We start from the raw sequence: 111,529 nt of genomic DNA, 5'->3' as shown, positions 1-111,529 counted from the left end.
TTCGAGTGCTTCGAAGTCGAGGTCGAGTTGACCGACGGCGGGGTGGCGCAGTCGTTTTCGACCGCTCCGGTGGAAGCGCACGTCTTGTGATGCCCAGCGTTGGCGGAACAGTTCGCTTTGGGTGGACAGTTCCCCGACCAGTGCGATGAGTGCTTTGTCGTGGGGGTTGCGGCCGGCTTCGAGTCGGAGCATGGCGGCGGCGTCCTTGGCGATCGTGTCGTAGTCGACGAAGAACTCTTCAGCTTCGCGGGGATGGAGGTAGACGAATCGGGTGGTGTTCGCTGGACGGCGAGGGTCGGCGAGCACGGGGGAGTACAGGGCCCGCGCGAGGTCGTTCATCGCGAGGATGTCGTGGCGGCCGTTGCGGATCCACGCCGGTGCGTCGGTGGTGGCGTCGAGTATTTGCTGGATCGCCGGGCGAATCGTCATGGGCGGGGTGCGGGGGCGACGGGTGCTGCTTGCTCGCGATTGGCGGGCGAGGGCGAGGAGATGGTCGCGTTCGGCGTCGTCGAGTTGCAGGGCGCCGGCGAGGGAATCCAGAACGCTGTCGGAAGCACCGGAAAGGTTGCCGCGTTCCATGCGTACGTAGTAGTCGACCGAGACACCGGCGAGCATGGCGACCTCTTCGCGGCGCAAGCCCTTGACTCGGCGGTTACTTCCGTAGACGGGGAGTCCGCTCTGTTCGGGGGTGATGCGTGCGCGCCGCGTGCTGAGGAATTCGCGGATCTCGGTGCGCAGGTCGATCGAACTCATGAGGTCCACGGTAGGGAGTAACCGCTCGGTGTGGGAGGTACTGGCAGTACCCGGAACGTCCGTGACTCCCCGGACGGCCGGATTGGAGGTCGACTGGAAGGCATGAAAGCGACGTACATGTTCGGAGCGGGCGATGTCCGCGTCATCGATGTCCCTGATCACACCATCCAAACGTCCACCGACGCTCTCGTACGGATCGTGCGGGCCTGCGTGTGTGGCAGTGACCTGCATCCCTACAACTCCATGGGCGTCGCCCCTGCGGGCACGTCGATGGGGCACGAGTTCATCGGCGTCGTCGAGGCGGTCGGATCGGACGTGAGGACGTTGCGGGCCGGTGACTTCGTCATTGCGCCGTTCGCGGTGTCGTGTGGCACCTGTGTGTTCTGTGCACAGGGTCTGCAGACTTCGTGCGTGCGCGGCGGATTCTGGAACGACGCCGCGCTGGGAACGGCGGGTGGTCAGGCCGAAGCAGTCCGCGTGCCGCTGGCCGACGGCACACTGGTGAAGGCGCCGGTCGGCGAGGACGTCGACGAGATGCTGCTCAACTCCCTGTTGACGCTGTCGGACGTGTACGGCACCGGCTGGCATGCCGCGGTCCGCGGAGGCGTCCGCGAGGGCAGTGTCGTGACCGTGATCGGTGACGGGGCGGTGGGATTGCTGGCCGTGCTGTCGGCTCGCCAACTCGGCGCCGAGCAGATCGTGCTGATGGGTCGGCACCGCGCGCGGACCGACCTCGGTCGCGAGTTCGGTGCAACCGACGTCGTCGCCGAGCGCGACGAGGCGGGGATCGCGAAGGTTCGTGAGCTGACCGGCGGACTCGGCAGCGCGATCGTCCTCGAGGCGGTTGGCCACCGGCCCGCCTACGACCAGGCTGTGGGCGTCGTCCGCGCGGGCGGAGTGATCAGCCGGGTCGGGGTGCCTCAGTACGAGGACGCGCCGATCGGGTTCGGAAGCCTGTTCGGACCGAATGTCACTCTGACGGGTGGTCCGGCGCCGGTGCGCGCGTATATCGAGCAGCTGCTTCCGGCGGTCCTGGACGGCACCGTGCAGCCGGGAAAGGTGTTCGACCGGACCGTCGGCCTCGGTGAGACACCGCAGGGCTATGCCGCGATGGATGCCAGGGAAGCGCTCAAGGTCGCGGTCCGGCCGTGACCACCGCGGTTTCCGGTCGGGCTTCGGCCCCACAGACCGCGATTCTGGGAATCATCCTGGCAAGCTATTTCATGGTGTTGCTGGACAATTCGGTGATCTTCACCGGGCTACCCAGCATCCGATCAGGACTCGAACTGTCGCCGGCTGCGCTCTCGTGGGTGCAGGACGCCTACACCTTGGTCTTCGGCGGCCTGCTCCTGCTCGCCGCCCGCGCGGGGGACATTGTCGGGCGGCGCCGACTGTTCAGGATCGGGCTCGCGATCTTCGGTATCGCGTCCTTGCTCGTCGGGGTGGCGCCGGCGGGATGGTGGATGATCGCCTCCCGCGCGGTGCAGGGAATCGGTGCGGCGATCGTCGCACCGACCTCGTTGGCGTTGATCACGACGTACTTCGGCGGGGAGGCCCGCAATCGAGCCATCGCCTGGTACGCCGCAACGGCGGGTATCGGCGCCAGTCTCGGGCTCCTCGTCGGGGGTGCGCTCACCGAGTGGATTTCCTGGCGAGTGGCATTTCTGGTCAACGTCCCGATCGCAGTCGCCTTGATAGCGTGGTCCGGCACAGTGCTCGTGGAAACACCGCGGCGAACCAGGCAGTTCGACGTGATCGGTGCGCTCGCTGCCACACTCGGCATGGGCGCCGTCATCTTCGGGATCATCGAATCCGCCGACGCTGGATGGGGATCGGTACGGGTGCAGGCCGCTCTGGTAATCGGGGCCGTCCTGCTGGTCGCGTTGGTTGTCCACGAGGGTCGGGTGCAGCAGCCGATCCTGCCGTTGCGGTTGTTCCGCAGTCGTGAGCGCAGCGGTGCCTACACCGCTCGGCTGCTCTACCTCGGGGCGATGGTCGGGTTCTTCTACTTCACCACCCAACTGCTCCAGGACGGGTTCGGCTTCTCCCCACTGCAAGCCGGCCTCGCCTTCCTGCCGATGACCCTCGTCAACTTCGCCGTCGCACTCGCGGTGCCCCGGCTGAGCGCCCGGCTGTCGAACGGGACTCTGCTCGCTACCGGGACGGCGCTGACCCTGGCCGGCATGGCATGGCTGAGCCGAATCGGCACACTCGATGCATACCTCGTAGACGTTGCGCTGCCGATGATCCTGGTGGGCGCCGGGCAGGGCCTGGCGTTCGGGCCGCTGACGAACGCAGGAGTCGCCGGTGTGGACTCGGCGGACGCCGGCGCGGCCTCCGGACTGGTCAACACGGCCCACCAACTCGGGATGGCACTCGGTCTGGGCATCCTCGTCGCACTCTCGGCCAACCCAGGCGGCACCCTCGACCGGCCGGCAGCGGTGACCGACCACGTCGGCGCCGCCCTCACCGGCAGCGCCATTCTGCTCGTGCTCGCGTTGGCCGTCGTGCTCACGGTGATAGTGCCCGCCGCACGACACCGCACTGCGGGTCCGGCCACCTCGTCCGACAAACACACTCAGCACCCTATGACCGACCCCAAGGTTGAAGCATGACCATCCCGCTACTGACACTGAACAATGAAACAACCATGCCAGCACTGGGTTTCGGTGTGTTCCAGACGCCGCCCGATGCCACGATTGCCGCGGTCGAGGCGGCGCTGCAAACCGGATACCGGCACATCGACACCGCTGCTGCCTATCAGAACGAACGCGAGGTCGGCGAAGCCATACGCCGCTCGGGCGTCGATCGCGCGGACGTCTTCATCGAGACCAAGATCTGGATTACCGATTACGGCTACGACGCGACTCTGCACGCCTTCGACAAGAGCGCCCGCAAACTCGGAGTCGGCCACATCGACCTGCTGATACTGCACCAGGCGCTACCCGGCGAATTCACCCTCACCATCGAGGCCTACAAGGCACTCGAGACGCTGCTCGCGGACGGCCGCGTCCGCGCCATCGGTGTCAGCAACTTCATGCCCGACCACCTCACGCGACTGCGTGACGAAACATCGGTGGTGCCGGCGATCAACCAAATCGAGGTGCACCCGTACTTCCGGCAATCCGACGTGCTCACCGCCAACGCCGAACACGGCATCGTGTCCCAAGCATGGTCGCCGATCGGTGGTATCACCTTCTATCGCGACGGTTCCCACGGCTCCACACTCGACGACCCCACCATCAAGAGCATCGCAGCGGCGCACGGCAAGTCGCCGGCCCAGGCGATGCTGCGGTGGCACCTGCAGCAGGGCCGCCAGGTGATCCCGAAGTCGGTCACCCCGTCGCGTATCACCGAGAACTTCGACGTCTTCGACTTCGATCTCACCGAGGACCAACTCGCCGCGATCGACGCTCTCGACACCGGTGTGCGCGGCGGACCGGAGCCCGACCACATCACCCGCGAGACATTCGGTCTCGAAATTTCCGAAGCCTGAGGGATCTCATCGGATACATCAAACTCATTTGATGTATCCGGTGGTAGTCTGGTGTTGTGATGTTGGTGCGTCAACCCGTCCCGTCGTTCGTGCAGCTGGCTGCTCATCCGTTGCGGTGGCAGCTGTTGGCAGCGCTGTCCGGCGGCGATTACCGGGTCCGGGAGATGGTGACTCTGCTGGGTGAGTCGCAGAACCTCATCTCCTACCACCTGCGCCTGCTGCGCGACGGCGGGCTGGTGAGGGCTACCCGCAGCAGCTTCGACGGCCGCGACAGCTACTACCACCTGGATCTGGACTCCTGTGCCGAGATGCTGACCGGCGCGGGCGCCGCGCTGCACCCGGCACTCGGGTTGATTCCCACCGCCCCGCAGTTCGATTCGCAGGCACCTGCGTCGGTGCTGTTCGTGTGTACCGGTAACAGCGCCCGTTCCGTGATGGCGGAGGCTCTGCTGCGGCAGCGCACCAACGGCCGGGTCACAGCACGCAGTGCCGGCACCCGCCCTAAACCGATAATGCACCCGAATGCGGTGCGGGTGCTGCGAGAAGAGTTCGGGATCGACATCTCCGGCCAGGATCCCCGCCACCTCGACACCCTCGCCGACCACCGGTTCGGCACGGTAGTCACATTGTGCGACAAGGCCCGTGAAGTCTGTCCGGACTTCGGCGACGACGTGCGCTGGATCCACTGGAGCATCCCCGACCCGTCGACACCCGGCAGCACCGACGAGGACACGTACCCGGCATTCCAGACGACCGCCGCCGAGATCGACACCCGCATCCGGTACCTGTTACCAATCCTCACCGCCGAAACGTGAAAAGGAGATTGCGATGATGACCCCACCGGACGAATATGCCAGTGTTCGCTACCTTGTCGATGATGTGGCCGCAGCCATCGACTTCTACACCAGCCACCTCGGTTTCACCCTGCACACCAATCCGGCCCCCGCCTTCGCTGACGTGATCCGCGGCTCGCTGAGGCTTCTGCTGTCAGGCCCGGCCAGTTCGGGTGCTCGCGCGACCCCGGTCGACAACGCCGGTGCGGGCAGAAACCGTGTTCACCTCATCGTCACCGACCTCGACACCGAAGTCATTCGCCTGCGCGATGCCGGCGTCGCGTTCCGCAGCGATGTGGTCGACGGTCCGGGTGGGCGTCAGATCTTGATCGCCGACCCTGCCGGCAACCTGATCGAACTGTTCCAGCCCGCCACCTGAGGGGCCGGCGGGATCGGCCTGCGGCTACGTCTCGGTGATCGACCACGGGACGCGCTAACGTGAATACCGTCCACCGTCATCTCGACAGCGGGGAGTGGTGAGTGAAGATGTGGATCAGGTGTTTCCAGGCCTCCCCGAACGCATCCGGGGTTTTGCTGTGCTTTCCACACGGTGGTGGGACAGCAAGTGCCTATCGAAAGCTGGCCGAGGCACTTTTCCCGCGGATCGAGTTGCTCGCGGTGCAGTATCCGGGTCGGCAGGATCGCTTCGGCGACGAGATGATTTCCGACATCGGCGCTATCGCGGAGCAAGTTGTGCGCGAGTCGACTCCGGCTGCGGGTAGGCGTCTTGCAGTGTTCGGTCACAGCATGGGTGCCACAGTTGCGTTCGAGGCGGCGCGACGGTTCGAGCAGCAAGGTCACGCGCTCGTGGCTCTGTTCGTCTCCGGTCGAACGGCACCGAGTGTCGTCCAGCCGACAATGTTGCACTTGGCCGGCGATCAGGCCTTACTCGGCGACATGCGCCGGCTCGGCGGTGCGGACTCGAATGTGGTGCAGATGCTGATCGAGAATCCCGACCTTGCAGAGATGGTGCTGCCGAGTGTGCGTAACGACTACAAGGCCGTGGAGACCTACAGGTACAAGTCCGGGCCGGACGTGTCATGTCCGATTGTCGCCCTTCGCGGCGACGCCGACCCGTCGGTGACCGACACGGACATTCGGCTCTGGAGCGAATTCACGACCGGGTCCTTCGACACCCGCGAATTTTCGGGCAGTCATTTCTATATCGATGACCACGTGGACGAGATCGCTTCTCTGGTCGGCTCGCGATTCGACTGAGCCGGGCGAAACAGGTCGCAGACCGATCAGGAATAAAGAAGCGCCGGTCCTAGGACTGCCCTTAGCGTGGACACCGAGCGGTCGCCGACGCGGCCGCCGGACCCTGAGGAGACAAGTATGAGTGCCACGATTCGCAGCCTGGTGATTCCGGTGTCCGACCTGGACGCCGCGAAGGCCGTCTACACCGCGCTGCTCGGCGAACCGCACACCGACCAGCCCTACTACGTCGGATACAACGTCGACGGCTTCGAGGTCGCCTTGAACCCAGGCGAAGAGGGCGGGGGACCGGTGGCCTTCGCCGATGTCGAGGATCTCGATGCGGCCCGCGCGACCCTGCTCGCGGCAGGTGCGACCGAGCGCAGTGCCCCGCGCCAGGTCGCGCCGGAGGCGCGGGTATGCGTGCTTGCCGATGCCGACGGCAACCCGATCGGTCTTCGCGGCAAGTAGACCTCGGTGCGGCCGGGACCCGCTGCCATGTTCGGCGGGTCCCGGCCCTTGTCCGCTTTCTATCACGTGCGACGCCCGAAGTGGCCGGTGGACGCGACGGTGGGTCAACCGACTTCGATGCGGGCAATGAATCCAGACAATTACCTTGCGGCACCCAGGAGTTCGTCGGAGATGATCCGCATCTGGATCTCGCTGGTGCCCTCGAAGATCTTCGTCAACCGGGCATCGCGCCAGTGCCGCTCCACCTGGAAATCGGTGGTGTACCCCGCACCACCGTGGATCTGCACCGCCTCACTGGTCACCCGCTCGGCCATCTCCGTCGCCACCAGCTTGCACATCGACGCCTCCAACGAACACCGCCGACCGGTATCGATATCGGTGGCCACCGAATACATCAACTGCCGCGCCGCCTCGATATCGGCGGCCATCGTCGCGATCTTGAACCGCAAATGCTGAAAATCCGCCAACTCGTGCCCGAACTGACGGCGGGTGCGCAGGTACGCGATCGAATCCTCCAACGCACCCCGAGCCAGACCGATCGCCCGGGCCGCGGTATGCGCCCGCCCCACCTCGAGACCGGACACCGCCAGGTAGAAACCCTTGCCCTCCTCGCCGAGCATCGCGGACGCGGGCACCCGAAAGCCGTCGAACGAGAGCTCCCACGTGCTCCACCCGAAGTACCCGATCTTGCGGATCTTCGTCCCGCTGATCCCTTCGGGGAACCCGCCGCGCTGCTTGTCGATCAGAAACGCACTGATCCCGCGGTGCGGCTTCGCCGGAACCTTGGCCGGATCGGTGCGCGCGAACAGCACCAGGTAGTCCGCCTCGTCGGCGTAGGTGCACCACATCTTCGTGCCGCTGATCACCCAGTCGTCGCCGTCGCGGGTCGCGCGGCAGGAAATGTTCGCGACGTCCGAGCCGGCCTCGGCCTCCGACAACGCGTACGCGCCCAGATACTCCCCGCGCGCCACCTTCAGCAGCAACGCCGCCTCCTGCTCCGGGGTGAACCCGCCGCCCATCCCGTTGCCGCGGGCCAGCAGTCCGGACACGCTCATCCACGCCCGCGACAACTCCTCCGCGACCAGGCAGTATTCGAACACGCCGAGGCCGAGACCGCCGTGCTCCTCGGGGATCATGATCCCGAAGAACCCGACCTCGGCCATCGCCTTCTTCAACGTGTCCGGGATGGTGCCCTGCACCGGATCCAACTCGTTCGCGACCGGCAGCACCTGCGTCATTGCGAACTCGCGTGCCAGGTCGCGGATCGCCAGGCGGTCCTCGGTGAGATACCGCGGTGAATCGGTACGCGGCTGCGACGGCCGATGCGTCATGAAGGCTCCTTCGGTTTTGCACAAGGCTACAACAATTTGTGCGGCCAAATCTAGACCCAATCGGCAATGCTGTCATTCCCTCTGCTGCAAGCAATATCGCGCAGCTGAGGGGACTGCGATTGACATGACTGCTGCTTGTGAGGGAATGTGGCCGTACAAAACACTGAATAAAGTCGATTCGGCAGGAGGTACCACCGGGGGCTGGGGAAACCGGCCCTACCTCTCGACAGTCGTCCGCCGACCTGCCACCACGATCGAGTGGATTGGACTAGGGGTGGGGGAGTGGATTCGCGTCTCTGGTGCCGAGTAGTGCTGTCATCACAGCGATCTCGTTGCTCTGGTCGCGGATCATCCCGCGTGCGACGCGGCGGATCGGTTCCGAGGCGACCGCGTGGATGGCGGCCTCAGCCATGTCGACGCCTCCCTGGTGGTGCCGGATCATGAGTTGCAGAAAGAGTGCCTCGGCGTCTGGTCCGTGCAGGCCGGCGAGCCGGGTGATCTCGCTGGTGCTCGCCATTCCCGGCATGGGTGCGCTGCCCTGTTCATTCATGATGTGATCGGAACCGTGCATCCACTGCATCGGATGCGCTGTGGTGAAGGATTCGTCGAAGAGGTTGAGCCAGCCCCGCATCGTCGCAATCTCGGAAGTCTGCGCGACGACGATCTGGTCGGCGATGACCCGGACCTGCGGGTCGACGTCCTGCGGCAGTGTCTGGGCGATCAGCACCGCCTGCTCGTGGTGCACCGACATGTCCTGTGCGAAACCGACGTCCGCGGGAGATAACTGAACCCCGACGGCGCCGGTACCACGCGCCGACTGCAGCGACATTCCGGCCGCGACCCCGGCACCGAGCAGCACGGCGCACAGCAACAGGACGAGGGGACGACGGAACGGCGACCGCCGAGTGTCACTGCCCATAGGTCGAAGCCTGATTCGCCGGTGCTCGATAGACGGAGTCGTCCAACTGGAGCGCCATGAAACCGTTGTCGCTGCATGAAGTCCAGATCTGGTTGCCATGGAATTCCGGCGGCGAGAAGCACCAATCCGCAGACAGGTCGCCGAACGCCACCATTCCCGCGCGTGGACCGAACGCGACCCGCGGATCCGTCTTGCCCTCGAAGACCGCGCGGGCGAGCGGAACGAAATCGAAGAGCGACACACCGATCAGGGAGGACAGCGCGTGTGGTGAATTGGTCAACTGGAGATTCTTGCCGGTCTGCGCCGGCGGGTTGTAGTAGGCGATCTCCCGGATGCCGTCCAGGTCGCGGATGTCGAACACGCGGATCCCGGACGACTCCCAGGAACACGCGAGCGCGGTCGGGTCCGTGGGGCGGTCGACCACGCAGTAGTGCGGATCGTAGGAGAAGACCGAGCCGCCTTGCGAGGACCGAAGGTTCGCGGCGGCGTTGGCGGGAAGCTGGATCTCGAGCTTGATCCTCTGCACGATGTCGGCGTGCGCCGGGTCGGCGACGTCGAAGACCTTGATCCCACCGCCACCGGTTTCGTCGACGGTGAAGATGTAGGGCTTCCCCCCGTACGTGACCGGAATGCTGTGCTGATTGAAAAACCCGTCGGTCCACAGATAGGTGGCGAGTTGCGGCACGGTGGGATACGGGTCGCCGCGTTGCACCGCGCTGATGTCGAGGACGGTGATCCCCCCGAGGTTGGACAGGTACATCCGGTTCCCGTCGGGGGTGATGCCGAAACCGTGCCCGCCGAGTCCGTGCAGTCCCTGCCAGGTGATCCGTGGCTCGGCCGGGTTTCTGATGTCGATCGCGGTGAGGAATCCCGGGGCGGGGCCGGACACCCAGTAGGTGTTGCCGTCGGGGGAGAACCCGCCCTCGTGCGAGATGAACGGCAGCGGCATGGTGACGTCGGTTCCGGCACCTCGGTTGAGCAATCGAGGGTGGGCGCAGTCGGATATGTCGTAGACGGAGAAGTAGCCCGTGCCCAGAGCGGCCGGGACCGCGGTGGCTGCGAGCAACTTGCGTGCCTTGTTGACCTTCAGACTCTCCCAGGTGCCGCCCAGCATCGCGGGTTCGTTCAGGGTGGCGGACAGCACCGGCTGGGCGGGGTCCGACACGTCGAGCACCTGCACGCCGGGCGTGTCGGGGTCGAGCAGGTTCCCGGGGAAGAACGTGCTGGTGTAGGAGCAGTGGTCATAGGTCACCGACAGCAGGCCACCCCCGCGATCCTGCAGCCCCCCGATCAGCGACATGTTGCACCGATAACCCTGAGTGCTTCGTCCGCTGTCGCGGTCTTCGGCCGGAACGTCGCCCTGCATACCCGTCTCCGGCAGCGAACCGGGACCGCAGTCCGCCCGCGGAACGGCCGTCGATCCGACGTCGTTGAAGAAGAACGTCTCGGCCGACGCGACCGCGGGCGCGGGGCTGGTCGCGATTCCGAGAACGACCGACACGGCAAGGGCGGAGGTAGCCACACCTCGCCGCATTCTGGCGATCCGCATCACGAACTCCCCCCGCCGTGGACCCGACTACGCGAACGCTAGCAATCCGTACTCGAGTTCACACACAAATCCGCCAACTCCGCGAAACCCGCGTGGGGGCGGGCGACCACCCCGCCGGAGGGCGGGCGGGGTGGGACGGATCCCTACACTGTGACCCGTGCGAACTGCGACCTTCAATGTCAACGGGATCCGCGCGGCCCAGCGGCGTGGCTTCGAGGAGTGGCTCGGCGAGCGTGAACCTGACGTCGTCGCGCTGCAGGAGGTCCGCGCTCGTGCCGCCGCCATCCCGCCGGGTGTGTTCGGCCGATATCACCTCGCGTACGACGAGGGCGAGTTCGCCGGCCGCAACGGTGTCGCGATCCTCACTCGGCGCCCGCCCGTCGCGGTCCGGACGTGGAGCGGTACGGCGCTGGTGCAGGCACCGGGTGAAACGCACATCGAGAGAGTCGAACTGGATCCGGAGCCGTTGGCTCGGGGGCTGGGGGAGTTCGCGAACCATGGCCGGTACATCGAGGTCGACCTCGCCGAGTCGCCGATCACCGTCGTCTCGATGTACCTGCCGAAGGGCGGACTGCCCGCCCATCTCCAGAAGCCCGGGCGGATGCGGGAGGCACCCGACGGGGGCGCCCGCTACGACCGCAAGATGCGTTTTCTGTCCGCGTTTGCGCGCCAGCTGACCCGCTCGCGCCGAACGGCTCGCGCACGGGGCAGGGAACTGCTGTTGATGGGTGACCTCAACATTGCGCACACCCGATACGACGTACGGAACTGGCGGCGCAGCAATCAGGCCGAGGGTTATCTGCCGGAGGAGCGCGAGTGGTTCGCCTCCATCGTGTCGCCGCGCACCCTCGTCGACGTCGTCCGGCGACACCATCCGGAGGTCGACGGTCCGTACTCGTGGTGGTCGTGGCTGGGACAGTCGTTCGTGAACGACGTCGGCTGGCGCATCGACTACCACCTCGCGACGCCGCAACTGGCGCGGGCTGCGGTCACAGCCGGCACCGACCGGGACCCGGCGGCGGATCGCCGGATGAGCGATCACGCGCCGGTCGTCGTCGATTACGACTTCTGAGCTGTTCGGGTTGCCGCGTAGGCGGGATCGAGGTCAGGTGGTCAGCTTCATGGACAGGAAGGCCAAGGTGAACCCGAATTTCCGGATTTCGCTGGGCTGGTCCGGCCGACAAGCCCAGGTGATCAGGTCTCGATCGGCGACCAGGTCGGCCGCGCGACGACGCGACTCCTCGGGGTCGGGCGGTGTTGCACGCAGCGCATCGCCCAGCCGACTCAGGGGTTCGACGAGCGGGATGAGCTCGGAGGGTGGGCGGTTCTCCGGTGTGAACACCCGCTGAGCGCTCTTGATCACCGTCATCGCCGCGAGCCACGAACCTTCCCAGGTACCGGCCTGGTCATTCGGTGGGTGCATGGCGTCAGCGTAGACATCGGGTGCCGAGTCCCGCTGGGACTTCATCGGCCTGCCCCCCGACCGCACCGATTGTTGCTTCCGCAACCGCACGGACTATCGGCTCATCGGCGATGGGCGCGCACAGGCTTTCTACGGTTGTGCGACGACGGTGTTTCCGTTGTCGTCGGTGCAGTTGATCGTGTAGCCGATCTGAGCCGATTCCGGGTCTCCGGCGAGGCGGCATTCCCACCCGTCGAAGCTGTACTCCGGTTCGCTCTTATCGCGTCCGGTGAAGTATTTCGTGAGCATCGTGTGCGCCTCGTCGCAGCGGAGTGTCCCCTTCACGATGACCACCGTCGCGGGCTTTCCGGTCTCCGGGTAGGTAACGGGGCCACACTGATTCGATCCGTGGGCCTGCTGGGGGAGGGGCGCGGCGGTGGGTGCGATCGGCGGTGGGCCCGCGCTGGGAATGCTCATCGGCAGCGGTGTGAACTCGAATTTGTACCCGCTGGTGGCGACGGTGAAGCCCTTGTCCGTCGCATCCTCCCGGCACGAGACTCCCGAGAACTGCACATTGCAACTGAATCCGTCGATCGCGAGGGTGGTGTCATAGGGGAGGACGTTGGCGTTGCCGGGAAAGAGCGCCTGGTTCCAGTTCTGGAAGTTCGGCTCCTTCCCCGCCTCGACCGCGATGAGGTTGGCCTCGGCCGGCGCGCCGCCGTCCGGCGACGCGATCTGCGGGGTGCCCGGGACTCCCAGAGGACCCGCGGTGGGATGCGACGTGCATCCGGCGAGCTTCATCGCAGGAATGATCGCGCACAGCCATTTTCCCGACGGCGTGACGAAGCCGTATGCGTCGCCGGTCGGATCGCTCGACGCGTACTGATTTGCATCGACCCCATTGATCGCCGGTTCGGCTGTCGGTTGCTCGCTGGAAGCGCTCGGTGCAGCCGATTCCGTGCCGTCGGTCGACGACGCATCCTGGGTGCAGGCAGCGAGAAGGGGAAACGTGGCACCGGCGATCGAGGCCAGAGCCACCGCCGACCGCCGTCGAATCCTGGTCATGCGTCAGACCCCTTTCTGTTCGGTCCGCGGGACCGAACGCCTGAGATGTTCCCATGAATACCAGGGTGTCGCGTCGCATCGACGGATCGGCCCCGAACACCGCTGGTGGTGGGCGAGCGGACGTGGTCTGCCGATCCTGCGGTTCGTAAACTCGGCGGTGCTAGAATTTTGGGGCATTGTCGCAGGTCCAGCAGTTGATGTGCCCGGATCTTCCTGTCGGAGTCGCCCGGCCGAGGAGGCCGTTCCATGGCTGAGTCATCGGTATTACCCGCGGATCTCGGCGGCAGCCCGGATCTCGAACGCATCGTCCTCGAACACGCGTATCGCGGCGCGCACCTCCAACTCGGACTGCGTGGTCTGCTCGCGCTCTTCATTGCGCTGACACTGCTGTTCGTCCCGCCCATGAACGATGCGAATGTGTGCCTGGCGATCCTGATCGGCTACGCATTCTGGACCGTCGGGCTCGCGCTGTGGACCCGTCGAGGAGGTCCGGGCCCGGTGAACGCGATGTGGCTCGCCCTGTTCGTGGACCTTGCGGTCATCGGTAGCCTCACCCTGTTGACCGGTATTGCGGCGCAACAGAGTTGGACCGCAGACATCTTGACCAACGGACTGTTCGTGATCCCGTTACTGGCCTGCACTCAGCTTCGCCCGGGTGTGTGCGCCGCTGTGGTCGTGCCGACGGTGCTGGTGTTCCTCGCCGCCAGTTGGGCCACGATGGCGTCGAACGAGGAACCGTGGTCGTCCATCCTGCTCAGCACGATGGCACTATCCATTCTCTCGGCGGGCGCAGTCGTGCTCAGCAGAATTCAACGATCCAGGGTGCTCACCATCGGTCACCTCGTCCACGACCGCACCGCCCTGCTCGCCGAGTTGATGGGCCTCGAACAGCGCGAACGACGGGCACTGTCCGAGCAACTCCACGACGGGGCGCTGCAATTCGTGCTGGCCGCGAAGATGGATCTCGACGACCTCACCGGCGGCGCCGATCCGGAGGCCGTCGACCGCATCACCCACGCACTCACCGAGTCCGCGTCGCTGCTGAGGGCCACCGTCTCGGAACTTCATCCCACGGTGCTCGATCGCGTCGGACTTGCCCGCGCTCTCGGCGACATCGTCAGGTCCGCCCAGGCGCGTGGCGGATTCGACGTGGATCTCCAGACGGTGGAATGGGACGACGACTTGCGCACGTCGGCCGATGACGTGCTGTTCAGCGCGGCACGTGAATTGCTGAGCAACGTGGTCAAGCACGCGAAAGCTCGCACCGTCCGGGTCGAGCTGTCGCGGACGGGTAAGCATGCGGTCCTCGACGTCACCGACGACGGGTGCGGTATCTCCCGTGAGGCGATAGACCGCAGTCTCAGCCGAGGGCACATCGGACTGACGTCGCACGAACTCCGTGTCGTCGCGGCCGGGGGGAGCTTCTCCATCCGTCCCGGACCACGCTCCGGGACGGATGCCCGCATCGAGATGCCGTTCGAGGTCGTGACCGCGTCCGAGTCCCTCACGATCTCGGCGTTCTAACAGCGAGTCGACGCCGGCGGGAACCGGACCAGGGGCCGTCGGTCAGTCGACGCCGAGCATCACCTCGGTGGACTTCACGAGCACCGTTGCAGTCACGCCGGCCTGCAGTCCGAGTTCCTCGACCGCCTCCTTCGTGATGGACGCGGTGACGACCTGCTCGCCTCCGTCGAGACGCACCTTCACGGTCGCCATCACACTGCCGAGGGTCACCTCGCTGATCGTTCCGGTGAGCTGGTTCCGGGTGGACAAACGCATCGTGAACCTCCGTCTCGGGGCCTGTGGTTTCGACGCTAGCCGGAACCACTCCGGAATGGGTGAGGTTGAACTTCGCGAGTCAGTCGGATGTGACGGTCGACGGACTGGGTTCCAGGAGCGCAGTCAGACAGGTCGGCCCCAGGCCGATCTCCGGCCACCCCGCCGAGATCATGATGTCGTGCGGGCGCGTACACGTGCCGAGCCAGTAGTTCGGCTCCGTGCGGTAGGCGGGCACCCCACCCCACTTCCGGGGTGAGCCGGACCGTGGAAGATAGGGGTCGGCAACGCCCACGACAGACCCCAACTGCAGCAGCACCGACAGATACGACCACTGGGTGTCGGGATCCGCAGGATCGGACAGCACCCGTGTCTCGTGGTGTGCACGCTCGGCGGTGCGCCCCGTGGCGGTCAACGCGAGACGGACGTGGATTCCCGACGAGAACGCGACAATTCCGAGGAGATCGAGGGTGAGGTGAGTTCCGGACGCGAGAATGGTGGGACCGTGCACTGCGGTCCCACTGGCTGTCGGCGGCGCGAATGCCGGCCAACGCGCTCTGCGCATGCCCACGATGGTGCACCTACATCGAGGCGGAATCAACGTCCCACGCCCGCGTGCGTGGGACGTTGCTCGAGACGGCAGGCGCGGCACAATGGCGTGACGACGCTCGAGGTGTCACTTCCGGGGACGCCTATTGTGGATGGAGGTCGAGGCGGGTGCGGGACGGAAGGTTCGCTGCGGAGGGAGTGTCCATGGAGTCGCTGCCGGATTCGCGGATGCTGCTCGCTGTCCTCGAACACAGTCCGGCGTTGGTGTTCGTGTCCGAATTCGTGTCCGGTCGGATCGTGTATGTCAATCCCGCGGGTGTCGGCGTCCTCGGATTCGGTGATGCCGTGCATGCGTACTCGCGGACGACGGCGGAGCTTTTCACCGACGTCGGTCTCGTGCAGGCGCGTGACGTGGAGTCGGCTCTGGCCGACCGGGGCGAGTGGACCGGCTTGACGGAATTTCGCCATTTCGTCACGGGCGAGCCGATTCCGATGCTGATTTCGACCTTCGTGCTCGAATACACCGAGACCGGGCCGTCGGTGATCGGGTCGATTGCTCAGAATCGCCGCGGCGCCGAAGGCGACGAGCAACGGCTGCAACGCGCACTGGGAGAGTCTGCATACCGGGCCCGGGAGCAGCAGGCGATCGCAGACCTGAGCCAACTCGCCGTCGGCGGAGACCTCGACGAACTGCTCACGGCGGCGGCTGGGGCGGCGGCCGCGCTGATGGGTGTGCACTGTTCGTCGATCGCGCGGGTGGCCGACGACGAACTCACCGTGCTCGCCTATCGCGGACCCGAGCCCGGTCCGAAGACGTTCTCCCCGGGGCCGGGATCACAGCCCGGGTACGCCGCCGCCAACGGGTCGGTGGTCGTGTGCACCGATCGGGTCCACGAAACCCGGTTCTCCACGGTGGGGATGAGTGGGCGCGGGCTGGAGAGCGGGGTGTGCGTTCCGATCGGCTCAGACGCGGTGTGGGGTGTGTTGACGGCGCACAGTCTGCGTCCCCGCGAATACACCGACCGTGACCTGAACTTTCTGCGCTCGGTGACCGCTGTGCTCTCTGCGGCGATCCGCCGGATCGAGGCCGAGGCTGCGTTGGTGCACCAGAGCTTGCACGACCCGCTGACGGGATTGCCGAACCGCACCTTGGTTCGCCGCCGGCTCGACGAGGCCCTGGACGCGGTGCCGCGTGGCGGCCCGCGCGTGGCGCTGTTGCTGGTGGATCTGGACGACTTCAAGACTGTCAACGACAGCCTCGGTCACGCGGTCGGCGACGACGCTCTGATCGTGCTCGCCCGGCATCTGCGGTCGGCGGTGCGCCCGGGCGATACGGTTGCCCGCCTCGGTGGTGACGAATTCGTGGTTGTCTGTGAGCACGTCGCGGGCGCGGCGGAGGCGGTCGCGATTGCCGCCCGGATCGCCGGTAGCTTCGCAGACCTGAACCGGGCGCGGTCACTCGAGTGGCCGATCAGTGCCAGTATCGGTGTCGCGCTGTCCGATCCGGAGTGCACCCGTGAAGAGCTCGTCCGGCGGGCGGACTCGGCGATGTATCGTGCAAAGGCAGCGGGAGCGGGTGGGTACGCGCTCTACGACGACACCTTCTAGGGTGGCGTCAGACCCCGATCTGTGCGGTGTTGCCGACGCGACACGAAATCGTGGCCACCGATAGGCACCCTGGGGTGGGGAAATTGTCATCTTGACGCGCTTCGCGACGCGTCGAATACTTGCTGACAAGGCGGTTCTCATCGACATTCGACGAGAGAATTCCGCGTTTCGCCCTTGTGGGAGAAAGATATTCGCGTCCTCGGCGGCTGGTGTGCGCGCCGGCGTGGATGTCGGATGGAACTGAGGCGCTCGATGGCAGAATTCGACCCGGACGCGACCCAGGCGGCGTCGATCCGCGCAGTCGGCCACGGGATCGTGGCGGAGTTGGACGCTGCCGGGTTCGCCGACGCCGAGGAGGTCGGCAGGGGCGGGTTCGGTGTCGTGTACCGCTGCCTGCAGCGCTCGCTCGGTCGAATCGTCGCAATCAAGGTCCTGACGTCGGACCTGGACTTCGAGAACCGCGAGCGCTTCCTGCGGGAGGGCTACGCGATGGGCGGGCTTTCCGGCCACCCGAACATCGTCAACATTCTGCAGGTCGGCGTGACCGAGACCGGTCGCCCGTACATCGTCATGCACTACCACCCCCGCGATTCGCTGGCGGTGCAGATACGCCGAGAAGGTCCGCTGCCCTGGCCGGAGGCGATCAGCATCGGAGTGAAGCTGGCGGGTGCACTGGAGACGGCGCACCGGACCGGCACCTTGCACCGCGACATCAAACCCGCGAACGTCCTGCTCACCGACTACGGCGAACCGCAGCTGACCGACTTCGGCATTGCGCACATCGCCGGCGGTTACGAAACCGCCACCGGCGGGTTCACCGGGTCACTGGCGTTCACCGCGCCGGAAGTCCTCAACGGCGAATCGCCGACCGCGCGTTCGGACGTCTACGGTCTGGGCGCCACGATCTTTTCGCTGATCGCGGGGCGGGCGGCGTTCGAGCGGAAGACCGGCGAGGAACTCGTCGCGCAATTCGTGAGGATCAGCACCCAAACGGTGCCGGACCTGCGCGCTCAAGGCATCCCGGACGGTGTGTGCGCCGTCATCGAGAGGGCGATGGCATCGAATCCGTTCGCTCGGCCGGCCTCCGCCGAAGAGTTCGGACACGAACTACAAGCCGCCCAGCGACATATCGGGTTGCGTTCGGACGCGATGGCGCTGGCACCGCTGGAGCTCGCCCAGCCGGCCGAGTCGCACCCGTCTGCGGCGGATACCGGTGGCTACCGTCAGATCCGGTTCGACGATTCGGACGGTCAGCGCCGATTCTTCGCACCGACCGAGCAGATCCAGCCGGAGTCGCACCCCTCGGGCCCGTTCTGGCCGCCGACGGGTCCGTCTCCGTGGCCGCCGCCCGGAGTGCCGGGTAGCAGTGGGCCGGCGCCCACCCGGCGGCGCGGGATCCTGATCGCGCTCGCTCTGGTGGTGACGCTGGTGCTGGCAGGTGGCGGTTACCTCGTGTACCGGGAGGCATCGGGACCCGGTACCGCGGGACCGACCGCCCAGGAGGCGAGCGAGCCCCCAGCCGTCGACCCGACTGCGGCGTGGCGACCGGTCGCCGACGCCCGGGTGGCCCGCCAGCAGACGGCGACGACGGTCGCGGACGGGACCATCTGGGTCTTCGGAGGGTTGGACGACAACGGTGTGTCCGCCCGGCAGGAAGGCTACGACCCGGCCATCGACACCTGGAAGGCCGGCCCCGACCTCCCCGTCCCGCTCAATCATGCAATGGCCGTCACCTACAACGACGAGCCCGTAGTCATCGGCGGATGGCAAGCGAAAGGACAGAACCTGACAGCCGTCGCCTCCGCTCGGGTGATGGCCATGCGCGACGGACGATGGGTCGACCTGCCCGCGCTCAACGTCCCGCGGGCCGCCGGTGCCGCGGCCGTGGTGGGCGACAAGATCGTAGTTGCCGGCGGACAGGCCGACGGCGCACTGGTGGCGCCGACAGAGGTGTTCGACGGAACGAAGTGGACGACGGTCCCGAACATCCCGACGCCACGGGAGCATTTGGCCGGGGTGTCGGACGGGACGTACTTCTACGCGATCGGCGGGCGGGACCTGGCGTCGGATCAGAACACGGCCGCGGTCGAACGCTTCGATCCGGTTGCGGGGACGTGGGCGACGCTGCCCGGCATGCCCACCCCTCGCGGTGGGCTCGGGGCGACGTTCATCGACGGCCGCATCGTCGCGGTCGGCGGTGAAGAACCGACCCGGGTGCTGTCCACGGTCGAGGCCTACGACGTGGTTGCAGGGACGTGGTCGCAATTGCCTGCTCTGCGCACGCCGCGGCACGGGATGGCGGTCGGCGCGGTCGGCAACACGGTGTACGCGGTCGGCGGCGGCATCAAACCCACGCATGCCGAGTCGACAGCGGTTTCCGAGGCGCTGCAGGTCGCGCCACGCAAGACCCAATGGGCACCGGCGTGGCGCCCGCTGAGGGACGCGCCGATCGCCCGCCAGCAGACCGCGACTGCTGTCGCGGACGGGACGATCTGGGTGTTCGGCGGACTCGACAACGTGGGATCGACCCCGAAGGTCGAGGGCAACGACCCGGCCATCGACACCTGGAAGGCAGGCCCCGATCTTCCGATCCCGCTCAATCATGCGATGGCCGTCGAATACGGCGGCGAGTTGGTGGTCCTCGGAGGCTGGGTGCCGGAAGGGCCGAATCTCACCGGGAAGACGTCGGACCGGGTGCTCGCGCTGCGGGACGGCAACTGGGTGGACCTGCCCCCGCTGAACGTGCCGCGGGCGGCCGGTGCCGCAGCCGTGGTGGGCAACGAGATCGTCGTCGCCGGGGGACAGGCGGACGGCGAACTGGTGGCGTCGGCAGAGGTGTTCGACGGAACGAAATGGACGACCGTCGCGGACATTCCGACGTCGCGGGAGCATCTGGCCGGCGTGTCGGACGGGACGTACTTCTACGCGATCGGCGGGCGCGATCTGGCGTCGGATCAGAACACGGCCGCGGTCGAACGGTTCGATCCGGCTGCGGGGACCTGGGCGACGCTGCCCAGCATGCCGACCCCTCGCGGTGGGCTCGGGGCGGCGTTCATCGACGGCCGCATCGTCGCGGTCGGCGGTGAACAGCCGACCCGGGTGCTCTCGACGGTCGAGGCCTACGACGTCGCTTCGGCGACCTGGTCGACGTTGCCGCCGATGCCCACCGGCGCTCACGGGATGTCCGTCGCGACGGTCGGGCACACCGTCTACGCGATCGGCGGTGCACTGCGGCCCACTCACGCCGAGTCCACGGCGACCGCGCAGGCACTTGATTTCTGGTGAAGGTGACGAGTTGTCGTCCGGCATGTGCGCACTCTGAATGTCTTCTGTCCGTGTCGTTGTGCGCAGTAGAGGGGGACTAGACTTGTGGTCAGGAGGCGATTTTTCACACGGGATACGGGCCGGGAGGTTCGTGATGAAGGTGACGGCGACGGCCACCCGTCGCGGCGGATCGTGGGTGGTGGAGGTTCCGGGAGTCGAAGGCGCGCTCACCCAGGTGCGGCGGCTCGATCAGGTGTGCGCGATCGTGGCGGAGGCCGTGCATCTTGTCCGGGGTGTTCGGGCCGAGGACGTCGAGGTGGAACTCGACTACGAAATCGGAGATTCGGCCGCGCTCATGGAGGCCCGCGCCGCCCACTGGCAGGTCGAGTCCGCCGCCCACGCGCAGGAATGCGCAGCGCGGGCCTCGCGGGCGGCGGTGGCGCATCTGCGCCGATCGGGTCTCTCGGTGCGTGACATCGGTGTCATCCTCGACCTGAGCCCGCAACGAGTCTCTCAACTCGACCGCGCCGGCATTCATGCCTGATGGCGGTGCGTGCGAAAGTTGCGCCGGTCAATCGCGCCTGCCGCAGCGAATCCGGTGATCCGGCAACTTCCGATCCGGTGACACCCGTGCGGCCCCTAGGATGCGGGAAGGGCCCTTCGCAATGAACGGCTCGGCGCAGGTAGGGGGAGTGCAGATGCGTAGAGCAGGAATGATTCTCGCCGGAATCGGTATCTCGGCGGTGATCACCACGACCGGGCAGGGCATCGCAGTCGCGGCGCCCGAGAACACGACGGAAAGAGTGACGACTCTGCAGGTCCCACCGATCGGGACGAGCCCGGTTCTCGCGGCCTACTTCACCGTCGACGCCGTCACGGGCCGGGTACCCGGAGTCGTGCGGTTACGCACCGTGAGCGAGTGTTACGTCCTGAATCCCATCAGTGCGGACACGTGCATACCCGGACCGGGAAACAACATGAAGGCGAACGCTGTGCGGGTGCACTGGCTGAACGTGAACACCGGCGCGACCGGCGCGGCCACGATCCCCATCGGAACCGCCGGGTCGACCGATTCGCCTCGCCCCGAGATCGACGTGGCCACCGGCAGCGGACGAATCGTCGTCGGCACGATGGCCCCGGCCGAGTATCCACAGGCGCTACTTCCGGGCTTCGGCACGTTCGACGTGCCCTGATCGCCTCCACCGCGAACCGCCGGCCGCCACCGCCTAGAATCTCGGTGGAGGCGGGCGCCCCACTCCGATGCGTCGCCCGTCACAGGTGCACAGACCCGCAGACGCGGTAATTTCGATCGGCGGAGAGTGGCAATGGAAACTGGAGCGCTATTCGGCAGATACCGGCTGGACCGGTCGCTGTCGGTGGACGAGAACGGCGAGGTGTGGGCTGCATTCGACACCGTGACCGCTCGGCACGTCGCGGTGCGGGCGTTGCCGCGGGACGCGGCCGAGGACGACGAATACTGCGATCGGTTCGTCCGTGAAGCCGGTATCGCGGCACTCATCCGGAACCCGCACGTGGTACCGATCCACGACTTCGGGCAGATCGGAAACCGGCTCTACCTCGCGACTCCGCTCATCGGGGGAACGAACCTGCGGACGATCCTTCAGTCGGGCGGACCGATGGAGGCATCCCGCGCCGTCGGAGTTGTCGATCAGCTGGCGTCGGGGCTGGAGGCCGTGCACGCGGCGGGGCTGGTCGAGCGGGGAGTGGCGTCGGCGAACGTCGTCGTGCTGGACGGGGGACTGGTTCAGCTCACGGACGTCGGGCTCCCTACGGCTCCCGGCGCCGCGTCGGGAGTCCCCGGTCTGAGCACCGTCTTGTACGAGTGCCTGACCGGCGGGCAGTTCGCGTCGAACGGCCGGGAATTGCCGTCGTCGATGTTCTCGACGCTGCCCGTCGGCATGCAGGCCGTGATCGCACGCGGAACGGCAGCCGATCCCGGGCGGCGCTACCGGTCTCCGCGCGACCTGGCCGCGGCCGCCGCTCGTGCCGCGGCGACAGGTCCGCAGCCTGCCGCGGATCCCACTCCGGCGACCCCTCCGAACGACCGCAACCGCCGTCTCCTGCTCGCAGGGCTCGCGCTCGCCGCGATCATTGCCGTCGCAATCGTCGGGGGCGTGATCATCGGGTCGCAATCGTCATCACCCGACATCGTGGTGCCCGTGCCGGCGTCCAGCGCGGACGGGCCGGCACCCGCCACATCACCGACCGCCCCGACGAACCCGACGGCCGCCGAGCAGGCGCCACCGGCCGCGGAGGCTCCGGTTCAGGACGAAGTCCCGCCGGCAGCGACTCCGGCGCCGCAATCACCGCCGGTGCTGCCGGCGCCCGTGCCCGCACCGGCACCCGCTCCCGCACCCGCACCCGCGCCCGCACCTGAGGTGCTGCCCTGCTACCCCGGCTACGAGCACACTCCGCCTCCGGACGGACCGTGTCTCCCGCCCGGCTCGCCACCCGCTCCGGCACCTGTGCCCGCTCCCGCGCCTGCACCCGCACCTGAGGTGCTGCCGTGCTACCCGGGCTACGAGCACACTCCGCCTCCGGACGGGCCGTGCTGGGCACCCGGTGGGTGAGCCGCACCGGCGAAGGTTGGTATCGGCGACCAGGTGAGGCGATCACGGCCCGGCGTCGGCGGCGATCCAGGATTCACACACCTCGGTGACAGCGGCAGCGATGGCTTCTCCGTACAGCGTCCGCGCGGGTCGGGGCTGTTCGATCTGGATTCCGCCCGCACCGTCGACGGTGAGGCGGTTGACCAGGTTGGACGCGGATTCACCGGCGTACCGTTCTCCGGGTTCGGCTACGCGAACACGGACTCCGCTTCCGTCGAGTGCTTTCGCGACTGCGTTGAGCACATCCGATTTGAGTCGTGCGGGTGCACGGCCCCCGATGAGGACGTCGTGTCCTCGGTAGCCGTGGAACGACACCGCCCACTGGAATCGTCGTGCACCCAGGGAATGTAGAAGGGGGAAGCTGCGCACGCTGAGATCGCCCGAGGAAATGTGCCATGCCCGGTATGCGTTGCCTGCCGGTCGCCACCCTTTGCACGTCCACAGTGTCGAATCGCGCGATCCGAGCGCCGCAAAAACCTGTTCGGCCTGCCGATCCGTGTGGCTTTCGATGGCGCCGCCGTGCGGTGCGAGGACCACGAGGCGGTGATGGTGCCCGTCGTCTTCGAGCCGCTCGATGAATTCACCCTCGACTTCGGCCTCTGCCTCGGACACGGTGGGATCGATACACCGAAGGTCGAGGACCACCGCGTGTCCCGGTTCGGCGCCGATCCGACGGCATCCACCATCGGTTACCCGAACGGTCTCGATCCCTCCTACATCGGCGTCCGGTATCAGTGTGAACAGTGCGGTCGTTCCCCGGTGACTCACCCGTGCCTGCTGACGGGGCTCGGCTCCGATCCGGGCCAGCAGGCGCGGGTGAATACCGACATGCTCGGCGACGTTTGCGCTGGTGGAGCGACTTCGGCGGACTTCGAGCCGAGCGGTGACCTTACCGTCGCCATTCCGCCGCATCGAAATCTGCTGTAACGGACGCTGTTCGAACACCTCCTCAGATTAGGCGCGATACTCTCCCCCTCGGGCCCTTGTCGGTAGTTGTCGCGCGGCGAAGACTCGAATTCATGACTAATAAAGCAGTGGTCAGTCTCACCACCGGTCTCGAGGACGCCGAGAAGGTGACGGTTGCGTTTCTGGTCGCGGTCGGCGCGGCAGAACAACAGCGCCAGACGCTGATGTTTCTCACGAAGGAAGCGGTACGGCTCGCGCTCGACGGCACGATTCAGGGCGTTGCCTGCGAAGGTTGTCCGCCGCTTCCCGATCTGGCGGCACGATTCGAGAACGCAGGCGGCACCTACATGGTGTGTCCGATCTGCTTCGAGGCCAAGCACCTCGACAAGGACGCGCTGGTGTCCAATGCCGAACTCGCCGGGACGGTGCCGATGTGGAAGTGGATCGGTGACGAAGGAGCGGTCACTTTCAGTTATTGAAACGGCACGGGGTGCGCGCGGCTGACTCGGTTACACTGCGCGCGAGTACATTCGAGTCTGATCCGATTGTGGATCGTGGGGGACGGGCAGTGACCGGTCGCTACGTACTCGTCGACACCGATACCGGCGTCGACGATGCCCTCGCCCTGCTCACCCTCGCGCACGACCCCGGCACCGAGATCGTCGGTGTCGGAAGCGTCTTCGGCAACTGCACCGAAACGCAGGCCGCGTCGAACGCCCTCACAGTCCTCTCCGTCGTCGGCCTCCGCGACGTTCCGGTGTGTATCGGACGGCCACGTCCCGGGCCACCGCCCGCAACGCCGTCCGTACACGGTCTGGACGGACTCGGCGACCGCGGCCATCGGCCGCCGCCGGACACTGGTCCGGCGCCCGGTTCCGCCGTCGAGCAACTATTCCGCGCCGCGGAAGAACGGCCCGGTGCGGTGGACCTTCTGTGCCTCGGACCGCTGGCCAATATCGCCGCCGCCGTCACACGCGATCCACTGATCCTCACGCGGTTCCGGTCCGTCACCATCATGGGCGGAATGGGGCCGGCCTCGCGGAGAGGCGCCGAGGCCGCCGTGCAACCACAGTTCCTCGGAAAAGGCGACACGAACACCAACCACGATCCGGCCGCGGCCACGGCCGTCGCGGCAGCGCCGGGGCCGATCACGTGGGTGGGAATGAATGTCACCGGCCGACTCGGATTGGACTGGGCCGACCTGGTCGCTCGCTCCGTACCGGGGAAAGTCGCGACGTTCGTCCGCGACATCACCGAGGACTACCACCGGCACTGCACAATCACATACCGCGCAGACCACCCGATCTACACCTCACACGATTCCGTCGCAGCCGCCGTGATGCTCGACCCGACGGTCGTGCTGTCCGCCACCGACGCCCAACCCCGGGTGCACCGGGTGGACGGGCGGTCGAGTGTCTGGGGCGTCACTCCGGCGCGGGGGCCGGTGCACCGATTCGTGACCGACGTCGATTTCCGCTCGATCAGAGACCGGATCGCCGCTACGCTCGACGCAGACATTTCCCGAAGCGGCTGATGGTATGCGCCGTGGCGGACATTGCCCCTCATTCGGTGGCATCGAGCAGATGCAGTTCCTCTGCAACGATCAGATCGACCTCGTCACTGGTCAGACCGGACAACAGATGTGCCGACAACATCGCTCTCACCTCCTCATTGTGCTTCTACCAATGAGTCGAACGGGCAAGCGCAATATCGACACTTTCGCCGAGATTCCCGGCAAGAAATTTCAGAGTCAGTTGCCGTCCACCGGAACTGCGTCCGCACCCGGTGCGGAGGGATCGAACGGCGGCGGATCGGCGGGATCGAATCCGCCGCGCACCGTCGAGCAGGTCGCTCCGGGCTCCGGGTAGGTGTTCGGGTTCTGTCGCAACGCCATGAGGAAGTCGGCGATCCGCTGATCGTGGACATCGTCGAGTCGGAGTTGGTGACCCCAGGACTGCAGCGACACCGCCGAATCGAGACCCGGGTACGGCGACATCAGGGTGTACGGCACCCCGTCGACGTGCGCCGCCAGTGCGGTGACGTCGTCGGCGCTCAGACGATCCGGGTCGTACGTCACCCACACGGCCCCGTGCTCCAGGGAATGCACGGCGTTCTCGGTGCGGATCGCGTCGGGATAGACAATTCCGGTGCACGTAGCCCAGTACTGATCGTGTGCACCACCGAACGGCGGACTCTGGTCGTAGGCCACCCTTTGCGGCGCCTGCACATGGTCGGCGGGCCCATAGTCGACGGTGACGATCCCCTCGATTCCCAGTGATGGGTCAGGGTTGTCCGCGCTGGGTGCAAAGTCGAGGGCTTCGCCGGCGTCGTCGGAACCGGCGGTCAGCACGTACGCACCGACGGCGACAACCCCCACCACCGCTACCGCGGCAGCCACCAGCCAGGGCAGACGCCGCCGCAGGCCGCCCGGCTTCGATCGGGATTGCGGGCTCTCGCTGTGGTCGTTCGTCATCGCCGATCCTTCGTCTCACCGGGCGCCCGGACCGTGCGTCCCATCTACGAAGGATCGTAGTAGACGGGTGAGGTGTTGCTGACGAAGGGAAGTCGCGGTGCGACTAGCTCACAGCGAGGGGCGCGGGCGGGATATCGCGGAATCGATCACGGCGAAGATGTCGCGCTGTGAAATCGTGTCGCCCAAGCCGTTCGTTTGAGCGGCCTCGATGAGGTCGTCGGTGAGGCTGTCGAACAGCAGTGCTGTGCGGGGATCGGCCCGAAGGCTGCCCTGGGTTTCGAGGGCGCGCAGCGCATCGACCGCGTCGCGGTAGTCGGCGAGACCGTCACGGGGCGGGAGCAACTGCATCGCTTGTGTGTTCATCGTGCTCAGCTCCGAACCAGGCTGTCGGACAGTCGCGCTTCCTGCAGCGCTCGACTGGTGGGATCGCAGCGGTACTGACCGGTCGTGGTGTGCCGGTAGCCCCGGCCGTCCTTCGCGACGGCGTGCCCGCAGTAGCGGCACTCGTGACCGTACTGCCCGATGCGGATGGTTTCGATGGTGGGGTATGTGTTGGTGCTCATGGTCTCGTTCGTCGGTGTGGGTGGTGTGGTCGGTGCAGCGGAGGGATCGGTCCCGGGCGAGGTGGACTTCGCGGTGACATCGCCGCCGGCGGGACGGTCATGCGTATTCGACGACGGCGTCGGCCCCGGCGTGGGCGCTTCGTTCCAGGGCTTCCCAGACGAGGTCGTAGCGCTTGAGAGTGATCTCGTCCGCGTTGGCGAGCAGGGCGCTGAGGAGGGAATGCGGGTCGTCCTGCCAGGAGTCCACGGCGGCCGCGACTGTTCCGTTGCTGAACAAGCCCGACTGGGCGAGAGCGTGTGTCCACTCGTCGAACAGTCCGCGGTGGATGCGCTCGACTGTGTCGTGGTCGAATCCCTCGGCGACGAAGTCGCGGGCGAAGGTAGCCGTGACGTAGTCACCGCAGGTCATCGGTTGTGCGTTCATCGGTGCGGGCATCCTCCGTCAGTGGCGGGTCGAACCTTCGGGCGACTCCGTGCTTATGAGTGAGACAGCTCACATCATGGCCCATTCGGGGTACGTGACACATCGGCCGAATCACCGGGGGGTATACCTATTTCTGGTCCGCGCGGCTGGCTCCCGGTCGGCGACCGGGAATGTTTGGCCTGGTCACAGCGTCGGGGATCGCCCACCCCACGCTCCGGGTATACCCGGTCAGTCTTTCGCGGCGTAGTTCGCGACGAACCGCACCCGGTCGCTGCGACACGCGCGGTGGATGTACACGGTGGGAGCGTCGTCCTCGTCGAGATTCAGGCCGTCGCGAAAAAGGACCGCTGTACCCGACGGCACCCCGAGCAGTGCCGCTACCTGCGGAGACGCAGCACCTGCGGCGAGCGAACGCCACGCCGCCTTCAGCCGGACGCCGTAGACGTCGCGCCACACGGTGTACAGCGGGACACCGTCTCGCAGGTGCCGGTCGATGTCGGCGAACCGGCGGTCGTCCATCCAGACCGAATTCGCGAACCATGGCTCATCGTCGACCGCGAGCACCGTGTCGACGCGGCGCAACCGGCATCCAGGCAGATACTCCTCTGCCTGCGGTGCGCTACCGCCGAGGACGGTCTCGCTCGAGACGAGCGACTCGGTCAGTGTGCGCCCCACGGATCTGAACGCCGCGCTGAGACCGTCGGCATCGTTGATGTAACTGGCGGCGAGTTCGATGGGGAAGTGCCGGGGCGGCGGGGCGACGAACGTGCCGGACCCCTGCTTGGCGACCAGTCGCCCGGCCCGGGTCAGTTCGCCGATCGCCTGCCGCACCGTGAGCCGGTTGACGCGGAGTTCGGCGGCGAGGTCGGTCTCGGGCGGCAACCGGTCTCCCGGCCGCAACGTGCCACCGTCGAGTCGCTGCAGCAAGACGTCCTGCACCTGTCGGTAGAGCGGCACCCGACCCGTGGGCGTTTTGCTCGGCATTCCACAAGTCTAGAGGACTTCGACCTGGGGCGGGGGGTGTGATCGACACGTCTTTCCAGTTCAAGATGCATTCACTTGGCGGTCACCCGAAGAGGTGGTTTAGGCTACTTGTCTAGATGAATATTCGGACATCAACTTCGGATACATCTCGGAAAGGCCCCGCCCGTGAGCATCAACCCGACCCTGCGCCGCACCTTGGCCGCCGCCGCCTGCGCGGTGACGCTGTGTGGTGCCGCCGCCTGCGGCGACTCCTCCGCCGAAAACGGCGCGCCCGACGTGCTGAAGATGGGGCTACCACCGGCGGAGGCCAATGCGAACCTGCAGGCGAAGTTCGAGCCGGTCACCTCGCTGGTCGCCGCGGGCACGGGGAAGTCGGTCGAGGTGAAGCCGACGAGCGACTACCTGTCCATCGTCGAGGCCATGCGGTCCGGGCTCATCGACGTTGCTGCGTTCAGCCCGTTCCCGACGCCCCTCGCCGAGGCCGTCGCCGGTGTCGAGCCGCTCGTGGTGGCGAAGGGTGCGGCCTACAGTTCTGTGTTCGTGTGCCGCACGGACCGTGGCATCGACTCGCTCGACGATCTTCGCGGGCGCAGGATCGCGTTCGTCGACGCCGGATCGACCAGCGGAAACTACATCCCCAAGCTCCTGCTGAAGCGGGCCGGGATCGATCCGGAGACCGACATAGAGGGCAGCTACGCCGGTGGCCACGACACCGCCGAACTCGCCGTGAAACAGGGCTCGGTCGACTGCGCCGCCGACGCCCGGTCGTCGTATCAGACGATGGTCGACAAGGGCGTCATCGACGGAGCAGCGCAGACGATCGTCGCCGAGTCCGACCCCATCCCGGTCTCTCTGGTGGTCATTGCACGCAAGGATCTCGACCCGGCCATCTCGCAGGGAATCGTGGACGCATTCGTGAACGGAGACAATGCGGCGGCACTGGGAGTGGTCGGGGCAACCAGCTTCGAGAAGGCGCAGGACAGTGATTTCACGATCTTCCGTGACGCGGCGTCCGAACTCGGGGTGGATCTCGAGGAGTTGTCGCGGAAATGACGTCGACACGAAACGGAATTCCCCGCGTGCAAGCCGATGCGGTGAGCTACCGATATCCCGACGGCACCACGGCACTGCACGAGGTGTCGGTGCGGGTGGCGCCCGGCGAGATCGTCGCGGTGCTCGGTCGCAGTGGCGCGGGGAAGTCGACGCTCATGCGCTGTCTTGCGGGGCTGGAGGCGCCGACATCGGGCCGGGTGCTGCACGACGGTGTCGACCGCAGCGGGTTGCGGGGCCGCGCCAGGCGGCGGGCGCACGCGCGAGTGGGATTGGTGTTTCAGGAGTTTCAGCTCGTCGAACGGGCGACGGTGCTGTCGAATGCCCTGATCGGGCGGCTCGCCTGTCAGCCACTCCTGCCGAGCCTCGTGCATTTCGTGCGGAGCCGTGACCGCGAGATTGCCGTCGAGGCCGTCTGCAGGCTCGGTCTCGAGGAACAACTCCGCAAGCGTGCCGACGCGCTCTCGGGCGGACAGCGTCAGCGTGTGGCGATCGCCCGTGCGCTCGCGCAGCAGCCCGACATGCTGCTGGCAGACGAGCCTGTCGCCAACCTCGACCCCGTCCTGGCTCGCGGAGTCGTCGACGACATCGTGCGGTTGGCCCGTGTCGAGGGACTCACCGCTGTGCTGAATCTCCACGACGTCGAGTTGGCGCGGCACGTCGCGGACCGGCTCGTGGGCCTGCGCGCGGGACGGTTGGTGTTCGACCGGCCGACCGCTTCTATTTCCGACACCGATCTCGATCTCCTGTATGCCGATCCGGCCCGCCCCCTCGCAGGAGTGCAGTGACCATGACACTCGACACGAAGCCTGCCGAGCGCACGCCCTCGACCGCCGATCTCGCGGCTCTGCGCCGGCCCTCCTGGCAGACGGGCGCCGGGGTGGTGGTCGTACTCGCCGTCGTCCTGTGGTCAGCGCAGACCACCGAGTTCTCCCTGGCCGCCGTCGTCGACGGCCTACCCCATATCGCCGACTTCATCGGCCGCATGTTTCCGCCCGATCTCGCCGTTCTGCCGACCGCCGTCTCGCTGATGGGCGAGACCCTCGCCATCGCGGTCGTCGGTACCGCGATCGGCGTCCTGCTCGCGCTGCCGTGGGCGTTGCTGGCGGCCCGGTCGGTGTTCGACCAGGCCTTGCTCCACCACGCGGCGCGGGCGTCGATCAACGTCACCCGCGCGATCCCGGAACTGATGTGGGCGCTGCTGTTCGTCTCCGCGGTCGGGCTGGGCCCGCTCGCGGGCACCTTGGCGATCGTCATCGGATCCGCGGCAGGGATGGCGCGGCTGTTCGCCGATATCTTCGAGACCATGGACATGCGGGCATGGGAGTCGGCTGCCGCCGCCGGCGCCACTCGGTCGCAGCGGATCAGCTGGGTTCTGCTGCCGCAGAGTGTGCCGACCGTGGCCAGCTACACCCTGCTCGTGCTCGACGGGAACGTGCGGGCCGCGTCGCTGCTCGGCATCGTCGGCGCCGGCGGCATCGGCATGGAATTGACCCAGCAACTCCGGCTCTTCGAGTACGGCAACGTCCTCACAATCGTCCTTGTTGTCCTGGTGGTCGTGGTCGCATTGGACCGCGCCGCCGCCTACCTCAGAAAGAAGCTCATATGACAGTGACCGACCTCGACGTACTCCCCAACCTGCGTGACCTCGGCGGACTTCCCGTTGCCGAGGGCGGCCGGACGCGCAGCGGTGTGCTGTACCGCAGCGCACTGCCCGCGCCGGGCGACGCCCGCCCTACCGCGGTCGACGAGTGGCCTGCCCGCACCGTCATCGATCTCCGCAGCCCCCGCGAGTTCGCGACCAGGGAGCACCCGCTGCGGTCGGACGAGACGGTGGTGCACCTGATCTCCCTGCTGTCCGACGCGGAGGTCACCGCACCGAATCAGGGGTCTCGGCTCGCCGACATCTACCAGGGCATCCTCGCGAATGCGGGGCAGCGGCTCGTGGACATCCTCCAGGTGGCGGCCACCGCGCCCGGCCCGGTCCTGTTGCACTGCGCGGCGGGCAAGGACCGCACCGGGGTCGCCGTGGCCTTGCTGTTGCGCACCGCCGGAGTCGAGCCAGAGCACATCGTCGCCGACTACGAATCGACCAATGACCACATGGGTGCCGTCCTGGCGCGCATTACCCGCTTCGCCCCCGAACTCGGTCAGACGCATCCCAACGACCGCGATCTGCGCGGTGCCGTCCCCGAGGCAATCGAGGGTGTCCTCGCCCGCTGGGACGCTCACCCGGGTGGAGTCCACGCGTGGCTGCGGGAGCGCGGTGCCACCGAGGAGACGATCCGGCTCTGGACCACGCGTTTCACCGGGTGACGCAGTTCGGCCGGGCGGGACGGGTGCCGGCGGCGGTTCAGCGACTCGCGACGGCTCTCATCCGGTCGTCGCGTAGAGCGTCGGTCAATTTGCTGCACCCGCTCTCGCGGCCGAGCAGGGTCCTGCCCAGCAGCACCAACCCCCACGGGCCTATCACCCACACCGGCCAGAAGTAGATCATCACGCCGGCAGCGAGCGAGATGATGCCCCAGATCGCGATGTTGATTCCGCCCGCGGCGGCCCAGGCGAGCCACTCGATCTGCTGGTGACCCGGGACGCGGCGACGCACCGGACGGGTGGGTGGTGTCGCGACCGGGGCAGCGGCAACCGCTGAGGCTGCGGACGGTAGGTCGCGCAACACCTGATGCGCCTGCTGCCGGGTGGTCGATCGATAGACCTCTGCCACCCGTTGGTCGAACTCCCCGATGGTCAGTCGCCCGGCGGTGAGGTGCCGCCCGAGTTCACCGACGACCTGTTCACGTTCGGAATCGGATATCCGCATGTTGTCCGCGTACTGCATCGGACCCTCCTCGGCGAGGACGTTCCACTGTGGAATGTCGCTACCACTATAATCGATATGCCACAGTGGAATGTCAACCCCCGATCGAGCGAAGGACCGCGAGATGGACGAACGCCCCCTCAACGCCACTGCGGCGTCGCTCCTCGGGTTTCTGCACGAGGGTTCCAAGACCGGGTGGGATCTGGTGGTGACCGCGCAGGAACGCATCGGCAAGTTCTGGTCGATCACGACCAGCCAGGTCTACCGGGAACTCGCGGCGATGGAGCGGGCCGGATTGATCGAGGCAGGGGAGCGCGGAGCCCGCGAGCGCAAGCCCTACACGCTCACCGACGAGGGTCGCCGGGCGTTCGCGGAATGGATCGAGCGCGAACCCGGCCAGGAGAACATTCGCTACCCGCTACTTCTCACGGTTGCGTTCGGCGCGCACCTTCCGCCCGAGCGATTGGCCGCGATGCTGGACTCGCACCGCGCGGCCCACGAGAAGCAGCTCGCCGAGTACGAGCGTGACGCCGCCGTGCACGGATCCAACCGATACGCGATGGCCACCCTCGACTTCGGGATCGCGTACGAGCGCGCAGTGCTCGATTGGTTCGACCTGGTCGAGGACCGGTTGGGGCAGTGATCGTTCCGCCGCGTCTCGCCGGGTGCCGGTGTTCGGGCGGTCAGCCGATCACTCCGTCCTCGGAGGCGACGGCCGTCGGCAGGTCGACGCGCCGCGGGGTCCCGGCCTCGTCGTGGATCACGGTGACAAAGGCCGGAAACACGATTCGCCAGGAGCCTGCGACGGGAGACAGCGCGCTCGCGGAGAAATCGGCCCACTCCTTCGGCAGCAGCGTCACAGCGTCGTCGGTCAGCCACTGCGGCGTCGGGACCCGCCGATTCTGCTCCTCGGCGGGATCGACGACGAACCGCAGGTTGGTGGCGATTCCCGTTCCGACGTTGTGGAGCCGGAATCGGTCGACGGGTCCACGGATGCGCTGGACGTCGAATTCGACTTCCAGCGGTCGTGGAAGCGCCTGCTGTGCGGCTTCGGCGATCCGGGTCATCGCTTCGAGTTGCTCGAGCGCCGCATCCAGTGCGGCCTCCGCTTCGCGCCTGGCCTGATCGGCAAGATTCGCTTTTCTCCACGCTGCGGCAGCGGTGGCGCCGAGCAGCACCGCAGTCGCCGCGCTGACCCACGATGCGGTTCTCATGCGCGGAAACTTACCCGAACGCGAATCCGGCAGGCGCGCTGGTGACGTCTCCACGGGCGGCGCGGCGGCGGACCGTGGTCAGGGGTTGACGGAGAGAAACACGTACGCGGCCAACAGCACCAGGTGGACGCCGCCCTGGAGTCGGGTGGCGCGGCCGGGGACCACCGTCAGCATGCCGACAACCACGGTGATCGCAAGCAACACGACCTGGGTGGGACCGAGGCCGAGCAGAAGCGGCCCGTCCAGCCAAATGGACGCGACGGCGATGGCGGGGATGGTCAAGCCGATACTGGCCATCGCCGATCCGAAGGCCAGGTTCAAACTGATCTGGATCCGGTTTCGCTGCGCTGCCCGCACCGCGGCGAGGGTCTCCGGCAGTAGTACGAGCAAGGCAATGACCACACCGACGATGGATTGCGGCAATCCGGCGTCCTCGACCGCGTCTTCGATCGCGGGTGATTCCACCTTCGCCAATCCCACGACTGCGCACAGTGCCACCACCAGCAGGGCGAGGCTCATCCCGGCCATCCTGCCCGTCGGGGGCGCGGAGTCCCGGTCGCGGGTTTCCGGTTCATCGGCGATGACAGGCAGGAAGAAGTGCCGGTGCGGCCCGGTCTGGGTGAGGACGAACATCCCGTACAGCACCAGCGAGGCCACCGCCGCGAATACCAATTGGGCCGAAGAGAATTCGGGACCCGGCCGGCTCGTCGTGAAGGTCGGGAGCACCAGGCTCAACGTCGCGAGTGATGCCACCGTCGCCAGTGCTGCGCCGGTGCCTTCCGCATTGAACAGTGCGACCCCGTACTTTCGTGCGCCGACGAACAGCGACAACCCGGCGATGCCGTTGACGGTGATCATCACCGCCGCGAATACGGTATCGCGGGCAAGCGACGCAGTCGCCGGGCCGCCCGAGATCATCAATGTCACGATCAGTCCGACCTCGATGACGGTGACCGCGACCGCGAGAATCAGCGACCCGAACGGTTCACCGACCTTGTGTGCAACCACCTCGGCGTGATGAACGGCCGCGAGCACCGCACCGACCAGCACCACGGCGACGGCGAGCACCAGGACCGTGCCGATGTGGCGGCCCCAGGTCAGGCCCAGCACCGCAACCGCGACGGGCGGTATCACCAGCGGCCACTCCGTAGCGACCGACCGCCACCCGAATGCCATGACTAGACCTTGCCAGTTCGATCCGCTCCCGTGCACCGCAATGGGTCAGGTCTGATCGGTCCGGGCAATCGCCGCGCGGGTGGCGGCGTCGACGGTCATCACGATGAATTCGCGTCTTCGTGAATCGCGGTCGTCGCGGCGCGAAGGAGGAGGCGAGAACAGCCGGTCCGCAGTCTGGAGAGTGACCCAACCATCGACGAGGGTGATCACCGTGATGAGAAGTTCCTGCGCGTCGGCCTCGGACAGGCCGGTGGCTTTCCGAGCCGCCGCGACCAACGTCTGCGCGTGCTTTCGGCGGGTTTCCTCGGCTACCGGTGTCTCGAGTTCGAGGCCTTCCCAGAACAGCAGCCGGGTGAAGGCCGGGTGCGTGCGCTGGTAGTCGAATCGACGGCCGGCGTAGTGGGCGACGGCGGACACTCCGTCTCCCGACAGTTCGACGGCGGCCAGTGACGCCGTCAGTTCATTCTCGACGACGGCGCTGAAGAACGCCTCCTTCTTGCCGAAATACTGGTAGATGCGCTCTTTGTTCACTCCTGCTTTCGCGGCGATCCGGTCGACTCGGCCGCCGGCCAGTCCGAACGCACTGAACTCCTCGGCGCCTGCGTCGAGCAGGAGTCTCTTGGTTCGTTCGGTATCCCACGCCACCGGTGCATCCTAGGACAAACTCCAACTGTTTGGTTGCAAGTTGCTCTTCCACGCCTTACTCTCCAAGTGCAACTGAATAGTTGGAATTTGGAAGGGTCACCCTCAGGATGGAATCTCTCGCTCTCGCGTCCGCAGTGCTGGAGCAACTCGCCCCGGCGGCAACGAGGAGTCACCGCACACGGACGGGACAGGCTGCCCCGGGCGGCGTTCCGGTGCCGTCCATTCACCTGCGGGTTGCCGTCACCTGGGTCTCGATCTTCCCGCTCGTCACGCTGGGCATGACGGTCATGACGCTGTCGGGTCCGATCACTGCCACCTGGCCGACCTGGCTCAGGGCCTTGTCGCTGACCGGTGTCGTCGTTCCCACCGCGGTGTATTTCGTCGTGCCGCGAGTTCTGGCCTTGTCCCTCCGGTGGTTGAACTGGCGGCAGCGGTCCGCCGCTGCAGAGTCCGGCCGGGAGATTCGTGTCGGTGGGGCGAGGTAGGTTTCTGCTTGCGACGAAGCAGGTCGCCACTCACACTCACGAATCCGAGGCAGTTCGGCTCGGGTGGATACGAGGCGCAACCGCGCGTCGTATCTCGGCGGAGTGGCGACCTGTCTCGGCCCCCGACGATCCAGCTACCAGTGCCGGATCAGGCCGGCTCGGCGGCGATCCGCCCCGATTTCACGGCGGCGACCAGTTCTGCGTGGTCGGCTTCGGTCTGATCGGCGTAGCGGACGGCATACCGTCCGATCGCCTCGTCGAGTTCCGTGTCGCCGGCAAAGTATCCAGCGAGCGCCCGCGGATCGAGGGAGCGGGTGTGTGCACGCGCGAGCAGGGCACCGGCCAGGCGGCCGTAGTCGTCGAGATGATCCTGCTCCAGACCGGTCGGATCGATATCGCCTTTGAGGTTTCGGAACTGCCGCACGATGTAGGGGAGGCCGTCGATGGTCGTCCAGCCCAGGAGGATGTCCGACTCCGCTTGCACCAGCCGGGCGCCGTGCACGATCCGCTTGCCCTCGTGCTTCGGTTCGTCGACCGGCAGGTATGCCGCCAGTGCGGAGGGCCGGGCCTGTTTCAGTTGAAGTACGAGCACCTCGTCCCGATTGCCGTGCAGCAGGGCGATATAGCTGCGCAGACCCACGCTGCCGGTTCCGACGATCCGGAACGCGACGTCGGACACGGCGAATCGGGTGATCAGGTTCCGTCGCGACTCCCGAAGTGACCCGACATAGCGTTCCAGCCCGTCGGTCACCGCATCGGCGGTCGCGCGATCCACGTGGGTGAGAATCGGCGGATCGTCGATGAACCGTCGGCTGCGGATCCCGGTCTCGTGGTTCTCGATGTGGGCGGTCCATTTCGCCGCCACCTTCTCGCTGGTGTTGCGTCGCGCCTTCTGTGCGGCCTTGTCGAAGTCGTCGAGCAGGGCGTCGGCCTTCGCCCGCGTGAGCACCGACTTGTCCGGCAGCGCATTCCAGGACTGGAGGAACGGAAGTTCGGCGAGTTCACGGATGGTGCGCCGATACGACTTGACGGCGTCTTCGGCGGCCTCGACGCACCCGCTCTCGGACACTCCGCCTTCGCGTCCGGCGAGGACCAGGCTGGCGGCGAGGCGTTTGAGATCCCATTCCCACGGACCGGGGATGGTCTCGTCGAAATCATTTATGTCCATGACAATTTGACCGTCCGGCGTCCCGTACAGGCCGAAGTTCGCCGCATGCGCGTCACCGCACAGCTGCGCTGTCAATCCGGTGACCGGAGTAGCGGAGAGGTCGGCAGCCATCAGACCGGCGGTGCCGCGGAAGAAGGCGAACGGCGAGGCGATCATCCGACCGATCCGCAGCGGGACGAGATTCGCCAGCCTGCCCTCGTTATCGGCCTCGACGAAGTCGAGCACATCCGGCCTGTCGGCGCCGGTCGAGGCGTGATCGTGTGCACGGGACGGCACGGTTGCCTGCAACGCGTCCCCACGCGCGAAGGCGTCGTCCGCGTCGTCCTGGGTTCGCAGGTCCACGGCGCGCGCTCGATTCTTCGTCACCACGGCGACACTATCGGAGGCATTTGCGCGGGTACCACCGTGCATCGCGGATGCGTCGGCGCAGGCGTGCGCGTCGGCGAGGACCCTGCACCCTTATCGAGTGCGTCGCGCGGTCTTAGAGTAGAACCAGCAGACGCGTCCGATCGGCCACCGCGATGTCAGCGAGGTTGCAGATGGCGGCTCACTTCGGTCAAGTCCCGGGGCGTGGTGTACGAAGTCGTCGTGTGACTCCTCGTGGGGTTATGCGGTCAGTTCCGCGGGTGGTGTCACCTCCTGGTTCGGTTCGGTAGTGGTGGTGTTGTCGCCGCGGGATCGGGCAAGTACGTCGAGTCCGAGGTAGCGGCGTCCTTCGATCCACTCGTCGTGTTGCTCGGCGAGGACCGCCCCGACGAGCCGGATCAGGGCGGTGCGATCGGGGAAGATCCCGACCACATCGGTTCTCCTGCGGATTTCCCTATTTAGGCGCTCCTGCGGATTGTTGCTCCAGATCTGCCTCCAGATCTGCTTGGGAAATGCCGTGAACGCCAACAGGTCAGACCGTGCGGCATCGAGGTGCTCGGCGACCTTCGGCAGCTTCTCCGACAGAGCATCGATGATCCGATCATATTGGGCATGAACAGAATCGGCGTCGGGCTGGTCGTAGACCGAGTGCAGCAACGTCTTCACCCAAGGCCACGACCCCTTCGGGGTCTGCGCCATCAGATTCGTCGAGTAGTGTGACTGTAAGGTAATAACATGGTGTTTTGCAGTTTGAGTCAGGTCGGTGCGGTAGGGCGGTTGTGAGCGAGGTCGAGGACCGGTTGCGGGAGCGGTTCGAGGTCTTGTTGCCGCACCTGAACGAGCGGCAGCGGCGTTTGGCGTTGGCGGCGGAGGCCCGGTCGCTGGGGCATGGCGGGGTGCGGACGGTGGCCCGGGCGGTCGGTGTCAGCGAGACCACGGTTCGCAGGGGCGTGTTCGAGTTGGCGGCCGGCGAGCAGCCGGCGCCGACGGGTCGGGTCCGCCGTCCGGGTGGGGGCCGCAAGGGTGCGGACGCGCTGAATCCGCAGCTGGTGCCTGCGTTGTTGGCGCTGGTCGAGCCGGATGAGCGTGGGGATCCGGAGTCTCCGTTGCGGTGGACGACCAAGTCGCTGCGACACCTGGCCGAGGAGCTGACCCGGCAGGGCCATCCGGTGTCCGCACCGACGGTGGGACGGTTGTTGCGGGACAACGGATTCAGTTTGCAGGCCAACGCCAAGACGTTGGAAGGCGAGCAGCACCCGGACCGGGACGTGCAGTTCCGCTACATCAACGAGCAGGTCAAGGCGCACCAGGACGCGGGCGAGCCGGTGATCAGCGTCGATTCGAAGAAGAAGGAACAACTCGGCCAGCTGCCCACCCCGGGGCGCGAGTGGCGGCCGCACGGCGATCCGGTGCGGGTGGTCGATCACAGCTTCTTCACCGGACCGAATGCGGACCGGGCCATCCCGTACGGCGTCTACGACTTGACCACCGACGCAGGTTGGGTCAATGTCGGCGTCGACCACGACACCGCCGCGTTCGCGGTCGCCTCCATCCGCCGCTGGTGGCAGGCCCGCGGCGCCGCCGACTACCCGCACGCGCGCCGGCTGCTGATCACCGCCGACGCCGGTGGCTCCAACAGCTACCGGTACCGGTTGTGGAAGGCGGAATTGGCTGCGCTGGCAACCGAGACCGGGTTGGCGATTACGGTCTGCCACTTCCCGCCCGGCACCTCGAAGTGGAACAAGATCGAGCACCGGCTGTTCTCCCAGATCACCATGAATTGGCGGGGGCGGCCGCTGACCAGCCACGAGGTCGTGGTCAAGACCATCGCCTCCACCCGCACCCGCACCGGGCTGCGCGTGGACGCCGAGCTGGACACCGGCGACTACCCGATCGGGATCTCGGTTGGTCGAGAGGAGTTGCGCGCGTTGCCCATCCGCCCGCACGCCCAGTGCGGAACGTGGAACTACACCATCGAACCCACTCACGCCGACGCCGCTCCGGTTCCCAACCGAGACCGGGAAGGCGAGCGTGCCGCGGCCGTCGCGATGCTCGCCGACTCGCGCCTGACTGGCATGACAGGCGACGAGCTGGAGGAACTCACCGCACGGCTGGCACCGGCTCAGGCCGCCCGCGCCGAGCAACGCCGCTGGCACCAACGCGGCGGCCGGCGCCGCAATGCCCCGGGTGCCGGCGGGCGACGCCTGCTGTCGGACGCCGCGGCCCTACTGATCACCGTCGTGTATCTGCGGCAGGTCTGCCCTCAGCGGGTGCTGTCGGATCTGCTCGGGGTGAATCCGAACTCCATCGGCGAAATCATCGCCGAAACGCGGATGCTGCTCGACGAACACGGCCATCACGTCACCCCGACCATCGGGCTGCGCTTCAGCACCGCCGCAGACCTCGCGGGATTTCTCCGTGACGGCACGGCACCCGACCCGACACCGAATCGGCCGCTCCCCGAGGCACTGTCGCATCCGGCTCTGACCGGCATGAGTCGCCGGCAACTGGGCGACCTCGTCGAACGCCTCGCCGTCCGGCAAGCCGCCATGGTCGAACGACGCCGCTACGCCCAACGCGGCGGCGAACGCATGCCCGGGGGCCGCGGCGGAATCTTCCTCCAGAAGATCACCGATGCCGAACGCGTCCTGGCCACCGTTCTGCATATGCGCCAGCTCTGCAACCGCGCCGTCCTGGCCGAACTGTTCCAGGTCAGCCCACGCACCATCGGCAATGCCCTGCTCGACGTGCGGCCACTGCTCGAACAGGACGGCTACACCCCGGCACCGGCAACCATCCGCTACCGCACCGCCGCCGCCCTCCTCGCTGCCATACCACCACGAGAGGGCGACACACCCGAATCGACACATTAATTCCTTACAGTCACAGTGGGTTCGGCACCTCTGCCATGAGGCGCCGGGCAGGGTCGCCCCGATTGCCGCGACGAGGCCGGCGTGGGCGTCGGAGGTCACCAACCGCACCCCGGACAGGCCGCGGGCGACCAGGGAGCGGAAGAACGCCAGCCAGCCGGCCCCGTCCTCGGACGAGGTCACGTCCAGGCCCAGGATCTCGCGGTAGCCCTCGGCGTTGACACCGACCGCGACCAACGCGTGCACGTTGACCACCCGCCCGTTCTCGCGCACCTTGAGCACGAGCGCGTCGGCCGCGACGAACGTGTACGGCCCGGCATCGAGCGGCCGGCTGCGGAACGCCTCGACCTGGGAGTCGAGGTCCTTCGCCATGACGCTGACCTGTGATTTCGACAGCGAGGTGATGCCGAGGGAGTCGACGAGTTTCTCCATCCGCCGGGTCGAGACCCCGAGCAGGTAGCAGGTCGCCACGACCGAGGTCAACGCCTTCTCGGCGCGTTTGCGGCGCTCGAGCAACCAATCCGGGAAGTACGAACCGGACCGCAGCTTGGGGATGGCGACGTCGAGGGTGCCGGCGCGGGTGTCGAAGTCGCGGTGCCGGTATCCGTTACGTGAGTTGGTGCGGGCATCGGAGCGTTCGCCGAAGCCGGCCCCACACAGGCTGTCGGCCTCGGCGCCCATCAGCGCATCGATGAACGTGGACAGCAGGTTGCGCAGCAGATCGGGACTGGCGCCGGAGAGCCGGTCGGTCAGGAATTGGTGCAGGTCGTTATCGTGGGCAGTGGTCATCGCGTGGTCCTGTCTCGAATGACTGTGGTAGGTCTCTCGAAGAGTCACGCGATGGCCGCCTTCTTGGGGCTACGACACGCCGGTCAGGTTCGGATCCGGTTCATACACCACTCTGCTGGACGCAACCCTCACTTCTCCACGGAGCGTGAAATCCCAGGCCCTCGAGGCCTACCGCTCGTCGGCGTCATTCCAATGCTCGCGCACGACCCGTTCGGCTACCTGGTCGACGCTGCGCGCGACTACGGCGGATTGGTCCGAATGAGGTTGGGCCCTGCCACGGTGTACCTCGTCAGTGATCCTGCACATGTTCGGCACATCCTCGTCGACAATCATGCCAACTATTGGAAGGGCCCAATCCTCCGCGGGATCAAACTGATCATCGGTGACGGGATATTCGGCAGCGACGGGCAGCTGTGGCAACGGCAGCGGCGCTTGATGTCTCCGGCCTTCCACCGGCCGCGTTTGACCGCGATGATCGGGGTCATGACCGACGTCGTCGAAGCGGCGACGGTACGCTGGAACGATCGGATCGTCCGAAAGACGCCGGTGGACATGCTCGAGGAAATGGTGCCGATCAACATCGAGATCGTCTTGCGGACACTGTTCGGCACGAGCATTGACTACAGCGAGATCGCAAAGCTCCGTGCCGCGTCCGATGTCATCTTTCACCACTCCGAGAAGCTGGTCTTCAGTTTCTTCCTCCCGATGCGCATACCGAGGCCCGGTCACCGGCACTTCATTACCGCATTGTCCGTCGTCGACGAGGTCGTCGACAGGATCATCGCCGAGCGCCGCAGAGACCCGGCCGACCGCGGAGATCTGCTGTCGATGTTGCTGCTCGCCCACGATGATGAAGGCACCCAGAGGGCTATGGACGACCGACAGGTGCGCGACGAGGTGATGAGCATCCTCATGGCGGGGTACGAGTCGACCGCCGCAGCGCTCGGTTGGACCTGGTACCTGCTGTCCCAGCACCCCGACGCGGATGCGCGATTGCAGACCGAGTTGGACTCCGTGCTCGGCGGTCGTGTTCCGTCGTTGCAGGATCTGCCACGGCTGGTTTACACGCGCCAGGTGATCAGCGAATCTCTTCGGCTGTATCCACCATTTCCGACGTTCTTCCGCACGTCCTACGGCCGCGACCAGCTCGGCTCGTACAACCTGCCGCCGGGTGCTGCACTCATCATCAGTCCGTATGTCACCCACCGCTTGACGGAACACTGGCCCGACCCAGAGGAATTCGACCCCATGCGGTTCGATGCAGACCACTCCACCGACCGTCCGAACGAGGCCTACTATCCCTTCGGCCTCGGCCGGCGACTGTGCATCGGTGCGAACCTCTCTTTGCTGGAGCAGCAGGTCGTTGTCGCAACCGTCGCCCAACGCTTCGACCGCGAGATTGCGTCCGGCTATGTGCTCGAGCCCCATTACGACATCGCCTTGCGGCCGCGCAACGGTGTGCCGATGATGCTCACCCCTCGATAGGTGGGGTCGCTATGAATTATCGCGCGGTCGCCACAGGGCCGGGCCGCGCGATCAGGTTCGACCGCTCTGCCGTTGTGCCGAAAGACCGGTGTCTTCGCCGCACGACATTGTCGCTGAAAGGTGGTTATGCTTCGGTTTCCGGTGGCAGGCAGCATACGGCGCCGGAGACACGTTCCGGAGGCATGCCGTGCCGCCGGGCCTTCCTTGACGGAGGAATGTCATGTCCGCTGAACCCGTTGCCGCGACGCCCGAGAACCCCGCAGGCCACATCCGATTGACGTCCCACAGCGGCGGTGTGGGGGCTATTCCGGTCCACTGGGGCGCACCCACGGCGTCCGAGCGCGGTCCGGTGGTCGGCACCACCACCAATCGCGCCCACCGCAACGTGATCGGCACGCACAGCGGCTCGTACAGCATCTACCGGGCGCTGGCGGTCGCGTCGGGTGCGCTGTCGCGCCAGCACAAGGCCGACCTCACCAACACCGCGCCCACCATTGCCATCGGTCCGTATCCGCAGTGGAGCGAGCCCGGCAAGATCGTGAGCCTGGACCCGTGGGGCGCCACGGTGGCCGAGGTCTTCGCGGCCGAGCTGGCGGCCGGTCACGACATCCGGCCCAGCATCGCCGTGACCAAGGCGCACGTGATCCTGCCGGAGATCATGGAGGCCATCCAGAAGGGTCGCCTCCACCCGGACGGCCGCTTCCTGCTGCCCAGCGGTGCTGCGCTGGTCACCAAGGCGGCGATCGAGCCCGTCTGGCATCTGCCGGGTGTGGCGGAGCGGTTCCACTGCAGCGAGACGGATCTGCGCCGCGTGCTGTTCGAGGAGACCGGCGGCATGTACCCGGAGCTGGTGACGCGCTCGGACCTCGAGGTGTTCCTGCCCCCGATCGGCGGGCAGACCGTGTACATCTTCGGTGATGCGCGAGACCTGGCCGATCCCGCGGTGGAGCTGACCGCACGGGTGCACGACGAGTGCAACGGCTCGGACGTGTTCGGCTCCGACATCTGTACGTGCCGTCCGTACCTGACACATGCGATCGAGGAATGCATCCAGGGTGCGCAGCGTGGCGGTGTCGGCCTGGTGGCCTACTCCCGCAAGGAAGGCCGCGCCCTGGGCGAGGTGACCAAGTTCCTGGTCTACAACGCCCGCAAGCGCCAGGTGGGCGGCGACACGGCCGATCAGTACTTCGCCCGCACCGAATGCGTGGCAGGCGTGCAGGACATGCGGTTCCAGGAAATGATGCCCGACGTGCTGCACTGGCTCGGCGTCCGAAAGATCCACCGCCTGGTCTCCATGAGCAACATGAAGTACGACGCCATCACCGGCTCGGGCATCGAGGTCGGGGAGCGGGTGGACCTCCCCGCGGATCTGATTCCGGCCGACGCGCGCGTGGAGATCGACGCGAAGATGGCGGCCGGCTACTTCACCCCGGGCGCGGTGCCGGACGCCGAAGAATTGGCGAAGGCCAAGGGCCGGGAGTTGGACGAATGAGCGTGACCGGCGTCGGTCCCGCACTGGACGTCGGGCGGGCCGAGGGGGCGGCCGCGGCCCTGCGCACCACGTCCGCCGTGCGGGAACGCGCGCAACTGCTGCTGCGTCGCGCACGCGAAGACGGTTCACACTGGTTCGGCGTGGACGACGACGCGCTGCAGACTGCCGCGGGCGAGGTCGTCGACGTCACGCGTGCTCGCTATCCGGACCTGAAGATTCCGTACCACAGCCGGTGGCGCCACTTCGAGGCCGGCGGAGTCGATCGAAAGACCGAGTTGGACGCACGGCTGGCGGCGCTGGACGCGCCGGGCCGCGCCCGCGCCATGATCGACCTCGCCGTCGTCAGCGTGCTGCTCGATGCCGGCGCCGGTCCCGACTGGCAGTACCGCGAGGCGGCAAGCGGACAGCCCTTCACCCGTTCCGAAGGTCTGGGCGTCGCGAGTTGGCACGCCTTCCTGGGCGGACTGTTCTCGAGCGATGCTGCGCAGCCGCTGCAGGTCGACGCGGCCGGACTGCGTGGCCTGGACGCGGACCGGTTGGCCGAGGCGTTCCAGGTGGGTCCGTCGAATCCGTTGGTGGGACTCGACGGTCGCGTGCTGCTGCTGCGCCGGCTGGGCGACGCGCTCGCTGCGCAACCCGACGTGTTCGGCCCGCACGGCCGTCCGGGTGGCCTGTTCGACCTGCTGGTCGATCCACAGGGTTCGGCCGCTTCGACGGTCGCAGCCCACGACATCCTGTCGCAGCTTCTGACGTCGCTGTCGGGCATCTGGCCGGCGGGCAACGCCATCGGCACCGAGCCGCTGGGCGACTGCTGGCCTCACGAGGCAGTGGACGGTCCGGGCCTGACCCGGGGCTGGGTGCCGTTCCACAAACTGTCGCAGTGGCTGACCTATTCGCTGCTCGAGCCGTTCCGATGGGCCGGCGTGGAGGTGGTGGGGCTGGACGCGCTGACGGGCCTGCCCGAATACCGCAACGGCGGCCTGCTGCTCGACACCGGCGTCCTGCGCCTGCGCGACCCGGCTTGGGCTGCGCGCAGCTGGGCGGCGGGCGACGAACTGGTCGTCGAGTGGCGCGCCCTGACTGTCGCGCTGCTGGACGAACTGGCCCCCCTGGTCCGCGCACGCCTGGGCGTGGATGCCCGGGAGATGCCGCTGGCCTGCGTCCTGGAGGGTGGCACCTGGGCGGCGGGCCGTGCGCTCGCACAGCGCACGCGTGGTGGACTGCCTCCGCTCTCCGTCGTCAGCGACGGCACGGTCTTCTAGAACGAAACGAGGACGAACACATGGGGACAGTACATCTGATCGACCACCCGCTGGTGCAGCACAAGCTCACGATGATGCGTCGTAAGGATGCGTCCACCAACAGCTTTCGGCGCCTGGCGAACGAGATCTCCGCGCTCATGACGTATGAGGTGTTGCGTGACATCCCGATGCAGGAGGTCGAGATCGAGACGCCGCTCGAGGTCACGACCGGAAGGGTCATCGACGGCAAGAAGCTGGTCTTCGTCTCCATCCTGCGCGCGGGGACCGGCATCCTGGACGGCATGCTGACGATCGTGCCGGGCGCGCGGGTGGGCCACATCGGTCTGTACCGCGATCCCAAGACCCTCGTGGCGGTCGAGTACTACTTCAAGATGCCCGGCGACCTGCACGAGCGCGACGTGGTCGTGGTCGATCCGCTACTGGCAACGGGCAACTCCGCGGTGGCGGCGGTGGAGCGGCTGAAGGAGTGCGGTCCCAAATCCATCAAGTTCGTCTGCCTATTGACCTGTCCGGAGGGCGTTGCCGCGCTGGACAAGGCACATCCCGATGTGCCGATCTACACCGCCGCCGTGGACCGCCAACTCGACGAGCACGGCTACATCCTGCCCGGCATCGGCGACGCAGGCGACCGCATCTTCGGTACCAAATAGCACGTTGCCGGTGGTTACGCAGGGAACCGCACCGCGAGCGCTGTTTTGATCTCGATGTGACGCAGCAGGAAGGCGCGCTCGTCGAGCCGCTTGCGGCGCAGCCAGCCGGTGACCTCGTCGTTGCATTTGCTGGCGTTGCAGGAGCCGCAGGCCGGGGCGATGTTGTCGAGGGTGTACCGCCCGCCGCGGGACAGCGCCTGGACGCAGTCGCGTTGCAGCGGCTTGTCGGTCGCACCGCAATACGCGCAGCCGCCCCACGCCTCGGTGAGCGCACTCCACTGCTCGTCGGTGAGGTCGTGCTCGACACTGTCCATCCGGCGCTTGCGTTTACGGGCTCCCTTGGCCTTGCGACTTCGGTTGACCGCCATCGCCCCAGCGTAGGGCTCGGGAGGGTCAGCCCGGCGACGGGGGCACGCTCTGCTCGAAGTTGAACACGTTCTCCGGGTCGTAGGTGGCCTTGACCTCACGCAACCGCTCGCGGTGGGAGCCGTAGTACTCGCGCTCCCAGTCCGACGCGGCGGCGTTGGGCACGTTGACGTAGGCGCCGTCGCCGTAGGGGCGCAGCGCCCGCCAGAAGTCGGCGGCCCAGCCCAGCGCCGCCGAGTTCAGTGCGGGGTCGTTCCACGCCGCACCCGGCTCGCAGTAGAACAGCGCGTCGCGGTGCGGGAACGCGGATCCTCCTGGCGGCGCCTGCCGCACGGCCCCGCCGAAGCTCGAGCAGAAGAAGTTGCTCGGCGGGCTGGGGGTGTTGTCCATGAAGCGGACGATCAGATCGATCGCCTCGTCGGGGAACGGGCGGGTGACGAACTGGGAATAGAACTTCCAAAGGGCAACGTCGTTCGGCCCCCTGTCCACGTCGCGGTACACGGTCGGCCAGGAACCCTCCGTCACCGACACCTCGGGACTGCCGATCGTCAACAGCGAGCGCAGTTGGTCGTCGAGTTCTCGCCGCGAACCACCGTGCAGCAGTGCAGACAACTCGACCGCGGTGGAATCCACCTCGAGTGCGCTCGTCAGCCGCTCGTCGGCGACCGGTGCCTCGCGCTGCCATGCTCGAAGCAGGTCACCCAGGGCGCCGTGGCCGGTCCACCTCGCGACCAGGAATGTGACGTTCGAAAGCTCGTGCAGCTTCAACGTGTAGGACGTCGCGATCCCGAAGTTGCCGCCGCCCCCACCGCGGCACGCCCACAGCAGGTCGGAGTTGCTGTGCTCGGTGGCCTCCACGACCTTCGCCGAGCGTGCGCCGTCGGCGACCACGACCTCCGCGGCGAGCAGGTTGTCGCAGGCCATGCCCATGCTGCGGGTCAGTAGTCCGAAGCCGCCCCCGAGAATCACACCGCCGAGTCCGACACCGCCCTCCGATCCGGTCGGAACGGCGAAGCCGTGTTGTCCGAGCGCCGTGACCGTCTCCGTCTGCGTCAGGCCCGTTCCCACCGTCGCCGTGCCCGCCGATTCATCGATCACGATGTTCTTCATCCGGCTGACGTCGATCACGAGGCCGCCGTCGAGTGACGACCAGCCCTCGAGGCTGTGGCGTCCGCTGCGGGCACGTAGGGCGACGCCTTCTTGTCGGGCCCAGCGGACCGCGTTGACCACGTCCTGCGTGTCGCAGCAGAACACGATGGCCTCGGGGTAGCGGGAATATAGGCGGTTCCAGCCGACCCGTGCCTCCTCGTACCCGGAATCGCCCGGACGCACCACATCACCGGTGAGCATTGCGGTGGTGGCGGTGAGGGGCGTTATCTCTCGGTCAGTGCGCGAAGACATCTGCGTCTCCTGGCTCGGTGTCCAGAACCTCGCGTTTGAATATCAACAGGTAGGTGAAATAGACCCCGCCCGCCAGGAGCAATCCGATCGCAATCAGTATCGAGGTCAACGCACTCGAGGGCGACACGATCACGAACACCACGAAGGCCGACCACACCAGTGCACCGATTGCGATCGGTAGCTCGAAGCGCCCGAGATCGAACGCGCCCGCCTTACGATCCAATCGTTTGCGGACCGCGAGGTACAGGACGATTATCCCGCCGTAGAGAACCGCCGAGATGACCGTTCCCACTGTGAGCAACTCCAGCAGTGCGCCGCCAGGCAGCGCGGCCATCAGCACGACCCCCACGACGACGATCAAGATGGTCGCGGGAATGGGGGTCTGCGTGCGCGGGTTGACCCGGCGCATCACCCGGTGAGCAGGGAAACGTGCGTCGCGCGACATCGCGAACACCATCCGCGAGCAGGTCGCCAAGGTCACCATCCCCGCGCCGAAGAAGGCGAACGCGATCGCCACCAGCAGTGTCCTCTCCATCACCGGACCCAGCTGATCGCGCAGGATCGCCGCCACGGGCGTGTCACTGGCGCTGATCCGGGGAACATCTTTGATCGCGATCGTGAGCGCGATCAGAAACACCAGTCCCAGCACCGCAGCCGCCACGACCGATCCCACGATCGCGCGCGGGACGCTGCGAAACGGATCCTTGGCCTCCTCAGCCATGTTCGCCGCGGAGTCGAAGCCGACGAGCGTGGCGAGCCCCATGATCGTCGCAGCCATCAACCCGCCGCCGACGGCGAAATAATTGGGGGCGCCCTCGGCGACACCGCGGGAGGTGAGATTGCCGACCGAGCCGTCGCCGGTGACCGCCACGGCGACGAAGAGCCCGATCGCGAGCACCACGACGATCACCAGTTCGAGACCTACTGCGCCCGACGTGATCAAGCCGACGAGGCGCGTCGAGAACACGACGAGCACCGCCTGAACAAGCACCACGACGAGCGTGATGACGCGCGCCGTGCCCTCGTCGGGCTCCATGCCGAACAGCGGCATGAGAGCGGAGCTCGCCATCGCATTGTCGACCGTCACCACGCCGAGCGCCAGGTAGCAGAAGGTCAGCCAGCCGAACAACCAGCCGACCTTCGGGTTGGCCAGCCGTGACGCCCATTGGTACGAGGAGCCGCTGAGTGGGATGCGGGCCGCGAATTGGGCGATCACCAGCGCCACCAGGGTTTGTCCCAGAGCCACGACGACCCAGAGCCAGATCCCCACAGGCCCGGCGTCGCGAAGTACGTCGTCGTAGGTGCCGAAGATCCCGACCGCCACCGAGATGAACGCGAACGAGACAGCGAACACCTGGAAGGAGCCCAGAGTTCGCTTCAGCTCCGGTTCATACCCGCAGTCCTGACATTCCTGATCGGCGGTCTGCGAGCCCATTACGTTCTCTGCCGTCATCTCGGCCACCTCACGTTCGATCGGGAACTGCGGAGAAGGTGAATCGCTTTCGAAAAGACCCGCGACAACGGGACCCGTTCCACGATCAGAGCGAGACCGGTCTGTTTTATCGTCCTCCTCGCGTGTGCGAAAGTCAGCGATGGTTCGTCTTTCTAAATACTCCGGCTGCGTAGGACATGCCTTTCGCACGCGCCTCGGCCGCCGGTGCCATGGGCTCCGGCGGCCGAGTCGTCTCCTTCAGGTCGTCGTCACATCACATCCAGGGCATGTCGGGATCGAGCGGGTGGGAGATCACCCCGTCGTCGGGCTCGAGGGGGTAGTTGACCTGATGGATGGTCGCGGAGGCCGGACCGTAGAGGGATGTGCCACCGGGCTCGACCAGGGTGGTGCCGGGTTCGACGAGGGTGACCTGCGGCGGCACGTCCTCGTCGGGGGCGTCGCAGGAGACCATGGGCCATGCATTGGCGCAACCGATGCGGTCCCTGACCTCGACCTTGTACGGGGAGAGCCCGGAATCCGGGGAGACGACCTGAGGCGACGTCGACTGCGCGGGCGCGGCGACGGCAGTGGCGCTCTGGCTCAGGAACATTCCGAGTCCGAGGGCGGCGCCCGTTGCGGCTGCTGCGGCGATGCGTGTCTTGGTCGAATTCATTGCGTTGCTCCTGAGTCTGGTGTGGGTGGGTTTCCGGTGTCCCTTGTGGACGAACACCAGTCTTCGCCGTTACGGGGCCCCGCCAACTCCCCCCAGAGGGGTGGTCGACCCTTCATCCGGGGGTGGATGTTTGCACCCCCCGGGGTGTTCCCAAAGCTGTGAATGGGCAGTAGACCGCCGTCGGTGTGTCAGAGATAGAGGTCGACGAGGGTGCTGACCAGCGACCAGTGCGTGGCCCGGGCCCGCAGGGTCCTCAGCTCGGGGTAGACGATGCGGAAGGTCCGCGCGAGGGCGACGCTCAGCCCGCCGGTGATGTCCGGGAGCCCTGATCGGGTGTCGGTTGCGAGGACGCCGTCGAGCGGCGGGTAGCCGGTCAGTCGCTCCAGGATCGGATCGATCCGGAGGTGTGGTCCGAGTTCCCGGAACAATCCGATGTTTTCCTGCAGGCCTCTGGTGATCGGCAGGTCGGTGAGTTCGATGACGTCGCGGTGCTGAGCCGCGGCATCTGACTGGGCGACGACGAGCAGGTCGTACAGCTTCCCGGTGACGACGTCGTCGAATCGGTGAAAGTCGTCCCTCACGACGCCGATACTGGCGGCCACCCGGAAGATGTCCTCGAACTGGTCGAACGTCATGAGCGACCCGTGGCCCCCGACCTCCGCACCGTCCATCAGGTGATCATCCTCCCCGATCCGCCCCGGCTATGTCATGTTCATTCTTCCGCCGGGATGATCCCGCCGCGGACACGGATGACCCGCCCTGGAATCGCGTTGTCCGGCACGAAGTCCTGCGCGGCTGGCAGGCCGGGTTGTGCACGACCACCGGCAGCGAGTACAGCGAAGGGTATGAGCCGGTGGGAGCGGCGCGGGGCGCGGTGGTGGCCGTTGGCGGCCGCCGCGATGCTGGTCGTCGTGCTCGCCGTGTGCGGGGTGGTTCCCGTGTGGCCGGGACAATTGCACCTCGTCGCGCTGCCGCCGCTGGATCAGTTCGCGGACCTGCGACTTCTGCTGGTACGCACCGACTCGTGGTCGCAGTTCCTCGTGCTGCTGGCTGTCGTGTCGGCCGTGCGGATCATGCTGATGGCCTGGCTGCTCGGCGGTCTCGACACGAGGCGTATCCGCTTCGCGACGGCGTTCTACGCGACCGCGTTCGGTCCCGTCCTGCTGGCGTCGTGCGCTGACGCGACCGCCTACGCGATGCTGTACTCGCGGGCGTTCTGGCCGGCGGTAGCGCTCGTCGCGGTGCTGGTGTGGATACTCGGGCCGGTGCCGTGGCAGGGCGACGCCGGCCTGCGTGCGGCGATGGGGCGGACGTGGCGCCGGGGCCTGCGAGTCGAGGTGATGGTGCCGTATTGTGCGGCGATCCTCGCACTCGGCGCCCTGGCGGAGCGCGTGCCGGCCCTCACCGTGCTGCTCGTGCCGGTTTCTGCAGCGGCGACGGGGCTGACGGTGTGGGCGATGGGCCGTGCGCCGCTGAGGCGGCCCGCCGCGGCACTTGCCGCGGTGCTCGTCGCGTCGACAGTCGTGTCGGTGATCTTCGTTCGGACCCGCGCCTACGACGATCCGGAACCCGGGCCACGACAGGCGGGTTCGCTGCTCGTCATGGCCGGCATCGACTCGCGTTCGGGGGAAGGGACGATGCACCGGGCCGACGTGCAGCGGCTGGGGTACGAATGCGAACAGGTGTACTACTTTTCCTACGCCGGAACCGGTGGTGGGCAGCCGCGACGCGACGCTACCTGCCCGATCCGAACGGGCGCCCCGTACGAACCGGCCGACACCCACCGTCCCGTCGAGGAACAGGTCGCCCTGTTCGCCGAGCAGGCGGCGAACCTGCAGCGGCCGTTGACCGTTGCCGCGCATTCCCACGCCGGCTGGATCGCGTGGGAATCGGTCGCCACGCGTCGGGCACAGGTGGACGTGCTGATCCTCGTGGGTGTGTTCCCGGATACCCCGCTCGGATTTCCGCCGCCGCAAGTCGACCGACCGGGCAGGGTGTTCGGCGACCTGTTGCGCTGGGCGGTGCCCGCGATCGAGTTCGCGTTCTTCCCCTTCGACCCGGACACTCCCGCGGCGCGGCAACTGCTCGGGGACGCGGGCAGCGCACAGGCCGTTCTCGGCGAGACGCTGCCCGAAGGCGTGCGTGTGCTGAGTATCGCGTCGGCCGCCGATCTTCCACTGATGCCGCACGGCCGGCGCCTGGACGTCGAACGCAACGGCTGCCCGGTCCGCGCCGCGCACTCGTCCCTACCGACCTCCGCCGCCTTCGACGATGAGGTGATCCGGTTCCTGAACCACCGGGATCCTGTGCCCTGCCCTGCATGGCGGGACTGGGGTGCGGTCGTGATACAGGCCTTCGGTGTATCCCCAGCGAACGTTGACGAGACTGTGCGGAAGCGGGCGGGACGATTTCGCGGACGCCGGAGCATCGGCGGGAGTTAAATGGAATGACGCAGGCGTAAAGGATTTCGGCACAGGGTAAGCCCAACTCAAGGTCCGTCGCCGCCCGCTCCGTTCTCGTTCGCACGGCGCGGGAGGCTGAGCGTCGGGGTGCGCGATGATCGAAGCAGTGACAGGGCTCCTCACGAGGAGAAATGAACCCGCCGATGCTCGACCCGAACCGCCCGCACAACCCGATCACGCCGGCCCTGTCAGTGGTGTGGCGCTCGGCAGACTTCTCGCGGCGGCGATACTGTCGCCGGCGCAGGCGTCGCTGCTCGTTGCCGATGCGCTCGATCAGCTCGAACCGGCGCGCAGCGACGGGCCCGACCGCATCCGTCTCCGGAACGTGACGGTGTCCGACAGCGGGCATCTCACGATCGAGTACGGGCGCGGTGCGGTGTCCGGGCAGGACGTGAACGAGGAGGTTGCCGGGCTGTTCCGGAGCATCGCGACGAACTGTCGCGGTTCGGCCCTGCCCGAACGGTTGCACGAATCGCTCGTCGAAACAACAGATCTCGATGCGCTGCTGCAACGAGTTCGTCTAGCGATCGAACCCGGTGTCGATCCCGCCGAGGAGAGTCGGAAACGCTGTCAGATCGCCCGGCTGGTCGCGGCGACCAGCGGACGGCCGCGCCCGGACGACCGGACCGTGGAGGAGCGGCCTGCCGGTGAGACGCCGCCGGTGGCTACCGGTTCCACTCTCGCATCGCCGGGCTGGTTCCCGCCGGCCCGGAATCCGTGGCATCGCAGGAAGAGACGGCCCTCGCGGAGGCAGGGAGCCCTGGGACTCGTCGCGATCCTGATACTTTTCGCCGCAGTGTGGATGGCTCCGCGGGCGTGGTCGGACCTGCGGCGAGGTTGGGACGCCGTCCTGAATCCGGTGAATCCCGAGGAGCAGAATCAGATTCGACCCGTGTCGCCGCCACCGGAACCCCCGGCCGAGGAGCCCACGCCGGCTACGGCCGAGGCCGGACGAGTGCCGTCACCCGTCGACGTCGGTGCTCCCGGCAGCGCGGGGCCGATCACGCTCGTCACGGCCACGCGCGCCAACGGGGAGTGCGGGCCCGGGCAGGCGTGCGAGATCCGGGTCGACGTCCACCTCGATCCGGCGGCGACTGTCGATGCCGTGACCTGGAGGGTGAACGTGTACGACCGCTGCTCGGGTGAGGTGCGGGCGGGCGGCGACGTGTCGGAGCGCGTCCAGCCCGGGACTCAGCAGGTGTACGGCATCGTCCGGACCGATCTGCCGCCCGGGACCGCGCTCGCCGTCGCGGCGATCACGAGCGCCCCGGCGACGGCCGCGTCCGAACCGCTGCTGATCCCCGCCGAGAACGCACGCTGCTGAGTGCCGGGGGGCAGCCATGCAGGAGGACAAGCACGAATCCGACCCGTGGATCGTCGGGGCGGCGATCGTCCTCGTCGTGCTCGGACTCCTGAATCTGACGGCGACCGGGATGACGGGCCACGCCGTTCGCCATCTCCTCTTCGCGGCGGTCGGACTGGTCATCATGTGGGTGTTGTCCCGCATGCGGATCAGTGACCTCCGGGCCTTCGGCTGGGCCCTGTTCGCGGTGGCGACCCTGTTGCTCGCGGCCGTGTCCCTGGCAGGAGTCGCGACGAAGGGCGCGCAGCGCTGGCTGAACTTCGGCGTGTTCACCGTTCAGCCCTCCGAGTTGGCCAAGCTCGCCCTGATTCTGGTGCCCGCCGGCATGCTCGCAGGTGGGTTCACCCTCACACGCTTCGTCGCGACCCTGACAATTGCAGCGGTGCCGGTGGCACTCGTGGCGGTCCAGCCCGACCTGTCGACGGCCGTCGTGCTCGTCGCGACAGCCGGGCTCATGCTCATCCTGGCGCGGGTCCCGCTGCTGCCGCTGGTCCCGTTGTTCGTGGTGGGGATTGCGTCGCTACCGCTCGCGGTGCTGTTCCTCAAGCCGTATCAGCTCGAACGGGTGCATGTGTTCCTGTCGAGCAACGCCGACCCGGCAGGCGCGGGGTGGGCCGAGTTGCAGGCGAACATCGCGATCGGCAGTGGCGGGCTATGGGGTCTGGCGCGTGACCCGATGTACGACGTGCGGGCACAGTTTCTTCCCGAATCGGAGCACGATCTGGCGTTCGCCAGCCTGGTGTACGGGTGGGGCCTGGTCGCCGGCCTGGCCGTCGTGGTGGCGACGTCGGTGATCGTGTGGCGGGCCGCACTCGCCGCGCGCACGGCACGGACCCGGGAGGCTGCACTCGTCGCGGCCGGAATCGGTGGGTTGTTCGGAATCCACGCGCTGGTGTCGATCGGTCAGAGTCTGTCGCTGCTGCCCCACACCGGAATGCCGATTCCCCTCTTCAGCTACGGCGGGACTGCCGCGATCGTCGGATTCGCCGCCATCGGACTGGTACTCGCGGTGCGCCGAGACGGCGTCGCACGGCCACTGTGGGCCCCCGACCCCCGGCGCCGACGCCGCCCACGCGGAATGTCGGCGGGCACGATGACGATGATCGCCGCACTCGTCGCCATGTCGGTGTTCGCCTGGCAGGTGCAGCACGATCGGGGTGCGGAGTATCGGTCGATGAGTGATGCACAGATGATGCGGTGCATCCGCCTGCCTGCCGAACGCGGACTGATCGTCGACCGTAACGGCGTCCCTCTCGTGGCGAACGTCGCCGAGTACGCCGTTGCCGTGGTCGCTCGAATGTTCGAGAAGAGCGACGACGACGCCCGCAACCGGCTCGCCGCGCTGCTTGCGAAGTCACCCGACGAGCTGTCGGACCTGATCGACGCCGGCGGCGAGGGTGAAACCCAGGTGGAGGTGGGGAGAGTCCCACCCGACCAGGCTCGGGGCATCGTGGATGCGCACCTTCCCGGTGTTCTCGTGGTGCCGTCCGGACGCAGGCAGTACCCGTACGGTGCCGTACTCGCGTCCATTCTCGGACACGTCGGGGTCGCCGACGCCGACGACATGGAACGCTGGCCTCACCTCGCACTCGGATCCCGGGTCGGCAAAGCGGGACTCGAGAAGCAGTACGACGCTCTGCTCCGCGGCAGTGACGGCAAACAGTGCATGTACGTCGACCCGTCGGGCAATCCGGTGGCCACTGGCGAGCGCGTCGACCCGGTGCGGGGCCACGATCTGCGCCTGCACCTCGACATCGGTGTGCAGACCCTGGCCACCGATGCGCTCGTGGAGGCGATGCGCACCAGCAAGGGCGACCTCGGCGCCGCCGTCGTGATGGATGCGCGGACCGGAGCCGTGCTGGCTCTCGCCAGCGTCCCGGGCGCCGACAACAATGTATACGGACCCCCCGCCGACCTCGTCGCGCTCGCGGCGCAGAGCCAGACCCCGGGCCCGAGCGCGTTGGTCAACAACGCCACCCAGACCGCGGTCCCGCCCGGTTCGACATTCAAGATCGTCGTCGCGTCGACGGACATGCAGTACCCGATGCTGTCGCCCGACGCGGTGGTCGAGACCGGCGCGGCCTACACCTACGGTGGGCACACCTTCCGGAACTGGCAGCCGATGGGCCCGAACAATATGCTGCAGGCGATCCAATGGTCCGATAACGTCTACTTCTACAAACTCGGTGAGCTCCTGGGTCCGGAGAAGATGGCCGACGTCGCGAGTCAACTCGGCGCGGGACGGCAGTCCGGGATCGACCTGCCCGGCGAGGCGGAGGGATTCCTCGGCACCCCGGAGAACGTCGGAAGCATCGGGTCAACGTGGTATCCCGGGTCGACGCTGTTGATGGGTATCGGGCAGGGCACCGTCAGCGCGACACCTATCCAGGTCGCGCGCTGGACGTCCGGGATCGCCACCGGCGCGATGGTGACTCCTCAGCTGGCCGCGTCGTACGGGCCGGAACTGATCCCCATCCCGACAGAGGCACCACAGCGGCTCGCGTTCGCCGACCGTCTCGATCCTGTCCGGGCGGGGATGCGGGCGTCCGCGGCGGCCGGGACCGCCGGGCAACTCGCGGACCTTCCGGTACCGGCCGGCGCCAAGACGGGAACTGCGGAGGATCCGTCAGCGCCTGGGGGACTGAACGCCTGGTTCTCCGCGGTGGCGCCATTCGACGCCCCCGAGATCGTGGTGACGGCGCTGGTCCGTGGTGGCGGCTTCGGGTCGGCGACGTCCGGCCCCGTGGTCAAGAAGATCCTCGAGCACTACTTCCCGCGACCACCTGCTCCGGCGCCGCCCCGGTGATCAGCTGCTGTACGCGGCAACGACCTCGGGATGCACGAGACATGCGGTGGCGCCTTCGGCGACACAGGTGAGGGGGCGCTCGGCCGTCTTCACCGGGAATCCGAACGCTTCCTCGAGCAGCTGCGAGAGGCCGCGCAGCATCGCTCCGCCGCCGATCACGAGCAGCCCTTCCGACATCACGTCGCCGATCGCCTGGGGCGGAAGGTCTTCGAGGCACTCGGTCAGGGTGCGGACGATTCCGGCTGTGGTCGGCCGCAATGCATCCACGATCTCCTCGGTTTCGAGTGTGACGAACCGTGCCCGGCCGGTGGCGGCGTCACGGCCCTCGACGACGAGTGACTGCCCTTCATCGGTGTCGGGTGCGCCCAGCTTCGCGCGCTCGGCGGTGAGCTCGCCGACGACGATGTTGTGCTCCGACCGCAGGTAGTGGTACAGCGCGTTGGTCAGTTCGTCCCCGGCCAGTCGGCAACTGCGGTGGGAGAGAATGCCACCGAAACAGATGGCGGTGATTTCCGAAGTGCCGCCACCGATGTCGACGACGAGGTGGGCGCGTGCTTCGAGGGGATTGATTCCGCAGCCGAGGGCACCCGCGACCGGCTCGGGCACCAATCCCACCTTCCGCAGGCCGGCCTCGTGCCCGACCTCGAGCAGAGCCCTGCGCTCGAGCGGTGTGGCGCCGGCAGGCACCGAGATGACGGCCTTGGGCCGCACCCCGTATCGCCTGCCCGGCGACACCCGTTTGACGATCGCCGTCACGAAGGCCCGCGCCGACTCCAGGTCGACTATCACCCCGTCACGCAACGGCCGCACGGGAGTTATTCCGATTGGCGTACGGCCGACGAGACTTCGTGCCTCGGTGCCGATGGCGAGAGCACGGTGCGGTTCCTTCGTCCGAACCAGCATGAAAGACGGCTCGTTCAGTACGATGCCGTCGTCGGGAGTTCCGACGACAGTGTTGGCAGTTCCGAGATCGATACCAAGTCCACCCACGTCGGCCTCCAGAGGGATTCCAGCGAGATGTGCTTGATGTTACGCAGCGGCAGCGTCATTCGGAAGGTATCGCGGTCATTGGAAGCATCCCGGTAAGCGGTCACGACGTGGTCACGCGAAGTCGAACAGTGGTGGAAGCACGCCGACCATCAACGCCGCCCACACACCGAACACGGGCAGGTAACGCGTCTGCCAGCGTTCGGTGGAGCCGAATTCGCGCCGGCCCCGCAGGAACCCGAGGATGAGAACGGCCGACCAGCTCAGGTTGACGAGGAGGACCAGGTTCATTCCGAGTGCGGCCACCTTGTTCGGGGTGAAGCCGAATTCCGCGATTCGCGTGAGCATGGCGAACAGCATCAGGAGGTCGACCGCGAGGGCGCTGACGACGAGGACGAGTTGGAGGCGATCGAACAGGTCGGGCGGCAGGTAGGGGTCGCGGGCGGAAATCGCGTACAGCAGCAGGCCCAGGACGACGACCAGGATGAGGTCCATCAGGATCAGCAGGTTCCGGTCGACGTCGACCACGCTGCCGGTCGTCGCGAAGGCGACGAGCAGCACCAGCAGCATGAGGGTCGTCAGTGGTGTGAACACTCGCGTGAGGACGGGGGCGATGTTCTCCACGACGTTCTGCTTCGCCTCCACCAGCCATGCGGCGACGATGACCGCACCGGCCGCTCCGAACGGCAGCACCCAGTCCTCGACGACCCACTCGACGCTCAGGCCGAGGGCGTCGAAAGCATTGACCGTCAGGCCGATGAGCACGCCGCCGCCGAGGGCGAGGAGCGTCAGGTAGACCACCCATTCGCCGGTGAATCGAATGAAGTCCATCCGCCGCCGGTCCGACCGCCACTGGCCGCCGACGTACGCGACGCCGACCGCGAACCACAACGCGATCGGTGTGTGGATCGCCGCGATCACCTCGGTGGAGCCGTTCGAGACGAACGGGAAGACGTTCAACAGCACCGCCGCCAGCGCGAACGGCACCACCAGTGCCGCGCCCAGTCGGAGCGTCACCTTCCGTTTCCACGCGAAGTATCCGGTGAGGAAGGGAAGAACGAACAGGCTGAGGTTGCGGGCGAGGTCCTGCTCGTCGAGTCTCGCCAATCCCGCTTTGAGGGCGAGTGCGGCGCCGATCGCGAACCCGAGAACGACGAGCAGTTCACGGGTGGGGCGAGTGCGATCGCCGTCCGGCGCGGCGGGCAGCAGGACGAGTTGCTTCCACAGCCGATCGGAGTGCTCCCGCGCGAACTCGCGGGAGATGTCGTCCACGTTGCCCATCCGTTTGACCGCGACCAGGAACGCCTCGTCGGTCTTCAGGCCGGCGGCGGACAGATCCGAAATCTGATCGCGTAGATGGTCTTCCATCTCATCCGTGTCCGCGGCCGATATCGCGTGGCGGCGCTCGACGAACCCCCGCCACTGACCGATCTGCGATTCGAGTTCCTTGTCGGTATCCATCACGACCATCCTTCCGCGGGCGCCGGGGGCAGTTGAACGGAGCGCCACACCTGGCTCAGTGCGTCCGCGACCACGTCCCACTGGGCGCGCCGTTCCGCCAGCATTTCCCGGCCCTTATCGGTGATCGTGTAGTGCTTGCGCCGCCGCCCACTGTCGGAGGCGCCCCACGACGCCGACACCAATCCCAGCCGTTCGAGCCGATGCAGCAGGGGGTACAGCATGCCGTCGGTCCATTGGATCCGTCCGCCGGACAGGTCGTTGACCCGCTTCAGGATGGCGTACCCGTAGGACTCGCCCTCGGCGAGAATCCCGAGTACCAGGGGAGTGGCTGACGCGGCCACCAGATCTTTCTCGATATGCATAGAACCCCTATCCCTAGATCTGCTAGCCATCAAAGTAGCAGACGGCCCGTCGCTCATTGCCCTCCCGTTGCGGATCGTGTGAATGCTTCGATCGACAACCTAGGGTTGACGATGTACGGCCGTCAACTTAGGGTTGACGCATGGAGAATTCAACGCCCGTCACCCCGCCCATCCGCCTCGACGACCTCATCGACGCGATCAAGAAGGTGCACTCGGAGGCCCCGCTCGAGCAACTCACCGACGCGGTTCTCGCCGCCGAACACCTCGGCGAACTCGCGGACCACCTCATCGGTCACTTCGTCGACCAGGCCCGGCGGTCGGGGGCGTCGTGGACCGAAATCGGCAAAAGTATGGGGGTCACCAAGCAGGCCGCGCAGAAGCGGTTCGTCCCCAAGGACCCTGGGCAGGCCTCCGACCTCGATCCGAATCAGGGATTCAGCCGATTCACTCCGCGCGCACGGCAGGTCGTGGTCGTCGCGCAGAACGAGGCCAGGGCCGCAAGTAACGCCGAGATCCTGCCTCAGCATCTCGTCCTCGGACTCCTGACCGACCCCGACGGGCTCGGGGCCCGGGCGATCGCCGCACAGGGCGTGAATCTGGACACGGTCCGCCACGCCGCGACCGCGACGTTGCCTCCTGCCGTCGAGGATTTACCCGCACTCATCCCGTTCGACGCCCAGTCACGCAAAGCACTCGAACTGACCTTCCGTGAGGCACTTCGGCTGGGGCACAACTACATCGGAACCGAGCACATTTTGCTCGCCCTGCTCGAGGTCGAGGACGGGGTCGGTGTGCTCGCCGGACTGGGTGTCGACAAAGCCGCCGTCGAGGAGAACATCGCGGCCAGTCTCGCCGCCATCGTCGCCGCCCAGACCAAGGAGTGAACTCGCTCGGAGTGCGGTCGCACGCCGGTCACCACGGTGCTCACGTGAAGGGAATGCCCCCGGTGACGCCGAGCACTTCCCCGGTGACGTAACTGGATTCGTTCGACGCGAGGAACACGTACGCGGGAGCAAGTTCGGCCGGCTGGCCGGGCCGGCCCAGCGGCACGTCGTCGCCGAAATTCCGGTAGCCGTCGGCGGGCATGGTCGCGGGGATCAGCGGCGTCCAGATGGGGCCCGGTGCCACGGCGTTGACCCGTATTCCCCGTTTCGCCACATCGGCGGCCAGTCCCTTGGTGAAGTTGATGATCGCCGCCTTGGTGGTGGCGTAGTCGAGCAGGCCGGGGGAGGGATTCATGCCCTGGATCGACGACGTGTTCACGATGGTCGATCCCGGTTCCATGACCGCGACGGACTTCTTGCACAGCCAGAACAGTGCGTAGAGGTTCGTCCGCAGGACGCGGTCGAACTGCTCGGTGGTGATGTCGGCGATGCCACCCGTTTGGACCATCTGCAACGCCGCGTTGTTCACGAGGATGTCGAGGCCGTCGAGTTCCCGCACCGTCAGGTCCACGAGAGTCTGGCAGTGGTCCTCCGACGTGATGTCCCCGGTTGCAACGACGCCTCGCTGCCCGGCCTCGTTCAACAGTCGGACGGTCTCCCGTGCATCGGACTCCTCGGCGTCGAGGCAGCTGACCACCACGTCCGCGCCCTCACGGGCGAACGCGAGCGCCACGGCCCGTCCGATGCCCGAATCCGCGCCGGTGATCAGGGCACGACGGCCCTCGAGGCGGCCGCTGCCCCGATAGGTCTTCTCACCGTGGTCCGGCGTGGACACCATGTCCGCGGTCAGTCCCGGGTGCGGTATCTCCGGTTGATGCTCGCGGTCGGGATCGGGGTACTGCGTGGTGGGATCCTGCCGGGCGTACTGGTCGGCCATTCTCGTATCCCTTTCGTCATTCCCGGTCTGCAGAGACAACTACCGGCGAGCCGGTACGAAGCGCCGAACCGCGCGGATCGCTGCGGGCGGTCGCGCCGGATGCCACACGTCGCGATCGGTGTACGACCAGGCATAGATCGGGCTGCCGTCGCGAATACAGTCGAGCAGCCGCGGTTCGTCGAGCTCGTCCGCCGACCATTCGTACAGCTGCTGCAGGCGCGGTCCTATCAGGCCGTAGTCCAGCATCTCGCCGAGGTTGTGCTCGGCGGCGACGTACGCAGCGACGTCGTCTCCGAGTGGATATCGGTCGGGGAGAACCCGCGAGAGGGAAAGGAAGATCCCGGTCATCGACAGTCGCGGATCGCCGAGCAGGGGTCCTGCCGGCGCGAGCCGCCCGAGCGCCAGACGTGGCGCCGCGACCAAGGCATGGGCGAAGAGAACGCGGAGCAGCACGACGTTGAGAAAGAAGCGCTCGGGACGGCTCTCGGTGTCGGCGAGGTCGCGATGGTCGAGATAGGCGGACGCGATGCTTGCGTTGTGGGCCCGGTACCAGGTGCGTGCGGTCGGATCGGCAACGAACAGCATCCACAGGTCGACCGCGTGCGATGACGGCCTCCCTCCCATTCCGCCGCTCCGGGCGACGGCCTCGCACCCGTCGCGCAACAGTCGCTCATTGACGGCCCGCCACCAGGGACTGCCTGGTGGCGTCGCGTCGATCGCGGCGAGCACACCGCGGCCGACCTGCCAGCGCATGAACGACAGCGCTGCACGTCGAAACGGCAAATGCCGCGGTGCGTTGCCCACCGGACCGTGATACGTCCGGGCGCTCAGCTCGAGGCGGGCATCAGGATCGTCACGCACGGCGTGGACCTGGCCGAGCGCCCAGTCTGCGGCGGAACCTCGCGAACTCACCGTCCCATTGTCGGACCCGACCGGTCTGGGAGGAAAGGGCAGGACGAGTCGAAACTGGACAGTGGGGGTAGTCGCACCGTCACCGCGGTGCGCTGTCTCGCTCTGTGGGCAGCGCAGATGTCGAATTCTTTGATCCTGAGGTTGACCCGCGAACCACGTGCTCGACCGCGATATCCTCTCTCCTCCCAACAGATTCGATGCTTCCGCGAAATGTACCCGCCGCACCGGCGGGAGCAGGACGAAGGGGAGGAACAGATGGCCGCAGCTCTTTCCGTCTCGATCGCGGTGACGTTCATCTGGCTGGGGATGGTCGTCGCGATCTCGGTTGACGCGTCGACCCGACCACGTCCTCGCCGGCGAGGACGTCCCGCGTTCTCACGCGCACTACGTCTACATCGGTCTGGAAGTTGTGAAGGTCGTTGCTCTGCTGATGACCGGGGTCCTGCTACTCGGTGTGTGACGGGGTGCATCGAGGGCTGGATCACGGGGCGCGGGTCTCGGACTCAGCGTGTGCCGTTGGCGGCGTACTCGGCGACGGAGTCGATGTTCGTCCGGTCGATGAACGCCGGGCCTGTGAGTACGGGCAGCCCGCCGCCGATGGTGTTGCCGTTGTTCAGGTACAGCCAGAGGGAGTCGACCGCGAGATAGCCCTGCAGGAACGGCTGTTGGTCGATGGCCCATTCGACGTCGCCGGCCTGGATGGCCTTGACGAGGTCGGCGTTGGTGTCGAACGTGACGATGGTGGCGTCGCTACCGGCTGTCTCTTTGGACTGCACGGCAGTGAGGGCGATGGCGGCATCGAGCGCCACGACATGGTCGATCGTAGGGTCCTGTTGGAGCTTGGCGGTGATGGACGCCTCGACGGATGTCATGTCTTGGCTGTTGACATTGAGAACTTCGGTGTTGCCGCCCGATAGACCCTGCGCTACACCCGCGCAGCGGGCTTCGAGGGAGACGTTGCCCTGTTCGTGGTTGATGCAGAGCGTTCTGCGGGCGTCCTCAGCGGCGAGACGTTTGCCGGCGGTTTGGCCGGAGAGGGTTTCGTCCTGACCGAAGTACTGCTGAACGCCGAGGTCCCGCCAGGCGTCGTATCCGGCGTTGAAGCCGACGAGGGGGATCCCGGCGTTCTCGGCGGCGCGGACCGACGGGCCCACGGCGTCAGGTTTGGCCAGAGTGAGTGCGATCCCGTCGACCTTGCTGTCGATCGCGGATTGGACGAGGTTGACCTGGTTGGGGGCCTGCGGGTCGGAGGAGTAGCGCAGTTCGATGTTGTCCTTGGCCGCGGCGGTTTCGGCGCCCTTGCGGATCAGGTCCCAGAAGGCGTTGCCGGGAACGCCGTGCGTGATCATCGCGATCGTCGCCACGGGGGTGTCGGCGGTTCCGGCCGAGATCCCGCTACCGGTATCTGCGGGTTTTCCGCCGGTGCTCGAGCAGGACGCGGTAAGCAGGGCCGCGGCCGCAAGTGCAGCAGTGGCGAGTGTGGTGAGGCGGCGATGCCTCTGGGCAGAGCTCATATCGGGTCTCCTCGTTCGTGAGCAGTCGGGTCGGGTGGTCAGCGACGGGCGTGGGCGCTTCGGAACTCGTCTTCGAACTCCTCGAGGGATTTGCCACGGGTCTCAGGAACCATGGTGGCGACGAAGACGATCCCGAGTACACCGATTCCGGCGAAGACGAAGAACGTTTGTGCGATGCCGAGCGCGGACACGAGCGGCGGAAAGCCGAATGTGACGACGGCGTCGGCGACCCACAGCACGAATACGGACAGTCCCATCGCGAAGCTGCGGAGCTTGAGCGGAAACATCTCGGCGAGCATCAGCCAGACCAGAGGACCGAGGGTGCCCTGCATGGAGAACACGAAGAGCACCACGAACACCAGAATGATGTAGGGCTTGATCGCGTTGTCGGGCAGCAGCAGTGCGGAGGTGCCGACGAGCACGTGGAACGTCACGATCAGGGATAGTCCGCCGATGAGCATGGTGCGGCGGTCGACTCTGTTGATGAGCAGGACTCCGACGATGATGCCGAGCATGCTGAACAGCCCGTTAGCGGTGTTGGCGATGATCGCGCCGCCGCTCGAGAATCCCGCCGTCTGCAGTAATTGCGTGCCGTAGTACATGATCGAGTTGATCCCGGTGAACTGCTGAACAATTCCGAGGACGGCGCCGACGATCACCAGGCGGCGGATCCACGGCACGGCGAGGTCGCGCCACCCGCCCGTGTGCAGAATCTGCTCCTCTTCGGCGAGGGCATGCACCTCGGCGATCTCGGCGTCGGCCCGTTCGGGCGAGCGCACCTGTCGCAGTACGTCGAGGGCCTCGCCGTCACGACCACGGGAGGTGAGCCATCGCGGGCTTTCCGGCATCCTCAGCATGCCGATCAGCAGCGCGAACGCCGGCAGGACCGAGACAGCGAGCATGTAGCGCCAGACGTTGTGGTGGTGTCCCCAGGTACGCATGATGACGGCGTTGACGATGAATGCCGCGAACACTCCGCCGACGATCATGATCTCGTTGCGGGAGACGAGGCTGCCGCGTCGCTCGGCCGGCACGAGTTCGGCGAGATAGACCGGAACCGTTGCCGAGGCACCGCCGACGGCGAACCCGAGGACGAAGCGGAACGCCGCGAGGGCGGGCCAGGTCGGGGCGAACACACATCCGAGGGTCCCGATGATGAAGATGCAGGACAGCATGAGGAGGTTGTGGCGGCGTCCGTGACGGTCGGAGAGTCGGCCGCCGACCAACGCGCCGAAGGCGGCCCCGAAGATCAGGATGCTCACGACGAAACCCTCGCTGAGCGGACTCAGCCCGAGGTCTGTCTTCATCGGGTCGCCGGCGCCGTTGATCACGCCGGTGTCGTAGCCGAACAGCAGGCCACCGAACGACGCGACCACCGTGACCACGCCGAGCCGCCTCGTGTGCGGACCTGGTCTGTCGGGTGGGAGTACGACGGGGGAGGTCAGAGTGGGGGTGGTATTCATCGTGCGGTCTCCGATTCATCGCGGCCCGGCATTCCGGGGCCGACGATCAGTTGCAGATGGAGTGTCCGATCGGGCGATCACGACACGCGGGCGTGGACGTGCGTTCGGCGCGCGGAAACAGGGAGGACAGGCTCCCGCGCGCCGAAGTCGGTGGTGCCGGCGGGACGGGACCTATCGCACGGCCGGCGGCAGGCCGATGCCGGCGAAATATTCGCGGGTGCGGACGGCGATGGCCTTCGCACTGCCGGGCGGGGCGGGGTACATGTCCTGCTCGATGATCAGTCGCAGATCTCGGCCCAGCGCGGCGAGGTCACGCAGCAGCGGTTCCATGGTGGGCACACCGAGCGGCGGTTCGACCATGGCGCCGCGCTGGACGGCCTCGTAGAACCCGACGCGATCGGTGCGGGCCTGGGCGGCCACCCCGGGGTCGACCTGCTTGAGGTGGATGTAGCTGATGCGGTCGGGGTAGCGGCTGATGATCTCGCGGTTGTCGCCCGAGCAATACGAGACGTGTCCGGTGTCCAGGCACAGCGACACGGTCTCGGGATCGGTGTCGTCGAGGAACTTCTCGATGAATGCCTGGGTGTCGACGTGGGTGTCGACGTGCGGGTGGAAGCCGGCCCGCACCGCGAATTCCTCCGCCACGAGGCGGCCGAGCCTCGAATGTCCGTCGACGAGGTCACGCCACTGCTCGGCGGTCAATTCGGAAGGTTGGGTGAGTGCTCCCGTGTGCAGGTCGGTGTACTGCTCGGGCAGCACGACCAAGTGGTGAACGTCCATCGCAGAGAGTAGTTCGCAGACTGCGAAGGCGTCCTTGCGGCCGTTCTCGAAGGCCTCCTCGCCGTGGTGCAGCGCCGTGCCGACAGTGCCGCCGGTCAATGTCAATCCGCGTTGTCCGAGTTCGTCTTTCAACTGTTCGGGGTGGGTGGGCAGATAGCCGTACGGGCCGAGTTCGATGGTGTTGAAGCCGGCCTCGACGACCTCGTCGAGAAATGTGCTCCAGTGCGGTTGCTTGGGGTCGTCGGGAAACCAGATGCCCCAGGAGTCGGGGGCGGTGCCGAGGCTCAGTCGCGAGAACGCGGGGTCGGGCCGGGCCGCTGTTGCAGCGGCGAGATCGGGTGAGGTCATAACGGCGTCCTTTTCAGGTCGGTGTACTTCGGGTCAGGCGAGGGCAGGGCTGGAGCTGAGCGCCAACGTGGTGTCGACCTCGTCGAGGGAGACGGCGGTTCCTGTCTCGGCTGCCCGCTGGGCAGCGTCGACCGTGAGCATCACGCGGTAGGCGGAAGGGAAACTGGTGTCCATCGGGGTCCGGGCGAGAATGCACCGCACGAAGTGCTGGATCTCGGCGACGAACGCCTCGGCGTATCCGGTACCGACGCCGCCGCCGGGCATCGCCGCCACATCGGAGAAGTAGGGATGTGCCGGGCTGGTGAAGACGCGGCGGGCGCCTGACAGCGCTGCCGGTCCTTCGGCGATGTGAACGTGGAACTCACCGGCGGCGATGGAGTCGAACCGAGCATGCCCCTCGGAGCCGTGAACCTCGATACCCAGGGAGTTGGGGATTCCGGTCGCGATCCGATTGACGCGGATCTGGCCGACTGCGCCGCTTTCGAGTTCGACTGTCAGCAATGCGATGTCGTCCGTGTCGACTACGGCGGACTCGCCGGTACCGGGGACGGGACGGCGGTCGATGGCGGTCCGCAGGGTTGCCGACAGCACCCGGCGGATGGGGCCGACCACGTACTGCACCGTGTCGATCGCGTGGGTTCCGATGTCGATCAGTGCGCCCGCACCGGCGGTGTCCTTGGCGTATCGCCAGCTGAACGGGGTCTGCGGGGAGGAACCGTAGTCTGCGTTGTACCAGGCGGTGAAGTTGTGGACGGTGCCGATTGCGCCGTCGGCGACCAGGTCGTGTACCGCCGCCAGGCCGGGCAGGCGCCGGAACGAGAAGCCGACTCCCGTCACGGCCGGGGACTGTTCGGCCAGCGCTACCAGTTCGGTTGCTTCCGCGGAGCCGCGTCCGATCGGCTTCTCCGTCAGGACATGCTTTCCCGAGCGCAGGATGGCCGGCAGCACGTCGGCGTGCACGCTGTTGGGAAGTGCAACCGAGATTGCGTCGATCGTCGGGTCGTCGAGGACCTTCTGCAGGTCTGCCGTGGCCTCGGCGTACCCGTAGCGGGCGGCCGTGCGACGCGCCAGTTCGACGTTCGGGTCGACGACTACGGCCAAGTCGATCTGGACGGTGTCGAGCCCGCTCGCCATCGAGACGTTGCGGAACCCGAAGGCATGCGCCTGGCCTGCGGCACCGGCGCCCACGAGCGCCACTCGGATCTTCTGCTGTGGGGACATCGAACGATCTCGCTTTCTCTGGCTGAACACGGAAGCGGAGGGCAATCCCGACCGATCCGAATTGATTGTGGAACGCTCCACACGGCAAAAGGTAACGACGGTCACATCGTGCTGTCAAGAGTGTTGCAGATTTCCATGCATGGCCTCAGGGGGAGCGGGGAGTGTTTTACCAGGCGTTTAAGTGCGGATATACCCCGAACTGGTAGAGGTGTCGATCTTGCGCGGGCGTGATTGTTCGGGGGCGCCGCGGCCGCAGAGGTGCGGCGGGGGAGAGCGGAATGCTGGTTCCCGTTGTGGAACGCTCCATAGTTGCTATGCTTGCTCGGCGACGTCTCGGACGCAGTGCTGTGACCCCGGATGCCGCAGAAGGGGAGTGGTGGTTCCGTGACCGACAGCGAACCCTCGGCCGACGTCCGCGCGGCCCGGCCGACGATCTTCGACGTGGCGAGTCGGGCCGGCGTGTCGAAATCGTTGGTGTCCGTGGTCCTGCGTGGCAAGTCCGGGGTGAGCGCCGCCAAGCGTGCCGCGGTGTTGGGCGCCGTCGAGGAGTTGGGGTATCGCCCGAACGCTGCGGCCCGATCGCTGGCGCAGAAGCGCACCTTCACGGTGGGCGCGCTTCTCAGTGACCTGCGCAATCCCTGGTTCATCGATCTGCTGGCCTCTACGCGGACCGAGTTGTCGGCGCGGGGGCTCAATCTCTTCCTGGCCGAGGATCATCAACTCGAGACCGACACGTCCGTGCTCGATGCGTTCGTCGAAGCCCGCGTCGATGGGCTGCTCTGCCTCGGGACCGTGCCCCCGACCGAACAGTTGCTGTCTACGGCACGGAATCTGCCGACAGTCGTCGTCTCCGGCCGGGAGCCCGATCTGCCGTGCGTGGACGTGGTGACCGGCGACGACCGTGCCGGCGCGGCGCGGGCTGTTGCGCATCTCGTCGAACTCGGCCACACCCGCATCGCTCACCTCGCCGGAACGGGACGCGCGGCTGACCTGCGCACCGACGGGTACCGCGAGGAGATGCACCGAAACGGGCTCGCCGAGCACATTCAGATCGAGATCAGTGATCGCAGCGAAGCGGGCGATACGCGCGCGGCCCGGGCGTTGATGACATCGCGGCCCCGGCCCACGGCGATTCTCGCCAACAACGATTACGCCGCACTGATCACCATGTCGCATGCCGTGGAGCTGGGGTTGTCGGTCCCGGCAGATCTCAGTGTGGTCGGCTACGACAACAGCTATCTCGCCCGGACCGGCTACATCGGCCTGACGAGTGTGGACAACAACTATGTCGAGATGGGCAAACTCGCCGTGCAGAAGCTCGTCGCTCGTATCGAGGAACCGGACGCCGCGCGTACGGTCAGCCTGCTCGACCCGACCCTGCTTCCCCGCAGGACCTCGGCTTCACCTGCACGCTCCGATTGAGCGCAACCGACGACCGTCATGTCGGTCCGTCGACCACTACCTTCGGTGCACACTGGACTCAGCCACGCCGCCCGGATCGGTGCTCAACCGGAATCGCGGGCGGCGGTGCAGGAGGGCCGGATGTTCCACCGCGGCGACCACGTCGTCACCGAAACCCCGACGCTCGACGAGGATCTGCTCGTCGAGCCCGAAGGTCGCCGCCCGTGGGTCGAATTCCTCACGTCCACGCCCGGACGGCTGACCGTGCTGGGGGTCGCGCTCATCGCCGTGGTCATCGCCGCCGGCGTGCTCACGTCGGCGGCGGTCGGCGCGCGGCAACAGCGAGTCGAGGTGCTGCGCACCCACACCGAGCCGTTGGCGAACGCCGCCCAGGCCCTCTACAGCTCGCTGTCGATCGCCGATGCCGCCGCTACGACATCGTTCATCTCCGGTGGCGAGTCGGGTATCGGCGCGGAGCAGTTCACGCAGGCGGTGGGGGACGCGTCGAACGCGCTGGTCACCGCGACCAACGGGGTGTCGTCCCAGGATGCCGAATCGCTGGCACTGTTGTCGGACGTCGTGCGCAACCTGGCCGAGTACTTCAATCTCGTCGCCACGGCTCAGGCGAACGATCGGGCCGGCAACCCGGTCGGGGTGGCATATCTGTCGGATGCCTCCGCGCTCATGCAGGACACCATCCTCCCGTTGGCGGAGCAGCTGTATGTCCGTCAGTCCGACGCGGTCGCCGAGACCCAGACACACACGGCCCAACTTCCCGCGACCGCGTTCACGGTGACCGCGGCCGCGCTCGTCGCGCTCGTCCTCGCCCAGCTGTACGTGGTGCGGAAGAGCAAGCGCCGGTTCAACCCCGGTCTCGCTGTCGCGACCCTGCTCATGGCGGGGCTGCTGATCTGGCTGATCGCCGGAAGCCTGGTGTCGACGTCGGCGAGTGAACACGCGAGAACCGAAGGAACACAACCCATCAACACTGTTGCCCGCGCTCGTATTCTGGCGCAGCAGGCCCGCGCCGACGAGACCCTCGCCCTCCTGCAGCGCGGGGCCGACACCCAATCGGAGATCGATTACACGCGGCACTCCCAGGCGTTGTCCGACGAACTCACCCGGCAGCTGGACAGCTCGCACGGTGACGTCGCCGCGGACGACCTCCGCGACGCCATTGCGGCCCGCGACGGCTGGCTGGCCGCGCACCGGGACATCGAGATCGCCCTCGAGCGCGGTGACTACCCGACCGCCGCGGCGATCGCCGCCGGGTCCGGCTCCGGCACGTCGGCGGCGAAGTTCGCGGCCATGGACGAGGCCCTGCAGAACGCGATCGACCGACTTCGGGACGACGAGGCAAGCGCGGTGACCGACGCCTACCGGTCGATGTCATCCTTGGCGGTCGGTAGCATGATTATTGGCGTGTCCTGCGGATTCGCCGTCGGCGGGGGTATCTGGCCGCGACTGAACGAGTACCACTGATGACGCAGACGAGGATTTCGAGACCGGGGGCGAGGCCGTGTGTTCGGCACCTGGTCGGCATTCTCGCTGTGGTCGTCCTCGCCGGCTGCGCAGCACCCGACCCACTCACCCCGACGGTCGCGGGCACGTACACCACACGACCGATGACGAACGGTGCGCAGATCATCCCACCCACGAACAATCCGCCGCCTGCAGGACCGTCCCCCGAGTCGTGCGGAGCGCTCGCGAGCCTGCGGCCCGGCCCGCAGCCTCCTCCGGGACAGATGCCGCCCGGTGGGTCACTCGCCGAGATCGCGGCGCGCGGCCGGTTGATCGTCGGTGTCGACCAGAACACGAACCCGTTCAGCTTCCGCGACCCGACCACGGGCACCCTGCAGGGCTTCGACATCGACGTGGCGAAGGAAATCACCAAGGACATCTTCGGGGATCCGACGAAAGTCGAATTCCGGCTGCTCACCTCGGCCGGCCGTTTCACGGCACTCGAGCACAACGATGTCGACGTCGTCGTTCACGCCACCGCGATCACGTGCGAACGTGCCCAGCGCGTCGCCTTCTCCACCGAGTACTTCCGCGCTTTTCAGCGAATCATGGTTCCGCGGGGTTCCGACATCACGGGGCCGGCGGACCTGGCCGGAAAACGGGTCTGCACCTTCGTCGACACCACGTCGCTTCCCACCGTCCAACGGGTCGCGCCGGAGGCCACGATCGTCGCCGTCCCCGATTGGGACGACTGCCTCGTCACCATGCAGAAACGGCAAGCCGACGCGACCAGCACCTCCGACTCGCTCCTGGCCGGCCTCGTGTCCCAGGACCCGCATTTTCAGATCGTGGGACCACCGATGGAGGACGAAGAGCACTGGGGGATCGGTGTCAACAAGTACAAGGACGACCTGGTGCGGTTCGTCAACGGCACCCTCGACCGCATGCGCGCGGACGGCACGTGGATGCGCCTGTACGACCGGTGGCTCGCCGGTTCGCTCGGGCCGATCGCAGGCCCACCCCCGGCTACCTATCGAGACTGAGCGACAACGCAATTCGGCGTGCTGTGACATGGCGGCGGTGAGAAGATCCAACGCGATGTCGAGATTGCCGTCGATCTCCTCCGCGGCGCCCCGGAACTGAAGCGTATACGCCTCGGAGACGCGATCACCGACCGACTCCGCGACGGCGGTGGATTCCAGCAAATACTGCTTCGAGGTCGCGATATCGCCCTGAACAATGGCGTACCACCCGATCACCCACAGCCTTTCGCCATCTCCGGGCTGGGCTGCGGGTCGGCCGCGCGCACCTGATCCCTCCGGCGCATGGCTCCAGGTCCGGTGCGCAGTGCCAGCTCGTCGACGGGAAATCGATGAAGACGTTGCGATGCTCGGAGCTGCTCTCCGAGTTCGGTGGCGGTGGGACGGCTTTCTGGGGCGCCTGCCATCGCGCATTCGATGATGGCGCTGACGTCCTCGGCAATGCCGTGCTCCCGGGGGTCGGGAACGGGTTCGGAGGCGGGGCGGTGAACAAGCTGGCGATCCCGTCACCACGCCGGCGGTGGTCTCGAACCCGCCTGCGATCCGGGCGATGCCGAAGTCGGTGATGAGGATGTTGCCCGGTTCGACGTCGCGGCGCAGGATCTCGAGGCGGTGGGCGGTCTCCAGGGCACCGGCCATCCGGAAGTGCCGTCACCGCATCGTCGTGGCTGCTTCGCGTGGGGGCGTCCTGGGCACACACAACTAACTAAAAAGTTAGTCAGGAAAGTATGGTCGCAGTTGGCTTCCGGCTGGACCGGGGTTGCAATGCGAGGAAAAGGGGGAAAACGAAGTGATGCTCAGACGGCGCTTCATCCAGTCGGGACTGGCCGCGGTCGGTGGGCTGCTGGTAGCTGCCTGTACCGACCCGGTGTCCTACCTCGAAGGTGGCAGCAGTGCCGATGAGGATGATCAGCGGATGTGGCGAATGCCCGAGGAGGGGGAACCGCACAAGCGGACCTGGATGGCGTTCGGGGCGAGCGAGGAGATCTGGGGAGCCGAGCTGCTACCCGAGGTCCGCCGCAATCTGGCCACCATCGCCCAGACGATCGCGCAATTCGAGCCCGTCTCGATGCTGGTGCGCGAGGAGGAACTCGACCTCGCGCGCGAGCTCGTCGGCCCCGCCGTCGAACTGGTAACGGCCCCGCTCGACGACCTCTGGATGCGCGACACCGGCCCCGTGTTCGTCGAGGGCAACGGAGCAAGGGTGGGGGTCAACTTCAACTTCAACGGCTGGGGCGAAAAGCAGGACTTCGACCGGGACGCGGGAGTGGCGGACGTCGTGACACGCCACGCCGGCGTCGAATCGTTGCCCACGGACCTCATCCTCGAAGGCGGCGGCATCGAGGTCGACGGCGAAGGAACCGCCATCATCACCGAAAGCTGCGTGCTCAACAACAACCGCAACCCCGGATGGTCCAAGGCGGACGTCGAGGCCGAACTGGGACCGCTGCTCGGGCTCGACAAGATCATCTGGCTGCCCGGGATCGCGGGAAAGGACATCACCGACGGCCACACCGACTTCTACGCCCGCTTCGCCCGCCCCGGCGTGGTCGTCGCCGGGTACGATCCGGATCCGGAATCGTTCGACCACGACGTGACCACCCGCCACCTCGAGATCCTCGAGACGGCAGTGGACGCGCAAGGCCGCCCGCTCGAAGTCGTGGTACTCGAGGCGCCGGGTTCCGTCCGCCCCGCATTCGAATCGGACGATTTCGCGGCCGGCTACATCAACTTCTACGTCTGCAACGGCGCCGTGATCGCCCCCGAGTTCGGCGACCCCGTGGCGGACAAGGCCGCCAGGCAGGTACTCGAACGACTCTTCCCCGACCGTCGTGTGGTGCAGATCGACATCGACGCCATCGCCGCCGGCAGCGGCGGAATTCACTGCACTACCCAGCAAGAGCCCGCGGGCTGATCGCGCGCTGCGGCAACCGAGGTCTCCGCGGCGGCCGCACCGCCGCCTTCCCGTAAAGTGAGGTTCCGTGTCCGAACGTCAGACGTTGATTCTGGAAGCAGCCGTCCGTGTGATCGCGCAAAGTGGTGTGCGCGGGCTGCGGATCGAGAAGCTCGCCGCCGAGGCCGGGGTCTCGACCGCCCTGATCTACTACCACTTCCAGGACCGGGCAGGTGTGCTGCGCCGCGCCCTCGAGCACATCAACGAGCGGGCCGAGCGCTACACAACGGAGGCCCTTGCCTCGACGAACCCTCGGACCCAGCTCGAGCAGACGCTCCTGCTCGAAATTCAGAACACCCCCTCCGTCCGTGAAAACAGCATCGCCTGGGGCGAACTCCGGGCCACCGCAATCTTCGACGAAGACCTCCGCGACCAACTCCGCGACGCGACCCGCGCCTGGGCAACGGATGTCGAGACCCTCATCGTCAAGGCGCAGGCCGCCGAACTGGCCGACCCGGACGCCGACCCCGCCGATGCCGCCGAACGACTCACCGCCCTCATCGAGGGGTTGAGCGAACGCTGGCTCAGTGGATCCATCACCCTCGAACGGGCCCAGCAGCTCGCCGCCGGAGCGATCACGGCAGAACTCGGACCCCGGCCCTGACGGTGCCGAAACGCATCCGCCGACCGGTGTGCGCGTGCTCCTGGGTCCCGTTCTTCGGTCCCGTACCTCTTTTCATTTCGGCTGTTCCGCAATGTCATTCACACAGCTGACACCCGACCGCGGGATCTTGTCGACCTGCTGAGACAGCGGTTATCCGCGGCGACACGATGTTTGCCAGGTGGTGTCCGTGGGCGAAACGAACCGATTAGTATGCGCAGTTGATGCGACGGAGTTCGGTTGTCGGCACGGGCGCTGTCCGGCCGCGCGGGTCGTTGCGGTTCCGGGTCGAACGAAGGTGGTTGCGGTGGAGTTTCCGATGCTGTCCAAGGGGCAGAACCTGTCCCTGCCCGCGGATGTGGAGCAGATCGACGTGGTGCTCGGGTGGACCGAGTCGGAAGTCGAGGTCGACGCGTCCGCGTTGCTGCTGAACGCGGACGGGAAGGTGCGCTCCGACGCCGATTTCGTGTTCTACAACCAGCCGGAGTCGACCGACGGATCGATTCGGTTCCTGGGCACGAGCGGCACCGAGGAGGGTGCCCAGGCGAGGATCGCGATCGATCTGTCCGCCGTGCCGGACGATGTCCACACCGTTGCCCTCGCAGGCAGTGTCGCTGCCGGCCAGTTCGGTGATCTCGGCAAACTCGCCCTCCGGGTCGTCGACGGCGCCGGGCACACGTTGGCGGAGTACGTCACTGCCGATGCCACCACCGAGTCGGCATTCGTGTTCGGCGAGGTGTATCGCCGCAACGGCGACTGGAAGGTTCGGGCGGTCGGGCAAGGCTGGGACTCCGGGCTGGCGGGGTTGGCCACGGATTTCGGAGTCGACATCGACGACGACCCAGATCCCGCACCCGCCGACGCGCCATCCGATCGTGAGAATCCTGACGTAGCGGTGACGGCCGACTCCGACACCCCGCAGTTGGTGCCCGAACTGCCCACCACACCGGTCGCACCACGGAAAGCGACGACCCGGGGTGTCCGCACCACCAAGCGGGCGGTGAAGAAGTCGAAGCCGCTCGTATTCGGTCTCGCCGAACAGGACACCTGGCAGCCGGCGCGGTTGTTCTCGGTCGTAGGTGTCGGCGCGGGTGAGGAGCAGGAGCGGCGTGCCACGTCCGCACTGATCGCGACGATGCAGGCGGTGCGTCCGTTCGCACGTGCGGTGTGTGCCCGGGTGGGGGCTCCCACGGGCACTTCGAGGGTTACGTGGAGGTGCCGTACGAGCGGGGCGAGACGAAGGTGATTCCCGATGCCGTCCTGAAGGTTTCCCGCGGTAGCAGGGTGTGGACCGGTCTGCTCGAGGTCAAGACCGGCAGCGGCAAGTTGAAGAAGGAGCAACTCGAGAACTATCTCGACGTGGCTCGGAAGAAGAAGTACGACGTGGTGGTGAGCCTGTCGAACGACGTCCCGGCCAGCGCGGGGGAGTTGCCGGTGGAGGTCGACCGGCGCAAGCTCGCCAAGGTCGCCCTACGGCACCTGTCGTGGGCGGAAGTGGCACATGAGGCACGGATGTTGCTGTCCCACGGCGGAATCGACGACGATCTGCAGGCGTGGGTCCTTGCCGAGTTCTTGCGGTACCTCGATCATCCACGTTCAGGGGCAGTTGAGTTCGTCGACATGGGCCGGCACTGGGTCACGGTCCGCGACGCGGTCACCGCGGGCACTCTGCGCGCCGGCGACCAGAAAGCCCTCACGGTGGCCGACACCTGGGTGTCTCTGTCCCGGCATCTCGCCCTGCGCCTGACCGCCGAGTTGGGGGTCACCGTCAAACACGTCCTGCCGCGCAGGCACAGTACCGATCCGGTGGCCCGCAACGCGGCGGTTGCCGAGCGGTTGGCGGCCGACGGCGTGTTCGAGGCGGTCCTGCGGATCCCGGAGACTGCCGGTGATCTCGTGGTGATCGCGGATGTGCGGACCAACAAGATCCGCTGCCGCACCACGGTCGAGGCGCCGAACGAGGGAACCTCCGGTCGCCGGCTGTCGTGGCTGCTCAAGCAACTGAAGGATGCCCCCGGTGATGTGCAGGTGGAGGCGGTGTTCTCGGAGCGAGGGAACGAAGCCTGCGAGCACATCGCGGCGGTGCGGGCCGATCCGAAAGTGCTCACGCCGGCAGGTCCGGGGACATCGTGTCCTTCTGCCTCGAGCAGTCATTCCCGATGGGTGGTCGAAGGTCGGGAACGGCGACGAGTTTCATCAGCAGCGTGACGTCCTCGGCGGACGCGTTCTACGGGACGGTGGTGCAGCAATTACGGGAATGGGTGCCGGCTGCACCCAAGCAGACCGAGCAGCCGAGGAGTGCAGAACCCGAAGACGAATAGCGGTCGGCCGACATGTGGTGGGACCTCGAGCTCACAGCGTCGGCCGGTCCAGCGGCCGTGGGAGCGGCGCGAGTGCGCCGGCGCCGCGCAGCCGTTCGTACGCGCGAACCACCGGGTCGATCTCACCTGACGCGGCGATGTGCAGAAGCACGCCGCCGTCCGGAACAGCCCGACGGCTCGCCTCGAGGCCGTCGGGTATCAGGGCGGCCCGGGCCGGGCACAGGTAACCGAACCGGCCGACGACAGGATCGCCGACTACGAATCCGGCGTCGTCCTCGAGGACATCGAGAAGGTCGTCGTCGGTGACGTCGCCGAAATCCGGTTCCCACACCGACGCGAGCATCGCGAGCAGTTCGGATTCGGGGACGACGGCACCGTCGGGCGCGTCGACACCCATCACCAGCGACTGCAGCAGAAACTGCGGGGTACCCCCGGCCACGCCGGAGAGTTCGACCGACCACCCGGCCTCACCGGTGCAGACCAACCGCAACCCGGTGCCCGTCAGATCCGACCACGCCTCCGCCTCCTGCGCGACCAGAAGAACCGCCGTCAGCTCATCCGGCGCACACGCGGTATCCGGTCCCGACGCGTGCACCTGCCGCCACGCGCCTCCTGCCGGCGACGCGGCTTCCGGCAGCAGCCGCGAAACCTGTTCCAACGTCAGCCGCCATCGCCCCGCCAGCGCTTCGACCGGCTCCGGCCGCGGCCCCCAGAAGGCCCGTACGACGCGTCGCATGCGAATGCGTCCTCCTTGTCCCGCAAGTATCGGCCCCGCCGAGATCGGCGAGCGTACTTGCGGGCACAGTGTATTGGCGATTGCTGCCGTACGACCGAACGCCGAATGCGAGTGTCCATTCAACCAGCGCTGGAATTCCTTGTTCCAGTTGGCCCTGCGCTGATCGCCGCGAGTAGAGCATCGGCTCGCTTCACCTGGCGATGCATCCCGAACGCGTCGGCAAGTAACAAAGCAGCCGACCCGGCGAACAGCCATGTCAGGAGTGAGCCACCCTCGTCGGCGAAGTCGGTGAGCGTGACAAATGACATGATGAGGCCAGCAGCAAGCATTACCCAGCGGCCGCGGGCGACCGACTGCCGGTTCTCGATCAGTCGCGTTCGCCACGACCCGATGTCTGCGTTCGGTGGCAGCGCGCGGTTGCTGATCGCCGTCGACACCTCACGTTTCGCGGCCAGGCTTGGGCTGCGACCGCTCTTGATCAGCCAGAGCGGCACGACGGCGCCCACCGCGCCACCGACAATCACGATGATCGGATCCATGGATTCCTCGCTGGATAGACGTTGTTGGCAACAACAGGATTCGCCGGAGCTCCGCGCACCGAAACGCATCCCAGGGCTGGAAGTCGACCCCCTTCGGCCTGGAACCCCAGACCCTTCTTGCCGTCAGAAGTCGTCGGGACCGCGCGCCTCGAGGACGCCGTTGCTGAGGGCGAGGGAGACGAGTCGGGAGCGTTTCTGATTCTGAGGGAGGTCCTCGATCTCGAATGTGCTGAAGAGGGCACGGAGATGGGTCTTGACGGTTTCGGTGCTCAGGTGCAGAGCGTCGGCAATCTGGCGGTTCGAAGCCGGGATGGGATGGTCGGTGCCGTCGTGGAACGGCCGGCACAGTTCGGTGAGGACAGTGCGCTGGGCGGGTGTGAGAACGATGTCGACGTCGATGGTGTTCCCGATGTGGGTGACGCCGCAGTCCGTACCCGGCTCCCCGTGGTAGGTGAGCATGCTCTCGCCGACTTGGATGACGTCTCCGGGGTGCAGAGTCTGGCGCCCTTGCAAGCGGGTGCCGTTGACGAAGGTGCCGTTACGGGAGAGGCCGTCGTCGGTGATGGTCCAGTGGATTCCGATGCGTTCGATGGTGGCGTGTAGGCGGGAGATGTCCGGGTCGGTCGGCAGCGACAGGTCGGCGTACGAGGAGCGGCCGATGACGATCGGGGAGTGGTCCGGGATGAGAGTCATCTCGTCGGTACGCCCGCGGTCGGTGTACGAGAGAACAGAGTTCGTCACTGGGAACTCCCCTTTCGGCCTTCTGGCGGTCTGTGCGGTGTTGTCGATTCAGGTTCCTCCATCGTGGCGCGAAGGGGCGGGCCGTGTTAGACCCCCTGGGGGTGGTGTCCGGCCACCCCGGGATCGAGTCGGCGAGTGGTACGGACCGCGACAGATCGGGGTGTCAGCCGGAGGCCTTGCGCTCGGGGCATTCGCGTGCCACGCTCATATGCATGACTATTGGAAAGGCGGACTCCGCCACAATCGCGTGAGCACCGCGCCGCTTCGCCCGGTGGCTGCACGCCGAGCGACATTCCCCGATAACAATGATCCCTCCGCCGAATGCATGTCCGGTGTCGGAGCTGTGCGTGACGCATGGCTCGGGCACGGGTTGCGCGCCTGGCCCTCCGATCGCACAACAGCGGAATCGGCCGTCGAAACACTGTATCGGCGATCAGGATTCCGCGAACCGGGGTTCGTCTGGGTGCCGTCACCCCCAGCCGGTTCGGACCTCATCGCCGTCGAGGGGTTGGCGACGACGCTGTCGTTTGCCGGCGACCGCGTCGAGTGCGTCTCCGTTCGAATAGCAACCATGCTGTCGGAATCGCGCAGACGCATGGACACACTGATCGCCCGAGGGAGATCCGACTGGCCGCACGAACGCCGGGCGATCGAGACCGCGCGAGCCCAGTCGCCCGACGACTCTGCCCGCGTAGGCATCAGTCCGAATGCAATCATCCGAGCCGCCGTGTGGGATTCGTTGCGCACGAGCCTTTTCGACGGGGTCGCGGCTGCGATACGAACATTGATGCCCGCCGTCGTCGGAGGGGTGAGCTGGTATGGACAGCAAGAAGCACATCGGGTCGCGTTCTACGACACGTACCGCCGGTTCGGGCTCGCCAGGTTCCGCTCCGACGACGTCGAGCTACTCGACCTCCATACCGCCCTGACCGGCGCGACCGGGTGGTGGTGGGCGTTCGACAACGTGTGCGTGATGGCGGAACGCCCCACCGCCCTTCATACCGAGCCCATACCGGGCCGTGTACACAACGAACGCCGATTGCACCACCCGGATGCGCCTGCGCTCGAATTCGAGGACGGTCATTTGCTTTTCGTGCATCACGGGGCCATCGTGCCCGACTGGGTCGTGCTCGAGCCGACTGTCGAACGCATCGCACGCGAACGTAATGTCGAGGTCCGCCGATGCGCGATCGAGCGCATCGGATGGGACACCTACATCGACGAGGCCGGGCTCGCGCTGATCGACCGAGCCGATGATCCCGGCAATGTCGGTCACACGCTGCAGCTTTACGTGATATCGGACGGCTGGGGCCGCAGCGATCACATCCTGCTCGCCGTCAATGGTTCTCCCGAACGCGACGGACGTCGGCGACGATACGGGATCTATGTGCCGACTCGGATTTCGTCGGCGTTGGATGCCGCCGCGTGGACCTACGGCATCAACGGCACCGACTACGCCCTTCTCGTTCGTCGAACCTGAAACCGAAACCCGGAACTCCAGAGGTGATTCGCATGAATTCGATCATGACCCTGTCCGATCTCACGGCCCTCACAGGCCTCGATGTCTTCGACTATCTCGACCAGGAAGTATCGGTACCCGTCATCGACGGTATGCAGGCACAGGGCGACCTCATCGTAGTCCCGTATTCGCTTGTTGCCGATATTGTCACGCCCGGCCCATGGACGCGGTCGGAGAACGTACCGCTGTCGGGAGTGGAATTGCTGCGGAGCGCTGCGGGCGGAAACCCGCACAGCCTCGTCGCCGACGAAGGCATGTGCATGTGGTCGACACCGGTGAACGACCCCCGGCGCCTCGCGCTCGGCATCCTCGACACCCGCGTTACCGCCTACCTCATCCACCCCGAGCACGGAGCCACCGGCATCGCCCCTGGTCGGTATGTCATCGGACGCCAGCGGGAACGGGGCGTCGGGCGGTTCTTCGAGCGGACGCACTTCGTCGTCGATTGACGTCCGGGATTTGTCCGACTCGGCTCTTCCCGTCGCGCAGGGCACGCCGCGCCGCGGTCCTGCCGACGCGTGCGCGTGGTGGCAATGTGTCCGAGTCCATCGCAGAACCCTCTCGATGTCGACGAAGCCTGCGCTCACCCCTTCGCGGAATGCGTTCCGGTCATGAGGGCTGCGAGGTCGTCGGGTTCGAGGAACGACGGGGGCGGCGGTGGTCCCCAGGCGTAGAGGCCTTGGAGTCCGTGCAGCACTTCCGGGGACCAGAGTTCGTCTTCGGGGACGGTGTCCATGTCGGAGTAGTACTCGGAGAAGTTCCCGGCCGGGTCCTTGAGGTACCAGAAGAAGTTCGCGCCGGCGTGGTGGCGGCCGAGTCCCCAGATGTGGCGTTCGGGGTTGTTCTCGAGCATGGTGTGGGCGCCGCGGCCGACCTCGTCGACGTCGTCGACCTGCCAGCTGGTGTGGTGCATGAAGTTCACCGGTGCGGCCATGACGAGGACGTTGTGGTGTTCGACGGAGCAGCGCAGGAACGCGGCCTTGTCGCCCATGTAGTCGCTGACCTTGAATCCGAGGCCGTCGGTGAAGAACTTCATGGTGGTTTCGAGGTCGGTGGACCCGAGTACCGCGTGGCCGAGTTTGCGGGGGCGTACCGGGTCGGTGCGGGTGAGGAACGGGGCCCGTCCCCAGCGATCGATCCGGCCCGGACCGTTGTACGGCGTCGGCGACACCGCGGGCTCGATCACGATCCGGGGTCGCACCGCCACGTGCACCACCGTGCCGGTGATCGGTTCGACGGCGCTGACGGAGGTGCCGTCGTGCTGGATCGCCAGACCGAGCCTGGTCAGCCGCGCGGTGATGGCGGTGATGTCGTCGGGGTCGTCGGCGGCGACGGTCAGCTCGACCAGCCGCCGGGTCGGTGCGTGCACGATGTGGAGTTGTTCGCCGCCGTTGCGGGTGGCGAACACCCCGCGTCCGCGGTGCTCGAGTCCGAAGTCGGAGTAGTAGGCGATGGTGTCGTCGACGTTGGGGACGCCGATGGTGACCTTGCCGAGTCCGTGTAGTGCCATGGCGTGGTGTCCTTACTGCGCGTCGGGTTCGGCGACGAAACGCTGGTGCAGCTCGCCGATGCCGTCGATCCAGCTGTCGAGTGTCTCGCCGGCCTGCAGGAACCGTTGCGGTTCGCGGCCGACACCGACGCCGGCGGGGGTGCCGGTGAAGATCACGTCGCCGGGGTACAGGGTGACGGTGTGCGAGAGGGTGGCGACGAGTTTCGAGACGGGGAAGATCAGGTCGCGGGTGCGGCCCTTCTGCATTTCCTCGCCGTCGATGGTGCAGCCGAGTTCGAGGTCGTCGGGGTCGGCGAACTCCTCGGGGGTGACCAGCCACGGTCCTTGCGGGGAGAACCCGGCGAAGGATTTGCCGAGACCGAATTGTGGTGCGGGGCCACGGGTCTGGGTGATCCGTTCGGAGATGTCCTGTCCGGCGGTGAGCCCGGCGACGTGCGCCCAGGCGTCGGCGGCGTCGATGTTGCCGGCTTCGCGGCCGATGACGGCGACGAGTTCGACCTCCCAGTCGACGTTGCCGCCGGTGGGGATGATCACGTCGCTGTCGGGGCCGGTGAAGCTGGAGGCGTACTTGGTGAACACCGGCGGCAGGTGGGTGGGGGATTCGAAGCCGGATTCGGCGGCGTGGGCGTGGTAGTTCAGGCCGACGGCGAACACCTGCCGGGGAGCCGGCGAGGGTGCACCCAACCGGGTGCGGTCGATCGGGAAGCTGTCGTCGGCCAGAGCCGAGAGGTCCTGGACTGCGGCCCATTCGGTGACGTCGTCCCAGGCTTCGTAGAGGGCCTGCAGGCTCGGGCCGAACCGGCCGTGGGAGGCGTGGGCGATGTCGACGGCCCGCTCGGCACCCTTCTCTCCGAGGACGAGGGCGGCACGATGGTCGATATTGGCGATACGCATGAAAGGGGTTCTCCTGGAGTGAGGTCAAACGGTGGTGGATGCGGGGTGGAGACTGGTGGGGGATGGGTCGAGGATCTGCAGTCGGTTGCGGTATTCGCTGAGCAGATCCGTCAGTTGGGTGTTGTCGGTGACGGCGCCGAAGATGTAGTGATCCGGCCGGACGAGCACCGCGCTGATGTTCTGTCCACGGAACCACCGAGTCCATCGACCGGTCGCGTCGAGCAGATCCGGTGCTCCGGACTCCTCGACGGTCTTCAGCCGTACTCCGGTGCCGGCGAGGAGCCGCTGCAGTGTCGGGTCCGAGTGCGCGACATCGGTGTCGCCGAGTACCAGCAGGACCGAACCGAAGCCGGTGACCTCGTCGAGGAGGTCGCTGTGGGCGCCGATCCGCACCGGAAACTGCGGTGCGAGGGTCCCGCGCAGCGCGCCGCCGTGAGTGTCCTGCGCGGTGACGCCGTCTCCGAGGACGGGAAGGGCAGTGACCGGTAGGACCTTCGCGGGGTCGGCGCCGCCGTCAATCATGCGGACGTCGCGTTCCGTGGCCTTCTCCATGTCGAGGACGCAGATGACCCGCCCGAGTTCGACCGACATCGTGACCGCGTGCTGCAGGTGCACGTTTCGTTCGGACGAGTACGAATCGAGCAATGCGAGGTCGGATTCTCCGCGCAGGACGCGATCGAGCTTCCACGACAGATTGGCTGCGTCGCGGATGCCCGAGCACATGCCCTGCCCGGCGAAGGGAGGCATCTGGTGCGCGGCGTCACCGGCGATCGCGAGGCGGCCGGAGTTCCACCGGTCCGCCCACCGCGCGGCGAACGTGTAGACGGCGTGACGCTCGAGTTCGCTGTTCTCCGGCGTCCGGTCCCACTCTCGGAGCAACTCCCATGCCTTCTCCGGCGTGTTCAGTTCTTCTCTCGTCTCGCCGGGCAGCCGCATGAACTCCCATCGCCGACGCCCCGGTCCACCCGACACGACCGTGGTCGGTCGGGCGGGATCGCACAGCTGCCAGTTCTGTGGCGCCCACTCGCAGTCGTCGAGCGGAATGGTGTCGACGATCAGCCAGTCGAAGAAGAAGCCCTCGTCGTGCATGGTCGCACCCATGCGCTCACGGACGAAGCTGTTCGCGCCGTCGCAGCCGACGACGAAACGTGCTCGCACCTGCCGCTGCTTGACGATCGTGCTGGTGAACGTCACCACGACGTCGTCTGCGCCCTCGTCGATTCCGACCACTTCGGCGCCGCGCAACAGAGTGACGTTCGGCATCGTGGCCACTGCCTCGGCCAGCACCTTCTCGAGCTGCGGCTGGGAGAAGAAGCTCGCTGTCGGCCAGCCGTTCGGGCCGTTCCCGGACCAGTCGATCCGCACCAGCGCCTCTCCCGCCGCATTGCGCCATTCGTAACAGTCGGGCACCGCCTCGGAGATCGACTCGACCTCCTCGGTCAGGCGCATCGATTGGAAGACACGGCCGATCTCGTCGTCGAAATGGACGGCCCTCGGGAGTGGGTACGGCTCCGGCCAGCGTTCGACGATCACCACGTCGTGGCCGCGCAGGCCGAGCATCCGTCCCAGCGCCAGTCCTACGGGCCCGGCGCCGACGATCACGACATCGTGGGTGTTGTCCTGCATGTTCGTTGCTCTTCCTCGGGTACGAGTGCAATAGGACGTCAATTGAGCCCTATTGAGCATGTTCAATAGACACAGCATGCTGTGACCCGTGCCGCATGTCAAGAGACTCGACCCAATCAATCCGTATCGAGCATGCTCAATACGGTAGAATCAGCGTTGGCCCGGCTCTCGGCGATGAAGCGGCGGTGGGCACGACGAAACGAGGACACGATGACCGATCTCGCGCAGCGGATGATGATGGACGCATCTCTGAGCCGGACCGAGCAAGCTGCGCTGGCCATCGGTCAACTCGCGGAGCAGGCGCCGCACGGTGCCCGCCTCGGCACGAAGAAGGAACTTCAGGAACAGTGCGGTGTCGCGAAGGGCACCTTCAACGAAGCTCTGCGCATTCTGCAATCGCGCGGGGTGATCACCGTCCGGTCGGGACCCGGTGGGGGACTCTTCGCCGCATCACCCACCCCCATCGCGCGTCTCGGGAACTCGATCCTCTCCCTCGATGCCGCAGAAGGAGACGTCGCCGATGCCGTACGCATCCGTGACGCTCTCGACCCACTGCTCATCGAGGACGCACTCGACCACAGTTCGGCTGTCGACATCACTCGTATGCGCGCCGCGCTCGACGTCATGCGGCAGACCGCCGAGGCCGGCGACGCGACGGGATTCGTGCGAGCCAACTGGGAACTGCACGCCGCCATCGCCCGAGTGAGCCCCAACGCAATCCTGAAGTCGATCTACCTGAGCGTCCTCGATCTGATCGAATCCCACACCGTCTCCGTCGAACCGGCCGGAGACAGACCGTTGCCGGAATACATCGCCGAACGACAGCAACTGCACGTCGATCTCGTCGACGCACTGGATCGCCGTGACCGGGACGCGGCCCTCCGACTCATCCATGCGCACAACACAACACAACACGAACCCGAGGCCGCGCGCGTCCACACGGCCTGATGCCGAGTACCGGGACGCCGCGGAAATTAGGGTTGTGAGATGGGAATCGGTAGCCGGGCGGCACGGGTCGACGACGTGCACGAATCGGCTCTCGGCATGCCTCACGTCACCGTCACCCACGGCCCTGGCGGCAATCCCGTCTACCAGGTCGGAGGCAAGTCGTTCGTGTTCTTCCGCAATCCCCGACCCGATGCGACGGACCCCGACACCGGGGAACGCTACGACGACGTGATCGTGTTCTGGGTGCCGTCCGAAGCCGACAAGCAGGCGCTGGTCCGCGACCGCGCGACACCGTTCTTCACCACCCCACACTTCGACGGCCACCTGTCGGTGCTCCTGCGGGGGAGCCGCATCGGCGAGTTGTCCCGGCAAGAATTGGTGGAGCTCGTTCAGGATGCGTGGCTCTCGCGCGCGTCGGCGCGCAGGGCAGCAACCTGGCTCGGCACGCACCCTCCCGCGTGACCCAGGATCCGGCGGCGATCGGACTCGGTAATCGGTTACGCGGCGTAGGCCGGGCGCAATAGTGTGGAAACCGGCGGGGTCGGGCTGTCCGGGCACCCGATCCCGTGTCCGGAACGGGTGAGAGGCTGACCATGTCGGGTCGGACTGCGAATGCCAGGCGGATGTCGTTGCGGACGTTGCTGTGGCTGGCGATCGGGATCCTCGTGGCCCTGTTCGCCGTTTCTGCCGCGTTTTCCGTGTACGGGAGACTGGTGGTTCGTGCGTCCGAGAACGTACTCTCCGAGCGCCTCCTGCCCGCGCAGCATGCCGTGTCGGATCTGACGACCGCCTATGTGGACCAGGAGACCGGGCAGCGCGGTTACGTGCTGACCGGTGATCCCAGTTTCCTCGAACCGTACGACGCAGGCAGGGACGCCGCGGCCGCGTCCCTGTCGGATCTGAACGCGCTGCTTGCCGGCGACGCCAAGGCTTCGGCAACGCTGGACGCGGTCGTCGAGGCGGCGAACACCTGGACCGCGCAGGCCAGTGAGCCGGAGATCCTCGCTCGTCGCAACGACGAGATAGCGGACGAGCAGGTCGTGGCCATGACTGCCACGGGCAAGGAATTGTTCGACGGGCTGCGTTCACAGCTTCAGGACCTCGATGCCCTGACCGATGAACGGGTGACCGAACAGGTCGATCGGGTTCGCTCGGCGCAGATCATGGCAAATGTCGCGACCGCCCTCGCGTTCGTTCTCGCGATCGGCACCGCGATAGCCTCCCTGTATCTAACGCGACGATTGCTGACCCGGCCGATCGAGCGTCTCGTCGCCGATATCGGCGCGGTGGCCGAGGGCGACTACGAGCGGGAAATCGGCACCGACGGGCCGAGGGAAGTGTCGATGATCGGCGGCGCCGTCGACACCATGCGGACCAGTCTGCTCACCCAGAACCGGCAACTGGTGCGGGCGGAACACGAACGAACCCGCCACGACGAACAGACCCGGATGGCGGCCGATCTGCACGACCTGACGATTCAGCGCGTGTTCGGGCTGGGGCTGGCATTGACCTCCCTGGCTCGACGGCATCCCCGCCTCGCCACGGATCTGGATCCGCTGATCGACGAAACCGACAGCATCGTTCGCGGATTGCGCGCGGTCATCTTCGACCTACAGATCGGTGCGACGGAGCTGTCGAACGGGTCCGCAAGTTTGAGTGCGGCGGTCGGTGAAATCGTCGAGAGCAGCACGGCCGCACTCGGTTTCACTCCCGACGTGTGCCTGGACGGGCCGGTCGACCAATTCTCGGGCCACGACGCCGGTCCGGAACTTCAGGCGGTGCTCCGCGAGGCCCTGAGCAACGTTGCCCGTCACGCCCATGCGACATCGTGCCGTGTGATGGTCGCCGCCGACGACGACCGTCTGGCGTTGAGCGTGACCGACGACGGTACAGGGATGGGCGCGGACGTCATCCGGGGGCACGGGCTGGCGAACATCTGCAACCGAGCCGCGCAACTCGGCGGTCGTGCCGTCATCCGCGACGGCGCGCCGGGGACAGTGGTCGAGTGGGAAGTGCCCGCGTCCTGATCGCGATGGCTACGCGGACCACTCGATCAACGGCGGTCGCACTGCAGCGCACAGGGGATTCCCGCGGGCGTCGGTGAGTCCGAGTCGCGCAGTGATGCGTCCAGCCGCCGCCGCCGCGTCCGCGGTGGCCCGATCCACCCCGTCCCACATCAACTTGGCCCGCCGGAACATGTCGAATTCGCCATCTCGGCCGATCGACCCCCACGACAGGTAGACGAAGCGCCCGCCGGGGCGGCCCTGTACGTACGGACCGGTGATGTCGAGACCCGTCGGCGTCGGGGTCGTCTTGCACTCGAGAACCCAGCGGGCCGTGGTCGCGTCCCCTGGATGCATGTCGAGAAGATCGCCGGGAGCGCCGCGGCGCTGCACGGCCACATGGATGTTGTCGTAGCCGGGGAAATCGGCCCCCGGCGGGCACGACGATCCGGGAAGGTCGGTTGCCTCGATCACGAGTTGCACCAGTCCATCCAACCACCCGTAAGAACCTCTGTGCGGGCGGTCGAAGAGTGGGTGGCGCACCAAGTTCGCCCCGCTGCGGTGAGTTTTCCCGTCACCTCCGGTCTGTACTGGTGTGAGGACCCACGAAGCGTGTTGGAGCGGACAATTTGCCGCGCTACATCGACGGCAGAAATTTCAGGCCGGCGGTCTGCAGCTTCCTGAACAACAAGGAGAAATCTCATGACCACGACACCTCCCGCCACCGGAGCGTCCGCCGCGACACCCGCGCCCACGGACGGAACGACGAAGAAGGCCCGAGTCGCAGGGCTCGTCGTCAGCGCACTCGCGGTGCTGTTTCTCCTCTTCGACTCGCTCATCCACATCGCGAACACCCAGATGGTGCGTGAGGCGATGGCAGAACTGGGCTTCGCCGAGAACCTCAACCGCGTGATCGGGGTGGTTCTGCTGGTGTGTCTGATTCTCTACATCGTGCCCATCACCTCGATCCTGGGCGCCGTGCTGCTCACCGGATACCTCGGTGGAGCGGTCGCTACCAACATGCTCACCGAGCAACCGATCGTCAGTACCACCCTGTTCCCGATCTATGTGGGCATATTCGTGTGGGGCGGGCTGTACCTCCGCGACCCGCTGGTGCGCTCGATCATGCCCGTTCGGCGCGCCTGAACCATCCGCGCGGCGACTCGTGACGACGAGTCGCCGCGCCTATTGTGGTGCGACGTCGTGTGTTCGAGCGAAAGGGCGCCTCATGGGTGGTGTGCGGTTCCGGTCCCCGTCGACGGGACGCAGTATTCGTGCCGTGCTGTTCGATACGTTCGGCACCGTCGTCGACTGGCGCACCGATATCGCCTCCGCTGTGGCGGGCTACGCGGAACGCCATCGGCTCGAGTTGGACGCAGCCGCGTTCGCCGACCGGTGGCGGGACCGCTACCAGCCGTCGATGGAACCCATCCGGTCCGGCGCCCGCGAGTTCGTGACGCTCGATACCCTGCACCGCGAAAACCTCGACGCCGCGCTCCTCGAATCGGGCATCGACCCCTCGGATCACGACGCTGGAGAGCTGGACGAGCTCTCGCGCACATGGCACGAGCTCACTCCGTGGCCCGACAGCGTGCCCGGTCTCACCGCAATCCGGTCCGACTACATCATCGGTCCGCTCTCGAACGGCAACACTTCTCTGCTGCTCGACATGGCGAAGAATGCCGGAATCCCGTGGGATGTCATCATCGGCTCCGATATGAACCGGATCTACAAGCCGCATCCCCGGGCCTATCTGCACACCGCGCAACTTCTCGGTCTCCACCCGGGCGAAGTCATGCTCGCGGCCGCACACAACGGCGACCTCGAAGCCGCACAGGCTGCGGGCCTGGCGACAGCATTCATTCTCCGCCGCCTCGAACACGGACCCCATCAGACGACCGATCTCGCGCCGACAGGCAGCTGGGACATCTCGGCGACCGGTATCACCGATCTCGCAGCCCAGCTCTGCGCGGCATCGCCCGGGTAGTTCGGCACGTGTCAGGTGATACTTGACGTCGATGCCAGCTTCTGTCAGGCTTGTCCTGACAAAATGGGAGATCGACATGGAACTCGTAGACCGTGCAGTCAGTGCCGATATCGACGCCGCTGCGCGTGCCGTGATCACGGCTGCGGCAGCCGAAGCGAGCCGTTACGCCGACGAAATCATCGGCACCGGGCCGCTTCCCGGCACGGCGGAATGGGATGCCGAGCAGAACACGGACATTCCGAACCAGCGCACCCTGGCCTGGCATCTGTTGAGTCTTCGCATCCAGCTGGCCGCCGGGCTGGACGGCATCGAAACCGTTCTCGGACTGCGTTTTCAGGGCGCGACGTGGGCAACGATCGGGAAGGCCGCCGGAATGACCCGGCAGTCCGCGCACGAGCGGTGGGGTGCCCGCACGACAGCCCTGCTCGACCCGATGGGGACCGGCCTTCCGCAGACAGTTGCCGACGATGATCCCGAGGTCGCCCGGTAATTGCGGAGTCAGTCCCGGTACTCCGGGGACGGCGGTGCGGGCGCCGGGCCGAGCGGCGACAGCCAGCGATCGTAGAGGGCAGTCCAGGTTCCGTCGGTGCGCACTCGCTGCAATGTGCCGTTGACGAACCGGACCAGGTCGTCGTTGCCGGGCGCGAGGGCGATGGCATACCGGGCGGAATCGGAGTCGGGACCGACGATGTCGAGATTCGGGTCCTGGGCAACGAGGCCGGCGAGAAGGGCAGCACCCACGACGGCGTCGACCTGCCGTTGCTGGATGGCCATCAGGCAGTCGTCCCAGTCGGGTACGGCAAGGATCGTGGCTTTGGGGGCCATGCGCGACAGCGCCGACACGGACGCCGGATCGTCGTGCGTGCAGACCCGTCGCCGTGCCAGGTCCGCCGGCTCGGATATCCCGGACCCGTCCCGCACGATGAGTCGGCGGGGCGTCTCCAGATACACCGTGGAGAAGGCCAGATCCTGGGGGCTCTCGCAGGGCAGTGCTATCGGGCGCACGATCAGGTCCGCGTCCCCGTGCGCGAGCATGTCGGCTCCGTCGTCGGAACCGAGTGGGCGGAATTCGACCTTGCCGGGGTCGCCGAGCAGGTCGCGGGCGACCTCCCGCGCGACGTCGACGCCGAAGCCGGTGAGGGTGCCGGTAGTCGGATCGCGGAAGCTGAACAGGTTGGTGTTCTGATCGACGGCGACGATCAGGGTTCCGCGGGCCCGGATCTCGTCGAGAGTGCCGCCGATGCCGGCAATCCCCGGACGAAGGCTCGCCGTCGGTGCGCAGGACGACGGCTCCGTGGCGGGTGGCGGCGATTCGGCCGGTTCGATGATCCGGGCGCCGACGGACACGGGGAACTCCGTGAAGTCTCCGGAGAACATCGGGGTGGGTGCATCGGGCGCCCCGCAACCGGCGATCAGCACAGTTCCGAACGCGAGGCTCCCGAGCCGCCGGGTGAGGCCCGGCCGTCGTGCGTGGAAAGGTCGCACCATCAGTGATACTCACTCACTCTGGGCTCGATCCCCGCGATCACGGCGAGCGCCGCGGAAACGGCGAGCACGACGGCACCCACGGCGAGCGCTGCCATCGTCCGGTACGACTCACGCATCGCGTCGAGTTCCTCGGCCCGCAGCGCGATGATGGCATCTTCGAGCGATTCGTCGAGGGCCCGGAACTGGGCCGTCGACGCCGTCGATCCCGGGCCGACCGCAACGTCCGCCGCACCCTGGTAGTCGCCGTCCGCAAGCTTGCGCTGCAGTTCCCGGTGCGCGTTCCGCCATCCCTCGAAACTTTCGGACGCATCGTCGATCGCCGGTACGTCGACGGCATCCGGTGATGCGTCCGAGTTCAGAATCGCGGTCAGGGCATCCGTGTGCCGGGTGTAGTCGCTGCCTGCCGGATCGAAACCGGGCCGGAGCAGTCCGAGCGTCTCGTCCGCGCGGGCCTGCTGCGCGAGGATCCGCGCCTTCGTGACCGCCGCGAGAGGCTCGGCGCCGTCGATCCGCGCGCGTTCGCTCGCCGATGTCGACAACAGCCCCGCGACCACGATCCACACGACGAGCGCAGTGAGCAGGACCGTCGCGCACGCAAGCCCTGGATTGACCCGACGGCGACTTCGATGCGCCACGTACGCATGCGCGACGGCGAGGACGACGACCCCCGCCGACGCAACCACGATTGCAGTGACGGGCAGTCGCGCCGTGTGGGACTGGGTGTCGGCCACGGCGCCGGCCTGATCGTTGTAGAGACGTTCGGCCAGCGGCAGGATGGTGTCCTGCATCAGAGCCGACGCGGTTCCCAGGTACGCCACCCCGACCGGATTTCCCGCGGAGTCGTTGGACCGTGCCGTCGCCACCAGGTCCGTGTACACGGCGAGGTGCCGCGACATCTCGGTGAGCAGGCGCAGCGAGTCCACATCACCGGAGGTGACGCCGTACGACGCGGTGACGAGTGCGTTCGACGCGTCGCCGATCGCCTGGTTGTACCGGTCGCGGACCGCGAGCGGTTCGATGGCGCCCGCGATGAACGACGACGTCGCGGCGGCGTCGGCGATCGACAGCGAGCTGAACAGGTTCTGTGCGGCGTCCGCCAGCGGTTCGGTATGGGCGCGAAGGGTTTCCATTCGCTGCTGTCGCGCATTGATCACGGCGGACATCACGACACCGGCCGTCAGCGCCACCGCGACGAGGACGACAGCGAGGACGGACAGACGCCCGGGCGTCGACTCCAGGAATTCGCGCCACGGGCGTCGGCGGATGTCGGGTTCGACGAGCAGGGATTCTTTCAGGAGGTGCTCGTCCGCCGGCGAAGTGTCACGCTCTCCGCTGGATACGGTGCCGCGGTCCTGGTCGAACACCCACTCCTCCTCATCCCTGCACTCAGTGTGCGCCGATCGGTGCCGGAAAACACCGAAAGCATCGACGAGCGCGCGTAGCCGCCCGCGCCCGCGGGTATGCCCAGATGAGGCATGATCAGCCTGGAGGTCCTCGGATCATGAAGACGAGCGTCGTGAGCGCAAGAGTGCGCGCGTTCGGTGTCGCAGCCTCGGTCGCCGCGATGGTGCTCGGGGCGTGCGCGGCCCCGCCGCCAGGCGACGACGGGGCGAAGAAGGTCTATTTCTTCCTGCCGAACACCACGACTACCCGGTTCATCGAGCGAGACGAGCCCTTGTTCACCGACTTCCTCGAACTGTTCGCGCCCAAGGCCACCGTGACGGTCCGCAACGCCGAGGGCGATCCAGGCCGGCAGCAGAGCCAGGTCGAGTCGGCGATCGCGGACGGCGCGTCGGTGCTCGTGCTGATCTCCGCGGATGCGAGATTCTCGGGAGGAGCGTTGACCGCCGCCGCCGACGCGAACGTTCCGGTGGTGCTCTACGACCACGACGCGGTCGGCGGACCGGCGGAGGTTCAGGTGATCTTCGATCCGCTCGAGGTCGGACGACGACAGGGGAGTCGCGCCGCGGATCTGATCGCCGCGATGCCCGGCGACGGTCTGAAGGTCGCCAGGGTGCAGGGCAATCTGGGTGAGTACGGAACCCGCCAGTTTCTGCTCGGTCAGAACGAGTATCTGCAGCCGCTCATCGACAGCGGCAAGATCCGCGTGGTCTGCGAGACCACGATCGACGACTGGGACCCGGCCGAAGGTCAGGCATTCGCGGACGAATGCCTGACCCGGGAGAACAACGACATCGACCTGTTCGTCACCATGAACGACGACCTGGCGGGCGGAATCGTCGCCGCCCTGGCCGGCCGCGGGCTGGCCGGACGGATACCGGTCACCGGGGGACAGGATGCCAATCTCGGTGCGCTGCAACTCATCGCACAGGGCTCCCTCGACAACACGATCTTCAAGAACCTGTCCGACCAGGCGAAGGTCGCCGCACAGCTGACCACGTCGATCCTGCACGGCGAGGACCTACCCGACAACATGATCAACGGCACGATCGACAATCAATACATGGCGGTGCCGACGGTGTTCCTGCCCGTGCAGAACATCACGAAGGACAACCTCCACGTGGTGGTCAACTCCGGCTTCTACACCTGGCAGCAGATCTGCGCACCGGATCCGGACTCGACGGTGTGCCGGGAGCACGACTGAGCCGTACGACCGGTCAGCGGGGCGCGATGACACTCCGGTCGCCGATCTCGGCGCGCACATCGATCACCCGCCCCGACAGCAACCAGCCCGACGGGCCGCGCCGCCACTGGTCCCGGTATTCGCCGAGGCATTCGTACGTCGCGCCGGCGCGGTCGCCGAGACCGACGTGAAATGCCCGGAAATAGGACGTCGTGCGTGCCGTGTCGCCGTCGAGGTCGATGCGGATGTTGCCGAGCAGGTGCTGGGTGGCGCCGCAGACATCGAGGTGGGAGCGGACACGCGCGACGACGTCGGCGGGCCCCGTCCGGCCGTAGGCCACGGTGTCGTCGGTGAGGGTCGCGGCGAACCCCGGCCAGTCCTTCGTGTCGAGCAGGGTTGCCACGACGTGCAGGCGGTCGGTGATCTGGACGCGGTCGGGAAGGGACTCGCTCATGGCTGAATCCTCCCCGGAGGACAGGCGGGGTGGGCCGCGGCGTCCCGTTGACCGAGACCCTTCGCGAGAACCGGGTTCGCTACGGTGGCACTGGCTCGCCGAGCGGGCCGGATCGAGGAGGAATCGACAATGAGCGAGCGCACCCCCAGCCGGTGGGAGGAGATCACCGCGGCCGACCCGGGTCATTCGACGTGGTACGTCGAGCGGTTCCGGGCCATGGAGGCGAAGGGCCAGGACATCGTGGGCGAGGCCCGGCTGGTCGACGCGATGCTGGGCCGTGGCGGCCGGGTTCTCGATGCGGGGTGCGGACTGGGCCGGCTCGGTGGCTATCTGCACGATGCAGGTCATGACGTGGTCGGGGTCGACGTCGATCCGGTGCTGATAGGCGTTGCGGAGGAGGATCACCCCGGCCCGACGTGGCTGGTCGGTGACCTCGCGGAGTTGGATTTGCCCTCCCGCGGCGTCGCGGCCGATTTCGACGTGATCGTGTGTGCGGGCAACGTGATGACGTTCCTGGCGCCGTCGACCCGGGAGTCGGTACTGGCGGGATTCGCTGCTCATCTCGCCGCGACCGGCCGGGTGATCGTCGGGTTCGGCGCCGACCGGGGCTACGAGTTCCCGCAATTCCTCGCGGACGCCGCAGACAACGGTCTGAGGGCGGATCTGCTGCTTTCGACGTGGGATCTGCGTCCGTTCACCGACGACTCCGACTTTCTGGTGGCGGTGCTGTCCCGCGCGGACTGACATCGGACGGTCGTAGAAGTCCGGCGAGCGCGGCGGTGGCGTCGACCAGGGCTCTCGAGCGGGTCGTGAGGGTCTCGTCGCGGATGGCGAGCGCGGCGTCGATGTCGCCCGATCCGCGTGCGCGCCGCAGTTGTGCCATCACGGCGCGGAGGGGTGCGATGCGGTAACCGGCTTTACGTAACTGGTGCACGATGCGGGCGTCGCGGACCTGGGACGGGGAGTATCGGCGCGCTCCCGTGGGTGCGTTCCGATCGGGGATGACGAGTCCCTCTGTGTCCCAGTGTCGCAACGTGGACGAGCGGATGCCGAGCGCGGCGGCGAGTTCGGCCACGCCCATCCAGTCGGATGCTCGCACGTCCTCGATGGGCTCGGCGGAGATCACCGCGGCGGCCTTCTTCGCCAGCGCGAGTTCGGCGCGTTCGGTGTGGAGCCGGGCGTGTGCGGCGTCGAGGAGAGCGACCGTCGTCGAGGCCGGGCACGTGTGCACGCTGCGAACTATCCGCTTCGCTTCGACCGGACCGGCGGCGACGGCGAGCTCGCGATAGGCCAGCGCGCACTGCAGATGCACCTCGGTGTAGATCCGGTATCCGATGGCTGTGCGGGCCGCGGGAGGCAGCACACCGTCACGTTCGAGGTTGCGGATCTGCTGGACGGAGCACCCGGCACGGCGGGCCACGTCCACGGTCCGGAAATTCTGCATGTGGAGACTCGACCCCCTGTTTCTCCTGCACGTGCTCCACAAGGTCTCCACGAGCACTTCAATGAAACGCTGGAAGCATGACGATAGACGACATAATCCACTTCGTGGAAGGTCTCGACGACGTCCTCACCCTCCGGCCGGTCCCGGGCGACGGCTCGCCGGAAATCAGCTGGGGCGACACCTTCTTCTACTACTCACCGGACGGGGTCGTACCGACGACGACCCAGCCGTTCGCCACGATCGTCACCAAGAACTATCCGGGCGACGAAGATTCGCGGCTCGACCGTGCGGGGGCATTCCGAGTGAACATCCACGCCGGGAGGGAGGCGTTCATCGTGGCGCTCGGTCACGCACCGCGAGAACAAGGGTCCGCCGACGTCGACGCCGGCGCGCCCGACACGGTCATCGCCCATCCCGTGTACGGCTCCGCAGCATGGCTGGCAGTCGTGAATCCCGGCCCCCGCACCGGTGAACTCGCGCGCGAGTTGCTGTGCACGGCATACACCCTCGCCCGTTCGCGGTACGAGCGAAAAGCGGATGCCGTGCGTCGTCACATCTGATGAATCTGGCTGCTGTTCCACCCGACGAGGAGTTCGTCGAGCGTCATGCCCTGGTCCCTGCGCTCTTGCCGTTGATCGCGCTGCCGATCATGGCGGGGGCCGTCACCGTTGTCTCCGCGGTCGCCGGGAATGGTCGGCGCGGAGACCGTCGTTGCGGGGAGTTCGGTCGCCGCCGCGACGGCGGTGGCCGCCCCGACAGGGATGACGGCGAGAGCGGCGGCGGCAACGACCGTCACGAGCCGGTTCCGCAGCGGGACTCGACGGAGCGTGTTCACTGCGCCCGAACGATTCGACGCGTGGGAAGCCTCGTGGGGAAGTGAGGTGTGCATTTTCAAGTGTCCTGTCCGAATGCGTGGACCCGACGTCCACAGCTACTCGAATGGTGTCTGCGAGGGCCCGGAACGTTACACCGGGCGGTCGAGTAATTCTGCAGACGTCGCGGGCTGATACCTCCGGGCCGAACTCCACACAGAAGTCCTTGTGCAGTGGAGAAGTTCTCCATGGATTGCTCCCTCGCCCTGTACTACCGTCGCAGTGACGCAGGCGGGCACCGTGCCGCCTGGCAGGAGGGCGACGGGAGACGCAGTGCCATCCATCGAATCCGGCGGTGCTCGAATCGACTACACCGTGCACGGTAACGGCGGCCGGTCCTCGTCGACCGTGATCTTGCTGGCGGGGTTCAAAGCGCCCGCCACCTCGTGGCGCTATCAGATCCCGTCCCTGACGCGGGCCGGCCACCGCGTCGTCGCCGTGGATCTGCCGGGCCACGGGACGGCTCCGGCCATGCCGCACGGAACGACGATGCAGACACGCGCCGACCACGTGCACGCGCTCCTCGACGAACTCGACCTGCAGGATGCGGCGATGATCGGTGGCTCGATGGGCGGGAATACGATCTGGTCGTACGTCGATACGTACGGCACGGGGCGGCTTCGCGCCGCGGTCGTGGTCGATCAAACTCCGAGGATGCTCAACACACCGGACTGGGAGTACGGGTTCTACGGCTACGGACCGGACGAGGTAGACACGTACTTTGCGGACGGAATTCCCTCGACCGGCCACGGCACCCCGATCTGGAAGCGTGGCATGCGGTTGGTCCGCTTCGTCGCCGCGATGGGCCGTGTCGACTGGAAACTGTCGCAACCGGAACTCGCTCTGTTGAACGACCACGCGAAACGCGATTGGCGTCCGACGATCCGCTCGAGCGACCTTCCCGTGCTTTTCGTCGCCGGTTCCGAGAGCGAATTCTGGCCGTCGGCACACGCGGAGGCGGCCGCGGCCTTGGGTCCGAAGGGGGCGTCGACCGTCATCCCGCGGGCGGGCCACGCGACGAACATGGAGCGACCGGATCCGTTCAACACGGCTGTCGCCGAATTCCTCTCCGCAGCAAGCTGAGCCGCGCGCCGCACGGTCAGTCGACGGGTGGCACGACGACCGTGCGGCCGGTTTCGGCGGCCTCGCGTGCCGCCGCCAGCACCGCGATGGTGCCGAGTGCGGTGCGCGCCGGAACCGGCTGCGGGCCGGCGCCGGCCACTGCCGCCGCGAACTCGGTGTAATAGTCCTGATACGCACCCCGCTGCGACGGGATCGTTTCCGGTCCTTGCGCCGTGTGCAGGACACCCCACCGTTCCGGTCGTTCGAGACCCCACCCGGTCGGATCGTCGACGGGCCGACTCCCCGCGAACAGCGCCTGCGCCTGAACGTCCGTGCCGTCCGCCACATAGCTGCCGGCACTGCCGAACGCGCGCAGCCGCCGCCCCTCGAGATGGTTGACCTTGGTCGACGAGACGGTCGAATAGACGCCGCTGCGGTGGGTGATGTTGACGACGAAGCCGGCGTCGGTGCGTCCCTCCGGCCGGTCGACGTAATCGAGATGTGCGTCCACCCGCTCGGCCGGACCGAGCAACCACAGCATCTGGTCGACGACATGTGCGCCGATGTCCCGCAACAGCCCACCGGTCGGGCCCGCTTCGAGGGTGTCGGCACCGTCCAGATCGAAATGCGACTCGACACGCCAGATGTCGCCGAGCCGTGGCAGCACCGACTTCAGCGTGCGGATATCGGCGTCGTACCGACGGTTGTGAAAAACGCTGAGCAGCACCCCGGCTTCGTCGCCGGCGGCGATCAACTCGCAGGCCGTCGCGACATCCGGTGCGAACGGCTTGTCCGCGACCACGTGCACACCCCGCCCGACCGCCTCGAGCACGAGTTCGCGTCGCGTCTGCGGTGGCGTGGTGATCGTGACGGCATCAACACCGGAATCGACGAGCTCGCCCAGGCTCGCGAACACCGGCACTCCGGGGAAGTCGGCGGCGGCCAGGGCTGCGCGCTCGGCGGACCGGGTCACGATGCCGCCCAGCGCGATTCCCTCCGCCGCCTCGATGAACGGCGCGTGGAAATACCGGCCACCGAGGCCGTACCCGACAATTCCAATCATTACGGTCATGCCGCGAGTCTATGTTAAGACATTCGTACAATCTAGTGGACTGCGAACCCCGGCGCCACGAGCACCGCCAGCACGACTGGCGGAAGCGTGCACTCCCACCACCGATTTCCCTCCACCGTCACCGGCGAGGCCAGGAATGGAGTTCCCTCACGGCGACTTGTTCGAGGGCCTTCTCCGGGAGGCCGCGGGCGGGGGTCGGAGTTCGCGAACGTCACGTACCTGACGGCCGGCCGCTTCCTCGCGCCCCACCGGGACACCTCGATCCGGGACGAGGTGGGAAGACGAGGTGGGAAACTGTACCGCGGCGGTGGAGCGGGGATGGCCGGCACCAGTGCGCCGGCCAGGTAGCCGATCGCCCGGTGCCGAGGACCAGCGGCAAGTTCCACAACGAGCGGCGCGGCCCGGGCAGTGGGGGTGATAGTGGTCAGCGGTATGGGAGTATGGACGGCACTGAGTATGTGATTTACCATGTGATTAGGAGGTGGATTTCATGACTGCCGCACACCCACGACCCGACCTCGCCGCGTACAACGACGCTGCCCGTATGACACAATCGCAGCTGGTCACGGAGCTGCGGGGACTGCTCGGCGCCAAGCTGGTCGCATACCTCGGGAAGGTCAAGGAGACCCGGGCCGTCCGGCAATGGGCCGAGGGCACCCGCACTATCAACAACGAAACCGATGTCGAACGACTCCGCATCGCCTACCGTGCCGCCAGGCTGATCGCCGAGCGTGACACCCCTGCCGTGGCGCAGACCTGGTTCCAGGGCCTGAACCCGATCCTCGACGACCAACCACCGGCGCTGATGCTGCGCGAAGGCGACCTCAACGACGTCGGACCGAAGGTTCTCGCAGCGGCACGTCAGTTCGCGGCGGTCGGATGAGCGAACACGCCCGCGAACTGACCCCCACCCCACGCGGCCCGGTCTGCTGCGTCCACGTCCAGGGCGCCGCCGCCTACCGGGTCGGCTACCCACCGACATCCTGGGAGTGGACCCCGTGGGTGTACGCCACCGACGGCCGGTTCACCGGCCGATGGGACGACCCGGCCGGAGTGTGGCGAACCCTGTACATTGGCGCGACCCGCCTCGCCTGCTATCTCGAAGTCCTCGCTTACGCACGCAAGAGCGACGAGCTCGGCGTGGCACTCGACGAGATCGTCGACAACGACGGCGGCGAGTGGCCCACCATCGCGCCGGGGCGGGTACCGCGGTCGTGGATGGCGGCCCGCGTCACCGGAAGCGGAGTGATCAGCGGATGGTTCGTCGTTCCCGGCGACACCGAAACGATGGCGACGTTGCGGACCATCTTCCGTGCACACGCGATCCGGCTCGGGCTCGCCGACCTCGACACCGCCGCGATCCGTGACGGCCGGCCGCGCGCCCTGACCCAGGCGATCTCACAGTGGATCAATACCCTCACCGACCTGGACAATGATCCGGTGGCCGGGATCCAGTTCGACTCCCGGCACGGTGACAATCTCGCGCTGTGGGCGCTGTACGAACGCCCGGGCGACGGGGCTGTCGGCAGCAAGGTCACCCCACTGGATTTCGGTCCTGTCCGCGAGGACGATCGCGACCTGATCGAAGCGATGCGACTGCACAACCTGGTCTGGGACCACTGAGTCCCCAGGCGGCACCGTCGCTTTCGGACATCAACACGTGTCGGGGCTCGAGCTGGATTCGCCCACACCCTGCACACCTGATGCGCATTCTGTTGTGCCACGGCAGTGCTCGCCTCCTCGCCGACGGTCTGCTCGAGACGGTCGACCATGCGAGTGACTCTAGGGCACAGAAAAGACTGCGCAACAGATGAATCGGAGCTGCCTGAACGGCAGCGGCACCGCTTTCGCGGTGCCGCTGAATCTTAGCGAACCGAGTCCGCACCGGGGGTGGCGCGCTCGCGGGCCGTGATGAACGACATGACCTCCTCGTCCCCCTGCCGACGATGTCGGTACATGGGCCGGTGACGTGCCTCGGCGAGGTCGTCGAGAACCAACCATGGGAAGCGGTCGAGGCCGGCAGCGACCTCGGCGACACGCGCTCGTTCCGACTGGCGTTTGCGCTACCGGTCCGCCAGGTCCGGCCCCCCGCGAAGCACACCGAGGACCATGGCACAGACCGCGGTGATCATTCCGTGCCCCTTCTCGCAGCCGCGGACCGGTGCCGTTTTCGAATGAGCCGTCGGGGTACACGGTCGAGGGACGAGGAGGTCTGAGGAGATGCCTGTTTGGGGATGGATCTTGATTGCGGTGCTCGTCGTGATCGCGGTGCTGGCGATCATCGCTTCCCGCTCGATCAGCAGTCGCAAGAGGACGGAAAGGCTGAAAGGACGGTTCGGCCCCGAATACGAGCGGACGGTAGGTGAGGTGGGCGACCAAAGCGCCGCCGAGAAGGAACTCGCCGCCCGCGAACGAAAGCGGGAGAAGCTCGACATCGTCCCGTTGCCACCCGAGGCGCGAGCGAAGTACGCCGATTCGTGGCGGACGGTTCAGATCGAGTTCGTCGACAACCCGTCGAGCGCGGTCGCCGCTGCGGACCGGCTCGTGATCCACGTCATGCGCGCACGTGGCTACCCGATCGACGACTTCGATCAGCGCGCGGCCGACATTTCGGTGGACCACCCGAAGGTCGTCGAGAACTACCGCACGGCGCACGGCATCTATCTCGCGCAGGAGCAGGGCGAGATCGGTACGGAGCAACAGCGGGAGGCGTTCGTGCACTACCGCGAGCTTTTCGAGAAGTTGCTCGAGACGGATGAGAACAAAGACGAGCCGAACAAGGACAAGCCGAAGGAGACACGCGCATGACAACCCCACACGGGCAACCCGAGGGCGCCAGCCCGGCCGGGAGTGTCGAAACGTCCACCGAGGCCCCGGCCTCGGCGACCGAGGCAACCGGATCACCCACGGGAGCAACCGAATCTGCTCCCGAGGCTGCCGCCGCACAGCCCAAGGCGGCCCAGCGGTCGGCGGAGGTCCCGGACTCGGCGGGGGAAGCCCGACCCGCGTCGGCCGCGGGATCCCAACCGCCCGCACAGAACGCCGACACGTCGGGCGGGCGGGCACTTTTCGCCGAGGACGAACTTTCGGTTCTGCGCCTGCGCTGGGACGAGGTTCAGTCGGGCTTCGTCGACGATCCCCGAGAGTGCGTACAGAAGGCGGACGGCCTCGTGTCCGACGTCGTCGACCGGATCACGACCGGATTCTCGGAGGCTCGTTCGCGGCTCGAAGAGCAGTGGGCCCGAGGCGAAGAGGGCTCGACGGAGGACCTCCGTCTCGCGCTGAAGCGCTATCGCGAGTTCTTCCAGCGACTGCTTGAACTCTGAGCGAAACAGGTGGTGTCGGAGCAATCAGGACCTCTCGCCGGCGATTCGTTCGGCGGTCGGGAACCGACCAGTCACGAGCGGATTACGGGTCTGCCGTGGGACGAGTCGTACCACGAGGGCCGTGCGCCCTGGGATATCGACGGACCCCAGCCGGCGATCGTGCGGGTGGCATCCGAGGGCGGATTCGCCGGAGCGGTCCTCGACGCGGGCTGCGGAACCGGCGAAAACGCACTTCACGTCGCCGCGCTGGGACTGTCGGTTGTGGGCGTGGACGTGGCCGAGACGGCGCTGGCGATCGCCCGGGCGAAGGCCGAGGATCGTCGGATCGAGATAGAGTTCGCCGCGGCCGACGCACTCCGGCTGGAGACGCTGGGACGCCGGTTCGTGACAGTGCTGGACTGCGGACTGTTCCACACCTTCGACGCCGGCGAGCGGCCGGGCTACGCGGCGAGTCTGGCCTCGGTGACCGAGCCTGGAGGAACCCTGTACGTGCTGTGCTTCAGTGATGACGGACCCGATACCGGCCCGCACCCCGTCAGCCGGGAGGAGTTGAGAGCAGCGTTCAACCCCGGAGCCGGATGGACCATCACAGCCATCCAACCGGTCCGGATTCACACGCGATTCCACGTCGACGGCGCACCGGCCTGGCTCGCGACCGTCACGCGGATCTAGATATCGCGTGCGGGCGCGCTGTTACTCGGCGTTGCCGGTCGGGAAGTAGACCGACCCGTCGCTACCGACGCAGCCGCCCTGGACGGGGCCGGGTCCGAAATAGGCGCCGTTGACCGAACCGGCGCCACCGGAGGAATTCGATCCGACGCCGGCTCCCGCGACGCCGACCGCCCCACAGGTGTAGCTGTTCGAGTCGCCCGGCTCACTCTCCACCTGAACCTGGGTGCCGGGAGTCTTCGGATCCCCGTGGAGGTTCGGTGCTGCGGCCGCGATACCGGGTGCGGCGAAGGCGGCGAATGCAGCGGCTGCTGCGATCGCCGAGCGCACTGCGACTGTGTTCATGCGAAGTCACTCTCGATTCGGTCGGCGCCGGGTTCGGCTCGCACGCTTCCAGGCGGGTCGTGGCACGCGGCGCATTCGTCTCAGGGTAGGGACTCATTATCGTCCGTTCGACCCCGGAATCCCACCCCTCGGTGCGGGCGCCCCGCAGGACAGCAGCCCTTGACATGAAGTGGACTTCAGGTTTCAGGATGGTGCCAGAAGTCACTGGAGGCAAGGAGTCTGCGATGAACGGCACCAGAACAGCGCTGATCACTGGGGGATCGGCAGGATTGGGACGGGCGAGCACACTCGCGCTCGCGGAGCGCGGCTGGGAGGTGATCGTTACCGGACGGCGGGTCGAACCGCTCGATCGGGTCGCCTCGCGGGGGATCGCCATCACCGCCGTCCCCGGTGACGTGACGGATCCGCGGCATCGCGACCGCATCGCCGAGGTGATCGCGGCGCGGGGACGACTCGACCTGCTCGTCAACAATGCCAGCGCGCTCGGGCCGAGCCCGATGCCCGCCCTGACCCGGTACCCGGAGGACGCACTGGCCCAGGTCTTCGCGACGAACGTGCTGGCCCCGCTCGCGTTGATCGCCGCGCTGATCGGGCAGGTACGGGCCGCGGACGGCACCGTGATCAACGTTTCGTCGGACGCCGCGGTCGAGGCCTATGCGGGCTGGGGCGGCTACGGCGCGGCGAAGGCGGCGCTCGACCACGCGACCGCGGTTCTGGCACTCGAGGAACCCGACCTCGCGGTCTACGCGTTCGATCCCGGCGACATGCGCACGGCGATGCATCAGGCGGCGTTCCCCGGCGAGGACATCTCGGATCGGCCCGAGCCGGAGACCGTGGTCCCGGCCCTGCTGAGGCTGCTCGATACGAGACCACCCAGCGGCCGGTACCGTGCATCCGACTTTGCGGCTGCCGACACGGGAGTGTCGTCGTGACCCGGACAGGCAGTCACTCGGTGACCGAATTCCGGTTCGTCCTGCCGCAGCGGTTGGAGGCGAGCGGCCCGCCGGAGGAGCGGGGCGTGCTGCGCGACTCGGTCAAGTTGCTCGTGTCCGACCGGGGTACCGTGGTGCACAGCGCTTTTCGCGAACTGCCGCGCTTTCTCCGGCCTGGTGATGTGGTGGTCGTGAACGCGTCGGCGACGCTGGCCGCGGCAGTGGACGGCACCGTCGACACGGTGGGACCGGTGGTCGTGCACTTCTCCACCGAACTCGAGGGCGGGGACTGGGCGGTCGAGGTTCGAGCGCCGGGTCCGGTATCGGGAGCCCTCGATTCGGTCGGGGCGGGAACGCGGATCGGTCTGCCGCGAGGCGCCGTTGCGACACTCCGGGAGCCCTGGCCCCGTGGTTCGTCCCGGCTGTGGCGGGCCTCGGTCGAGGGCGTCGCGGACGTGGCGACGGAACTGCTCGCCACCGCGGGCCGTCCGATCACGTACGCGTACGTCCATGAGCGCTGGCCGCTGTCCTATTACCAGACGATCTTCGGCCGCACCCGTGGGAGCGCCGAGATGGCCAGCGCCGCCAGGCCGTTCACGCATCCGATGGTCACCGATCTCGCGACCTCGGGGGTGGTGACGGCGCCGATCCTGTTGCACACGGGTGTGTCCTCGCCCGAGCGTGGGGAGCCGCCGATCCCCGAGCGGTACGAGGTGCCGGAGCACACGGCGCGACTGATCAATGATCGCCGCGCTGTGGGCGGCCGCGTGATCGCGGTCGGCACCACAGTGACCAGGGCACTCGAGACCCGGGCAACGCCGGACGGGCTGGCGGTGGCGGGCGCGGGCTGGACGAACCTGGTGTTGAGCGCGGCGCGGCCGGCCCGCGTGGTGGACGGGTTGATCACGGGTTGGCACGCGCCCGGGGCCTCCCACCTGATGCTGCTCGAATCGGTGGTGGGCGCGGCGGCCGTCCGACGCGCCTACGACGAGGCACTCGCGCGCGGATATCTGTGGCACGAGTTCGGGGACAGCGCGCTGTTGCTGCGGTGGTGATCGCCCGATCGGATGCGACGCCGTACGGGGCGTGATTGAAACCGGTGACGCGGGGCAATCGGGAGGGACAGTAGAGGACAGGACGGCGTCATGAACATGGGAAAGAAGATCCGGCACAAGGTCGAAACCGCCGAGGGCGCCGCCAAGAAGGCGGTCGGCAAGGCCACCGGCAACGCCCACCTCGAAGCAGAGGGGAGCAAAGAACAGGCCAGGGGCAACGCCAAGCAGATGGGCGACAAGGTCAAGGACGCCGGAAAGAAGATCAAGAACGCCCTCAAACATTGATATCGACGACGCTCGCAGGGGCCGGCCTATTCGTTCGACAGCAGCGGCCCCAGCGGTCCGAGGTCGATGTTCAGGTCCTCGGGTGTGAGATCGAAATGATCACGCAACTCCGCCATGCGTTCCTCGAGCAGCATGAGCGTCGTGCCGATGCGTTCGATCTGGTCGTCGCTGAGATCGCCGTGCTCGACTCGGCGCAGCGCCTGCCGTTCCATCAACTGCCGTAGTAGCTCGACGATTGTCAGGACAAGGGTGACCAGGCCCTTTTCGACTGATTCGGGATCCGCGTCGATCCGCTGCGGCAGTACCCGGCGACCGATGTCGCTCGGAGCATCCGAATTGACGGGCTCGGGCTCAGCCATCGGCGGAATCCTGCTCGGCCGGATCCGGGACGAGTGCGCTCACCGACGCGATGAGCGTGCGCAGGGAGATGCGGACCATGTCGACGTCGGCGAGTGACAGCGTGATCTCACCGGTGATGACGACACCACCGCCCAGCACCCGATCGAGTAGGTCGACGAGCGCGATGCGGCGGGTGTCGTCCGCGGGAACCATCTCGCTCATGGCTCACCCGTCGATTCCGGCGAACGAATACGGAGGCCACGGTCCGGTCAATTCCAGTGTGATGCCCGGACGTTCGGCGTCGAGTGCGGTGACGAGTGCGGTGAAACCGTCGACCCGATCGTTGTCGACGAGGTAGGTGCCGTTGAAGATCATCCAGGCCCGCTTACCGGTCAGCACCGGGTCGGTGACCTGCCGGCGTACCCCGTCGACGGCCTGATCCAGGAGCGCAGCGTGAATTTCTCCCGCGTGGCCGGCCGCCTTGCGTTCCACGTCCTGCTGCGCGCTCAACTCCGCACGGCGGCGCAGCAGATACGCGGTTCCCTTCCCTGTCGCGCCGGTCGAGGACGGCTCCTCTTTCACGTCCTGCGACAGAAGCTTCGCGTCTCCGTATCCCTTGACGCCCCATTCGCTCCGACCGGTCACCCGGCGCAACGTCGCACCGAACTCCTCCTGTCGCTCGGTGAGGAGGAGGCGGACGCGATCGTCGTCGAGGTAGAGCGTCGCCAATCGCAACGGAACGGTGGGGCCGTTGCGCAACACGGCCGCCACCACGGCGTCGTGTGCTCTCGCGGTGGTGGCCAGCCAGTCCAGGTCCTCGAGTTTGCGTTGCAGGGGTTCCTGCCCGAATTCGCCGAGACTCACCGTCCCCACCACCGCGACCAGACCCGACGACGTCACCGCCCGGACCGGCTCGCCTGCCACGCCGGTGACCCCGGCGAGTTGCGCGTCGCCGATACTGTCGGTGGTGATGCTGTAGAGCCAGACACCGTCATCCGCTGTCATCGTCGCGCTCCTGACGCCTCGCCTCCACCTCGACTGTGTCGGCGGCCTCGACCGCAGGACGAACCGACCTGTCGGACTCGAGTTCGGCGATCCGCTCCCGCAATTTCCGGTTCTCGAGTTCGATGTCGCTGTTCTTGCCGGTCAGCCAGGGGTCGTTCTCCCACCAGTTGATCCCCACCTCTTTCGCGGTTTCCAGTGAGGCGATCACCAGTCGCACCTTGATGGTCAGCAGTTCGATGTCGAGCAGGTTGACCTGGATGTCGCCGGCGATCACGAGACCCTTGTCGAGTACCCGCTCGAGGATCTCGCCGAGATTCGTCGACTGGTGCCCACCGCCGAATCCGCCGCCCGAACTCTGCGGAAGGTTGCTCGTACCGCCGCCGGCGACCGTCATGACTGCGCGCTTCCGCTGTCACCGACACCGCGGATGTAGCGGCGGGTTCTGCGGTAGGACAACAGTTCTCCATCCAAGTCCAGTACCACCTCGTACAACGCGAGCATGTCCGTCGACGACGGGATCCGACGATCCTCGACCACCTCCACCTCCACCGTCCAGCCGTCGTCGGTGGGCATGACCGATGTGGCACCGAGCGGCTTCTTGCCGGTCAACTTTGCGATGTCACGAGTTGCGAGCTCCGCGATCTCCGGCGCAGGCAACGGAGGCGGCTCCTCTTCTGCCATCGCCTATCACTCCTTCTGCGGACTGCTGGGCCGTGCCGTTCCGGTCATGCGGTCGAGGATCGCCTGCTGTGCCTCTTCCTCCTCCTCGGCGGAGATCTCACCGGCCGCACGGGCGTCCTCCAACTCCTCGAGCGCGCGGCGCGCGCTCGCGGGATTGTGAAGTTCCTCCTCGACCTGTCGCTGGATCAACTCGGCCAGTGAGATCACCCCACGAACGGGGGCGAGCGGCAGCGTGGCGATGAACGACAGCAGGCCCATCGGTCAGCCCTCCGGCTTCTGCGTCACCACGAAGTCGTAGGCGGCGAGAGGTCCGAGCAGGCGCATCTCGACCCGGCCGTCCCACCGTTCGGCCAGTTCTCCCACCGCCTTCTCGAGCTCTTCCTGTCGTGCGACCTCGACGAGGACGGCGACCTGCGCGGCCTCCTCCTCGTGAGTCGGTTCACGGACGTTGACCGAGTCGGACAACGACTGGAGCGCCTCGACCACTGTGCGTGTGTCTTCGTCCCGTTTGGCCTCGATGCCGTTGCTGACGATCTCGCCCAGCGCCATCCGGGCGTCGCGGGTGGTCTCCTCGGGCTGATCACGGATCGCGCCGACCAGTTCGCCCGCTTGCTGGTTCTCCTCGATTATTTCCCGGAGAATCGCCTCCTCGACGTACCGCCCCTTCACGACGTACTGTGCTCGACCCTCGAGTTCCTTCAACGCTGCCGCGAACTCCTCGGCGTGTGCTTCGAGCAGTTCCTTCTCGACGGCCTCCTCGTCGGTCATGACCGCCCCGAAACGAAGCGGAAGTACCGGTGCCACTCCCGACGTACCGTCCAGCAGGTGTGCGTGCGCCTGGAGATCCTCGGGTTTTCCGAGTGGCCGGTCCACCGAGATCTCGCTGACGAGCGCCGCGATCTCGCCGTGCGTGACGATGGCGACCGATCCGTCACACACGCCGACCGCGTCCTCTTCGGCTTCCACGTCCGCAGGCACGATGCCATACACGTAGATGCCGCTGGTGCGCGGCTCCTCGGGCGCGTCGTTGGACTCTTTTGACGTAGACATCACTTGTCCCCTCGAGTGGACTTGCGCGAAACCCGCTCGCGCTCAGGTTCTTCCTGCCCGCCGCCGAGGAAGTCGCCGAGTTTCTCACCCGCCGACTCGATCGCGCCCTTGGTCTTCGATTTGGCGCCACCCTCGGTGACGTCGCCGACCAGGTCTGTCAGACCCTTCGGCTCGCCACTGCCGATCTCGAGCCGGTTCACGGCCTCCGCGAACCGCAGGTAAGTGTCGACACTGGCGACGACGACGCGCGCGTCGATGGTCAGCAGTTCGATACCGACCAGTGACACCCGCACGTAGGCATCGATGACGAGCCCTTTGTCGAGGATGGTGTCGATGACGTCGGCGAGGCTACTGGAGCTGGGGCCGCCGCTGACTCCGCCGCCACCTCCCGCCGGTTGTATTGCCGTCATTGCCGTGCTCCTTGGCGCGAGCCGGCGGCTTTCTTGGCCGCAGTCTTGCGCGGGCGACCCCGCCGCTTCGGGGCAGCCTTGTCCTCGGAACTCGCAGCGGTCTTGCGTGGGCGACCTCGGCGCGCTCGCGGGGGTGCTTCCTCTTCCTCGTCGGTGTCGTCTTCATTCGTGTCCTCGGACTCGTCTTCGTCAGTTTCCTCGGGCTCTTCCTGCTCCGACTCGTCCTGCTCAGGCTCCTCGTCTTCGGCTTCGTCGGCTTCGTCGGTTTCCTCGAGCTCGTCCTGTTCGGGCTCGTTCTGCTCGTCCTGCTCGGACTCGTCGGGCTCGACCACCTCGCCGTCACGGATCTCCCCGCGCCAGCCGACCACCTCGTCGGGATGGAGAACGGACTGCGTCATGACGTGGCGGCCAAAGTGCTTCAACTCCAGTCGCGCTCGTCGTCCTTGCGCGCGCCACAGGTTGCCCGTTTTCTCGAACAGACCCTTCGGGTGATACTCGAGGATGAGAACGATCCGGGTGAGATCGGGAGTCACCTCGTGGAACGTCACCGCGCCATCGACATAACCCTTGGCACCCTTCGAGTGCCACACGATCCGCTCGTCGGGAACCTGCTCGATGATCGACGCCTCCCAGGTCCGATGCGACAGGAACACCTGTGCCTTCCACTCGAGCTTCTCGTCCGCTTCCTGCTCCACCCGCTCGACCTTCTTCATGAAGGAGGGGAAGTCGGCGAACTGGGTCCACTGGTTGTAGGCGAGCTGGACCGGGACCCCGACATCGATCGTTTCGACGATGTTGGTCAGCTTGAGCTTCTTGCCTTTGCTGCCGCCACCACCGGTGACGGCCTCCTTGACGTCGGAAGCGGTGTCCTTGACCTTTTCCTTGGCGCTCTGCCAGCCACCGCTCACCGCTGACTTGATCGGTGATTCACCCTCGGCCAGTTTCTCGGAACCGGTCACGGCGGCGAGCAGCCCTCCGCCACCACCCTCGGCGTAGTCGGTGAGCCGGCCCGATGCGTTCTGCACCTTGTCGGAGACCGACGTGAGCGCTTTCTCCGTCACCGTGCCGACCAGCTTCTGCAATGCGTCCTGCAGCACGCCCGACGACCCGCCGCCGTCTCCCGGTGCGGCTTCTCTCAGTTTCTTTGCAGCGTTCGTCATCGTGCTCACCGTCCGCCGCGCCGGACGGGCGCGGAATCAGTCGTGGCTTTGGCCCGGGTCCTGCGGCCGCGGGTCGGGGCTTCCTCGTCGTCCTCGTCGGATTTCGCGCTGCGTGACCTGCTCGTCGGCCGTGAGCTGCCGTTGCTGGACGCGCGCCGACGTGCGGCGGGTCGCTTGCGTCGAGCGGGTTCCTCCTCGTCGGAGGCTTCCTCCTCGTCGGCGCCGTCGTCCTCGTCGCTTTCGGGCTCCTCGTAGTCCTCGTCGTCCTCGGCGTACTGTTCGTCCGGCTCTTCGTCGACTTCGGATTCGTCGTACTCCTCGTCCTCGGACCGACCGCGTCGCTTGCGACCGAGTTTTCCGAGACTGCTGAGTTTGCCGACCGACTTACCGACACCACCCACAGTGTCGTCGACCGTGTCGCCCACGTCGCTGACGGCTTCGCCGCCGCCGGACAGAATCCGGTTGTTGAGCTGGTTGATGCGCTGGCTTGCGGCAGTGACCGCCGCCGCCTTCGCAGCGCTGACCAGCTCTTGTCGAACCGAATCGCTGATCTTGGCGAACTCGGGAGAATTCGCGAGCACCTTCGTGCCGCGTTCCAATAAATCGCGTGGCCCGCCGGGGAAGCGTCCGGTCGCACCTGCAGCCGCGAGCATCAGTGCCATTTTCATCCTGTGTGTTCGGCCCAGCATGTAACCCGCGCCGACGGCCAACGCCACCTGACCTTTGGTTTTCATCGTCGAACCCCTTTACCGAGTAGTCGCCGGCGCACCTCTCGCCAACTTCGGCAATGTGTCCAATACCGTGCGCGGTAAGGGGGCGCCGTCTCCCGACTACCCCAGCGGCAGGACGCTCAACCAGCGGCAGAAAAGTCGGTTCGGCCGACCAGCCGCGGCGAACGCTTCCCACAAATCCCGGTGGGCGGAGACGAGATCGGCGCATCGCTGTCGTAGTTCGAGAGTGATTCAGCTGCAATGCTTTCCGTGTGCAAGGTGAAAATATCACCGACTGGAGGCTCGTACCGCCGCGACGATCACTGCGACGAGGAGCGCCAGCAGAAGAATTACGAGTAGTACCGGTCCGAGCAGAAGTGCGACGAGGAGAAGGAGAACAAGGCCGACCTTGGCTTTGCCGCTCAAACCGGACATCAGCGCTTTGATCGCGGCCCACACCGGATTCTTACCTGTCAGCGCAGCGCGAATGCCCTCGAGTCCGGCGCCGGCCCCGGCGTTGCTGTGTATCACCTCGTGGACGAGCGACGCCAACCATTTCTTGAATTTCTGCCGGAGATTCTGCGCCTCCTTCTCGCCGCGGTCCCGCAGTGCGTCGACGAGGCGGCCAACCTGGTCCTTCAGCCACTCGGTGACGTCCCCGAAGTCCGCCGCAACCGGATCGGGCAGGCGCGTGCGGCCTGCGCCGGAGGATCCGGTGTGGGCCGGTCCGCGGGACCCCTTGTCCCGGGGACGCTTCCGGGCCGTCGGCTTTGTGACGGGTTCGGTGCGGGTATCCGTACGCTTCGGCCGGGCCGTCGTCGTGGTCCGTCGGGGAAGGCCGTGCCGCGACCCGGCCGAAGTCGATGTCGACGTTGCCGGCCGCCTGGGCGGTAGTGGTTGCCTCCGCGGCAGCCGTCCCGGGGGTGCGTCGGCGAGCGCCGTCGACCCTGTCGTCGTCCTCTCTCGTGCGCCCATATACCCCAATTACCCTCGGAGAATTTCTTGAAACCGGCGCGGGAACGGCGGCAATACGGGGACGACGGGTTACCGTTCCCCGCGTTCGTCGAGCGGGTTTTTTCGGGTGACGATGAGCGGGTCGGCGGGGGTGAACGGGAAGATCGGCAGGTCGGCGATGTGGGTGTCGAACGTGGCGGCGAGGACTTCGCGCGAGTACGCGCTGACCGATGCGCGGTATCCGATGTCACCGGGCGTCGGCTGGTCGAAGAAAATCAGAAAATGGATGTCGTCGGACCCGACGACCTCGATGTGATGCGGGTACGCGCGGGGAATGAAATACACGTCCCCCTGCTCGAGATACCAGGCGTCGAGGGAGCCGTCCGGGTCCATGACCGTCATCCGCGCCGATCCGCGGCGCACATAACCCATTTCGGCGGTGATCGGATGCCAGTGCGGTTCCCGCATTCCGTCCTCCCGGATCCGCAGGGAGTACATCGACAGATCTTTCAGGGCGGGCCAGAACTGGACGCGTGCGAGGTGGGCGGAGCCGACGGCGAGGCTGATGACCGGATTCTGCTCCTCGACGGCGAACTTGTGACCATCCGAGAATTTCGCCGCCGACGGCACCACGGGATCGCCGATTCGGGCCGCCAGGGCACGGTCCGCGGTGTTGCGTCGGAGAATGGCGAAGTCGGAGGCGTCGAGATCGTAGGTGTTGCCGAGGACGGCATCGGTCATCGCACCGAACGCCGCTCCGAGACCGAAGTCCTCGGGGCGCTCGCTCCGGAAGGCGATGATGAATTCCGCGACCTCGTCGCCGATGTTCTCGATGTGGTGCAGCGATCCCGAATCGATGTGGAACATCTCCCCGGCTCCGACTGTGAAGGTCGAGAACACGCTGCCGGTGTCGAGCACGGAGACGAGCGACGTACCGGACAGGCAATAGGTGAGTTCGTTCGCGTTGGCGTGCCAGTGCGGGGTGCGCATCGCTCCGGGATTGATCAACACCCGCTTGATTGACAGGCCTCGCAGGATCGGGAAGGTGTCCGCTGTCACCCGGGTGATCGAGCCGAGGTCGGATTGTTCGACGATCTCGCCGTCGGTCAACGAGGTGCTGTGAATGCTGCGTCGCGTGCTCATGAATATGCCTTCCGTGTCGGACGGTTACCTGGGGACGGCAGTTCGCGCATACAGGTAGCAGTATGTCGTTCCGCCGTGAAATGTTCCGGTGATCGCGACGGAGTGGGTGGGCACCCGGGCTAGGATTCGAGAGAGGCCTGCCAGCTGGTGCCGCCCATCGGCGCGGTACTCGAACCATG

Annotated in this window: 116 protein-coding genes and 5 pseudogenes (1 of these 121 cut by a window edge); 59 read left to right on the top strand and 62 right to left on the bottom strand. The window is 66.9% G+C overall.

Annotation, left to right across the window (positions count from 1 at the left end):
- Positions 1–753 carry the 5' portion of a helix-turn-helix transcriptional regulator gene (locus I1A62_RS08450; protein ID WP_219458490.1) on the bottom strand. 147 nt of this gene lie to the left of the window's left edge, so only the first 753 of its 900 coding nucleotides appear in the window; it begins with the start codon at positions 751–753; its stop codon lies off the left edge, out of view.
- Positions 754–855: 102 nt separating this feature from the next.
- On the opposite strand from I1A62_RS08450, the gene I1A62_RS08445 reads away from it, so the two are divergent.
- The 7 genes from I1A62_RS08445 to I1A62_RS08415 all read left to right on the top strand — a co-directional run bounded on the left by I1A62_RS08445 (position 856) and on the right by I1A62_RS08415 (position 6,747).
- Positions 856–1,905 (top strand): alcohol dehydrogenase catalytic domain-containing protein, encoded by a 1,050-nt coding sequence (locus tag I1A62_RS08445; RefSeq protein ID WP_219458489.1) that lies wholly within the window; start codon positions 856–858, stop codon positions 1,903–1,905.
- A complete protein-coding gene (locus I1A62_RS08440) occupies positions 1,902–3,368 on the top strand; it encodes an MFS transporter (protein ID WP_219458488.1) in 1,467 nt (488 codons plus the stop codon). Before I1A62_RS08445 ends, I1A62_RS08440 begins: the two co-directional genes overlap by 4 nt.
- The gene (locus I1A62_RS08435; protein WP_219458487.1) at positions 3,365–4,249 is read left to right on the top strand and encodes an aldo/keto reductase; all 885 of its coding nucleotides are present in this window, start codon (positions 3,365–3,367) and stop codon (positions 4,247–4,249) included. The genes I1A62_RS08440 and I1A62_RS08435 overlap by 4 nt, the downstream gene beginning before the upstream one ends.
- A 56-nt stretch (positions 4,250–4,305) precedes the next feature.
- The gene (locus tag I1A62_RS08430) at positions 4,306–5,064 is read left to right on the top strand and encodes an ArsR family transcriptional regulator (protein WP_219458486.1); all 759 of its coding nucleotides are present in this window, start codon (positions 4,306–4,308) and stop codon (positions 5,062–5,064) included.
- Positions 5,065–5,080: 16 nt separating this feature from the next.
- Positions 5,081–5,461, top strand: coding sequence for a VOC family protein (locus I1A62_RS08425; RefSeq protein WP_124393849.1), 381 nt, complete (start codon positions 5,081–5,083; stop codon positions 5,459–5,461).
- Between the two features lie 107 nt (positions 5,462–5,568).
- Entirely contained in the window at positions 5,569–6,300 is a 732-nt protein-coding gene (locus I1A62_RS08420) for a thioesterase II family protein (RefSeq protein ID WP_124393850.1), read from the top strand.
- Positions 6,301–6,417: 117 nt separating this feature from the next.
- On the top strand, positions 6,418–6,747 hold the full coding sequence (locus tag I1A62_RS08415) for a VOC family protein (RefSeq protein ID WP_124393719.1): 330 nt from the start codon (positions 6,418–6,420) through the stop codon (positions 6,745–6,747).
- A gap of 140 nt (positions 6,748–6,887) precedes the next feature.
- On the opposite strand, the gene I1A62_RS08410 is transcribed toward I1A62_RS08415, so the two are convergent.
- The 3 genes from I1A62_RS08410 to I1A62_RS08400 all read right to left on the bottom strand — a co-directional run bounded on the left by I1A62_RS08410 (position 6,888) and on the right by I1A62_RS08400 (position 10,546).
- Positions 6,888–8,078, bottom strand: a complete 1,191-nt coding sequence (locus I1A62_RS08410; RefSeq protein WP_219458485.1) for an acyl-CoA dehydrogenase family protein — start codon at positions 8,076–8,078, stop codon at positions 6,888–6,890.
- Positions 8,079–8,346: 268 nt separating this feature from the next.
- Positions 8,347–8,997, bottom strand: a complete 651-nt coding sequence (locus I1A62_RS08405; RefSeq protein ID WP_124393721.1) for a DUF305 domain-containing protein — start codon at positions 8,995–8,997, stop codon at positions 8,347–8,349.
- Entirely contained in the window at positions 8,987–10,546 is a 1,560-nt protein-coding gene (locus I1A62_RS08400) for an LVIVD repeat-containing protein (protein WP_124393722.1), read from the bottom strand. Before I1A62_RS08400 ends, I1A62_RS08405 begins: the two co-directional genes overlap by 11 nt.
- A 157-nt stretch (positions 10,547–10,703) precedes the next feature.
- Here I1A62_RS08400 and I1A62_RS08395 point away from each other — a divergent pair, with 157 nt between their 5' ends.
- Positions 10,704–11,618: an exodeoxyribonuclease III gene (locus tag I1A62_RS08395; RefSeq protein ID WP_219458484.1), complete on the top strand. Its 915-nt coding sequence runs from the start codon at positions 10,704–10,706 to the stop codon at positions 11,616–11,618.
- Between the two features lie 33 nt (positions 11,619–11,651).
- Here the strand turns inward: I1A62_RS08395 and I1A62_RS08390 are convergent, their stop codons facing one another.
- A complete protein-coding gene (locus I1A62_RS08390) occupies positions 11,652–11,969 on the bottom strand; it encodes a hypothetical protein (RefSeq protein WP_124393724.1) in 318 nt (105 codons plus the stop codon).
- A 129-nt stretch (positions 11,970–12,098) separates the two neighbouring features.
- Complete coding sequence (locus I1A62_RS08385; RefSeq protein WP_124393725.1) at positions 12,099–13,013, bottom strand: hypothetical protein; 915 nt, start codon at positions 13,011–13,013, stop codon at positions 12,099–12,101.
- A 246-nt stretch (positions 13,014–13,259) separates the two neighbouring features.
- Between I1A62_RS08385 and I1A62_RS08380 the strand changes: the two genes are divergently transcribed.
- Positions 13,260–14,537, top strand: coding sequence for a sensor histidine kinase (locus I1A62_RS08380; RefSeq protein WP_219458483.1), 1,278 nt, complete (start codon positions 13,260–13,262; stop codon positions 14,535–14,537).
- Positions 14,538–14,579: 42 nt separating this feature from the next.
- Here the strand turns inward: I1A62_RS08380 and I1A62_RS08375 are convergent, their stop codons facing one another.
- Both I1A62_RS08375 and I1A62_RS08370 read right to left on the bottom strand, forming a co-directional pair.
- A complete protein-coding gene (locus tag I1A62_RS08375) occupies positions 14,580–14,792 on the bottom strand; it encodes a molybdopterin-binding protein (RefSeq protein ID WP_219458482.1) in 213 nt (70 codons plus the stop codon).
- Positions 14,793–14,871: 79 nt separating this feature from the next.
- Positions 14,872–15,354, bottom strand: a complete 483-nt coding sequence (locus I1A62_RS08370; protein ID WP_192581970.1) for a hypothetical protein — start codon at positions 15,352–15,354, stop codon at positions 14,872–14,874.
- A 188-nt stretch (positions 15,355–15,542) separates the two neighbouring features.
- Here I1A62_RS08370 and I1A62_RS08365 point away from each other — a divergent pair, with 188 nt between their 5' ends.
- From I1A62_RS08365 to I1A62_RS08345, 5 genes are all read left to right on the top strand, one after another.
- On the top strand, positions 15,543–16,946 hold the full coding sequence (locus I1A62_RS08365; RefSeq protein WP_219458481.1) for a sensor domain-containing diguanylate cyclase: 1,404 nt from the start codon (positions 15,543–15,545) through the stop codon (positions 16,944–16,946).
- 252 nt (positions 16,947–17,198) lie between these two features.
- Positions 17,199–20,231, top strand: a complete 3,033-nt coding sequence (locus I1A62_RS08360) for a serine/threonine-protein kinase (RefSeq protein ID WP_219461113.1) — start codon at positions 17,199–17,201, stop codon at positions 20,229–20,231.
- Between the two features lie 133 nt (positions 20,232–20,364).
- Positions 20,365–20,754 (top strand): hypothetical protein, encoded by a 390-nt coding sequence (locus tag I1A62_RS08355; protein WP_219458480.1) that lies wholly within the window; start codon positions 20,365–20,367, stop codon positions 20,752–20,754.
- 154 nt (positions 20,755–20,908) lie between these two features.
- Positions 20,909–21,403 (top strand): hypothetical protein, encoded by a 495-nt coding sequence (locus tag I1A62_RS08350; RefSeq protein ID WP_219458479.1) that lies wholly within the window; start codon positions 20,909–20,911, stop codon positions 21,401–21,403.
- A 132-nt stretch (positions 21,404–21,535) separates the two neighbouring features.
- On the top strand, positions 21,536–22,801 hold the full coding sequence (locus tag I1A62_RS08345) for a serine/threonine-protein kinase (RefSeq protein ID WP_124393732.1): 1,266 nt from the start codon (positions 21,536–21,538) through the stop codon (positions 22,799–22,801).
- A gap of 42 nt (positions 22,802–22,843) precedes the next feature.
- Here I1A62_RS08345 and I1A62_RS08340 read toward each other — a convergent pair whose 3' ends face one another.
- Positions 22,844–23,452, bottom strand: a complete 609-nt coding sequence (locus I1A62_RS08340; protein WP_257890730.1) for a poly-gamma-glutamate hydrolase family protein — start codon at positions 23,450–23,452, stop codon at positions 22,844–22,846.
- 36 nt (positions 23,453–23,488) lie between these two features.
- Here I1A62_RS08340 and I1A62_RS46220 point away from each other — a divergent pair, with 36 nt between their 5' ends.
- The 3 genes from I1A62_RS46220 (at position 23,489) to I1A62_RS08330 (ending at position 25,280) form a co-directional block, all read left to right on the top strand.
- Positions 23,489–23,767 carry a hypothetical protein gene (locus I1A62_RS46220; protein WP_257890729.1) on the top strand — a complete coding sequence of 93 codons (279 nt, stop codon included), beginning with the start codon at positions 23,489–23,491 and terminating at the stop codon, positions 23,765–23,767.
- A 92-nt stretch (positions 23,768–23,859) separates the two neighbouring features.
- Positions 23,860–24,225, top strand: coding sequence for a DsrE family protein (locus tag I1A62_RS08335; RefSeq protein WP_012687657.1), 366 nt, complete (start codon positions 23,860–23,862; stop codon positions 24,223–24,225).
- 89 nt (positions 24,226–24,314) lie between these two features.
- Positions 24,315–25,280, top strand: a complete 966-nt coding sequence (locus tag I1A62_RS08330; protein WP_219458478.1) for a nucleoside hydrolase — start codon at positions 24,315–24,317, stop codon at positions 25,278–25,280.
- 216 nt (positions 25,281–25,496) lie between these two features.
- Here the strand turns inward: I1A62_RS08330 and I1A62_RS08325 are convergent, their stop codons facing one another.
- From I1A62_RS08325 to I1A62_RS08305, 5 genes are all read right to left on the bottom strand, one after another.
- Complete coding sequence (locus tag I1A62_RS08325) at positions 25,497–26,219, bottom strand: DUF3105 domain-containing protein (protein ID WP_219458477.1); 723 nt, start codon at positions 26,217–26,219, stop codon at positions 25,497–25,499.
- A gap of 108 nt (positions 26,220–26,327) precedes the next feature.
- The gene (locus I1A62_RS08320) at positions 26,328–26,582 is read right to left on the bottom strand and encodes a hypothetical protein (RefSeq protein ID WP_219458476.1); all 255 of its coding nucleotides are present in this window, start codon (positions 26,580–26,582) and stop codon (positions 26,328–26,330) included.
- A gap of 5 nt (positions 26,583–26,587) precedes the next feature.
- Positions 26,588–26,782, bottom strand: coding sequence for a hypothetical protein (locus I1A62_RS08315; RefSeq protein ID WP_219458475.1), 195 nt, complete (start codon positions 26,780–26,782; stop codon positions 26,588–26,590).
- A 97-nt stretch (positions 26,783–26,879) separates the two neighbouring features.
- Positions 26,880–27,206 carry a hypothetical protein gene (locus tag I1A62_RS08310; RefSeq protein ID WP_192581971.1) on the bottom strand — a complete coding sequence of 109 codons (327 nt, stop codon included), beginning with the start codon at positions 27,204–27,206 and terminating at the stop codon, positions 26,880–26,882.
- A 228-nt stretch (positions 27,207–27,434) separates the two neighbouring features.
- Positions 27,435–28,190 (bottom strand): GntR family transcriptional regulator, encoded by a 756-nt coding sequence (locus tag I1A62_RS08305; protein WP_219458474.1) that lies wholly within the window; start codon positions 28,188–28,190, stop codon positions 27,435–27,437.
- A gap of 165 nt (positions 28,191–28,355) precedes the next feature.
- Between I1A62_RS08305 and I1A62_RS08300 the strand changes: the two genes are divergently transcribed.
- Genes I1A62_RS08300 through I1A62_RS08285 form a run of 4 tightly spaced genes read left to right on the top strand, consistent with a single transcriptional unit; the run spans position 28,356 to position 31,556 of the window.
- Entirely contained in the window at positions 28,356–29,243 is an 888-nt protein-coding gene (locus I1A62_RS08300; protein ID WP_219458473.1) for a phosphate/phosphite/phosphonate ABC transporter substrate-binding protein, read from the top strand.
- A complete protein-coding gene (phnC, locus tag I1A62_RS08295) occupies positions 29,240–30,028 on the top strand; it encodes a phosphonate ABC transporter ATP-binding protein (RefSeq protein WP_219458472.1) in 789 nt (262 codons plus the stop codon). Before I1A62_RS08300 ends, phnC begins: the two co-directional genes overlap by 4 nt.
- 2 nt (positions 30,029–30,030) lie before the next feature.
- Entirely contained in the window at positions 30,031–30,849 is an 819-nt protein-coding gene (gene phnE, locus I1A62_RS08290) for a phosphonate ABC transporter, permease protein PhnE (RefSeq protein WP_219458471.1), read from the top strand.
- The gene (locus I1A62_RS08285; protein ID WP_219458470.1) at positions 30,846–31,556 is read left to right on the top strand and encodes a tyrosine-protein phosphatase; all 711 of its coding nucleotides are present in this window, start codon (positions 30,846–30,848) and stop codon (positions 31,554–31,556) included. The genes phnE and I1A62_RS08285 overlap by 4 nt, the downstream gene beginning before the upstream one ends.
- 37 nt (positions 31,557–31,593) lie before the next feature.
- Here I1A62_RS08285 and I1A62_RS08280 read toward each other — a convergent pair whose 3' ends face one another.
- A complete protein-coding gene (locus tag I1A62_RS08280; protein WP_219458469.1) occupies positions 31,594–32,076 on the bottom strand; it encodes a DUF1707 domain-containing protein in 483 nt (160 codons plus the stop codon).
- 103 nt (positions 32,077–32,179) lie between these two features.
- On the opposite strand from I1A62_RS08280, the gene I1A62_RS08275 reads away from it, so the two are divergent.
- Positions 32,180–32,698 carry a PadR family transcriptional regulator gene (locus I1A62_RS08275; RefSeq protein ID WP_219458468.1) on the top strand — a complete coding sequence of 173 codons (519 nt, stop codon included), beginning with the start codon at positions 32,180–32,182 and terminating at the stop codon, positions 32,696–32,698.
- A gap of 40 nt (positions 32,699–32,738) precedes the next feature.
- Here I1A62_RS08275 and I1A62_RS08270 read toward each other — a convergent pair whose 3' ends face one another.
- The 3 genes from I1A62_RS08270 to I1A62_RS08260 form a co-directional block, all read right to left on the bottom strand.
- Complete coding sequence (locus I1A62_RS08270) at positions 32,739–33,269, bottom strand: hypothetical protein (protein WP_219458467.1); 531 nt, start codon at positions 33,267–33,269, stop codon at positions 32,739–32,741.
- A gap of 78 nt (positions 33,270–33,347) precedes the next feature.
- On the bottom strand, positions 33,348–34,445 hold the full coding sequence (locus tag I1A62_RS08265; RefSeq protein WP_219458466.1) for a calcium:proton antiporter: 1,098 nt from the start codon (positions 34,443–34,445) through the stop codon (positions 33,348–33,350).
- Positions 34,446–34,490: 45 nt separating this feature from the next.
- Positions 34,491–35,090 carry a TetR/AcrR family transcriptional regulator gene (locus I1A62_RS08260; protein WP_219458465.1) on the bottom strand — a complete coding sequence of 200 codons (600 nt, stop codon included), beginning with the start codon at positions 35,088–35,090 and terminating at the stop codon, positions 34,491–34,493.
- A 107-nt stretch (positions 35,091–35,197) separates the two neighbouring features.
- Here I1A62_RS08260 and I1A62_RS08255 point away from each other — a divergent pair, with 107 nt between their 5' ends.
- A complete protein-coding gene (locus I1A62_RS08255; RefSeq protein ID WP_219458464.1) occupies positions 35,198–35,575 on the top strand; it encodes a hypothetical protein in 378 nt (125 codons plus the stop codon).
- A 148-nt stretch (positions 35,576–35,723) separates the two neighbouring features.
- Here the strand turns inward: I1A62_RS08255 and I1A62_RS08250 are convergent, their stop codons facing one another.
- The gene (locus I1A62_RS08250; protein WP_219458463.1) at positions 35,724–37,109 is read right to left on the bottom strand and encodes a DUF2252 domain-containing protein; all 1,386 of its coding nucleotides are present in this window, start codon (positions 37,107–37,109) and stop codon (positions 35,724–35,726) included.
- Positions 37,110–37,349: 240 nt separating this feature from the next.
- A pseudogene (locus I1A62_RS08245) lies at positions 37,350–37,832 on the bottom strand (transposase); the annotation flags it as partial.
- A 56-nt stretch (positions 37,833–37,888) separates the two neighbouring features.
- Between I1A62_RS08245 and I1A62_RS08240 the strand changes: the two are divergent.
- Positions 37,889–39,982: an ISAzo13-like element ISRop2 family transposase gene (locus I1A62_RS08240; RefSeq protein WP_219458462.1), complete on the top strand. Its 2,094-nt coding sequence runs from the start codon at positions 37,889–37,891 to the stop codon at positions 39,980–39,982.
- 15 nt (positions 39,983–39,997) lie between these two features.
- Here I1A62_RS08240 and I1A62_RS08235 read toward each other — a convergent pair.
- Positions 39,998–40,768, bottom strand: a pseudogene (locus I1A62_RS08235) (IS256 family transposase); the annotation flags it as partial.
- Positions 40,769–40,786: 18 nt separating this feature from the next.
- Between I1A62_RS08235 and I1A62_RS08230 the strand changes: the two are divergent.
- From I1A62_RS08230 to upp, 4 genes are all read left to right on the top strand, one after another.
- A complete protein-coding gene (locus tag I1A62_RS08230; RefSeq protein ID WP_308340776.1) occupies positions 40,787–42,253 on the top strand; it encodes a cytochrome P450 in 1,467 nt (488 codons plus the stop codon).
- A 220-nt stretch (positions 42,254–42,473) separates the two neighbouring features.
- On the top strand, positions 42,474–43,745 hold the full coding sequence (locus tag I1A62_RS08225) for a GTP cyclohydrolase II (protein ID WP_124393750.1): 1,272 nt from the start codon (positions 42,474–42,476) through the stop codon (positions 43,743–43,745).
- On the top strand, positions 43,742–45,007 hold the full coding sequence (locus tag I1A62_RS08220) for a URC4/urg3 family protein (RefSeq protein ID WP_219458460.1): 1,266 nt from the start codon (positions 43,742–43,744) through the stop codon (positions 45,005–45,007). Before I1A62_RS08225 ends, I1A62_RS08220 begins: the two co-directional genes overlap by 4 nt.
- Positions 45,008–45,027: 20 nt before the next feature.
- Positions 45,028–45,657, top strand: a complete 630-nt coding sequence (gene upp / locus I1A62_RS08215) for a uracil phosphoribosyltransferase (RefSeq protein WP_072943378.1) — start codon at positions 45,028–45,030, stop codon at positions 45,655–45,657.
- Between the two features lie 14 nt (positions 45,658–45,671).
- Here upp and I1A62_RS08210 read toward each other — a convergent pair whose 3' ends face one another.
- The 5 genes and pseudogenes from I1A62_RS08210 to I1A62_RS08190 all read right to left on the bottom strand — a co-directional run bounded on the left by I1A62_RS08210 (position 45,672) and on the right by I1A62_RS08190 (position 50,200).
- A complete protein-coding gene (locus tag I1A62_RS08210) occupies positions 45,672–45,971 on the bottom strand; it encodes an HNH endonuclease (RefSeq protein ID WP_124393853.1) in 300 nt (99 codons plus the stop codon).
- Positions 45,972–45,984: 13 nt separating this feature from the next.
- Positions 45,985–47,373: pseudogene (locus I1A62_RS08205) on the bottom strand (FAD-binding oxidoreductase).
- A gap of 34 nt (positions 47,374–47,407) precedes the next feature.
- Complete coding sequence (locus I1A62_RS08200) at positions 47,408–48,877, bottom strand: APC family permease (RefSeq protein WP_124393854.1); 1,470 nt, start codon at positions 48,875–48,877, stop codon at positions 47,408–47,410.
- Between the two features lie 253 nt (positions 48,878–49,130).
- Entirely contained in the window at positions 49,131–49,529 is a 399-nt protein-coding gene (locus I1A62_RS08195) for a hypothetical protein (RefSeq protein WP_124393752.1), read from the bottom strand.
- A 188-nt stretch (positions 49,530–49,717) separates the two neighbouring features.
- Positions 49,718–50,200, bottom strand: a complete 483-nt coding sequence (locus I1A62_RS08190; protein ID WP_218269252.1) for a DUF1931 family protein — start codon at positions 50,198–50,200, stop codon at positions 49,718–49,720.
- A gap of 174 nt (positions 50,201–50,374) precedes the next feature.
- Here I1A62_RS08190 and I1A62_RS08185 point away from each other — a divergent pair, with 174 nt between their 5' ends.
- The 3 genes from I1A62_RS08185 to I1A62_RS08175 all read left to right on the top strand — a co-directional run bounded on the left by I1A62_RS08185 (position 50,375) and on the right by I1A62_RS08175 (position 56,160).
- Positions 50,375–51,970 (top strand): hypothetical protein, encoded by a 1,596-nt coding sequence (locus tag I1A62_RS08185; protein ID WP_257890728.1) that lies wholly within the window; start codon positions 50,375–50,377, stop codon positions 51,968–51,970.
- 115 nt (positions 51,971–52,085) lie between these two features.
- A complete protein-coding gene (locus tag I1A62_RS08180) occupies positions 52,086–53,315 on the top strand; it encodes a hypothetical protein (protein WP_219458459.1) in 1,230 nt (409 codons plus the stop codon).
- A 16-nt stretch (positions 53,316–53,331) separates the two neighbouring features.
- Positions 53,332–56,160, top strand: a complete 2,829-nt coding sequence (locus I1A62_RS08175; protein ID WP_124393755.1) for an FtsW/RodA/SpoVE family cell cycle protein — start codon at positions 53,332–53,334, stop codon at positions 56,158–56,160.
- Here the strand turns inward: I1A62_RS08175 and I1A62_RS08170 are convergent, their stop codons facing one another.
- The 3 genes from I1A62_RS08170 to I1A62_RS08160 all read right to left on the bottom strand — a co-directional run bounded on the left by I1A62_RS08170 (position 56,161) and on the right by I1A62_RS08160 (position 58,970).
- Positions 56,161–57,150 (bottom strand): rod shape-determining protein, encoded by a 990-nt coding sequence (locus I1A62_RS08170; protein ID WP_087557527.1) that lies wholly within the window; start codon positions 57,148–57,150, stop codon positions 56,161–56,163.
- Between the two features lie 111 nt (positions 57,151–57,261).
- A complete protein-coding gene (locus tag I1A62_RS08165; RefSeq protein WP_219458458.1) occupies positions 57,262–58,608 on the bottom strand; it encodes a permease prefix domain 1-containing protein in 1,347 nt (448 codons plus the stop codon).
- On the bottom strand, positions 58,608–58,970 hold the full coding sequence (locus I1A62_RS08160; RefSeq protein WP_087557526.1) for a PadR family transcriptional regulator: 363 nt from the start codon (positions 58,968–58,970) through the stop codon (positions 58,608–58,610). The genes I1A62_RS08165 and I1A62_RS08160 overlap by 1 nt, the downstream gene beginning before the upstream one ends.
- A gap of 140 nt (positions 58,971–59,110) precedes the next feature.
- Between I1A62_RS08160 and I1A62_RS08155 the strand changes: the two genes are divergently transcribed.
- Entirely contained in the window at positions 59,111–59,854 is a 744-nt protein-coding gene (locus tag I1A62_RS08155) for a Clp protease N-terminal domain-containing protein (RefSeq protein WP_219458457.1), read from the top strand.
- A gap of 40 nt (positions 59,855–59,894) precedes the next feature.
- Here I1A62_RS08155 and I1A62_RS08150 read toward each other — a convergent pair whose 3' ends face one another.
- Both I1A62_RS08150 and I1A62_RS08145 read right to left on the bottom strand, forming a co-directional pair.
- Positions 59,895–60,791: an SDR family oxidoreductase gene (locus I1A62_RS08150; RefSeq protein WP_219458456.1), complete on the bottom strand. Its 897-nt coding sequence runs from the start codon at positions 60,789–60,791 to the stop codon at positions 59,895–59,897.
- Between the two features lie 39 nt (positions 60,792–60,830).
- On the bottom strand, positions 60,831–61,703 hold the full coding sequence (locus I1A62_RS08145) for a hypothetical protein (protein WP_206011299.1): 873 nt from the start codon (positions 61,701–61,703) through the stop codon (positions 60,831–60,833).
- A 325-nt stretch (positions 61,704–62,028) separates the two neighbouring features.
- On the opposite strand from I1A62_RS08145, the gene I1A62_RS08140 reads away from it, so the two are divergent.
- Positions 62,029–62,163: a hypothetical protein gene (locus I1A62_RS08140; RefSeq protein WP_257890726.1), complete on the top strand. Its 135-nt coding sequence runs from the start codon at positions 62,029–62,031 to the stop codon at positions 62,161–62,163.
- A 43-nt stretch (positions 62,164–62,206) separates the two neighbouring features.
- On the opposite strand, the gene I1A62_RS08135 is transcribed toward I1A62_RS08140, so the two are convergent.
- The 4 genes from I1A62_RS08135 to I1A62_RS08120 all read right to left on the bottom strand — a co-directional run bounded on the left by I1A62_RS08135 (position 62,207) and on the right by I1A62_RS08120 (position 67,029).
- Positions 62,207–63,217: a substrate-binding domain-containing protein gene (locus tag I1A62_RS08135; protein ID WP_124393759.1), complete on the bottom strand. Its 1,011-nt coding sequence runs from the start codon at positions 63,215–63,217 to the stop codon at positions 62,207–62,209.
- 38 nt (positions 63,218–63,255) lie between these two features.
- Entirely contained in the window at positions 63,256–64,680 is a 1,425-nt protein-coding gene (locus I1A62_RS08130; protein WP_219458455.1) for a sugar porter family MFS transporter, read from the bottom strand.
- Positions 64,681–64,851: 171 nt separating this feature from the next.
- Complete coding sequence (locus tag I1A62_RS08125) at positions 64,852–65,808, bottom strand: sugar phosphate isomerase/epimerase (RefSeq protein ID WP_124393761.1); 957 nt, start codon at positions 65,806–65,808, stop codon at positions 64,852–64,854.
- A gap of 33 nt (positions 65,809–65,841) precedes the next feature.
- Positions 65,842–67,029, bottom strand: a complete 1,188-nt coding sequence (locus tag I1A62_RS08120) for a Gfo/Idh/MocA family protein (protein WP_124393762.1) — start codon at positions 67,027–67,029, stop codon at positions 65,842–65,844.
- A gap of 384 nt (positions 67,030–67,413) precedes the next feature.
- Between I1A62_RS08120 and I1A62_RS08115 the strand changes: the two genes are divergently transcribed.
- From I1A62_RS08115 to I1A62_RS08105, 3 genes are read left to right on the top strand one after another with little or no spacing between them, the layout of a single operon-like run.
- Positions 67,414–68,451 (top strand): LacI family DNA-binding transcriptional regulator, encoded by a 1,038-nt coding sequence (locus I1A62_RS08115; RefSeq protein ID WP_219458454.1) that lies wholly within the window; start codon positions 67,414–67,416, stop codon positions 68,449–68,451.
- Positions 68,452–68,469: 18 nt separating this feature from the next.
- Positions 68,470–69,912 (top strand): hypothetical protein, encoded by a 1,443-nt coding sequence (locus I1A62_RS08110; RefSeq protein ID WP_124393764.1) that lies wholly within the window; start codon positions 68,470–68,472, stop codon positions 69,910–69,912.
- The gene (locus I1A62_RS08105) at positions 69,912–70,934 is read left to right on the top strand and encodes a glutamate ABC transporter substrate-binding protein (RefSeq protein WP_124393765.1); all 1,023 of its coding nucleotides are present in this window, start codon (positions 69,912–69,914) and stop codon (positions 70,932–70,934) included. The genes I1A62_RS08110 and I1A62_RS08105 overlap by 1 nt, the downstream gene beginning before the upstream one ends.
- 248 nt (positions 70,935–71,182) lie before the next feature.
- Here the strand turns inward: I1A62_RS08105 and I1A62_RS46215 are convergent.
- Positions 71,183–71,573 (bottom strand): annotated as a pseudogene (locus tag I1A62_RS46215) (protein kinase); the annotation flags it as partial.
- A 151-nt stretch (positions 71,574–71,724) separates the two neighbouring features.
- Between I1A62_RS46215 and I1A62_RS08100 the strand changes: the two are divergent.
- From I1A62_RS08100 to I1A62_RS08090, 3 genes and pseudogenes are all read left to right on the top strand, one after another.
- Positions 71,725–72,846: an agmatine/peptidylarginine deiminase gene (locus I1A62_RS08100; protein WP_219458453.1), complete on the top strand. Its 1,122-nt coding sequence runs from the start codon at positions 71,725–71,727 to the stop codon at positions 72,844–72,846.
- Between the two features lie 67 nt (positions 72,847–72,913).
- Positions 72,914–73,489 carry a TetR/AcrR family transcriptional regulator gene (locus tag I1A62_RS08095; protein ID WP_206011310.1) on the top strand — a complete coding sequence of 192 codons (576 nt, stop codon included), beginning with the start codon at positions 72,914–72,916 and terminating at the stop codon, positions 73,487–73,489.
- A 304-nt stretch (positions 73,490–73,793) separates the two neighbouring features.
- A pseudogene (locus I1A62_RS08090) lies at positions 73,794–75,807 on the top strand (TerD family protein).
- Between the two features lie 31 nt (positions 75,808–75,838).
- Here the strand turns inward: I1A62_RS08090 and I1A62_RS08085 are convergent.
- The 3 genes from I1A62_RS08085 to I1A62_RS08075 all read right to left on the bottom strand — a co-directional run bounded on the left by I1A62_RS08085 (position 75,839) and on the right by I1A62_RS08075 (position 77,823).
- On the bottom strand, positions 75,839–76,543 hold the full coding sequence (locus tag I1A62_RS08085; protein ID WP_219458452.1) for a hypothetical protein: 705 nt from the start codon (positions 76,541–76,543) through the stop codon (positions 75,839–75,841).
- Between the two features lie 119 nt (positions 76,544–76,662).
- Complete coding sequence (locus tag I1A62_RS08080) at positions 76,663–77,082, bottom strand: hypothetical protein (protein WP_219458451.1); 420 nt, start codon at positions 77,080–77,082, stop codon at positions 76,663–76,665.
- 123 nt (positions 77,083–77,205) lie between these two features.
- Positions 77,206–77,823, bottom strand: coding sequence for an FHA domain-containing protein (locus tag I1A62_RS08075; RefSeq protein ID WP_124393770.1), 618 nt, complete (start codon positions 77,821–77,823; stop codon positions 77,206–77,208).
- Positions 77,824–78,070: 247 nt separating this feature from the next.
- Between I1A62_RS08075 and I1A62_RS08070 the strand changes: the two genes are divergently transcribed.
- Together I1A62_RS08070 and I1A62_RS08065 are read left to right on the top strand one after the other, a co-directional pair.
- Complete coding sequence (locus tag I1A62_RS08070; protein ID WP_219461107.1) at positions 78,071–79,303, top strand: DUF6745 domain-containing protein; 1,233 nt, start codon at positions 78,071–78,073, stop codon at positions 79,301–79,303.
- Between the two features lie 32 nt (positions 79,304–79,335).
- Positions 79,336–79,791 carry a hypothetical protein gene (locus tag I1A62_RS08065; RefSeq protein WP_219458450.1) on the top strand — a complete coding sequence of 152 codons (456 nt, stop codon included), beginning with the start codon at positions 79,336–79,338 and terminating at the stop codon, positions 79,789–79,791.
- A gap of 134 nt (positions 79,792–79,925) precedes the next feature.
- Here the strand turns inward: I1A62_RS08065 and I1A62_RS08060 are convergent, their stop codons facing one another.
- Genes I1A62_RS08060 through I1A62_RS08050 form a run of 3 tightly spaced genes read right to left on the bottom strand, consistent with a single transcriptional unit; the run spans position 79,926 to position 83,372 of the window.
- The gene (locus I1A62_RS08060) at positions 79,926–80,852 is read right to left on the bottom strand and encodes a VOC family protein (RefSeq protein WP_219458449.1); all 927 of its coding nucleotides are present in this window, start codon (positions 80,850–80,852) and stop codon (positions 79,926–79,928) included.
- Between the two features lie 12 nt (positions 80,853–80,864).
- On the bottom strand, positions 80,865–81,746 hold the full coding sequence (locus I1A62_RS08055; RefSeq protein WP_219458448.1) for a fumarylacetoacetate hydrolase family protein: 882 nt from the start codon (positions 81,744–81,746) through the stop codon (positions 80,865–80,867).
- A gap of 24 nt (positions 81,747–81,770) precedes the next feature.
- Positions 81,771–83,372: a bifunctional 3-(3-hydroxy-phenyl)propionate/3-hydroxycinnamic acid hydroxylase gene (locus I1A62_RS08050; RefSeq protein ID WP_124393775.1), complete on the bottom strand. Its 1,602-nt coding sequence runs from the start codon at positions 83,370–83,372 to the stop codon at positions 81,771–81,773.
- A 210-nt stretch (positions 83,373–83,582) separates the two neighbouring features.
- Between I1A62_RS08050 and I1A62_RS08045 the strand changes: the two genes are divergently transcribed.
- From I1A62_RS08045 to I1A62_RS08035, 3 genes are all read left to right on the top strand, one after another.
- Positions 83,583–84,320 (top strand): FadR/GntR family transcriptional regulator, encoded by a 738-nt coding sequence (locus I1A62_RS08045; protein WP_124393776.1) that lies wholly within the window; start codon positions 83,583–83,585, stop codon positions 84,318–84,320.
- Positions 84,321–84,359: 39 nt separating this feature from the next.
- A complete protein-coding gene (locus I1A62_RS08040) occupies positions 84,360–84,782 on the top strand; it encodes an MmcQ/YjbR family DNA-binding protein (RefSeq protein ID WP_219458447.1) in 423 nt (140 codons plus the stop codon).
- A gap of 161 nt (positions 84,783–84,943) precedes the next feature.
- A complete protein-coding gene (locus I1A62_RS08035) occupies positions 84,944–86,347 on the top strand; it encodes a CHASE3 domain-containing protein (protein ID WP_257890725.1) in 1,404 nt (467 codons plus the stop codon).
- A gap of 9 nt (positions 86,348–86,356) precedes the next feature.
- Here I1A62_RS08035 and I1A62_RS08030 read toward each other — a convergent pair whose 3' ends face one another.
- Complete coding sequence (locus I1A62_RS08030) at positions 86,357–86,806, bottom strand: DUF5990 family protein (RefSeq protein ID WP_219458445.1); 450 nt, start codon at positions 86,804–86,806, stop codon at positions 86,357–86,359.
- A gap of 219 nt (positions 86,807–87,025) precedes the next feature.
- Here I1A62_RS08030 and I1A62_RS08025 point away from each other — a divergent pair, with 219 nt between their 5' ends.
- The 3 genes from I1A62_RS08025 (at position 87,026) to I1A62_RS08015 (ending at position 88,800) form a co-directional block, all read left to right on the top strand.
- On the top strand, positions 87,026–87,469 hold the full coding sequence (locus tag I1A62_RS08025; RefSeq protein WP_124393779.1) for a DoxX family protein: 444 nt from the start codon (positions 87,026–87,028) through the stop codon (positions 87,467–87,469).
- Between the two features lie 82 nt (positions 87,470–87,551).
- Entirely contained in the window at positions 87,552–88,310 is a 759-nt protein-coding gene (locus I1A62_RS08020) for a haloacid dehalogenase type II (protein WP_124393780.1), read from the top strand.
- A gap of 76 nt (positions 88,311–88,386) precedes the next feature.
- Positions 88,387–88,800, top strand: a complete 414-nt coding sequence (locus I1A62_RS08015; protein ID WP_124393781.1) for a hypothetical protein — start codon at positions 88,387–88,389, stop codon at positions 88,798–88,800.
- Between the two features lie 8 nt (positions 88,801–88,808).
- On the opposite strand, the gene I1A62_RS08010 is transcribed toward I1A62_RS08015, so the two are convergent.
- Positions 88,809–89,798: a glutamate ABC transporter substrate-binding protein gene (locus tag I1A62_RS08010; protein ID WP_219458444.1), complete on the bottom strand. Its 990-nt coding sequence runs from the start codon at positions 89,796–89,798 to the stop codon at positions 88,809–88,811.
- Positions 89,798–91,162, bottom strand: coding sequence for a hypothetical protein (locus I1A62_RS08005; RefSeq protein WP_219458443.1), 1,365 nt, complete (start codon positions 91,160–91,162; stop codon positions 89,798–89,800). Before I1A62_RS08005 ends, I1A62_RS08010 begins: the two co-directional genes overlap by 1 nt.
- Before the next feature lie 137 nt (positions 91,163–91,299).
- Between I1A62_RS08005 and I1A62_RS08000 the strand changes: the two genes are divergently transcribed.
- A complete protein-coding gene (locus tag I1A62_RS08000; RefSeq protein ID WP_257890724.1) occupies positions 91,300–92,403 on the top strand; it encodes a substrate-binding domain-containing protein in 1,104 nt (367 codons plus the stop codon).
- 13 nt (positions 92,404–92,416) lie between these two features.
- Here the strand turns inward: I1A62_RS08000 and I1A62_RS07995 are convergent, their stop codons facing one another.
- Entirely contained in the window at positions 92,417–92,836 is a 420-nt protein-coding gene (locus I1A62_RS07995) for a nuclear transport factor 2 family protein (RefSeq protein WP_219458442.1), read from the bottom strand.
- 129 nt (positions 92,837–92,965) lie between these two features.
- Between I1A62_RS07995 and I1A62_RS07990 the strand changes: the two genes are divergently transcribed.
- Positions 92,966–93,580 (top strand): bifunctional 2-polyprenyl-6-hydroxyphenol methylase/3-demethylubiquinol 3-O-methyltransferase UbiG, encoded by a 615-nt coding sequence (locus I1A62_RS07990; protein ID WP_219458441.1) that lies wholly within the window; start codon positions 92,966–92,968, stop codon positions 93,578–93,580.
- Here the strand turns inward: I1A62_RS07990 and I1A62_RS07985 are convergent.
- The gene (locus tag I1A62_RS07985; RefSeq protein WP_219458440.1) at positions 93,531–94,280 is read right to left on the bottom strand and encodes a TioE family transcriptional regulator; all 750 of its coding nucleotides are present in this window, start codon (positions 94,278–94,280) and stop codon (positions 93,531–93,533) included. The two genes, I1A62_RS07990 and I1A62_RS07985, sit on opposite strands and share 50 nt — an antisense overlap.
- Positions 94,281–94,357: 77 nt before the next feature.
- Here I1A62_RS07985 and I1A62_RS07980 point away from each other — a divergent pair, with 77 nt between their 5' ends.
- The gene (locus I1A62_RS07980) at positions 94,358–94,840 is read left to right on the top strand and encodes a DUF6194 family protein (protein ID WP_219458439.1); all 483 of its coding nucleotides are present in this window, start codon (positions 94,358–94,360) and stop codon (positions 94,838–94,840) included.
- On the opposite strand, the gene I1A62_RS07975 is transcribed toward I1A62_RS07980, so the two are convergent.
- Positions 94,831–95,076, bottom strand: a complete 246-nt coding sequence (locus I1A62_RS07975; protein WP_257890723.1) for a hypothetical protein — start codon at positions 95,074–95,076, stop codon at positions 94,831–94,833. The genes I1A62_RS07980 and I1A62_RS07975 overlap by 10 nt on opposite strands.
- A gap of 349 nt (positions 95,077–95,425) precedes the next feature.
- Between I1A62_RS07975 and I1A62_RS07970 the strand changes: the two genes are divergently transcribed.
- Positions 95,426–96,235, top strand: a complete 810-nt coding sequence (locus I1A62_RS07970; protein ID WP_257890722.1) for an alpha/beta fold hydrolase — start codon at positions 95,426–95,428, stop codon at positions 96,233–96,235.
- Between the two features lie 16 nt (positions 96,236–96,251).
- On the opposite strand, the gene I1A62_RS07965 is transcribed toward I1A62_RS07970, so the two are convergent.
- Complete coding sequence (locus tag I1A62_RS07965; RefSeq protein ID WP_219458438.1) at positions 96,252–97,286, bottom strand: Gfo/Idh/MocA family oxidoreductase; 1,035 nt, start codon at positions 97,284–97,286, stop codon at positions 96,252–96,254.
- Positions 97,287–97,776: 490 nt separating this feature from the next.
- Here I1A62_RS07965 and I1A62_RS07960 point away from each other — a divergent pair, with 490 nt between their 5' ends.
- The 5 genes from I1A62_RS07960 (at position 97,777) to I1A62_RS07940 (ending at position 101,284) form a co-directional block, all read left to right on the top strand.
- Positions 97,777–98,169: a hypothetical protein gene (locus I1A62_RS07960; protein ID WP_124393791.1), complete on the top strand. Its 393-nt coding sequence runs from the start codon at positions 97,777–97,779 to the stop codon at positions 98,167–98,169.
- A complete protein-coding gene (locus I1A62_RS07955) occupies positions 98,166–98,909 on the top strand; it encodes an RES domain-containing protein (RefSeq protein WP_219458437.1) in 744 nt (247 codons plus the stop codon). Before I1A62_RS07960 ends, I1A62_RS07955 begins: the two co-directional genes overlap by 4 nt.
- A 597-nt stretch (positions 98,910–99,506) precedes the next feature.
- Entirely contained in the window at positions 99,507–100,094 is a 588-nt protein-coding gene (locus I1A62_RS07950) for a hypothetical protein (protein ID WP_219458436.1), read from the top strand.
- A complete protein-coding gene (locus tag I1A62_RS07945) occupies positions 100,091–100,612 on the top strand; it encodes a hypothetical protein (protein ID WP_219458435.1) in 522 nt (173 codons plus the stop codon). The genes I1A62_RS07950 and I1A62_RS07945 overlap by 4 nt, the downstream gene beginning before the upstream one ends.
- A gap of 12 nt (positions 100,613–100,624) precedes the next feature.
- Complete coding sequence (locus tag I1A62_RS07940; RefSeq protein WP_219458434.1) at positions 100,625–101,284, top strand: class I SAM-dependent methyltransferase; 660 nt, start codon at positions 100,625–100,627, stop codon at positions 101,282–101,284.
- A gap of 21 nt (positions 101,285–101,305) precedes the next feature.
- Here the strand turns inward: I1A62_RS07940 and I1A62_RS07935 are convergent, their stop codons facing one another.
- Positions 101,306–101,626 carry a hypothetical protein gene (locus I1A62_RS07935; RefSeq protein ID WP_124393796.1) on the bottom strand — a complete coding sequence of 107 codons (321 nt, stop codon included), beginning with the start codon at positions 101,624–101,626 and terminating at the stop codon, positions 101,306–101,308.
- 224 nt (positions 101,627–101,850) lie between these two features.
- Between I1A62_RS07935 and I1A62_RS07930 the strand changes: the two genes are divergently transcribed.
- The 3 genes from I1A62_RS07930 (at position 101,851) to I1A62_RS07920 (ending at position 103,898) form a co-directional block, all read left to right on the top strand.
- Positions 101,851–102,558 (top strand): SDR family oxidoreductase, encoded by a 708-nt coding sequence (locus I1A62_RS07930; protein WP_219458433.1) that lies wholly within the window; start codon positions 101,851–101,853, stop codon positions 102,556–102,558.
- Entirely contained in the window at positions 102,555–103,613 is a 1,059-nt protein-coding gene (locus I1A62_RS07925) for an S-adenosylmethionine:tRNA ribosyltransferase-isomerase (RefSeq protein ID WP_219458432.1), read from the top strand. Before I1A62_RS07930 ends, I1A62_RS07925 begins: the two co-directional genes overlap by 4 nt.
- A gap of 90 nt (positions 103,614–103,703) precedes the next feature.
- Positions 103,704–103,898: a CsbD family protein gene (locus tag I1A62_RS07920; protein WP_072943461.1), complete on the top strand. Its 195-nt coding sequence runs from the start codon at positions 103,704–103,706 to the stop codon at positions 103,896–103,898.
- 26 nt (positions 103,899–103,924) lie between these two features.
- Here I1A62_RS07920 and I1A62_RS07915 read toward each other — a convergent pair whose 3' ends face one another.
- The 12 genes from I1A62_RS07915 to I1A62_RS07860 all read right to left on the bottom strand — a co-directional run bounded on the left by I1A62_RS07915 (position 103,925) and on the right by I1A62_RS07860 (position 111,350).
- Positions 103,925–104,257, bottom strand: coding sequence for a gas vesicle protein K (locus I1A62_RS07915; protein ID WP_124393799.1), 333 nt, complete (start codon positions 104,255–104,257; stop codon positions 103,925–103,927).
- Positions 104,250–104,459, bottom strand: a complete 210-nt coding sequence (locus I1A62_RS07910; protein ID WP_124393800.1) for a gas vesicle protein — start codon at positions 104,457–104,459, stop codon at positions 104,250–104,252. Before I1A62_RS07910 ends, I1A62_RS07915 begins: the two co-directional genes overlap by 8 nt.
- Before the next feature lie 3 nt (positions 104,460–104,462).
- The gene (locus I1A62_RS07905) at positions 104,463–105,242 is read right to left on the bottom strand and encodes a GvpL/GvpF family gas vesicle protein (RefSeq protein ID WP_124393801.1); all 780 of its coding nucleotides are present in this window, start codon (positions 105,240–105,242) and stop codon (positions 104,463–104,465) included.
- A complete protein-coding gene (locus I1A62_RS07900; protein ID WP_124393802.1) occupies positions 105,229–105,636 on the bottom strand; it encodes a gas vesicle protein in 408 nt (135 codons plus the stop codon). Before I1A62_RS07900 ends, I1A62_RS07905 begins: the two co-directional genes overlap by 14 nt.
- Positions 105,633–105,923 (bottom strand): gas vesicle protein, encoded by a 291-nt coding sequence (locus I1A62_RS07895; protein ID WP_124393803.1) that lies wholly within the window; start codon positions 105,921–105,923, stop codon positions 105,633–105,635. Before I1A62_RS07895 ends, I1A62_RS07900 begins: the two co-directional genes overlap by 4 nt.
- A gap of 6 nt (positions 105,924–105,929) precedes the next feature.
- Entirely contained in the window at positions 105,930–106,181 is a 252-nt protein-coding gene (locus I1A62_RS07890; RefSeq protein ID WP_124393804.1) for a gas vesicle protein GvpG, read from the bottom strand.
- A gap of 3 nt (positions 106,182–106,184) precedes the next feature.
- Positions 106,185–106,973: a GvpL/GvpF family gas vesicle protein gene (locus tag I1A62_RS07885; protein WP_219458431.1), complete on the bottom strand. Its 789-nt coding sequence runs from the start codon at positions 106,971–106,973 to the stop codon at positions 106,185–106,187.
- Positions 106,973–107,383 carry a gas vesicle protein GvpJ gene (gvpJ, locus tag I1A62_RS07880; protein WP_124393806.1) on the bottom strand — a complete coding sequence of 137 codons (411 nt, stop codon included), beginning with the start codon at positions 107,381–107,383 and terminating at the stop codon, positions 106,973–106,975. Before gvpJ ends, I1A62_RS07885 begins: the two co-directional genes overlap by 1 nt.
- The gene (locus I1A62_RS07875; protein WP_219458430.1) at positions 107,380–108,543 is read right to left on the bottom strand and encodes an SRPBCC family protein; all 1,164 of its coding nucleotides are present in this window, start codon (positions 108,541–108,543) and stop codon (positions 107,380–107,382) included. Before I1A62_RS07875 ends, gvpJ begins: the two co-directional genes overlap by 4 nt.
- 5 nt (positions 108,544–108,548) lie before the next feature.
- Positions 108,549–109,277, bottom strand: a complete 729-nt coding sequence (locus tag I1A62_RS07870) for a hypothetical protein (protein ID WP_219458429.1) — start codon at positions 109,275–109,277, stop codon at positions 108,549–108,551.
- A gap of 264 nt (positions 109,278–109,541) precedes the next feature.
- The gene (locus tag I1A62_RS46210) at positions 109,542–110,228 is read right to left on the bottom strand and encodes a hypothetical protein (protein WP_225858263.1); all 687 of its coding nucleotides are present in this window, start codon (positions 110,226–110,228) and stop codon (positions 109,542–109,544) included.
- A gap of 69 nt (positions 110,229–110,297) precedes the next feature.
- Positions 110,298–111,350, bottom strand: coding sequence for a cupin domain-containing protein (locus I1A62_RS07860; RefSeq protein WP_219458428.1), 1,053 nt, complete (start codon positions 111,348–111,350; stop codon positions 110,298–110,300).
- Between the last annotated feature and the right edge of the window lie 179 nt (positions 111,351–111,529).

Origin of the sequence: Rhodococcus sp. USK10, from assembly GCF_019378875.1 — a bacterium.
Lineage (GTDB): Bacteria > Actinomycetota > Actinomycetes > Mycobacteriales > Mycobacteriaceae > Rhodococcus_F > Rhodococcus_F pseudokoreensis.
Note: the sequence above shows the minus strand (reverse complement) of the source record. Positions and strands in the feature narration are given on the sequence as shown.

Coding starts and splice junctions, on each gene's coding strand:
- I1A62_RS08445 (WP_219458489.1), top strand. CDS start 856: ATGAAAGCGACGTACATGTTCGGAGCGGGCGATGTCCGCGTCATCGAT.
- I1A62_RS08435 (WP_219458487.1), top strand. CDS start 3,365: ATGACCATCCCGCTACTGACACTGAACAATGAAACAACCATGCCAGCA.
- I1A62_RS08425 (WP_124393849.1), top strand. CDS start 5,081: ATGACCCCACCGGACGAATATGCCAGTGTTCGCTACCTTGTCGATGAT.
- I1A62_RS08420 (WP_124393850.1), top strand. CDS start 5,569: ATGTGGATCAGGTGTTTCCAGGCCTCCCCGAACGCATCCGGGGTTTTG.
- I1A62_RS08415 (WP_124393719.1), top strand. CDS start 6,418: ATGAGTGCCACGATTCGCAGCCTGGTGATTCCGGTGTCCGACCTGGAC.
- I1A62_RS08410 (WP_219458485.1), bottom strand. CDS start 8,078: ATGACGCATCGGCCGTCGCAGCCGCGTACCGATTCACCGCGGTATCTC.
- I1A62_RS08405 (WP_124393721.1), bottom strand. CDS start 8,997: ATGGGCAGTGACACTCGGCGGTCGCCGTTCCGTCGTCCCCTCGTCCTG.
- I1A62_RS08400 (WP_124393722.1), bottom strand. CDS start 10,546: ATGCGGATCGCCAGAATGCGGCGAGGTGTGGCTACCTCCGCCCTTGCC.
- I1A62_RS08390 (WP_124393724.1), bottom strand. CDS start 11,969: ATGCACCCACCGAATGACCAGGCCGGTACCTGGGAAGGTTCGTGGCTC.
- I1A62_RS08385 (WP_124393725.1), bottom strand. CDS start 13,013: ATGACCAGGATTCGACGGCGGTCGGCGGTGGCTCTGGCCTCGATCGCC.
- I1A62_RS08380 (WP_219458483.1), top strand. CDS start 13,260: ATGGCTGAGTCATCGGTATTACCCGCGGATCTCGGCGGCAGCCCGGAT.
- I1A62_RS08375 (WP_219458482.1), bottom strand. CDS start 14,792: ATGCGTTTGTCCACCCGGAACCAGCTCACCGGAACGATCAGCGAGGTG.
- I1A62_RS08370 (WP_192581970.1), bottom strand. CDS start 15,354: ATGCGCAGAGCGCGTTGGCCGGCATTCGCGCCGCCGACAGCCAGTGGG.
- I1A62_RS08365 (WP_219458481.1), top strand. CDS start 15,543: ATGGAGTCGCTGCCGGATTCGCGGATGCTGCTCGCTGTCCTCGAACAC.
- I1A62_RS08360 (WP_219461113.1), top strand. CDS start 17,199: ATGGCAGAATTCGACCCGGACGCGACCCAGGCGGCGTCGATCCGCGCA.
- I1A62_RS08355 (WP_219458480.1), top strand. CDS start 20,365: ATGAAGGTGACGGCGACGGCCACCCGTCGCGGCGGATCGTGGGTGGTG.
- I1A62_RS08350 (WP_219458479.1), top strand. CDS start 20,909: ATGCGTAGAGCAGGAATGATTCTCGCCGGAATCGGTATCTCGGCGGTG.
- I1A62_RS08345 (WP_124393732.1), top strand. CDS start 21,536: ATGGAAACTGGAGCGCTATTCGGCAGATACCGGCTGGACCGGTCGCTG.
- I1A62_RS08335 (WP_012687657.1), top strand. CDS start 23,860: ATGACTAATAAAGCAGTGGTCAGTCTCACCACCGGTCTCGAGGACGCC.
- I1A62_RS08325 (WP_219458477.1), bottom strand. CDS start 26,219: ATGACGAACGACCACAGCGAGAGCCCGCAATCCCGATCGAAGCCGGGC.
- I1A62_RS08320 (WP_219458476.1), bottom strand. CDS start 26,582: ATGAACACACAAGCGATGCAGTTGCTCCCGCCCCGTGACGGTCTCGCC.
- I1A62_RS08315 (WP_219458475.1), bottom strand. CDS start 26,782: ATGAGCACCAACACATACCCCACCATCGAAACCATCCGCATCGGGCAG.
- I1A62_RS08310 (WP_192581971.1), bottom strand. CDS start 27,206: ATGAACGCACAACCGATGACCTGCGGTGACTACGTCACGGCTACCTTC.
- I1A62_RS08305 (WP_219458474.1), bottom strand. CDS start 28,190: ATGCCGAGCAAAACGCCCACGGGTCGGGTGCCGCTCTACCGACAGGTG.
- phnC (WP_219458472.1), top strand. CDS start 29,240: ATGACGTCGACACGAAACGGAATTCCCCGCGTGCAAGCCGATGCGGTG.
- phnE (WP_219458471.1), top strand. CDS start 30,031: ATGACACTCGACACGAAGCCTGCCGAGCGCACGCCCTCGACCGCCGAT.
- I1A62_RS08285 (WP_219458470.1), top strand. CDS start 30,846: ATGACAGTGACCGACCTCGACGTACTCCCCAACCTGCGTGACCTCGGC.
- I1A62_RS08280 (WP_219458469.1), bottom strand. CDS start 32,076: ATGCAGTACGCGGACAACATGCGGATATCCGATTCCGAACGTGAACAG.
- I1A62_RS08275 (WP_219458468.1), top strand. CDS start 32,180: ATGGACGAACGCCCCCTCAACGCCACTGCGGCGTCGCTCCTCGGGTTT.
- I1A62_RS08270 (WP_219458467.1), bottom strand. CDS start 33,269: ATGAGAACCGCATCGTGGGTCAGCGCGGCGACTGCGGTGCTGCTCGGC.
- I1A62_RS08265 (WP_219458466.1), bottom strand. CDS start 34,445: ATGGCATTCGGGTGGCGGTCGGTCGCTACGGAGTGGCCGCTGGTGATA.
- I1A62_RS08255 (WP_219458464.1), top strand. CDS start 35,198: ATGGAATCTCTCGCTCTCGCGTCCGCAGTGCTGGAGCAACTCGCCCCG.
- I1A62_RS08230 (WP_308340776.1), top strand. CDS start 40,787: ATGACTGTGGTAGGTCTCTCGAAGAGTCACGCGATGGCCGCCTTCTTG.
- I1A62_RS08225 (WP_124393750.1), top strand. CDS start 42,474: ATGTCCGCTGAACCCGTTGCCGCGACGCCCGAGAACCCCGCAGGCCAC.
- I1A62_RS08220 (WP_219458460.1), top strand. CDS start 43,742: ATGAGCGTGACCGGCGTCGGTCCCGCACTGGACGTCGGGCGGGCCGAG.
- upp (WP_072943378.1), top strand. CDS start 45,028: ATGGGGACAGTACATCTGATCGACCACCCGCTGGTGCAGCACAAGCTC.
- I1A62_RS08210 (WP_124393853.1), bottom strand. CDS start 45,971: ATGGACAGTGTCGAGCACGACCTCACCGACGAGCAGTGGAGTGCGCTC.
- I1A62_RS08200 (WP_124393854.1), bottom strand. CDS start 48,877: ATGACGGCAGAGAACGTAATGGGCTCGCAGACCGCCGATCAGGAATGT.
- I1A62_RS08195 (WP_124393752.1), bottom strand. CDS start 49,529: ATGAATTCGACCAAGACACGCATCGCCGCAGCAGCCGCAACGGGCGCC.
- I1A62_RS08190 (WP_218269252.1), bottom strand. CDS start 50,200: ATGGACGGTGCGGAGGTCGGGGGCCACGGGTCGCTCATGACGTTCGAC.
- I1A62_RS08185 (WP_257890728.1), top strand. CDS start 50,375: ATGAGCCGGTGGGAGCGGCGCGGGGCGCGGTGGTGGCCGTTGGCGGCC.
- I1A62_RS08180 (WP_219458459.1), top strand. CDS start 52,086: ATGATCGAAGCAGTGACAGGGCTCCTCACGAGGAGAAATGAACCCGCC.
- I1A62_RS08175 (WP_124393755.1), top strand. CDS start 53,332: ATGCAGGAGGACAAGCACGAATCCGACCCGTGGATCGTCGGGGCGGCG.
- I1A62_RS08165 (WP_219458458.1), bottom strand. CDS start 58,608: ATGGATACCGACAAGGAACTCGAATCGCAGATCGGTCAGTGGCGGGGG.
- I1A62_RS08160 (WP_087557526.1), bottom strand. CDS start 58,970: ATGCATATCGAGAAAGATCTGGTGGCCGCGTCAGCCACTCCCCTGGTA.
- I1A62_RS08155 (WP_219458457.1), top strand. CDS start 59,111: ATGGAGAATTCAACGCCCGTCACCCCGCCCATCCGCCTCGACGACCTC.
- I1A62_RS08150 (WP_219458456.1), bottom strand. CDS start 60,791: ATGGCCGACCAGTACGCCCGGCAGGATCCCACCACGCAGTACCCCGAT.
- I1A62_RS08135 (WP_124393759.1), bottom strand. CDS start 63,217: ATGAGCTCTGCCCAGAGGCATCGCCGCCTCACCACACTCGCCACTGCT.
- I1A62_RS08130 (WP_219458455.1), bottom strand. CDS start 64,680: ATGAATACCACCCCCACTCTGACCTCCCCCGTCGTACTCCCACCCGAC.
- I1A62_RS08125 (WP_124393761.1), bottom strand. CDS start 65,808: ATGACCTCACCCGATCTCGCCGCTGCAACAGCGGCCCGGCCCGACCCC.
- I1A62_RS08120 (WP_124393762.1), bottom strand. CDS start 67,029: ATGTCCCCACAGCAGAAGATCCGAGTGGCGCTCGTGGGCGCCGGTGCC.
- I1A62_RS08110 (WP_124393764.1), top strand. CDS start 68,470: ATGTCGGTCCGTCGACCACTACCTTCGGTGCACACTGGACTCAGCCAC.
- I1A62_RS08105 (WP_124393765.1), top strand. CDS start 69,912: ATGACGCAGACGAGGATTTCGAGACCGGGGGCGAGGCCGTGTGTTCGG.
- I1A62_RS08100 (WP_219458453.1), top strand. CDS start 71,725: ATGCTCAGACGGCGCTTCATCCAGTCGGGACTGGCCGCGGTCGGTGGG.
- I1A62_RS08085 (WP_219458452.1), bottom strand. CDS start 76,543: ATGCGACGCGTCGTACGGGCCTTCTGGGGGCCGCGGCCGGAGCCGGTC.
- I1A62_RS08080 (WP_219458451.1), bottom strand. CDS start 77,082: ATGGATCCGATCATCGTGATTGTCGGTGGCGCGGTGGGCGCCGTCGTG.
- I1A62_RS08065 (WP_219458450.1), top strand. CDS start 79,336: ATGAATTCGATCATGACCCTGTCCGATCTCACGGCCCTCACAGGCCTC.
- I1A62_RS08060 (WP_219458449.1), bottom strand. CDS start 80,852: ATGGCACTACACGGACTCGGCAAGGTCACCATCGGCGTCCCCAACGTC.
- I1A62_RS08055 (WP_219458448.1), bottom strand. CDS start 81,746: ATGCGTATCGCCAATATCGACCATCGTGCCGCCCTCGTCCTCGGAGAG.
- I1A62_RS08050 (WP_124393775.1), bottom strand. CDS start 83,372: ATGCAGGACAACACCCACGATGTCGTGATCGTCGGCGCCGGGCCCGTA.
- I1A62_RS08045 (WP_124393776.1), top strand. CDS start 83,583: ATGACCGATCTCGCGCAGCGGATGATGATGGACGCATCTCTGAGCCGG.
- I1A62_RS08040 (WP_219458447.1), top strand. CDS start 84,360: ATGGGAATCGGTAGCCGGGCGGCACGGGTCGACGACGTGCACGAATCG.
- I1A62_RS08035 (WP_257890725.1), top strand. CDS start 84,944: ATGTCGTTGCGGACGTTGCTGTGGCTGGCGATCGGGATCCTCGTGGCC.
- I1A62_RS08025 (WP_124393779.1), top strand. CDS start 87,026: ATGACCACGACACCTCCCGCCACCGGAGCGTCCGCCGCGACACCCGCG.
- I1A62_RS08020 (WP_124393780.1), top strand. CDS start 87,552: ATGGGTGGTGTGCGGTTCCGGTCCCCGTCGACGGGACGCAGTATTCGT.
- I1A62_RS08015 (WP_124393781.1), top strand. CDS start 88,387: ATGGAACTCGTAGACCGTGCAGTCAGTGCCGATATCGACGCCGCTGCG.
- I1A62_RS08010 (WP_219458444.1), bottom strand. CDS start 89,798: ATGGTGCGACCTTTCCACGCACGACGGCCGGGCCTCACCCGGCGGCTC.
- I1A62_RS08000 (WP_257890724.1), top strand. CDS start 91,300: ATGAAGACGAGCGTCGTGAGCGCAAGAGTGCGCGCGTTCGGTGTCGCA.
- I1A62_RS07995 (WP_219458442.1), bottom strand. CDS start 92,836: ATGAGCGAGTCCCTTCCCGACCGCGTCCAGATCACCGACCGCCTGCAC.
- I1A62_RS07990 (WP_219458441.1), top strand. CDS start 92,966: ATGAGCGAGCGCACCCCCAGCCGGTGGGAGGAGATCACCGCGGCCGAC.
- I1A62_RS07985 (WP_219458440.1), bottom strand. CDS start 94,280: ATGCAGAATTTCCGGACCGTGGACGTGGCCCGCCGTGCCGGGTGCTCC.
- I1A62_RS07980 (WP_219458439.1), top strand. CDS start 94,358: ATGACGATAGACGACATAATCCACTTCGTGGAAGGTCTCGACGACGTC.
- I1A62_RS07965 (WP_219458438.1), bottom strand. CDS start 97,286: ATGACCGTAATGATTGGAATTGTCGGGTACGGCCTCGGTGGCCGGTAT.
- I1A62_RS07960 (WP_124393791.1), top strand. CDS start 97,777: ATGACTGCCGCACACCCACGACCCGACCTCGCCGCGTACAACGACGCT.
- I1A62_RS07955 (WP_219458437.1), top strand. CDS start 98,166: ATGAGCGAACACGCCCGCGAACTGACCCCCACCCCACGCGGCCCGGTC.
- I1A62_RS07950 (WP_219458436.1), top strand. CDS start 99,507: ATGCCTGTTTGGGGATGGATCTTGATTGCGGTGCTCGTCGTGATCGCG.
- I1A62_RS07945 (WP_219458435.1), top strand. CDS start 100,091: ATGACAACCCCACACGGGCAACCCGAGGGCGCCAGCCCGGCCGGGAGT.
- I1A62_RS07935 (WP_124393796.1), bottom strand. CDS start 101,626: ATGAACACAGTCGCAGTGCGCTCGGCGATCGCAGCAGCCGCTGCATTC.
- I1A62_RS07930 (WP_219458433.1), top strand. CDS start 101,851: ATGAACGGCACCAGAACAGCGCTGATCACTGGGGGATCGGCAGGATTG.
- I1A62_RS07920 (WP_072943461.1), top strand. CDS start 103,704: ATGAACATGGGAAAGAAGATCCGGCACAAGGTCGAAACCGCCGAGGGC.
- I1A62_RS07915 (WP_124393799.1), bottom strand. CDS start 104,257: ATGGCTGAGCCCGAGCCCGTCAATTCGGATGCTCCGAGCGACATCGGT.
- I1A62_RS07910 (WP_124393800.1), bottom strand. CDS start 104,459: ATGAGCGAGATGGTTCCCGCGGACGACACCCGCCGCATCGCGCTCGTC.
- I1A62_RS07905 (WP_124393801.1), bottom strand. CDS start 105,242: ATGACAGCGGATGACGGTGTCTGGCTCTACAGCATCACCACCGACAGT.
- I1A62_RS07900 (WP_124393802.1), bottom strand. CDS start 105,636: ATGACGGTCGCCGGCGGCGGTACGAGCAACCTTCCGCAGAGTTCGGGC.
- I1A62_RS07895 (WP_124393803.1), bottom strand. CDS start 105,923: ATGGCAGAAGAGGAGCCGCCTCCGTTGCCTGCGCCGGAGATCGCGGAG.
- I1A62_RS07890 (WP_124393804.1), bottom strand. CDS start 106,181: ATGGGCCTGCTGTCGTTCATCGCCACGCTGCCGCTCGCCCCCGTTCGT.
- I1A62_RS07885 (WP_219458431.1), bottom strand. CDS start 106,973: ATGTCTACGTCAAAAGAGTCCAACGACGCGCCCGAGGAGCCGCGCACC.
- gvpJ (WP_124393806.1), bottom strand. CDS start 107,383: ATGACGGCAATACAACCGGCGGGAGGTGGCGGCGGAGTCAGCGGCGGC.
- I1A62_RS07875 (WP_219458430.1), bottom strand. CDS start 108,543: ATGACGAACGCTGCAAAGAAACTGAGAGAAGCCGCACCGGGAGACGGC.
- I1A62_RS07870 (WP_219458429.1), bottom strand. CDS start 109,277: ATGAAAACCAAAGGTCAGGTGGCGTTGGCCGTCGGCGCGGGTTACATG.
- I1A62_RS46210 (WP_225858263.1), bottom strand. CDS start 110,228: ATGGGCGCACGAGAGAGGACGACGACAGGGTCGACGGCGCTCGCCGAC.
- I1A62_RS07860 (WP_219458428.1), bottom strand. CDS start 111,350: ATGAGCACGCGACGCAGCATTCACAGCACCTCGTTGACCGACGGCGAG.